Below are 106138 nucleotides of genomic sequence, written 5' to 3'. Positions count from 1 at the left end.
GTCGACCGCGGTGCCGGCGATGTTCGCCACCACGGCCCGACCGCCGTCGACGGTCTCCACGACGTCCGCGCGCAGCTTGTCGGTCTGCTTGTCGTCGGCCTTACGATCCTTGATCTCCACCGACCGGTAGACGTCCTTACCGGTCTCCTTGTTCAGCACCGGGGTGATGTCGTTGATGCTGTTGGTGCCGTCCTCGGTGGTGCCCATCTCCCTGGCCATCGCGTCCACGTCGATGTCCTTGCCCTGCACCGACAGGGCGTTACGGGTCGCGGCCGGGCCACAGTAGTAGAAGTTGGGCTGCGCCTCGTAGCGGACGTTGAGCTCGCGCTCACCATGGCCGTGGCCACGGTTGGTGGTGACACTGGAGGCGGCCTTCTCCGCCGGGCTGGCCTGCGCGGCGATCGCCGGGCCGGCGATCCCGCCGGCGGTGGCGGCGATACCGGCAACGGTCAGGGCGCTCTTGCGAATCAGATCGGTACGCATGACTCGTACTCCTCTGCATCGGGGGAAGACACACGGCGACCGCCGCGTGGGGGGTGTGGAGGGGGGTCGGTCCGGCGCTCACGGGGGTGGCTGCTCGGGTGACCCGGGGATGTAACGACCGGTGGCCGGGGACGATTCCCGCCGGCACTGCCGGGTGCTTCGCGGTCCGGGGGGTGTAACCGTGTGGCTCGGGCCGGCATTCCGCCGGACCTTCGCCGGGGGCCGCTGTGGGGCTCCGCGGTCCGGGGGATGTAACGGTGCGGCTCTCGCCGGCATTCCACCGGGCCCTGCCGGGGGCCGCCGGGCGGGGAGTGCCCGCGGTATGGCAGGTACAACGCCCGGGCCCCGCAGCCGATTCCGCGCCGCGGGTACCGACGACCACGGGACACCGCTCGCAAACCAGACGCCCGGAACACCGCGGCCGGACATTTCGCCCAGGCGTGCCGGCGGCGACATGCGTGGGTGGAACGCCATGGATGTCAAACGGGCCCGGAGACAGCCCATGACGTTCCACCGAGGGGGCGGCGGCCTCCGCGCCAACCGCCGTCCCCCGGGACACCGGGACACCGACACGCCGCACACCGGCCCCAGGGCCGCACGGCGGGTAACGACCGGCCCGCGCCGGGAGGAGGTGGGTCAGGCGGGGGTGGACGGGGTCACGGTGGTCTCCTCGTCCAGCGCGGCGAGGATCGCCTCCGCCGTCCGCTTCCCCACGCCCGGCACCTCGGTGATCTCCTCGACGGTCGCCGCCGAGAGCCGCTTCAGCGAGCCGAAGTGCCGCAGCAGCGCCTTGCGGCGTACCTCGCCGAGGCCGGGGATGTTGTCCAGGGCCGATTCGGTCATCCGCTTGGAGCGCCGCTGCCGGTGGAAGGTGATGGCGAACCGGTGCGCCTCGTCCCGGACCCGCTGCAACAGGTAGAGGCCCTCGGACGTACGCGGCAGGATGACCGGGAAGTCGTCGTCGGGCAGCCAGACCTCCTCCAGCCGCTTGGCCAGCCCGCAGAGCGCCACGTCGTCGATGCCCAGCTCGGCGAGGGCCTGGGCGGCGGCCGCCACCTGCGGGGCGCCGCCGTCGACCACCACCAGCTGTGGCGGGTACGCGAACCTGCGGGGCCGCCCGGTGGTGGGGTCGATACCGGGGCGGTCCGGGTCGGCGGCGGTCTCCTCCCCCAGCTCGCCGGTCTCGGCGCGGGCGTCCAGGTAGCGGGCGAAACGGCGGCGCAGCACCTCCGACATGGCGGAGAGGTCGTCGGTGGCGCCCCGGACGATGAAGCGGCGGTACTCGCTCTTGCGGGGCAGGCCGTCCTCGAAGACCACCATGCTGGCCACCACGTCGGTGCCCTGGATCTGGGACACGTCGAAGCACTCGATGCGCAGTGGCGACGTGCGCATGGCGAGCGCTTCGCTGATCTCGTCCAACGCCTTGCTGCGAGTGGTCAGGTCACCGGCGCGCTTGAGCTTGTGCCGGTTCAGGGCGTCCTTCGCGTTGCGCTCGACGGTCTCCAGCAGGGCCTTCTTGTCGCCGCGCTGCGGCACCCGCAGCGAGACCCGGCTCCCCCGGCGACCGGAGAGCCAGTCGGCGAGCGCGTCGGCGTCGGCGGGCAACTCGGGGACGAGCAGCTCGCGGGGCACGTCCGCCTCGCCCTGCTCACCGCCGTACACCTGGGTGCAGAAGTGGTGCACCAGGTCCCCGGTGCTGAGCTCCTCGGTCTTCTCCACCACCCAGCCGCGCTGGCCGCGGACCCGGCCGTCGCGGACGTGGAAGACCTGCACGGCGGACTCGAGCGGGTCGTCGGCGAAGGCCACCACGTCGGCGTCGGTGCCGTCGCCGAGCACCACGGTCTGCTTCTCCATCGCCCGGCGCAGGGCCGCGACGTCGTCGCGGAGCCGGGCTGCGCGCTCGAACTCCAACTCCTCGCTGGCCTGGAGCATCTCGCGTTCGAGCCTGCGGACCATCGTGTCGGTGCGGCCGGCCATGAAGTCGCAGAAGCCGTCGACGATCTCCCGGTGCCGGTCGGCGGAGACGGTGCCCACGCAGGGCGCCGAGCACTTGCCGATGTAGCCCAGCAGGCAGGGGCGGCCGACCTGGCCGGCCCGCTTGAACACCCCGGAGGAGCAGGTCCGCGCCGGGAAGACCCGCAGCAGCAGGTCGAGGGTCTCGCGGATCGCCCAGGCGTGCGAGTACGGCCCGAAATACCGCACCCCCTTGCGCTTGGCGCCCCGCATCACCTGAAGGCGCGGGTATTCCTCGTCGAGGGTCACCGCGAGGTACGGGTACGACTTGTCGTCGCGGTAGCGGACGTTGAACCGGGGGTCGTACTGCTTGATCCAGGTGTATTCCTGCTGGAGCGCCTCCACCTCGGTGGCGACGGTGATCCAGTCCACCGACTCGGCGGTGAAGACCATCTGCCGGGTCCGCTGGTGCAGGTTGACCGGGTCGGCGAAGTAGGAGTTGAGCCGGCTGCGCAGGTTACGGGCCTTGCCGACGTAGATCACCCGACCGGTGCCGTCGCGGAACCGGTAGACCCCCGGGGACTCGGGGATCGTGCCGGGCGCGGGTCGATAGGTCGAGGGGTCAGCCACCCGACAAGCGTAGTCCGAGGGCCCGACAGTCCCGCGCGACGCGGGCCGGCCCGGAAACGACGCGGGCCGGCCGGGAAATCCGGTATGCCGACCCGGTGGCCAGCCAGTAGCCTTCCCGCCCGGGCCCGTCCGGGCCCACCCGCCGGCTGCCCCGCGCTGGTGGGGACCGGGTCGAACGAGGAGCGCGGATGCAGGCCGAGCCGGTCCGCCGCAGCCGGGGCGGAGCCGTCCTGGTCGCGGCGCTGACCGTCGACGCGATCGGCAACGGCCTGTTCATGCCCCTGTCGCTGGTCTACTTCCTGGCGCTGACCGACGTCCCACTCGGGCAGCTCGGCCTGCTGCTCAGCGCGGCCACCGCCCTCACCCTCGCGGTGCCGTTGTGGGCCGGGGCGCTGGCCGACCGGTTCGGCGCGCTGCCGGTGGTGGTGGCCGCCCAGCTGGTGCAGGCGGCCGGCTACCTCGCGTACTCCCGGGTCGCCGGCCCGGCCGGGGTCTTCGCCGCGGCGGCGCTGGTGGCCCTCGGGGTGCGGTTCTTCTGGTCCACGGTCTTCACGCTGGTCGCCGACTACGTCGACGGCCGCGGCGGCGGGTGGACGTCGGACACCTGGTACTCGGTGAGCAACGGAGCCCGGTCGGCCGGGCTGGCGATCGGCGGGCTGGCCACCGGCCTGCTCGTGGCGAACGGCCAACCGGCCGCCTACCGGGCGACCGCCTGGGTGGCGGCCGGTTGCTTCACCCTCGCGGCCGGCGCCATCGCGGCGGCGGTACGCGCACCCCGCACGGCCGCCACCCCGACCGCCACCGGGCGCGACGGCTACCCGGCCCTGCTGCGCGACCGGCCCTTCCTCGGCCTGGTCACGGTCAACACGGCGCACGCGTTGACCAGCATGATGCTCGGTCTGGCGCTGCCCACGGTGGTGCTGGCCGACCTGCGCGCCCCGGCCTGGCTCACCGCCGCGGTGCTGGCCGGCAACGCCTTTCTGATCGCCGCGCTCGCCGGGCCGGTCGGCACCCGGCTGCCCCGCTACCGGCGCAGCCGCACCATCGCCCTGGCGGCGACCCTCTGGACGGTCTGGGGGGTGGCGATGGCCACCCTGGGACCCGGCCCGCCGGCCCTGGTGGCGACGCTGCTGGTGGCGGCGACCCTGCTCTGCACCGTGGCGGAGCTGGCCCACGCGCCGGCCTCGGTGGCGCTCGCCGCGGCGGTCGCGCCGGCCGGTTCGCGGGGGCGTTACCTGGCGGTGTTCCAGTACTCCTGGACGGTCGCCTCGATGCTCGCCCCCGCCTTCTTCGCCACCCTGCACGAGGTCGACGGCGCCGCGCCGTGGCTGGTCCTGGCGCTGGTCAACGCCGGCACCGTCGGGGCCGTGCTGCTGCTGGAGCGGGTGCTGCCCCCACACGCCCTGCGCGACCCGCCCGGGACCGGCGGCCCGGCCGGCGGGGAGGCCGCCGACGAGGCGACCCGCGCGGCGGTCTGACCCGGTTCAGGCCAGGGTGATCTGCTCGCCGGTGACCTTGAGCTGCTTCGCCGGCAGCGGCTTGGTGGCCGGACCCTGCTGGACCGAACCGTCGCTGGTCGAGAAGCGGCTGCCGTGGCAGGTGCAGATGATCGAGCCGGCGTCGATCTTCGACACCGGGCAGCCCTGGTGGGTGCAGATCGGGTCGAAGCCCTTGAACTGGCCGGCCTGCGGCTGGGTGATGACGACGCCCTTGTCGGCGAGGATCACGCCCCCACCGACCGGGACGTCGGTGGTCCGGGCCAGCGGGCCGGCGCTGTCCCGGTCGCCGCCCTCGGCGTCCCCGGCGCCCGTCGCGCCCGGCCCGCCGCTGGTCGGCGTGGCGCCTGAACCGGAGCCCTCGTCGCTGCCGCAGGCGGAGAGGAGCACTCCGGCCCCGACCGCTCCGGCGCCGGCCAGCAGCGTACGGCGGGGCGGCGTACCCGGCCCGGTGCAAGCCTGCTCGTCACTCATCTGCGGCCCCTCTCGGTTGGTGGACCCCGGTCGGCGATCCCGGCGGCCCTGCCCTTCGAACACGCACCACCGGGTCGCCTGGTTCAACGTGCCGCCGCACGGCCTGGCAACGGCGACGGGCGGACCCGATCGCGGGCCCGCCCGTGCACGTTCGTGTCCCGCCGGTGCCGCCGACGGCCGGCCGGTGCGACCCGGTCGTGCCGGGCCGACGGCCGCCGGGTCAGCGCGCCCCGGCCGGCACCTTGCGGGTGGACCGGGCCCGGGTCGCGCCGTTGGCCTTCGCCGCCCGGCTGGTGGCCGCCGCGGCGCCCTTCGCCGTGCCGTCGAGCTTGAGCAGCGGGCGCAGGAACTGGCCGGTGTGGCTCTCCGGCACCTCGGCGACCTCCTCCGGAGTGCCGGTGGCGAGCACCGTGCCGCCCCGGTGACCGCCCTCGGGGCCCATGTCGATGATCCAGTCGGCGGTCTTGATCACGTCGAGGTTGTGCTCGATGGTGATCACCGTGTTGCCCTTGTCGACCAGGCCCTCGAGCACCATCAGCAGCTTGCGGATGTCCTCGAAGTGCAGGCCGGTGGTCGGCTCGTCGAGGACGTAGACCGTCCGGCCGGTGGAGCGCTTCTGGAGCTCGGAGGCGAGCTTGACGCGCTGCGCCTCACCCCCGGAGAGGGTCGGCGCGGGCTGGCCGAGCCGCACGTAACCCAGACCGACGTCGACCAGCGTCTTGAGGTGCCGGTGGATGGCCGGGATGGCGGAGAAGAACTCGGCCGCCTCCTCGATCGGCATCTCCAGCACGTCGGAGACCGTCTTGCCCTTGTAGTGCACCTCCAGGGTCTCCCGGTTGTAGCGGGCGCCCTTGCAGACCTCGCACGGGACGTAGACGTCCGGGAGGAAGTTCATCTCGATCTTGATCGTGCCGTCTCCGGAGCACGCCTCGCAGCGGCCGCCCTTGACGTTGAACGAGAACCGGCCGGGACCGTACCCCCGGACCTTGGCCTCGGTGGTCTCGGCGAAGAGCCGGCGGACGTGGTCCCAGACGCCGGTGTAGGTGGCCGGGTTGGACCGGGGCGTACGCCCGATCGGCGACTGGTCGACCCCGACGACCTTGTCCACGTGCTCCAGGCCGGTGACCCGGGTGTGCCGGCCGGGCACCAGTCGCGCGCCGTTGATCTGGTTGGCCAGCACGGCGTGCAGGATGTCGTTGACCAGCGTCGACTTGCCCGAGCCGCTGACCCCGGTGACCGCGATCAGCTGCCCCAGCGGGAAACCGACGGTCAGGTTGTACAGGTTGTGCTCGCGGGCGCCGTGGACCACCAGCTCACGGCCGGGAGTCTGCGGCCGACGCCGCTGCGGGGTGGGGATCACCTTCCGCCCGGAGAGGTACGCCCCGGTGACCGACTCGGGGTTGTCCAGCAGCGCCGGAACCGAGCCGCTGTGCACGATCCTGCCGCCGTGCTCGCCCGCGCCGGGGCCGATGTCGACGATCCAGTCGGCCATCCGGATGGTGTCCTCGTCATGCTCCACCACGATCAGCGTGTTGCCCAGGCCACGCAGCCGGATCAGCGTCTCGATCAGCCGGTGATTGTCGCGCTGGTGCAGCCCGATCGACGGCTCGTCGAGCACGTAGAGGACGCCGACCAGGCCGGAGCCGATCTGGGTGGCCAGCCGGATGCGCTGCGCCTCACCACCGGAGAGGGTGCCCGCCGCCCGGTCCAGGGAGAGGTAGTCCAGTCCGACGTCGAGCAGGAACTTCAACCGGGCGTTGATCTCCTTGAGCACCCGCTCGGCGATCATCTTCTGCCGGTCGGTCAGCTCGATACCGGCCAGCAGGTCGGCCGCCTCGCCCACCGACAGGTTGCAGACCTCGGCGATGCTCCGCCCGGCCAGCGTCACCGCGAGCACCTCGGGCTTGAGCCGGGCGCCACCGCAGGCCGCGCAGGGCACGTCCCGCATGTAGCCCTCGTACTTGTCGCGGGACCACTCGGACTCGGTGTCGGAGTGCCGGCGCTCGATCCACTGCACCACGCCCTCGAAGCCGGTGTAGTAGGAGCGCTCGCGACCGTACTTGTTGCGGTAGCGCACGTGCACCTGGTCGTCGGAGCCGTGCAGGATCGTCTTCTGCGCCCGCGACGGCAGCGCCCGCCACGGCGTGTCGACGTCGAAGTGCTGGCTCTCGCCGAGCGCCTCCAGCAGGCGCAGGAAGTATTCCAGGTTGTGCCCGGTGGACCAGGGCTGGATCGCGCCCTCGCGGAGACTGCGCTCCGGGTCCGGGATGATCAGCTCCGGGTCGACCTCCTTCTTGGTGCCCAGGCCGGTGCACTCCGGGCAGGCGCCGTACGGCGCGTTGAAGGAGAAGACCCGGGGCTCCAGGTCCTCGATCGCCAGGGGGTGGTCGTTGGGGCAGGCCAGGTGCTCGGAGTAGCGACGCTCCCGGTTCGGGTCGTCCTCGGCCAGGTCGACGAAGTCGAGCAGGACCAGCCCGCCGGAGAGACCGAGCGCGGCCTCGACCGAGTCGGTCAGCCGCTGCTTGGCGCTGGCCTTGACGGTGAGCCGGTCGATCACCACCTCGATGGTGTGCTTCTCCTGCTTCTTGAGCTTGGGCGGCTCGGTCAGCTGGTGCACCACGCCGTCGACCCGGGCCCGGGCGTAGCCCTTGCCCTGGAGCTCGGCGAAGAGGTCGACGTACTCCCCCTTGCGGCCGCGCACGACCGGCGCGAGCACCATGAACTTGGTGCCCTCGGCCATCGCGAGGACCCGGTCGACGATCTGCTGCGGGCTCTGCTTGGAGATCCGCTCGCCGCAGACCGGGCAGTGCGGTTCGCCGATGCGGGCGAAGAGCAGCCGGAGGTAGTCGTAGACCTCGGTGATGGTGCCCACCGTCGAGCGCGGGTTGCGCGAGGTGGACTTCTGGTCGATGGAGACCGCCGGGCTGAGGCCCTCGATGAAGTCGACGTCGGGCTTGTCCATCTGGCCGAGGAACTGCCGGGCGTACGACGAGAGCGACTCGACGTAGCGCCGCTGGCCCTCGGCGAAGATCGTGTCGAAGGCCAGGCTCGACTTGCCCGACCCGGAGAGCCCGGTGAAGACGATCAGGGCGTCCCGGGGCAGGTCGAGACTGACGTCACGCAGGTTGTGCTCGCGCGCGCCACGGATGATCAGTCGGTCGGCCACGGTGCGTGTGCTCCCGGAAGAAGAAAGTGAGGCGGTTCTGTCCGCTCGGAGCGGGGTCTGAGCGGTTTTGCGGGCGCGGAGAAGACGCCTGGGCAACTCTAGCCCCGAGGTACGACAACTTTCCGCGCCCGCACATTCCCCCAGCTCACCCCGGTCGGGCCGCCCCGGACCTCCCCCGGGCGGCCGGTCAGTATCCGCCCGCCGACGGCGGAGACGCCGGACGCGCGGTCCGTCGCCGGGCCGACCGCCAACCACCCCGCCGCTCGGCGGCCACCCGGGCCTCCCGGCGCCGGCTCTCGTGGGCCACCTCCCGCTGAAGGCGGCGCCAGCTCTCGTACCGCCGGGGTGGCAGCTCGCCGCACTCCAGGGCCGCCCGGACCGCGCAGGCCGGCTCGGCGTCGTGCGCGCAGTCGGCGTACCGGCAGCCGGTGGCGAGCGCGACGATGTCAGTGAACGCCCGGTCCAGGCCGGCCGCGCCGTCCAGCAGGCCGACCGCGCGTACCCCCGGGGTGTCCAGCACGGCGCCGCCGCCGGGGATCGGCACCAGCGCCCGCCAGGTGGTGGTGTGCCGGCCCTTGCCGTCCACCCGGCGGATCGCCTGGGTCGGCATCACCGTCGCCCCCGCCAGCGCGTTGACCAGGCTGGACTTGCCCGCGCCGGAGGGCCCGAGCAGCCCGAGGGTGCGCCCCGGCGCGACCAGCGGACGCAGCGGCGCCAGGCCCACCCCCCGCTCGGCGCTGACCGGCAGCACCGGCACCCCCGGGGCCACCGCGGCGAGCTGCCGGGCCAGCGCGTCCGCGTCGGCGGCCAGGTCGGCCTTGGTCAGCAGCACCAACGGGCGCGCCCCCGACTCGTGGACCAGGGAGAGCAGCCGTTCGATCCGGCCGACGTCCGGCTCGGGGTGCACCGGCTCGACGACCGCCGCCGCGTCCAGGTTCGCGGCCAGCACCTGGCCACTGGCGTCCTTGCCCGCAGTCCGCCGGACCAGCGCGGTCCGCCGGGGCAGCACCGCCTCGACGGTGACCGGGCCGTCCGGCCAGCTCGCCAGCAGCACCCAGTCACCGGCACAGGGCAGGGTGGCCGGGTCCCGGGCGGCGTCGCCGAGGACCGCGCCGCCCAGCGTGGCGCGGACCGGCCCGTCGGCGGTGAGCACCGTGCAGACGCCGCGGTCCACCCGGGCCACCCGGCCGGGACGCCGCCCGGACCGGCGGGGTACGTAGGCCGCCCGGTCGGCGTCCCAGCCGAGGGCGGTGAGGTCGATGGTCATGGCACATCCTCAGGAAAGTCGGAGCGGGTCGTGGCGGAACACGCGTACGACGGGCATGGTCACCATCACCTCGCCTCCCGACCCCCGGTGCCGCGTTCTGCGACGACGGTAGGACCACCGCCGACGCGCCGAAAGCGATTTCCACGGCGACGCGGTGAGAGGCGACCGCTAGGGTCGACCCGTGACCACCGACCCGCTGCTGCTGACCGGCGAGGTGGACGACGCCACCGCGCGGCTGCTGGCCACCGCCGAGACCCTCGACGCCACGGCGGTCGCCGCGCCCTCGCTGCTGCCCGGCTGGACCCGGGGGCACGTGCTGGCCCACCTGGCCCGCAACGCCGACGGCCTGCGCAACCTGCTCACCGCGGCACGCACCGGCGAGGACGTCCCGATGTACGCCGACCCCGCCGCCCGTACCGCCGACATCGAGGCCGGCGCGGCGCGCCCGCCGGCCGAGCACCTGGCCGACCTGCGCCGCTCGGCCGCCCGGTTCGTCGACGCGGTCGCCGCCATGCCGGTGCCGGCCTGGGCGGCGACGGTGCGGACCCACCGTGGCCCGATGGTGGCCGCCCGGCTGGTCTGGGCCCGGCTGCGGGAGGTCGAGGTGCACCACGTCGACCTGGCCGCGGGATACCGGCCGGCCGACTGGCCGCCGGCGTTCGGCCACCGGCTGCTGCACGAGGTCGCCGCCGACCTGGCCGGCCGCTCCGACGTGCCGGCGCTGGTGCTGCGCTTCGACGGCAGCCGGCACGAACTCACCGTCGGTGAGCCGGCCGGCGCCCCCGTGGTCGCCGGTCCGGCGCCGGAGCTGGCGGCCTGGCTGATCGGCCGCGCCGACGGCCGGGTGCTCACCGTGACCCCGCACGGCCCGCTACCGACCCCACCGGAATGGATCTAGGTAACCGATGACCTACAACGGAGACGTCACCCCCGGCGGAGCGCCGGCGGTACGCGAACTGGACCGGCTCACCGTCACCAAGGTGTCGGTCGGCCCGATGGACAACAACGCCTACCTGCTGCGCTGCCACGGCACCGGCGAGCAGCTGCTGATCGACGCGGCGAACGAGGCGCCCCGGCTGCTGGAGCTGGTCGCCGACGGCGGGCTGGCCACGGTGGTCACCACCCACCGGCACATGGACCACTGGGTGGCGCTGGAGGAGGTGGTCGCCAAGACCGGCGCCCGCGCGCTGGTGCACGCCGACGACGCCGACGGACTGCCGATCCCGGCGGAGCCGCTGCGCGACGGCAACACCGTGCGGGTGGGTGACTGCGAACTGGAGGTGATCCACCTGGTGGGGCACACGCCCGGGTCGATCGCGCTGCTCTACCGGGACCCGTCCGGCGTACCGCACCTGTTCACCGGCGACTCGCTCTTCCCCGGTGGGGTCGGCAACACCGAGCAGGACCCGCAGCGGTTCGGCTCGCTGATCGACGACGTCGAGCACAAGCTCTTCGACCGGCTGCCGGACGAGACCTGGTTCTATCCGGGCCACGGCAAGGACAGCACGCTCGGCGCGGAGCGCCCGGCCCTGCCGCAGTGGCGAGCCCGGGGCTGGTGACCCGCCCCGGCCGGTGTGGATCCGCGGATCCGCACCGGCCGTCCCCGTGAGCGGCGCTCAGGCCGCCTGGTCGGCCAGCACGGCCCGCAGCCGGCGGCGGGTGCCGGCCACCGCCAGGGCGGCGAGGAGCAGCCCGACCGCGATGGTGACCGGCAACGGCCCGCCGAATCCCGGCAGCACCCCCGCCAGCGACCGGGCCGCCGTGCCGAGCAGCACGTAGAGACCCGCCCAGGCGGTCGCGCCGGCCGCCGCGCAGGCCAGGAAGCGCCGGTACGGCATCCGCAGCCCGCCCGCGGCCAGCGGCAGCAGCGCGTTGAACACCGGCAGGAAGGGCGCCACCAGCACCATCCGCCCGCCGCCGGCACGCAGGACGCCCTCCGCCGCGGCCCACCGGGACTCGCCGATCCAGCCCCCGGCCCGGCTGTGCCGCAACCGGTCGCCGTAGCGGCGGCCGACCAGGAAGCTCAGCGACCAGCCGGCCAGGCAGCCACCGACCACGGCGGCGAAGCTGGCGCCCGTGGTGGCGGGCGCCCCGACCCCGATCGCCGCGAGGATCGCCACGTCGCCGGGGACGAGCACCCCGAGCAGGGGTACGGCGTCCAGGAGCATGACCACCGCGAGCGCCCCGGCCAGCAGGGTGGTGGGGAGCTCGGTCAGCTGGGACAACCATTGCGCCATGCCCCGTACGCTATTTCCGCCGAGCCGCCCGGGGCATCCGGCGCGGTCCCCCGGTCGTCCCGGAGAACCCGTCTCCGGGTGTTCCCTGAGCGGGCGCCGGCGGTTCAGGCCGGGCGGAGCACCCGGACCGGGCGGGGCGCCGGGTCGACGCTGGGCTCGGTGGTCGGCACCGGGTAGCTGACGACCGTCTCCCAGCCGGTGGCGGAGAGGTGGCCACGGCCCGGATCGCCGAGCAGCACCTGCGCGCCGCCGGCCGCGGCGCGGCGCAGGAACGGCAGCACCCGTGCGGCCATCTCGCCGTCGTAGAGCACGTCCCCGGCGAGCAGCAGGTCGACCTGGATGTCGGCGTCGAGCAGGTCGCCCGCCTGCGCGGTGACGTCGACCCGGTTGGCCCGGGCGTTGACGGTGACCGCGGCCACCGCGTACGGGTCGATGTCGTTGGCCACGACCTGCCGCGCCCCGGCGAGCGCGGCGGCGATCGCGACCAGGCCGGAGCCGGTGGCCAGGTCGAGCACCCGCCGGTCGCGGACCAGCCCGGGATGGTCGAGCAGGTAGCGGGCCAGGGCCTGCCCACCCGCCCAGGCCGAGGCCCAGTACGGCGCCGCCAGCGGACGGCCGGCCGCGGCCTCCATCCGGGCCCACCAGACGATGGCGTCCTCGGCCAGGTGCAGCCGCACCTCGGGGACGAAGGGCGTCTCGACCAGCCGGAGCCGGTCGAGCCCTTCACCGGGAGCGGTAATTTCCTGTTCCAACTCGGTCAGCGCTGCGGCTGTGGCCATCACCATCGCAGGCCAGCATGCCGCAACCGGCCCGCCGACGGGTCGATTTCCCGTTCCGCCGCGCGAATCTTCGGAGGCGCGCCGGCACTTCCGGCAGCGGATCGGCTGTCGGGCGGTTACTGTCAGGGGTGGTAAGGGCGATCATCGGCCAGTCGCCGATGGTCCGCCGCTGTGAACAGGGAGAGATGCATGGCAACCGGCACGGTCAAGTGGTTCAACTCGGAAAAGGGCTTCGGCTTCATCGAGCAGGACGGCGGAGGCCCGGACGTCTTCGTCCACTACTCGGCCATCGCCTCCAGCGGCTACCGAGAGCTGCACGAGGCGCAGAAGGTCGAGTTCGAGGTGACCCAGGGGCAGAAGGGCCCGCAGGCGGACAACGTCCGTCCGATCTAGTTCCGTGCCGGTGGCGGCGGCCCAGGGCCGCCGCCACAGCGCGGTCGTCACGTCCGTCCTCTCGCTCACGAGGCGGCCGGGCGTCGACGTCACCGCGGCGATCGTGGCGCCGTCCACGATCGCCGCGTCCTTTTTCGCCACCCGCGCCGGCCGGTCAGGCCGGCGCGGTCGGTAGGTCGCGCCGCCGACGCAGCGGACCGGCCAGCAGGATCAGTGGGCTGGCGGCCAGCCAGCCGGTGAGCAGCCAGATCGCCCGCCCGGGTCCGAGGGCCGCGCCGAGCGCGCCGGCCACCGTCGCGGCGAGCGGGATCGCGCCGTAGTTGAGCAGGTGCATGCTCACGGTGACCCGGCCCAGCAGGTGGTGCGGGGTGTACGCCTGCCGGAACGCGCCCTTGACGACGTTGCCGACCGCCACCCCGAGGCTGACCAGCAGCCCACCCAGCACGGGCCAGAGCAGGCCCGCGCCCGGCCGGGCCAGCGGGACGAGCAGCGACGGTGGCCCGGTCAGGGCGGCGGCGACCAGCATGGCCCGGGCGCTGCCCAGTCGGCGTCCGACGGTGGTGGCGACCAGCGCGCCGAGCACCCCGCCCAGGCTCATCGCGCCGACCACGGCACCGACCAGCCCGGGCCGCAGCCCCACCTCACGGACCAGGAAGACCACCAGGAGCGCCTGGTAGCCGACCAGGCCGATGTTGCTGGCGGCGCCGAACACCGTCAGCACCCGCAGGTAGGGGTCGCGTGCCACGAAGGTGAGGCCGTCGGCGATCCGTCGACGCAGCGACGGCGCTCCGGCCGCCCTCGCCGGTGGCGGCTCGACCGCCCGGACGCGCAGCAGGCAGGCGGCCGAGACCAGGAAGCTCAGCACGTCCAGCAGCAGGGCGACGACCGCCCCGGCGAGCTGCGCGACCACGCCGGCCACCCCGGGTCCGAGGACGTAGCTGGTGGTCTGGGTGGCCTGGAGCTTGGCGTTGCCCTCCGGCAGCTGCTCGGGGCGCAGCAGGGTGGGCAGGTAGACCTGGTCGGCGGTCTCGAAGAAGACCCGGGCCGCCCCGGCGCCGAGCGCCACGGCGAGCAGCTGCCCGACGGTGAGCACACCGAGCGCGGCGGTCACCGGGACGCTGGCGAACAGCAGCGCCGACACCAGGTCGCAGCCGATCATCAGCGGACGGCGGGGCAGCCGGTCCACCCAGGCGCCCACCGGCAGCCCGATGAGCAGCCAGGGCAGCCACGCCGCGGCGGTGAGGACGGCCACCTGGAGGGTGCCGGCGTCGAGCACGGTGACCGCGACCAGGGGCAGCGCCACCGTCGTCACGTTGCTGCCCAGGGCGCTGGCGGTCTGCCCCGCCCAGAGCAGCCGGAAGTCGCGGTGGTGCAGCAGCCCGCCCCGGGGGCGGTCGTCGCGCCGGCCGGTGGTGGGTGCGCGGGGGCCGGCCGGGGCCGGGGCGGCGCTCACGGCCGGGCCGGTACGCCGTACGCGAAGACGAAGACCGGCTGCCGCTCGCGGCCGTCGTCCGGGGTGCCGCGGTCGCCCCAGCGGGCCAGCACGTCGTTCAGTTCCCGGCTCAGCTCGGCCAGCTCGTCGGGGGTCAGGCGCAGCCAGCGGTCGGTGGAGAAGGGGCCGTCGCCCCAGTGCTCGTGGGCCTCGTCACCGGCCGCGTGCCAGGCCCGGGCCAGCGTGACGTGCCGGTCGAGGTTGAGCGAGGTGGCGGCGTCGGCGACCGCCCGGCCGGCGGGATCGGCGTCGAAGTCGGCGCTGGACCAGCGGACGCCCCGGTTGACCAGTCGCCACCAGCGTTCCCGCCGGTCCCGGGCCAGCTCGGGGGCCTCGGTGACGAGGTCGGCGGCGGCGAGGACCTTCATGTGGTGGCTGACGTTGGCGGGCGCCTGGCCGGTCTGCTCGGCGAGGACGCCGACGGTGGCGGCGTCGTGCACCTTGAGCACGTCCATCAGGCGGCGGCGCAGCGGGTGGGCCAGCGCGGCGAGCACCGGTGAGTCGGTGATCCGGCGTACGGCGGGGTCGGTGCGGGGTGTCGCGGAGGTCTCGGCCACCGCCCCACCCTGTCATTGGCAAGAGGCGTTGCGCAAGGCCAGTTGCGCAACTCCTCCACCGCTGCCCGACCGTGGTCAGGCGGCGAGCCGGCTGTGCAGCTCGTCGGCCACCTTGTCGGCGATGTCGGGCGGGATGGCGGCGGCGATCGCCTGCGGGGTGAGGGTGGCCAGGATGCCGGCCACGATCGCCTGCTCGTCGGTGAAGTCCTTCTTGGACAACGCGGTGACCTGGGCGACCAGCGCCGGCCAACCCTGCGCGGCGGTCAGCATCAGCCCCAGCGGCGAGGCCGCCGGCGGCCTGCTGATCAGGCCGGCGGTGCCGACCGGGGAGATCAGCCAGTTGCGCAGGTTCTGCAGGTCGGCGAAGACGTCACCGACGGTACGGTTCGGGTATCCGGTGTCGTTGATGAGCTTGTCGGTCTGCTCCATGGTGGGCTCCGGTGTCACGGGGGCGATCAGCCCGATGCTGGTGAGGTAGCGGCGGAACAGCGGGGTCTGGTCCCGGTTCGCCTTGGTCGAGTCGCGGAAGAAGCTGAAGTGGGTGTGGTAGAGGTGACTGCTGTCACCGCTCGTACGCTTGCCCAGCCGGTCCCACCGCCTGACGGTCTTCCCGTCCGGCGAGTAGACGATCTCCCGCAGATCGCGGGTGTCCGGCGCGCCGGCGACGCACTGGGCGACGCACCAGTTGGAGAAGGAGCGAAGGTCGTGGGTACGACCGTTCGCCTTCACCTCGAACGGGCCGACGTCCAACGCGGACGCGTACAGGGTCAGGCCGTCACGGTCCCGGGGGGACTCGACGACGGAGTAGTCGTCGGGCAGCACCCGGTCGGAGCCGCAGTGGTAGCCGCCCCGGTGGCTGGCGTCACCGACGATGCCCACCTCCGCGGGCTCGAGATCCTCGGGACGGACGGTGTCCTTGTCGACGTTGAGGTAGGTGAGCAGGAGGCGACGCACTGCGAGCAGGTTCGCCGGTGCCGTCGTCATGACAACCCCCTTTCGAGCGGGTGGGGGCCGGGGAGCGATGATCACCGTCCGTGATGGACGGCACCGGAGACACCGCCCGGCCAATTGATGCACGTCGTCGGGCAGCTGGGGCAACCGTAACCGATTAAACTGGGAATTCTCGCAGGTCAAAGTACCTGTCTTGGTCGGCGGAAGGACCCTACGGCACCCGTCGGAACGGTTCGTCCGGGCGAGCGAGCGCGCGCCCCCGAAACGGGGCGCTTCACCTCGCGGAGCGTGACGTGGATGGGCCGCTCAGGCCGGCGGGCGGCGCGTGGGCTCGCCGCGCGCGGCGCGGACCTCGTCGCGGTGCTGGCGCATCGAGGTGACCATCGCGGCCATGAACCGGTGCACGATCTCCAGCTCGCCGTCGTCGAAGCCGGCCATCACCTCGTCGGTACGCCGGCCCAGCGGCCCGAAGAACTCCATCGCCAGCTCCGCGCCCGCGTCGGCGTAGCGCAGGAACACCTTCCGACGGTCGGCGGTGTCGCGGTCCCGCCGGATGTGCCCGGCGCGCTCCAGCCGGTCGACCAGGGCGGTGACCGCTCCCGAGGAGAGGTTGAGCAGCTCCCCCAGCCGGCCCGGGGTGATCGGGTCGCCGACCAGCTCGGCGTCCATCACCGCGATCAGCGCGTGCAGGTCACTGGCGCCCAGCCCGTGCAGGCCGGCGAAGGCGTGCCCGATGTGCTGCGCGTCGACGGAGTATCGCCGCAGGTCGTTGGTGATGTCGGCGATCAGGCGACCGCGTCGGGTCTCCCGCCGCCGATACATGCCGTGCGCTGCCACGTCGCCCGCCGCTTCCTCCCGCCGCCCTGCGGTTGCAGCATAGAGCAACCACAGATAATCTCGTCCATCAAGATACTCTGCGGTCGAGCGTTATGCGGACCGCCGACGTCCCTGTTTCCGCGCCGCTCCCGCTCCAAACCCACGCCGAGAGACCGTGAGGCACCCGATGTCCGTCTTCACCCGCGTCGCCCGTGGCCGGCTCGCCGCCTGGCTCACCGTGGCGGCGGTGATCGTGCTCGGCGGGGCCGTCTTCGGACTGCCCAGGCCCGACAACCCCGCACCCGTCTCCACCACCGGACTGTCGGCGCAGTGGCAGTCCACCCAGGTGGAGCGCCTCCAGGAGCAGCTGCCCTCCCGCGACGTACAGCCGGCGATCGTGGTGCTCAGCCGCGCCGACGGCGGCCGGCTCACCGACGCCGACCGCGCCGCCCTCACCGGCGGCCAGGTCGACCTCGGCCGGTTCGCCGTGGGTGGCCGGACCCTCCCGGCGCAGACCTCGCCGGACGGCACGGTGGCCCTGGTCGCCGTCCCGCTCTCCACCGCCGGCGGCCAGGAAAAGGTCGCCGAGACCGTCGCCCAGCTGCGCGACGCCCTCGGCGCGCTGCCCGACCCGCTCACCGTCCAGGTGACCGGCGGCCCCGCCTTCACCGCCGACCTCACCAAGGTCTTCGAGGGCGCCGACGTGACCCTGCTCGCCGTCACCGCCGCGGTGGTGGCCCTGCTGCTGCTGATCACCTACCGCAGCCCGTTCCTGTGGATCGTGCCGCTGGTCGTGGTCGCCGCCACCGAGCAGCTCACCCTGCGGGCGGTCGACACGATCGTCCCGGCGGTCGGCATCAACCTCCAGGAGGGCGCGGTCACCGGCATCGCCAGCGTGCTGGTCTTCGGCGCCGCCACCGACTACGCCCTGCTGCTCATCGCCCGCTACCGGGAGGAGCTGCGCCGCGAGGAGGACCGGTTCGCCGCCATGCGGCACGCCCTGCGCCGCACCGCCGAACCCATCCTGGCCAGCGGCGGCACCGTCGTGCTCGGCGTACTCACCCTGCTGCTGTCGGAGCAGGAGACCAACCGCGCCCTCGCCGTGGCCTGCGCCACCGGCGTCGTGTTCGCGATGCTCTCCGCCCTGTTCGTGCTCCCGGCGGCGCTGGTGCTGTTCGGGCGGGGCCTGTTCTGGCCGTTCGTGCCCCGGGTCGGCAGCCCGGCCCGGGAGGGCAAGCTCTGGGGCCGGCTCGGCGCCGCCGTCGAACGCCGTCCGGCGCCGGTCGCGGTGCTGGCCACCCTGCTCCTGGCCGGCCTGGCCCTCGGCGGCCTGGGCATTCGTACCGGCCTGTCGGAGACCGAGCAGTTCCGGGTGAAGCCGGAGGCGGTCGCAGGGGCGGAGACCCTGGCCCGGGCCTTCCCGGCCGGCACCACCCAACCGGTGGCCGTGCTCACCAACCCGGCCGCGGCCGAGGCCGTCACCCGGGCCGCCGCCGCCGTGGACGGGGTCGCCTCGGCCCGCCCCGGCACCGCCGGTGACGCCGTGGCCCAGGTGGACGTGGTGCTGGAGGCGGAGCCCGGCACCGCCGCCTCCGACCGGGCGATCGAGGCGCTGCGCGACGCGGTCGCCGCGGTCCCCGACTCGGCTCCCCCGGCCGTCGAGGGCGTGGACGCCGCCCGCGGCGCGCTGGTCGGCGGCTCGGTGGCGGCGACCCTGGACACCGAGGAGGCCAACAACCGGGACCTGCGGCTGATCCTGCCGATCATCCTGGCCCTGGTCGGCGCCGTGCTGGTGCTGCTGCTGCGCGGGCTGGTGGCGCCGCTGCTGCTGGTGGCGACCGTGATCGCGTCGTTCTTCGCCAGCCTGGGCGCGGCGTGGCTGCTCTTCGACCACGTGCTCGGCTTCCCCGCGCTGGACAGCGGGGTGCTGCTGCTGGCCTTCGTGTTCCTGGTCGCGCTCGGGGTGGACTACAACATCTTCCTGGTCACCCGGGCCCGGGAGGACGCCCGCACGGCCGGCACCCGGGACGGGATGCTCTCCGCGCTGCGGGTCACCGGTGGGGTGATCACCAGCGCCGGCATCCTGCTCGCCGCGGTCTTCGCGGTGCTCGGCGTGCTGCCGCTGATCACCCTCACCCAGATCGGGATCATCGTCTGCATCGGCGTGCTGCTGGACACCCTGCTGGTGCGTACCGTGCTGGTCCCGGCGCTGGCCTTCGTGCTGGGTGACCGGTTCTGGTGGCCGGGTCGGCCGCCCCGCGCCGAGGCGCCGGCCGCCGACACCGGGCCGGCCGACACCGCCGAGCCGGCGGTCCTGTCGCACTGATCCACCGATCCACCCCGACGGCGGCGGGGCCGGGGCGAACCTGCCCCGGCCCCGCCGCCGTCGTACGCCTCAGAAGTCGAGGCAGACGCAGGTCCTCATCAACTCCCGCACGTTCTCCACGTACTGGGCGTTGGGGATCACCAGGGGACCCTGGTCGTCCTGCGGGAGCACCGCGGCGATGCCGAAGTTGTACGCCGCGATCACCGCGTTCAACAGGCAGGACTCGATCCCACCGGTGCACAGCTTCGGGTCGAGCCGGTAGTTGCCGCGAAAGTGGGTGTCGCCGATCTTCTTGGTCAGCCAGGCGAGGTACGTCCCGCCGAGGTAGGCGTTGTCGCGGTAGTCGTGCACGTCGTAGTCCTGGCCGAAGCGCTGGTTCATCCACGCCACCGTCTCCGGCTGGAGCTGCATCAGCCCGATGCCGCCGTCGCAGGCCACCACGTCGGACTGCCAGCCGCTCTCCTGCCAGGCGGTGGCCTTGACCAGGCTCAGCGGGATCTTGAGCTCCGGGGCGCTGGTCGGCCAGTAGGTGCGCCGGGCGGCGTCGGTCAGGGCGGCCTTCGCCTTCGCCTGGCTCACCCGGACGCCCCGGCGGGTCAGCGGACAGCTCGGCGGTTCCGGCGCCCGGGCCACGCTCGGCGCGTCGGTCTCCGGCGGCGGGGTAGCGGTCCGGGTCGCCGTGCGGCTCGGCCTCGGCTTCGGCCGGGGCGCGGTGGACCGCCGGGGGGACGGCGAGGCCGTGGGCGCAGGCGGCGGGGTCGACTCCGCCACCGGCTCGACCCACTCCTGCCCGGTGGGCGCGGCGTCGGCGGTCACCGGGGCCGCGGCCCCCACCGGCCGCTCCGGCTGCCCGCAGCCCACCGTCGTGACGGTCAACGCGACAAGCGTCACCACCGCGGCCCAACCTGCGCGTCGAAACATGCCGACTCCTCCCCCGTCGTCCCGACGGACCGTAGCAGTGCAATGGCCGTGCGGGGGGCCCCGCGCACGCCGGGAGGGTCCGGCCCCGGCGATCGGGGCCACCCGTGAGCTGCCGGAACGTGTGTCACCGGTCACCACACCGGTGGTGGGGCCGCAGCGCCGACCCGGGCCGCGGAGCCGCCGCGTACGCTAGGAAGCCGACCAGCAGCAGGCGCGCCCGCCCGGCGTACGCGAGCCGAGATCAACGCAGGTCCCACCGCGACCGACAGTCGCCGCCGGTGGGGCGGCGGGGATGGCAGGGGCCTGGGCGTGAAATCGGTCGGAACAGCAGCTTCGACTCAGATCCGGACGCGTCCGGGGGACGACCCCGGCCCGCGCACCGGCAACCGCAGACAGGAGTATGGAGGGTATGCAGCTACGCACCGACCTCCGCAACGTCGCCATCATCGCCCACGTCGACCACGGCAAGACGACCCTGGTCGACGCCATGTTGCGGCAGGCCGGCGCCTACGGCGCCCGTGGTGAGACCACCGAGCGGGTCATGGACTCGATGGACCTCGAGCGGGAAAAGGGCATCACCATCCTGGCCAAGAACACCGGCGTGCGGTACCTGCCGGCGGACGGGTCCGACCCGGTCACCATCAACATCATCGACACCCCCGGGCACGCCGACTTCGGCGGTGAGGTCGAGCGCGGCCTGACCATGGTCGACGGCGTCGTGCTGCTCGTCGACGCCAGCGAGGGCCCGCTGCCGCAGACCCGCTTCGTGCTGCGCAAGGCCCTCAAGGCGCGGATGCCGATCATCCTGGTGATCAACAAGGTGGACCGCCCGGACGCCCGGATCAAGGAGGTCGTGGACGACACCTACGAGCTCTTCCTCGACCTGGACGCCGACGAGGAGCAGATCGACTTCCCGATCGTCTACGCCTGCGCCCGCGACGGCATCGCCTCGCTGACCCAGCCGGCCGACGGCTCGGTGCCCAGCGACAGCACCTCCCTGGAGCCGCTGTTCCGCACCCTGCTGGACACCATCCCGGCCCCCGCCTACGAGGACGGCGCGTCGCTGCAGGCGCACGTCACCAACCTCGACGCCTCGCCGTTCCTGGGCCGGCTGGCGCTGTGCCGGGTCCGGCAGGGCACCATCCGCAAGGGCGAGACGGTGGCCTGGTGCCGCACCGACGGCAGCACCCAGCGGGTCCGCATCTCGGAGCTGCTGATGACCGAGGGCCTGGAGCGCAAGCCGGCCGACTCCGCCGGCCCCGGCGACATCATCGCCGTCGCCGGCATCCCCGAGATCATGATCGGTGAGACGCTGGCCGACGCGGAGAACCCGGTCCCGCTGCCGCTGATCACCGTCGACGAGCCGGCCATCTCGATGACCATCGGCACCAACACCTCGCCGCTGGTCGGCCGGGTCAAGGGCGCCAAGGTCACCGCGCGGATGGTCAAGGACCGGCTCGACAAGGAGCTGATCGGCAACGTCTCGCTGCGGGTCCTGCCCACCGAGCGGCCGGACGCCTGGGAGGTGCAGGGCCGTGGCGAGCTGGCCCTGGCCATCCTGGTCGAGCAGATGCGGCGCGAGTCGTACGAGCTGACCGTCGGCAAGCCGCAGGTCGTCACCAAGGTGATCGACGGCAAGACCTGCGAGCCGGTCGAGCGGCTGACCATCGACGCCCCGGAGGAATACCTGGGCGCGATCACCCAGCTGCTCGCCACCCGCAAGGGCCGGATGGAGCAGCTGGTCAACCACGGCACCGGCTGGATCCGGATGGAGTGGCTGGTCCCGGCGCGCGGCCTGATCGGCTTCCGCACCGAGTTCCTCACCGACACCCGGGGCACCGGCATCCTGCACCACGTCTTCGAGTCGTACGAGCCGTGGTTCGGCGAGCTGCGCACCCGCAACAACGGCTCCCTGGTGGCCGACCGGTCCGGGGTGGTCACCCCGTTCGCCATGATCAACCTTCAGGAGCGCGGCCAGCTCTTCGTCGAGCCGACCACCGAGGTGTACGAGGGCATGATCGTCGGGGAGAACTCCCGCTCCGACGACATGGACGTCAACATCACCAAGGAGAAGAAGCTCACCAACATGCGGGCGTCGACCTCCGACGAGACCGAGAAGCTGATCCCGCCGCGCAAGTTGTCGCTGGAGCAGGCCCTCGAGTTCTGCCGCGAGGACGAGTGCGTCGAGGTCACCCCGGCCGCGGTGCGCATCCGCAAGGTGGTGCTGGACCAGCAGCTGCGGGGCCGGGCCGCCGCCCGCCGCAAGCACGCCGGCTGACCCACCGCGTACCACCGGAGCCCGGACCGCCTCCACGGCGGCCCGGGCTCCGTCGTACCGGCCGCGGGTGGGTTACCGTTCCGGACATGATCTGGGCGGAACTCGACGCGCACCTGGACAAGGTCCCCGGCACCGTCTCGGCGTACGTGGGTCGTCCCGGCGCCCCGCCCGCCTGGACCCGACTGCCCGACGCCACCCACTACGCGGCCAGCACCATGAAGGTGGCCGTGCTGGTCGCCCTGCACCGCGCCGCCGAGGCCGGCCGGCTGGACCTGGACACCCCGATCCCGGTGGTCAACGAGTTCGACTCGGCCCTGCCCGGCGCGCCCCGCTTCGGCTGCGACCGCGACTACGACAACGACGAGGCGGTCTGGGAGCGGGTCGGCGGCACCGCCCCGCCGCGCTGGCTCGCCGAGCGCATGATCGTCCGGTCCAGCAACCTCGCCACCAACATCGTGCTGGGCCTGGTCGGCCTGCCGGCGGTGGCGCAGGCATGGACGCTCGGCGGGGCCCGGCACAGCGCCACCGGCCGGGGCATCGAGGACTTCGCCGCCCGGGAGGCCGGCATCACCAACCCGGTCACCGCCGCCGACCTCGCCGCCCTGCTCGGCGCGGTGGCGCTGGGTGCGCATCGGCCCGGCCCGCTGGCCTCGCCGGCCGGCTGCGCGGCCATGCTCGACGTGCTCTGCGCCCAGGAGTTCCGCGAGGACATCGCCTCCGGGCTGCCCGAGGGCACCCGGATCGCGCACAAGAACGGTTGGGTACGCGGGGTCCGGCACGGCGCCGGCGTGGTCTTCCCGGACGACGCCCCGCCCTACGTCATCGTCGTCTGCACCACCACCGACCTGGCCGACGGCGGCCCGAGCGGTGACGAGGTGGAGGACGACGCCTGCCGGCTGATCGCGGACGTCTCGGCCCGGGTCTGGGCGGCCCGGCACGACCTGCCGGGCTGAACGCGCCGAGCCCTCACGTTCCGTGCAGGGATTGACTACTTAACCGGTTCATACCTAGCATCGGTGTCGCCGTCGCGCCGTGAGCCGGTGGACGACGGCCGCGCGGCGCCCGGGCAGCTCCGCGCACCCCAGAGAGCTGAGAGTCTTTCGGCTCTGCCGGGCGAGCGCGGCCCCGCGTCGGCACCGCCGCCACGCGGGCCAGCTCGCCTTAACCGATTCAGCGCTGCGCTCCGTCGCCGCGCACCCGCGAGGAGAACCCCCGATGCCACTCCACGCCCGGTCCCGCCCACTCGCCGTCGCCTGCGCCACCGCCCTGGTGGCGGGCGCCCTCGTCGCGCTCCCCGCCGCACACGCCGCCACCGGCGGCTGCACCGTCACCTACCGACCCACCAACGACTGGGGCGGCGGCGCCACCGTCGAGGTCACCGTCACCAACCACGGCACCACCCTCACCGGCTGGACCCTCGGCTGGACCTTCCCCGGCAACCAGCAGGTCACCTCCGGCTGGAACGGCACCTACCAGCAGTCCGGCGCCGCGGTCACCGTCCGCAACGCCGACTGGAACGCCACCGTCGCCGAGGGCGCCTCGGTCGGCACCGGCTTCAGCCTCACCTACAGCGGCGGCAACCCGGCACCCACCGCGTTCACCCTCAACGGCGCGCCCTGCACCGGCCCCACCACCAGCACCCCGCCGGCCAGCCCCACCCCCACGCCGACGGTCGACCCCACCGTCAGCCCGACCCCGACCCCGACCGGCGACCCCACCCCCACCGACCCGCCCGGGATCGGCCGGGTGACCCGCCAGGGCACCCGACTCCTGCTCGACGGCGCACCGTTCCGCTTCGGCGGGGTCAACCTCAGCTGGCTCGGCCTCGACGAGAACGTCGGCGGCATCGCCTACCCGAGCACCTTCCGCATCGACGACGGCCTGGACACCGCCAAGGCGATGGGCGCCACCGTCGTCCGCTCGCACACCCTGGGCATCTCCACCGCCCACCCGCTGACCCTGGAGCCGAAGCTCGGCCAGTTCAACGACCAGGCCTTCGCCACCATCGACCACGCCGTCGCCGCCGCCCGCTCCCGCGGCCTGCACCTCGTCGTGCCGCTGACCGACAACTGGCACTGGTACCACGGCGGACGGCACGACTTCACCGACTGGCTCGGCCTGCCCGAGGACGCCTTCTACACCGACCCCCGGGCGATCGCCGCGTTCGAGACCTACATCGACCACCTGCTCAACCACGTCAACCCGTACACCGGCACCGCCTTCAAGGACGAACCGGCCGTCCTGGCCTGGGAGCTGGGCAACGAACTGACCGGCGTGAACACCACCTGGATCCGGACCATCTCCGCGCACCTCAAGCAACTCTCCCCCCGCACCCTGGTCGCCTCGCACTGGAGCGGCCAGGAGTACGGCGTGGACGAGGTCGACATCGTCGACGCCCACTACTACCCGTTCAACTCCGCCGACCAGATCCGCAACGACGCCCGCGACATCACCTCGCACGGCAAGGTCTACCTGGCCGGCGAGTACGGCTCCACCGACGTCACCAGCGCCAAGCTCGACCCGCTCACCGGCGACGGCAACGTCACCGGGGCGCTGTTCTGGCAGATCTTCCCGCACCGCGACGACTTCGGGTACGTGCAGCACAACGACGGCTACACCCTGCACTATCCCGGCGACGACGCCACGATGCGCGGTCGCGCCGACGCCATCCGCCGCTTCCAGTACGCGATGAGCGGCCGGGCCGTACCCCCCGTGCCGGCGCCCGGCGCCCCCCGGCTGACCACCGCCCAGCGCACCGGCGGCGGGGTCGCGCTGGCCTGGCGCGGCTCCACCACCGCCGCCCGTTACACCGTCCGCCGCTCCACCACCGGGGCGGACGGACCATGGACCACCATCTGCGACCGGTGCGCCTCCGACAACGACACCCCCTGGACCGACACCACCGCACCCGGCACCGCCGCCTGGTACCAGGTCACCGGATACACCGCCGACGGCGTCGGTGGGCCCGCCTCCGCCGCGTTGAAGATCGGCGAGGGCACCTCCATCGGCACCACCCTGTACGACTTCGAGTCCGGCGTCGACGGTTGGAGCGGCACCGGAGTCGCCGGTGGACCGTGGGCGGTCACCGACTGGGCCACCTCCGGCCGGCAGTCCGTCAAGGCCGACCTGACCCTCGGGGCGCGCACGGCGTACCTGGCCCGCACCGGCGCGCTGAACCTCTCCGGCCGCGGCAGCCTGCGCCTGTCGGCCAAGCTCGCCGCCTGGGGCAACGCCGGCGGCGGCGTCCAGGTCAAGGTGTACGTCAAGACCGGCCCGTCGTGGGCCTGGCACGACGGCGGCCCGCAGCCCCTCACCACCGCCGGGTCGACGCTGACCCTGGACCTGACCGGCCTGGCCGACCTCGGCGACGTCCGGGAGGTCGGCGTCCAGGTGGTCTCCCCCGCCGACAGTAGCGGCGGCTCCGCCGTCTACGTCGACAACGTCACGGTCGCCTGAGGCCGCGGGCCGGCGACGGCACACCGCCGCCGGCCCGCCCGTCGGGTCGCCCCGGAGTCCGGGCCCGGGGCGACCCGCGACCGGTTCAGTCCAGCAGGTTCTCCCGCAGCGCCGCCACCGTCGCGGCGTCCACCCTCAACCCGTCACGCAGGTACGCCTCGAACGAGCCGTGCACCCGCCGCACCTCGTCGTACGCCGCGTCCAGGTACTCCGGGCGCACCTCCAGCACCGGGCGCACCGTCTCCGGGTCCAGCCCCGGGTGCCGCCGCCCCAACGCCTGCAGCAGCACCTCCCGCAGGCTGGCCGTCAACTCGTTGTTGCGCAGGTAGTCCGCCCGCACCACCGCCTCGTCCACGCCGAGGGCGGTCAGCAGCACCACGGCCAGCCAACCGGTGCGGTCCTTGCCCGCCGAGCAGTGGAACACCAGGGGTAGGTTCCCCGGCTCCGCCGCCAGCCGGACCGCCGCCCCGAAACCCGCCCGGGCCGAGGTCCCGGTGACGAACCAGCGGTAGATCGCCGCCATCGCCGCCGGCGTTCCCTGCGCGGCCAACTCGTCGTACGCGGCCAGGTCGTGTCCGAGCAGCACCGCCGAGACGTACGTGAAGACCGGGTGGGCCGGGTCGTGCACCGGCAGGTGCACCAACCGGGGCTCGCCGACCAGCCGGTCCGGCGGGGCGACGTCGATCTCGGAGGCGTCCCGCAGGTCCACCACGCAGGCCGCGTCCAGCTTGCCCAGCACCGGCAGGTCCTCGTCGGTGAGCCGGCCCAGCGCGGGCGTCCGGATCAACCGGCCGGCCCGCACCCGCCGCCCGCCGGCGCCCACCAGGCCGCCGAGGTCCCGCGCGTTCGGCGCGCCCACCAGTTCCCAGTCCCGTACGGTCATCGACGCTCTCCTGTCCCGGCTGCCCTGCGTATAGGGTGCCCGACATGACGATCGCCGCGGTACGCACCCACCGGCTTTCCGCCCCCTTGCACACCCCGTTCGTCACCGCGCTGCGCCGGGCCACCACCGTGGAGACCCTGGTCGTCGAGGTGACCGACGACGAGGGACGCTCCGGCTTCGGGGAGGCGCCGCAGGTGTGGCAGGTCACCGGCTCCTCGGTCACCGGGGCCCAGGCCTGCGTGCAGGACGTGCTCGGCCCGTCGATCGCCGGTCGGGACGCCGACGACCTGGTCTCCCGCTGCACCGAGGTGGCCCGGGCGGTGGCCGGCAACGAGTCCGCCAAGGCGGCGGTCGACGTCGCCCTGCACGACCTGGCCGCGCGGCGGCTCGGCGTACCCCTGGTGCGGCTGCTGGGTGGCACCACCATGCGGGTGCCCACGGACGTCACCCTGGCCGCCGGTGACCCGGCGGAGCTGGCGGCGGCCGGCCGGCAACGCCGCACCGAGGGTTTCTCGGTGCTCAAGCTGAAGGTGGGCACGGACGCCGCGGGCGACCTGGAGCGGGTCCGCGCCGTGCGGACCGCCGTCGGCCCGGGGGTGCGGATCCGGCTGGACGCCAACCAGGGCTGGACGCCCCGTGAGGCGGTCCGGGTGATCAACGGCATCGCCGACGCCGGGCTCGACGTCGAGCTGGTCGAGCAGCCGGTGGCCCGCTGGGACCTGGACGGGCTGGCGTGGGTCAGCGACCGGGTGTCCGTGCCGATCCTCGCCGACGAGTCGGTCTTCGGGGTGCGGGACCTGGTCGAGGTGATCCGCCGCCGGGCCGCCGACCTGGTCAACGTGAAGCTGGCCAAGTGCGGCGGGCTGCACCCGGCCCGGACCCTGCTCGACCTGGCCGCGGCGCACGGGATCGGCACCCTGGTCGGTTCGATGATGGAGAGCCAGATCGGGGTCGGGGCGGCGGCGAGCCTGGTCGCCGCGTACGGCACCACGGTCGTCTCCGACCTGGACGCCGCCTGGTGGCTGGCCTGGTCGCCGGTGCACGGCGGCATCCGGTACGACGGCGCCACGGTCCTGCTGCCGGACGCGCCGGGGCTCGGGGTCACCGGCATCATTGAAGCAAAGCTGCAACGCCGTGGTTGAAGCCTGGCGCTTTCTTTCATAGGGTCGCCACGGGGACGACGTGAGCGGGAGGTGCGCGTGGAGCTGCGAGCGGGCCGGGAGGCCCTCGTCCGGGTGGCGGCGGCCACCCTGTGGACCGCACCCGAGGCGGTCCGCCCGATCGACCGTCCCGCCCTCGCGGCACGCACCGACATCCCCGCCTGGATCGCCGGGATGGACGCCGAGCAGCGCGTCGGCGACTGCGTGCTCAGCCAGCTGCTCCTCGGCGAGCGGGTGCTGGTCACCGAGCTGCGCCCCGACGGCTGGGCCCGGGTGGTCGCCGTCGAGCAGCCCGCCCCCGAGCAGGACCGGCGGGGCTATCCGGGCTGGCTGCCCGCCACCCAGCTCACCGCGACGCCGCAGCAGGCCGACCGGTCACCCCGGTGCACCGTCGCCGCGCTCGCCACCGACCTGCTTGAGGACGCCCACGGGTCGGTGGCCCTCGCCGGGACCACCCTGGGCACCCGGCTGCTCCCGGCCGGGCCGCCCGTGGCCGGCCGGCTGCCGCTGCACACCCCCGGCCACGCCGACCCCCTCTGGGCCGCCGAGGCCGACGTGGTGCCGCTGCCCGACGGGCACCCGGACCCGTCCGACCCGCTGACGGTCGCCCGTCGGCTGCGCGACGTCCCGTACGTCTGGGGCGGCCTCACCCCGCACGGCATCGACTGCTCCGGCCTGGTGCACCTGGCCTGGCGCCGGCACGGTGTCGTCCTGCCCCGCGACGCGTACGACCAGGCGCAGGCCACCACCCCGGTACGCCTCGGCGAGGAGCGCCCCGGCGACCTGTACTTCTTCGCCCGGCCGGGCCGGCGCATCCACCACGTCGGCATCGTCACCGGCGAGCGGCGGATGCTGCACGCCTGCTACCGCCAGCGCCGGGTGGTGGAGGAGGCGCTCCCGGCCGACCGGCTGGCCACCCTGGTCGGCGCCGCCCGGGTCTGACCCCGTCCAGCGCGTACCCGAAAGGGCGCCCCGGCCACGCCGGGACGCCCTCGCACGGTTACCGGGCCGCTGTCAGCGGCGCGCCTCGGCCAGCTCCCGGCGGCGGTCCCGGGCGGACTTGGCCAGGCTGGCCACGGTGGCGATCAGCAGGGTGCCGAGGATGATCAGCAGCGAGAGCCAGATCGGGATGTGCGGCGCCCAGCCGACGTGCTCCCCGCCGTTGATGAACGGCAGGTTGTTGTCGGCCAGCGCCTCCAGCACCAGCTTCACCCCGATGAAGCCGAGCACCACCGCGAGGCCATAGCTGAGGTAGATCAGCCGGTCGAGCAGCCCGCCGAGCAGGAAGTAGAGCTGGCGCAGGCCCATCAACGCGAAGACGTTCGCGGTGAAGACGAGGTACGGCTCCTGGGTGATCCCGAAGATCGCCGGGATCGAGTCGAGCGCGAAGATCAGGTCGGTGGTGCCGATCGCGATCATGACGATCAGCATCGGGGTGAAGAGCCGCTTCCCCGCCTCGTGCGTGGTCAGCTTCGCGCCGTCGAAGCTCTTCGACAGCGGCAGCGCCTTGCGGCTCCATCGGATCAGCAGGTTCTCGGTGAACTCGTCCTCGTCCGGCTCGCCCTGCCGGGCCAGGTTCACCGCGGTGTAGATGAGGAACGCGCCGAAGATGTAGAAGACCCAGGAGAACTGCGAGATCAGGGCGGCGCCGGCGGCGATGAAGCCGCCGCGCATCACCAGCGCCAGCACGATGCCGATGAGCAGCACCTTCTGCTGGTACTGCCGGGGCACCGCGAACCGGGCCATGATGATCACGAAGACGAAGAGGTTGTCCACCGAGAGGCTGTACTCGGTGAGCCAGCCGGTGTAGAACTGGCCGGCGACGCTACCGTCGTAGAAGAGCCACAGCCCGGCGCCGAAGAGCAGGGCCAGGCCGACGTAGAAGCCGACCCAGAGGCTCGACTCGCGCACGCTCGGCTCGTGGGGCCGGCGCCCGATGATCAACAGGTCGACGACCAGGACCGCTGTCAGTGCGACGAGGGTTCCCGCCCACACCATTCCGGACACGTTCAATCCATTCCTCCGGCAGACACGCGGCGTCGGGCACGACGGTACGCCGAGTGACGGCACGGCGTGCGGCGACGCTGACTCTGGTGACTGTCGGAGGTCTCTTCCGCCAGCGGCCCGAGGTGGGCCGCTGACCGGCGGAGCCGGGTCGGGTGCCGGGGTTGGCGGTCGACCGTGCTGACGACTCCGTCGCGGGGGAATACTCCCCTCCTTGGCCGCCATTGTTCACCATCGCGGGTTGCCGGCGCATCTCCAGGTGCCTCGATTGCTGTCAGTGTCACGTCCGGGCACACACCGCGTAGGGCATCCTAGGAGGCTAGGTGCCGGTCGTGCGCCGGAGGGCGCCGTCAGGCCGGCGGGAGCAGCGGGTCCGCCAGCGACCAGCCGGCGGCCAGCAGCGCGTCGCAGGCCTCGACCGCCCGGGCCAGCCGCCGCGGGTGCGGCCCGGCCAACTCCACCACCGGCACCCCGCTCGCCGCCAACTCCTCGCGGAACCGCCCGGTCATCCAGGCCCGCAGGTGCTCGCCGTCGCGCAACCCGTCGTCGTCGAACGGCACCCCGGCATGGTCGGTCAGCAGATAGAGGTCCGGCCGCCGCGCGGCCGCCCGCACCTGCGCGGACGAGGAGCCGAGATACCGCTCCTCCCAGACCGCGGTGGCCCGGGCGTCGGTGTCGCAGAACAGCAGCGGCCCGCCTGCGCGGGCGGCGGCGTCCTCGGCGGCCTGCTGGGCCCGGACCACCTCCCGGAAGTCGGCCCGGTCCCAGGTCACGTCGAAGACGGTCGCCGCCGGCCGGTCCGCGCGCAGCTCCGCCAGCTTGCGGGCGGTCAGCTCGCGGCCGTACTCCGGCACCCAGGTGCTCCGGTAGTGGGCCGCCAGCGCCCGGGCCATCGTGGTGGTGCCGGTCGACTCCGCCCCGACCACCACCACCCGGCGGACGAACCAGGCCCGCACCGGCGGGCTCAGCCGGCGCCAGTGCGCCACCGGGTCCGCCCGCACCGCGGTGCCCGAGACCGGCACGGTCCGCCGGTCCGGATCCACAGCCACGGGTACGGCGTCGAAGCGCCGGGCCAGCTCCGGCCCGTACGCCTCGGAGGAGAAGACGGCGTCCACCGGGTCCGGCCCCACCGCCTCCCGGAACACCGCGCAATGCGCGTCCCACGCCGCCGGGTCGGCGTAGTCGACCGGGTGGTCGTCGTACCGGCCCACCACCCGGACCCAGGGGGTGTGCGCGTGCGCCTCGCGCAACCAGTCCACCCGCGGCGCCAGCGGGATCGACTCCCGCCGGGAGGGCGCCACCACCACGGTGACCGCCGCGCAGCGGGCGGCGGCGGCCTCGATCAGGGCGTGGTGACCGGCGTGCGGCGGATAGAACTTGCCGACCACCAGGCCGTGCCGGAACTCCGGCCGGCGTCCTGCGGGCCGACCGGTCACGCCGCGGCCGGGGCCGGGCCGGGCGGCACCGGGGTGGGGTCGCGGTCGGCCGAAAGCAGATCCGCCCGCCACGCGCGCAGGCCCAGCACGCAGAGCCCGAGGAAGACCAGGTAGAGCCCGCCGGTGAGCCAGAGCCCCTTGTACGCGTAGAGCGGGATGTAGATCAGGTCGGCGGCGATCCACAGCCACCAGCTCTCCACCAGCTTGCGGGTCTGCCCGTAGGTGGCCAGCAGGGACAGTGCGGTGGTGAGCGCGTCGGCCAGCGGCACGGCGGAGTCGGTGGCCCGGTCCAGCAGCGCCCAGAGACCGGCGGTGAGCAGCACCCCGACGCTCGCCAGGCCCAGCCACCCGCCGCGCCCGGTCCGGCTGACCGTCAGCCGGCCGCGCCGCTCGCCGCCGAAGATCCAGTGGTACCAGCCGTAGCCGCCCAGCGCCACGTAGACCAGTTGCAGGCCGGCGTCGGCGTACAGGCCGGCGGTCCAGAAGAGCACCATCAGCAGTAGCACGTTGGCGATGCCGAGGGCCCAGTTCGCGATGTGCTGGCGGGCGACCAGCCACACGTTGAGCACACCGGTGGCGAAGCCCAGCAGCTCCGCCCAGGTGGTCGCCACCCCGGCGACGGCGAACGCCTCCGTGGTCAACCAGTCCAGCACGACCGTCCCTCCCCCGTGATCCGCGCGCCCACCCTAGATCCACCCGCGGCGGGGGAACAATCCCCCCGGGACGCACCGGGATCGACCGGACGTGCGAGGCTTCGGACATGGTGCTTGAAGTCGCGCTCATCGACGTGCTCCCCGGCCACGAGGACGCTTTCGCCGCCGCGTACCGGGAGGCGCACGCGATCGTCTCCGCCGCCGAGGGCTGCCGCTCGGTGCGGATGACCCGCGGGGTGGAGACCCCGACCCGGTTCGTGCTGCTGATCGAGTGGGACTCGGTGGAGGCGCACGACGTCAACTTCCGGCAGACCGAGGCGTTCGGCCGGTGGCGGGCACTGATCGGCCCGCACTTCGCCGGCCCGCCCGTGGTCGAACACTTCGTGGACGTGCCGGCCTGACCCGCGCGGATCTGTCGTACCCGTCGGTTAGCGTCCCGTCACGCGCGGGCCACCGTCCCCGACGGTCAACGGGGGCGCCGGGTCCGGTGGCCCGCGCGTGCCCGATGCCGGGCGCCGGCTCTCGCCAGCCGTGCGGGGCGCCGGCTCTCGCCGGCCGTGCCGGGCGCCGGCTCTCGCCGGCCGTGCGGGGCGCCGGCTCTCGCCGGCCGTGCCGGGCGCACCGCGCGGCCGGTCAGCGACCGGCGTCGGCAGCGCCGACCGGGCGGCCACCGTTGCCGACCGCCGGGCCCTCCGCCCGCCCGGCCAACAGGGCGACGCTCTCCTCGGCCGACAACGCCGCCGCCAGCAGCAGCTCGGCGACCCGCTCGTAGCGACTCACGTCGTGCTCGGCGACCAGCCGCAGGTCCGTGGTGAGCGCCTCCACCATCACGGTGCGCGGGTCCGCCGGGTCCGGGAACGAGTAGCAGGTGAACGGGGTCAGCGGGTGCAGGCCGCCGGGCGCGCCGGCGACCCGGGGCAGCACCCGCAGCCGCACGTTCGGCCGGCCGGCCAGGGTCACCAGGTGACGCAGCTGCTCGCGCCACACCTCGTCCGGGGCACCGGCCGGATCACAGGCCCGCTCGTCCAGCAGGGCTGTGTACGCCGGAGGTTCCGCACCCCAGAGCACGTCCTGGCGGGCCAGCCGGGCCCGCACGTCGGCCTCCACGTCCACCTCCGGATGCAGCAGCCGGCCCGCGGTCACCCGGAGCCGGGCGTACGCCGGGGTCTGGAGCAGGCCCGGCACGAGCGCGGGATGGTAGTCCAGGATGGTCGCCGCCCCCGCCTCCAGCTCGGCGTACGTCCGCTGCCGCTCCCCCATCTCACCGAGCGACTTCCACCAGCCTCGGCTGGTGGCCGCGTCCCGGGCGATGACGATCAACGCGGCCCGCTGCTCGTCGCCGACCTCGTAGACGTCCAGCAGGTCCAGCACGTCGGCCAGGTCGGGCCGGCTCTGCCCCAGCTCGATGCGGGACAGCTTCGATGTGGACGCCCAGCCGAGTCGGGCGCACACCTGCTCCAGGGTGAGCGACTCACGTCGGCGCAGCCGGCGCAGCTCTGCGCCGAGCCGGGCACGTCGAATCACCGGACTCGTTGACAACGGCATCCTGGCCTCCCCAGGTACGGAGAGTACGCAGGACGATCACCCACGGCAATACCTTGCTCGCACACCGCTACCGGTCGCGGCCGGTGGCCGCGACCGGCAGGACGACCGGCTCAGGGCCGGTAGGTGCCGAACGACCAGACGTTGCCGGCCAGGTCCCGGGCCGCGTAGTCACGGGACCCGTAATCGGTGTCGAAGGGCGCTTGGACGATCTCCGCCCCGGCGGCCCGGGCCCGCTCGTGGTGGGCGTCGAGGTCGTCGACCGCCACGTAGACGACGTGGTCGTCGTCCGCCGGACGCCCCCGGGAGTCCCGTCCCGGACCGATCATGATCATGGCATCGTCGAGGGCCAGCACGGCGTGCGTGACGGATCCGTCGGATCCCTCGTACATCTTGTGGACGCGCAGGCCGAAGGCGGCACAGAGCCAGTCGGCGGCGGCGCGGGCGTCGGGGTACCGGAAGACCGGGTAGATGTCTGGCATGGGACCAGGATGCCGCCCGGCAGGTCAGCCGGTATTGGACGAATGTGATCCGGACCGGAACAGCGCCCCCGGAGTGGCGCCGGCGAACTCGCGGAACTCCCGGATCAGATGGGACTGGTCGTAGTACCCGAAGCGCGCCGCCAGATCCGCCCAGCCACCGGCCGGGCCGGTCGCCGGGACGACCGGGGTGGGGCCCGAGCCGCCGGCCGGACCCGCGGCCAGCACCGCGTACGCCCGATGGAAGCGCGCCAGCCGGACGACGGTCCTCGGCGGCAGGCCGAACTCCCGGTGGAACCGCACCGCCAGGTGCCGGCGACTCCAGCCCAGCTCGTCGGCGACCGTGGCGACGGCCACCCCGGCGCCCCCGTGCGCCAGCCGCTGCCAGGCCCGGCGCAGCCGCGGGTCGGTGCCGGCGGTCTCCACGAGCCGGCTGGTCAGGGCGGCGTCCAGCAGGGCGAACCGCCCGGGCCACCGCCGTTCCTCGGCCAGCCGCTGCCGCAGCCGGTCGAGCCACCGGTCGGGCAGCTGCTCCAGCGGCACCGCCCGGTTGGCCACCTCCCCGAGGGGAAAGCCGAGCAGCCGACGCGCCGTCAACGGCTCCAGCAGCAGCTGCACGCCGGCGCCCACGCCCACCGTCGACGTGGTGCAGTAGCCGTCGAACGGGCCGGCCAGGAAGGAGGCCACCCCGTACGCGCCCCGGTCAGCGGCCCGCCCGTCGACCACGTCCAGCGGCGCACCCCAGCCGATCACCAGCACCACGAACGCGCCGGCCACCTCGGTACGGACCAGCGGCACCGGCGCCGCCTCCCGGTAGCCCAGGTAACGGTCGACGAACGGACGCAACCGGGGCGCAGGGCGCCCGACCACGAACTCGGTGCCGGTCATCCCACTCCCCCGGGCCGTCACTTCACGCCGGCGGCGTCCATCCCCCGCAGTTCCTTCTTCAGGTCGGAGACCTCGTCGCGGATCCGGGCGGCCAGCTCGAACTGCAACTCCCGGGCCGCGGCGAGCATCTGGTCGTTGAGCTCCTGGATCAGGTTGGCCAGGTCGGCCCGGGCCATCCCCTCCCGCGACGGCGTGGCCGCGCCGCCCCGACCCCGGCTGCGGGTCTCCTTGACCGGCGCCTTGCCGCGGGAGAGCTGCCGGGCGGCCCCACCGACCTGGTTGTCGGTGTCCTCGGCCTCCCGGTAGATGTCGTCCAGGATGTCGTGGATCTTCTTCCGCAGCGGCTCGGGGCTGATCCCGTGCGCCTCGTTGTGCGCGATCTGCTTGTCCCGACGCCGGTTGGTCTCGTCGATCGCGCTCGCCATCGACGGGGTGATCTTGTCGGCGTACATGTGGACCTGGCCGGAGACGTTACGGGCGGCCCGGCCGATGGTCTGGATCAGCGACCGACCGCTGCGCAGGAAACCCTCCTTGTCGGCGTCCAGGATCGCCACCAGGGAGACCTCCGGCAGGTCGAGACCCTCGCGGAGCAGGTTGATGCCGACCAGCACGTCGTACTCGCCCTTGCGCAGCTCGCGCAGCAGCTCCACCCGGCGCAGCGTGTCGACCTCGGAGTGTAGGTAGCGCACCCGGATGCCGTTCTCCAGGAGATAGTCCGACAGGTCCTCGGCCATCTTCTTGGTCAGCGTGGTGACCAGCACCCGCTCGTCGCGCTCGGTACGCAGCTTGATCTCGTGCATCAGGTCGTCGATCTGACCCTTGGTGGGCTTGATCACCACCTCCGGGTCGATCAGACCGGTCGGGCGGATCACCTGCTCGACGAACTCACCCTGCGCCTTCTCCAGCTCCCACGGCCCGGGGGTGGCGGAGAGGTAGACCATCTGGCCGACCCGCTCCAGGAACTCGTCGAAGCGCAACGGCCGGTTGTCGGCGGCGCTGGGCAACCGGAAGCCGTGGTCGATCAGCATCCGCTTGCGGGACGCGTCGCCCTCGTACATGCCGCCGATCTGCGGGATGGTCACGTGCGACTCGTCGACCACCGTGAGGAAGTCGTCCGGGAAGTAGTCGAGCAGGCAGTGCGGCGGACTGCCGGGCAGCCGGCCGTCGATGTGCATCGAGTAGTTCTCGATGCCGGAGCAGAAGCCGACCTGCCGCATCATCTCGATGTCGTAGGTCGTGCGCATCCGCAGCCGCTGCGCCTCCAGCAGCTTGCCCTGCCGGTCCAGCTCGGCCAGCCGCTCGCCCAGCTCGGCCTCGATGTCGCGGATCGCCCGCTCCATCCGCTCCGGGCCGGCGGCGTAGTGCGTGGCGGGGAAGATCAGCAGGTGGTCGACCTCGCGGACCACGTCACCGGTGAGCGGGTTGAGGTAGTAGAGCTTCTCCACCTCGTCACCGAAGAGCTCGATCCGGACGGCCAGCTCCTCGTACGCCGGGATGATCTCCAGCGTGTCGCCGCGGACCCGGAAGGTGCCGCGCTGGAACGCCATGTCGTTGCGCGTGTACTGGATGTCGACCAGCCGGCGCAACAGCTGGTCGCGGTCGAGCTCCTGCCCGACGGCGACCCGCACCGCGCGGTCGAGGTATTCCTCCGGGGTGCCCAGGCCGTAGATCGCCGAGACCGTCGCCACCACGATGGTGTCCCGGCGGGTGAGCAGGGACATCGTCGCCTTGTGCCGCAGCCGCTCGACCTCCTCGTTGATCGAGGAGTCCTTCTCGATGTAGGTGTCGGTCTGCGGGATGTAGGCCTCGGGCTGGTAGTAGTCGTAGTAGGAGACGAAGTATTCGACCGAGTTGTGCGGGAGCAGCTCGCCGAACTCCTTGGCCAGCTGGGCGGCGAGGGTCTTGTTGGGGGCGAGCACCAGGGTCGGGCGTTGCAGCCGCTCCACCAGCCACGCGGTGGTCGCGCTCTTGCCCGTGCCGGTCGCGCCGAGCAGCACGGTGTCGCGGTCACCGCGCCGGACCCGACGCTCCAGCTCGTCGATCGCGGCGGGCTGGTCGCCGGCCGGCTGGAACTCGGAGACGACCTGGAACCGGCCGTCGAGCCGGGGAATGTCGAGCGCCATGACCACAACGGTACGCCGGGGGTCCGACACTTCCGCCCGACCACCGAGGGTCCGTGATCGGCTTCGATATTCCCATTGTGAGGCCCCTGTCAGCGCGCTAGCCTGTTGTCCGTAGGCCGCTCGCGGCGGCCGATCGGGCAGGTGGCCGGGCCCTCGTCGGGCTCCCGCCCCCGGCACGTGAGGTCGCAGCACCCGGACATCACCGGCGTGCGCACCTCTCGTGGTCGCGCTGGAGGCGCTGACCGGCCGCCGCGAGCGCCCCTGCCGACCGGCCCACGGGGCCGACCACGGTCAGGGGCGCCAACCGGTCCGGACCGCCCACTCCTCGGCGCGCAGCTGCTCCTCGTCGAACCACGGATCCTTCGCGGTGCTGTAGACCGCGCCGTCCGGGGCGGCGGCGGCCAGCTCCCGCTTCAGCAGCAGGTACGCCGAACGCTGGTCCGGGTCGGCGCGCAGGTGGTCGCGCATGAGCAGGGCGTACCGCCAGCCGGGCGAGTCGGCCTCCCGCACGTGCAGGTGGACCGGCCGGGCCGGGTCGGCGCTGCCGTGCAGCCGCTTCGGCCACCGGCCACTACCCGGAGGCCGGGGGTTGTCCCACCACTGCCCCGGCACCCGGGGGAAGCCGGCCTCGGTGAGCCGCTCGGCGAGCGGGCCGTCCGCCTCGTCCAGCGACGCGACGGTGAGCTGGACGTCGATCACGTCCTTGGCGGCCAGCCCGGGCACGGCCGTCGAGCCGATGTGGTCCACCCGCAGGTCGGCGGGGGCGACCGCGTGCCGGATCCGGGCGGCCAGCCGGGCGTACTGCTGCGGCCAGGTCGGGTCCGGGCCGGCCAGCGCGACCGGCTCCGGGCGGACCACCCGGCGCTCCCGTACGTTCGCCTCGTAGGGCACCAGCCGGTCCCGCCAGAGCGCGTCCACCACCGCGTGCAGCTCGTCCAGGCCGCCGTCGTTGTGCAGGACCACGTCGGCCCAGGCGCGGCGCCGCTCGTCGTCGGCCTGCGCGGCGATCCGCCGCTCGGCCTCCGCCCGGGGCATCCCCCGGTCGCGCGCCAACCGCTCCAACCGGGTCTGCACCGCCGTCTGCACCACGACCACCAGGTGGTACGTCGGCGCGAGTCCCACCTCGACCAGCAGCGGCACGTCGTTGACGACCACCGCGTCCGGTCCCGCCGCGGCGACCAGCTCGGCGGTGCGGGCGCGGACCCGGGGGTGCGTGATCGCCTCCAGCCGGCGGCGGGCCGCCTCGTCGGCGAAGACCAGCGCACCCAGCGCGGCACGGTCCAGCGCGCCGTGCGGATCCAGTACCCGCTCCGAGAAGGCCGCGACGATCTCGGCCAGCCCCTCGGTGCCCGGCGCCACCACCTCACGGGCGATCCGGTCGGCGTCGACGACCACGGCGCCCAGGGCGGCCAGCCGGGCCGCCACCGCGCTCTTGCCCGACCCGATCCCGCCGGTCAGCCCCACTCTCAGCACCGGACCAGTCAACCCGATGGCCGGACCGCTGCCAACCGCGCCCCCACCCGTCGGGCGACCGGCCGACATACCGGCCAGCCGCTCGTGGGACCCGGGTGTCCAGGGGTGGGCATGCGAGAGCCCCGCCCTCGGCGATCCGGCGTACCGGATGCACGAGGACGGGGCTCGTCGTCGTTCTAGACGGCTCCGACCTCCGGCGCACCGTCAGGTGCGCGCAACTGTCGGAATCGTCGCGGCGTCACTTGCCGCCGGCGAGCTTCTCCCGCAGAGCGGCGAGCGCCTCGTCGGTGGCCAGGGTGCCCGCCGGCTCCTCGGCCTGCCGGCTCGGGGCCGTGCTGGTCGAGGAGGTGGTGGTGCCACCGGTCGACACCGGCGGAGCCGGGTTGGCAGCGGCCTCGGCGTCGGCGGCCCGGGAGGTCTGCACCTGCTTGGTGTGGGCCTCCCAACGCTGACGCGCCTCGGCGTACTGGTTCTCCCAGGTCTCCCGCTGCTTGTCGTACCCCTCGAGCCACTCGCCCGTCTCCGGGTCGAAGCCCTCCGGGTAGATGTAGTTGCCCTCGGTGTCGTACGTCGCGGCCATGCCGTAGAGGGTGGGGTCGAAGTGCTCCTCGCCCTCGACGAAGCCCTCGTTGGCCTGCTTGAGCGACAGCGAGATCCGGCGGCGCTCCAGGTCGATGTCGATGACCTTGACCATGACCTCGGAGCCGACCTGGACGACCTGCTCCGGGATCTCCACGTGGCGCTCGGCCAGCTCGGAGATGTGGACCAGGCCCTCGATGCCGTCGTCCACCCGGACGAAGGCGCCGAACGGCACCAGCTTGGTGACCTTACCCGGCACGATCTGCTGGATCGCGTGGGTGCGGGCGAACTGACGCCACGGGTCCTCCTGGGTCGCCTTCAGCGACAGCGAGACCCGCTCGCGGTCCAGGTCGACGTCCAGGACCTCGACCTCGACCTCCTGGCCGACCTCGACGACCTCGGACGGGTGGTCGATGTGCTTCCAGGAGAGCTCGGAGACGTGCACCAGGCCGTCCACGCCGCCCAGGTCGACGAAGGCGCCGAAGTTGACGATCGAGGACACGACGCCCTTGCGGACCTGGCCCTTCTGCAGCTTGTTGAGGAACTCGGTGCGCACCTCGGACTGCGTCTGCTCCAGCCAGGCCCGGCGGGACAGGACCACGTTGTTGCGGTTCTTGTCCAGCTCGATGATCTTGGCTTCGAGCTCGCGCCCGACGTACGGCTGCAGGTCACGCACCCGCCGCATCTCGACCAGGGACGCCGGCAGGAAGCCGCGGAGCCCGATGTCGAGGATGAGGCCGCCCTTGACCACCTCGATGACCGAACCGCGGACGACGCCGTCCTCGTCCTTGATCTTCTCGATCGTGCCCCAGGCCCGCTCGTACTGCGCCCGCTTCTTGGAGAGGATCAGACGACCCTCCTTGTCCTCCTTCTGGAGGACCAGGGCCTCGATGTGGTCACCAACCGAAACGACCTCGGCCGGGTCCACGTCGTGCTTGATCGACAACTCACGAGAGGGGATGACACCCTCGGTCTTGTAGCCGATGTCGAGCAGGACCTCGTCCCGATCGACCTTGACGACGGTGCCTTCGACAATGTCGCCGTCGTTGAAGTACTTGATGGTCTCGTCGATCGCGGCGAGGAAAGCTTCCTCGGAACCGAGATCGTCGTGGGTGACCCGGGTGGCGCTCGAGGGGGCCTCGATGCTGCTCGTCATGTGGGCGGTTGCTCCGGTCGGATGGTGTGTCACAGCAAAGCTGGTGTCGCAGTGACCTGTTCGCGCCAGCGGACCCGCCGCCGGGCACACCGAACGATCGCCAAGAGAAGATCATTAGTGGCTCCGGTGACCGCGCACCTGCTCCCTGCCGAGGCACACGATCCGCGAGCGCATCGTCTACCCTACCCGCTGTATTACCACAGCGTGCAAGGCCTCCCGGGTCCTCGCGACCTCGTCAGCTGCGAAAGCGGAGATTTCGCCCGCCGGACGCCCCGGGGTGTCTCGCAGGTCACAGCGGCCCCAGACGCACCGGCGCGGCGTCGGTGGCCGGAGCGGGCGAGCCCCGGACGGGGGCCTAGCGTGGGCGCGTGGACGACGACAGGGTGACCCGCCGGCGGGTCGAGGACGCCGAGGCACGCCGCGCCAACCGGGGCTGGTGGGACGCCGACGCCGACGACTACCAGGCCGAGCACGGCGCCTTCCTGGGCGACGTGGACTTCGTGTGGTGCCCGGAGGGGCTGCGCGAGGCCGACGCCCGGCTGCTCGGCGACGTGACCGGACGCCGGGTCCTCGAACTGGGCTGCGGGGCCGCGGCCTGCTCCCGCTGGCTGGCCACCGAGGGCGCCCGGCCGGTCGCCTTCGACCTGTCCGCCGGCATGCTGCGGCACGCCGCGCACGCCGCCCACACCACCGGCGTACGCGTGCCGCTGGTGCAGGCCGACGCGCTGGCGCTGCCCTTCGCCGGCGCCTCGTTCGACGTCACCTGCACCGCGTTCGGGGCGATCCCGTTCGTCGACGACTCCGCCGCGCTGATGCGTGAGGTGTTCCGGGTGCTGCGCCCCGGCGGCCGCTGGGTCTTCTCGGTCACCCACCCGATGCGGTGGATCTTCCTGGACGACCCGGGCGAGGGCGGGCTGACCGCGGTGCACTCGTACTTCGACCGCTCCCCGTACGTCGAGCAGGACGAGCACGGGGTGGCCACCTACGTCGAGCAGCACCGCACCCTCGGCGACCGGATCCGGGAGCTGGTCGGGGCCGGCTTCCGCCTGGTCGACCTGGTGGAGCCGGAGTGGCCGGCCGGGCACCAGGGGATCTGGGGGCAGTGGAGCCCGCTGCGGGGGCGGCTCTTCCCCGGCACCGCCATCTTCGTCACCGAGAAACCGCGATGACGTGCCAACCGGACAGGATGACCGGCTCCGCGGCCGCGGAGCGCGGTTACGCTGAGCCGGTGAGCGCCGAGCCGATCCCGACACCACCTGGCCCATGGTGTCCGGACCCGATGCGGCAGCAGCGTGCCGACTACACGCTGGAAGACCTGCTCACCCTGCCGGACGACGCCCCCCGCGTCGAACTCGTCGACGGAGTGATTCAGGTGACCCCCTCCCCCACCCTGGGCCACCAGGACATCTCCTTCCTGCTGCGGCTCTGGTTGCACACCCGGGCGCCGCGACGCCTGCGGGTGGCCCAGGACGTCGGAGTCACCCTGGCCCGCAACACGAGCCGCCGGCCGGACGTGCTGCTGTGCCGCGCGGACCTGTCGTCGAACGTGTCGGAGGTCGCGCCGGCAGCGGTCGTGCTCGCGGTCGAGATCGTCTCGCCGGGCACCCGACGGGTCGACCGGTTCGCGAAGCCGGCTGAGTACGCGGCCGCCGGCATCCCCTTCTTCTGGCGCATCGAGCAGGACCCCGTGCACCTCTACGCCTACCGCCTCAGCGAGCGGCCGAGTCCGGGCGGCGAACGGCAGTACGAGCTGGTCGCCGACAGCGCCGAGCTGATCGAGCTGACCGACCCGTTCGACATCAAGCTCCCGATCAGCGAGATCACCCCGTAGGGCCCGGCGGCGCGTCGTTTTCCTCCGGCCGCCCCGGGTAACCCGGCGGCATGGCCGAGAACGAGTTCCGCACCGGCGACCACGTCTCCTGGGCCAGCCACAGCGGCCGGGCGTACGGCGTGGTCAGGGAGAAGATCACCGAGCGGACCCACGTGCGCGGGCACGCGGTGGACGCCTCGCCGGCGGAGCCGCAGTACCGGATCCGCAACGACGACTCGGGCCGCGACGTCGCCCACCGTCCGGAGGTGCTGCGCCATGAGCGGCCGTGACCAGGGGCAGGACACCTATCGGGAGTTCACCGAGGCGGTGAACATGAAGCCGGGTGAGCTGTCGAAGTGGCTGGAGACCGACGAGTCCAAGCACGTCGGCTGGCGGAAGAAGGGCACCGCGGGCGGCGAGACCGTCGGCCACGAGTCCGGCCGTCGGATCATCGAGCTGCTGCGCCGCAAGCGCGACCAGCTCTCCGAGGCCGACTACCGACACATGCGCAAGGTCGTCGGGTACGTCCGCCGGCACATGGCGCAACGCCCCAGCGGCGACGTCCGGCAGACCCGATGGCGGTACTCGCTGATGAACTGGGGTCACGACCCGGTCAAGGAGCCGCTCCCGCCGCCCGGCGGCCCGTCCCGCAAGGCCCTCGACCGGCGCGGAACCCCACCCAGGGAGCGCCGCGGTCCCGGCCGCTGAGCTCCCGGAACCGGGCGCGCGAGCCGGAGGCTTGACCCTGCCGCTGACGTCAGGTCCGACGATCGTCGGCATGAACGAGGAACGACAGAACCGGATCATCGTGGTCACCGGCGCGGGCACCGGCATCGGCCGGGCCACCGCCCGCGCGTTCGCCGCGCGCGGCGACCGGGTGCTGGCGGTGGGGCGTCGCCCCGCGCCACTGGCCGAGACCGCCGCCGGGCACCCCCTCATCACGCCGGTGGTGGCCGACGTGACCGCCGAGAACGCGCCGGCGCGGGTGGTCGGCGAGGCGCTGGACTCGGGTGCGACATCCGCCACCTGCTCGACGCCGGCCTCACCCTGGACGACGCCCGGGCGTTCCGGCCCTGCCTCGACGGGGAACTTGACCGCCGCGAGTCCCGCCCCGGCCGGCATCCGGGTCGGTCAGTGATCCGCGCTGTTCCAGTCCCGCCCCTCGCCGACCGACACCTCCAGCGGCACCGACAGCGGGTACGCCCCGCCCATCTCCCGGCGGACCAGCGCCTCCAGGGCCTCCCGCTCGCCGGGGGCCACCTCGAAGACCAGCTCGTCGTGCACCTGCAGCAGCATCCGGGAGCGCAGCCCGGCGTCGCGCAGCGCGGTGTCGACGTGCAGCATCGCCACCTTGATGATGTCGGCGGCCGAGCCCTGGATGGGGGCGTTGAGGGCCATCCGCTCGGCGATGTCCCGGCGCTGGCGGTTGTCGCTGACCAGGTCGGGCAGGTAGCGGCGGCGGCCCAGGATGGTGGAGGTGTAGCCGTCGTGGCGGGCCCGCGCCACCACCTCGTGCAGGTAGTCCCGAACGCCACCGAAGCCGGCGAAGTAGTTCTCCATCAGCCCGCGCGCCTCCTCGGTGCCGATCCCGAGCTGCTGGGACAGACCGAACGCGCTCAGCCCGTACGCCAGGCCGTAGTTCATCGCCTTGATCTTGCGCCGCTGGTCGGCGGTGACCTGGTCGACGGGCACCGCGAAGACCGAGGAGGCGGTGGCCGCGTGGAAGTCGTGGCCGGAGTTGAACGCCTCGATCAGGGCGTCGTCCGACGACAGGTGCGCCATGATCCGCATCTCGATCTGGCTGTAGTCGGCGGTGAGCAGGCACTCGTAGCCCTCGCCGACCACGAAGGCCCGCCGGATCCGCCGCCCCTCCTCGGTGCGGATCGGGATGTTCTGCAGGTTGGGCTCGGTGGAGGAGAGCCGGCCGGTGGCGGCGACCGTCTGGTTGAACGTGGTGTGGATCCGGCCGTCGTCGGAGACCGACTTGAGCAGGCCGTCGACTGTCGACTTCAACTTGGCCACGTCGCGGTGGCGCAGCAGGTGCTCCAGGACCGGGTGCGGGTTCTGCGCGTAGAGCCACTGCAACGCGTCGGCGTCGGTGGTGTAACCGGTCTTGATCTTCTTGGTCTTGGGCAGGCCCAGCTCGGTGAAGAGGATCTCCTGGAGCTGCTTGGGCGAGCCGAGGTTGAACTCCCGCCCGACCGCCGCGTACGCGCCCTGGGCGGCGGCCTTCACCTCGGCGGCGAAGTGCGCCTCCAACTCGGACAGGTAGTGCGTGTCGGCGGCGATGCCGGTGCGCTCCATGCCGGCGAGCACCCGCATCAGCGGCAGTTCCACCCCGGCCATCAGCCGCGCCGACTGCTCGCCGTCGCGGGACAGCTCGGCGTCGATCGCGTCGGCCAGGTCGAGGGTGGCCCGGGCCTGGAGCATCAGGTTCTCCTCGGCGGCGCCGTCGTCGCCCAACCCGTCGAGGGTGAGCTGGCCGGTCTCCGGCGCGTCCACCCGCAGCTCCCGGTGCAGGTAGCGCAGCGCCAGGTCGGTCAGGTCGTAGGAGCGCTGGTCGGGACGGGCCAGGTAGGCGGCGATCTGGGTGTCCCGGGCGATCCCGGCCAGGTCCCAGCCGTGGGCGGCGAAGGCGAGCACGGCCGGCTTGCTGTCGTGCAGCACCTTGGGGCGCTGCGCGTCGGCCAGCCAGCCGGCGAGGGCGGCCTCGTCGGCGGCCTGCAGCCCGGCCGGGTCGAAGTAGGCCGCGGCGCCGGCGCCGCTGGCCAGGGCCATGCCGGTGACCGAGGCGGTGTGCCGCCGGTTGGGACCGGTGTCCAGCTTGACCGCCAGGCCGACCGGGGAGCCGGCCGGGGCGTGCGTCTCCAGCCAGCCGGCCACCGCGCCGGGCTCGGTGAGCACCTGCCCCGACAGGTCGAAGCCGGCCTCCGCCTCCGGCTCCACCGCCTCGAGGTACTGGTAGAGCCGGTCGCGCAGGATGCGGAACTCCAGGGTGTCGAAGACCTGGTGCACGGCCTCCCGGTCCCACCCCTCCCACCGGGAGTCCTCCGGGCGCAGCGGCAGCTCCAGGTCGCTGACCAGGCAGTTGATCTCGTAGTTGCGGATCACGTCGGCGAGCCGCTCGCGGAGGCTGTCGCCGGCCTTGCCCTTGATCTTGTCGGCGTGGGCGATCACGCCCTCCACCCCGTCGTACATGTTGATCCACTTGGCGGCCGTCTTCGGGCCGACGCCGGGGATGCCGGGCAGGTTGTCGCTGGTCTCGCCGACCAGGGCGGCCAGGTCGCGGTAGCGCTCCGGGCCGACACCGTATTTCTCCCGCACCGCCGCCGGATCCATCCGGGCCAGGTCGGAGACGCCCTTGCGCGGGTAGAGCACGGTCACCCGATCGCCGACGAGCTGCAACGCGTCCCGGTCGCCGCTGGAGATCAGCACCTCCATGCCGGCGTCACGGGCCTGGCAGGCGAGAGTGGCGATGACGTCGTCGGCCTCGTAGCCCTCCTTCTCGACCACCGGGATGCGCAGCGCGTCGAGGACCTCCTTGATCAGGCTGACCTGACCCTTGAAGTCGGTGGGGGTCTCCTTGCGGCCGGCCTTGTACTCGGCGTACTTCTCGGTGCGGAAGGAGCGGCGGGAGACGTCGAAGGCGACCACGATGTGGCTGGGCTGCTCGTCGCGGAGCGCGTTGATCAGCATCGAGGTGAAGCCGTACACCGCGTTGGTCGGCTGACCCGTCGTGGTGGCGAAGTTCTCCACCGGCAGGGCGTGGAACGCCCGGTATGCCATCGAGTGTCCGTCGACGAGGAGCAGGCGCGGGGTCTTGGCTGTCACGGCAGCGACTCTAGCCCGTACGCCCGACATCCCCGGGTGGCGGCACCGGGGACCCGGCGGAAAAACGCCGGCGGCCGGCCACCCGCGAGGGGTGGCCGGCCGCGACGGTACGACCTCAGGCCACGCCGAGGTACGCCTCCTTGACCGCCGGGTCGTGCAGCAGGTCCCGGCCGGTGCCCTCCTTGACGATCCGGCCGGTCTCCAGCACGTAGCCCCGGTGGGCGCGGGAGAGCGCCTGCTGGGCGTTCTGCTCGACCAGCAGGATGGTGGTGCCCTGCTCGTTGATCCGGGTGATGATCTCGAAGATCTGCTGGATCAGCTTCGGGGCGAGCCCCATCGACGGCTCGTCGAGCAGCAGCAGCCGGGGACGGGCCATCAGGGCCCGGCCCACCGCCAGCATCTGCTGCTCGCCGCCGGAGAGCGTGCCACCGGCCTGCTTGCGCCGCTCGGCCAGCCGGGGGAAGAGGTCCATGACCATCTTCAGGTCGTCGGCGATGCCGCCCTTGTCCCGGCGGGTGTACGCCCCCATCTCCAGGTTCTCCACCACCGACATACCGGGGAAGACGCCCCGGCCCTCGGGCGCCTGCCCGATGCCCCGGACCACCCGCAGGTCGGCCCGCATCCGGGTGACGTCGGTGCCGTCGAAGACGATCGAGCCGGACGCCACCGGGCGCAGCCCGGAGATGGCCCGCATGGTGGTGGTCTTGCCGGCGCCGTTCGCGCCGATCAGGGCCACCACCTCACCCTCGTTGACGGTGAGGCTGATCCCGTGCAGCGCCTGGATCCGGCCGTAGAGCAGGGTCAGGTCGTTGATCTCAAGCAGCATCGGTCGGCACCCCCAGGTACGCGGCGATCACCTTCGGGTCCTCGCGGACCTCGGCCGGCAGGCCCTCGGCGATCTTCTTGCCGAACTCCAGCACCACGATCCGATCGGTCACGCCCATCACCAGGCGCATGTCGTGCTCGATCAGCAGCACCGTGGTGCCGTTGTCCCGGATCTTACGGATCAGGACGTTCAACTCCTCCTTCTCCGCCGGGGTGAAGCCGGCGGCCGGCTCGTCCAGGCAGAGCAGGGTGGGGTTGGTGGCCAGCGCCCGGGCGATCTCCAGCCGGCGCTGCTCGCCGTAGGAGAGGTTGCGGGACAGGTCACCGGCGCGGCGCTCGATGCCGACGAAGCGCAGCAGCTCGTACGCCTTCTCCCGGCCCTCCCGCTCCTCCCGCCAGTGCCGCGGCAGCCGCAGCATCGCGGCGATGACGCTGGTCTTGTGGTGGGCGTCCGCGCCCACCATCACGTTCTCCAGCGCCGTCATCTCCGGGAAGAGCCGGATGTTCTGGAACGTCCGGGCGATGCCGGACTTGGTGATCCAGGACCGGCGCCTGCCGTTGATCCGCTGCCCGGCGAACCGGATCTCCCCCTCGGTGGGCCGGTAGACACCCGTCATCGCGTTGAAGCAGGTGGTCTTGCCGGCGCCGTTCGGGCCGATCAGGCCGAGGATCTCGCCCTTGTAGAGGGTGAAGGCGACGTCGTCGAGGGCCACCACACCGCCGAAGCGGAGGGTGACGTGGTCGACCTCCAGCAGCGGCTCCCGACCGGCCGGCGCCGTCTCGCCCGGGGTGGGCTCGACCGGCTTGTCCGCGCCGGCGGCCGGCGGGGTGCCGACGGTGCTGCGACCGTCGTCGGCGATGTCCCGCTGGCTGGTCTCGTCCCGCTCGCTGTGCATCTGCGGCTCACTCATTGGGCACCGTCTCCTGGGGAACCGCTTCCTTACGCCGATCCTCGATCTCGGCCGCGCGCCGCCGGTTGGGCACGATGCCCTGCGGGCGGAAGATCATCATGACGATGACCACGAGACCGAAGATCAGGATCCGGTACTCGGACGCGTTGAACTCCACCCCGACCAGGTCACCGGCGCCGCGCAGCCACTCCGGTAGGTACCAGGTGATGGCACCGCCGACGATGGCGCCCTTGATGTTGCCGGCGCCACCGAGGATGACCGCGGCAAGCACCAGGATGGAGCTCTCCAGCACGAACTGGTCGGAGTTGATGAACGTCTGTTTGCCGGCGAAGATCGCGCCGGTCAGACCGGCCACGGCCGCCCCGATCGCGAACGCCCACAGCTTGTACTTGAAGGTCGGCACGCCCATGATCTCGGCGGCGTCCTCGTCCTCCCGGATCGCCACCCAGGCCCGGCCGACCCGGCTGTTGGCCAGGTTCCGGATCAGCACCAGCACCACCAGGATCAGCGTGAGCATCAGCCAGTAGTACGGCTTGGAGTCGGCCACCCCGAACAGCGGCTTGCCGTCCGAGCCGGTGCCCGGCGGGTGCGGGATCGCCGGGATGCCCCGTTGGCCCTGGAGCAGACCGTCCTGCCGCGCGGCGTAGAGCCGGATCATCTCGGCGAAGCCGAGCGTCACGATGGCCAGGTAGTCGCCGCGCAGCCGCAGCGTCGGACCGCCGAGGATGACGCCCGAGATCATCGCGACCATCACCGCCAGCGGCACCGCCGCCAGCCACGGCCAGTTCGTGCCGAACCGGCTCTCCGGCGAGGTCAGCAACGCCACCGTGTACGCGCCGAGCGCGTAGAAGCCGAAGTAGCCGAGGTCGAGCAGGCCGGCGAAGCCGACCACCACGTTCAGGCCGACCGCCAGCAGGACGAAGACCGAGGTGTCGAAGAGGACACCGGCGAAGTCCGAGCTGGTGGTGTACAGCGCGAAGTACTTGCTGCCGATCGGGAAGCCCAGGTACTCGTAGAACCACTTGTTGGGCAGGACGTACAGGAAGACGATCAACGCCGCGACGGCGACCCAGCGGACCTGCTTGGGCATCGCCGCCCAGCGGGTCCTGATCCCCGCGGAGCGCTTGTCGTTCACGGTGGCGGTCATGCGCGCGCCCTCCCGAGAGATTCGCCGAGCAGACCCGTCGGGCGGAACATCAGCAGCACGATCAGCAGCACGAAACCGGTGAAGTCCTTCCACTCGCCGCCGAACAGGCCGGCGGCGTAGTTCTCCGCCAGGCCGAGCAGCAGGCCGCCGAGCAGCGCCCCGCGCAGGTTGCCGATGCCGCCGAGCACCGCGGCCGCGAAGGCCTTGAGCCCGAGCAGGAAGCCGATGTTGAACTTGGTGAAGCCGTACCGGACGTCCCAGAGCAGGGCGCCCACACCGGCCATGATGCCACCGAGGACGAAGACCAGCAGGATCACCCGGTTCTTGTTGACCCCCATCAGGGCCGCCGTGTCGGCGTCCTGAGCCACGGCCCGGATGCCCCGGCCCAGCCGGCTGCGGTTCACGAACTGGTCCAGCCCGACCATCATCACCAGGGTGATGCCGAGGATCAACATCTGGAGGTTGGTCACCCCGGCGCCGAAGACCGTGAAGAGGGTCTCCTGCGGGATCAGGGTGGGCATACCGAACGGGGCCCGCTCGGTACCGATGCCGAACGACTCGGCCAGCACGAACGACGCGCCGATCGCGGTGATGAGGAAGGCCAGCGGCGGAGCGTTGCGCCGGCGCAACGGCCGGTACGCCACCAGCTCGACCGTCACCGCCGTCAGCGCGGAGGCCGCCGCCGCCACCAGCAGGCCAGCGATGATCGCCACCAGCAGCGGCCCGAAGGCCGGAGCGGCGGAGTTCTGGTCGTAGCCGAGGAACTGCCAGGTCCACAGGGTGGCGAAGGTCCCGACCATGAAGACCTCGGAGTGAGCAAAGTTGATCAGGCGCAGGACGCCGTAGACGAGGGTGTAACCGAGGGCCACGAGCGCGTAGATCGCGCCCTGTTCCAGCCCGGTGATGGTCAGCGTCGGGAAGTTCCCGAACAGCTCATCGAAGTTCACGTGGGGGCTCCAACTGTGCGGCCAAACAGTGCGGCCGGGAGGCGAACTCCCGGCCGCGCCGTCTGGTATCCCTGCCGGGACCGGTTATCCGGTCAGGCCTTCGGGATCTCGATGTCCGGGACGACCTTGCCCGCGTTCACCTTGAACGCCCAGACGATCACCTGCGCCGGGTCCAGCTCACCGTTGGACTCGAACTTGTAGGTGACGCCGGTGGCGCCGCCGGCCTTGTTGTAGCCGTTGACGAAGTTCAGCAGGTCGCTGCGGGTCGACTTACCGTCCTTGATGCCCTCGAGGAAGATCTTCGTGATGTCGTACGACACGTCGGCGTAGGTGCCCGGCTCGGCGTTGTCGAACGCGGCCTTGTAGTCGCTGACGAAGGAGCCCTTCGCGGCGGTGGCCGGGGCGCAGGGGCAGGTGAGGATGGTGCCCTCGGCGACCTGCTGGCCGGCGACCTTGATGAAGTTGGCGTCGTTCACGCCGTCACCGGCGACCATGGTGCCCTTCCAGCCGGCACCCTTCAGCTGCTTGAGCAGCAGGCCCGCCTCGGTGTAGTAGCCACCGAAGAAGAGCGTGGTCGCGCCACTGCTGACGATCTTGGTCACGACCGCGGAGAAGTTGGTCTGCTTGACCTGGATCTTGTCCTCGCCCGCCACGGTGCCGAGGACCTTCTTGACCTCGTCCACCAGGCCCGCGCCGTACGCCGACTGGTCGTCGACGACGTACACCTTGTCGGCCTTCAGCACGTTCTTGATGTAACGGCCGGCGGCCGGGCCCTGCGAGGTGTCGTTACCGACGCCCCGGTGGAAGATCTTCCAGCCCTTGGTGCTCAGGCTCGGACGGGTCGCCGACGGCGTGATGATCGGCAGACCGGCCTCGTCGAAGATCGGGTCGGCCACCTCGGACTCACCGGAGAACGCCGGCCCGATGATGCCCACGACCTTGTTGTCGCCGACCGCCTGCTGGGCCAGCGCCGGCGCCTTGGCCGGGTCACCCTGCGAGTCGTACTCCTGAAGGTTGACCTTGCAGTCCGCGTTGTCCTTGTTGTACTGGTCGATCGCGAGCTTGGTGCCGTTGCGCATGTGGATACCGAGACCCGCGGCGTCACCGGTCAGCGGGCCGAAGAAACCGATCTTCAGATCGCAGGCGGCCGAGCTGCCGCCACCCTCGTTACCACTGTCGGCCTTACACGCGGCGGCGCCGCTGATAACGAGCGCGCTGATGGCCACACCACCGAGCACCCGTGCGAGCTTCTGCCTCACGGCTCGTACCCTCCTCCGTCCGAAGGCCCGGACCACCCAGCGCAGATTGGACCTTGCGAGGGGTAGGCCGGACCGACCGCGATCCCGGTCTGGGCCGGGACGTTATCCCACCGGCGGGGCACGCCGGAATACCTGCGAACCGGGGTTGACCTAACCGTTACGTTGAGTGGCCGCATCGACGGCGATGCTGTAACACGCGCTCTCACGCAACGGGAAAATCGGGGATCCGACACGTGCCGGAAACAACGGAGAGCGACAATTCTCGGTTTCTCGAAGCCCGGCGCCGGCGCCTCACCCGGCCGGCAACCGCGCCGTCCAGACCCCCCCGCCCGCACCGCCGTCGACCAGCAGCAGCACCCGGTCACCGGAGCCGGCCAGCGCCACCGTCGCGTCCGCACCCGCCGGCAGCGCCACCGGCGCCCGGCGACCCGACCAACCGTCACCGTCCGTGCTGAACCAGAGCGACGCCGCCGCACCGTCCGACCCGGCCACCAGCACCCCGCCGGAGACCGCCGCCAAGCCGAGCACCCGCGGCGGCGCCCCGCCGGCCGCCCGGCCGAAGCCACCCGCCGCCCGCCAGCCGTCCGCACCGGCCACCCAGGCGCCGAAACCGGCGCCGCGCCGGCCGACCGCCACCAGCCGCTCCCCTGCCGGGACCACCCGCTGCAGGTCCTCCGGGACCCCGTCGGTGGAGAGCACCTCCCGCCGCCAGACCCGGCCGTCCGCCGAGGCCCAGACCGCCGGATCGACGTCCGCGCGGCCCGCCGGCAGCACCGAACCCACCAGCAGCCAACCCCCCGGCACCGCCGCCGCGTCCGCCGCCCACGGCCGGCCCGCCCCGTCGACCGCCAATCCGGGTACGCCGCTGACCAGGCCGAAACCGGTCGCGTCCAGGGACAGCCAGGCCGCCGCCCCGGACGCCCGGTTGCCCGCGATCAGCCAGCCCCGCCGGCCACCGACGATCCGGCCCACGTTCACCGCGTCCGGGCCGCCGAACAGCTCGAACTCCGCCGGCACCTCCACCAGCGAGCCGTCGGCCACCTGCCGCCAGCTGCTCACCCGCGGATTGCCGTGCACGCCACCGCTCTTCGCCCCGACCGCCGCGATCCGGCCGTCCCGGCAGCCCACCGCCGACAGCACGTTCTCCGCCCCGTACGGCGACCGGGCGGTCATCCGCAGCGGCGTCCACGTCGAGGCGTCCGGGCTGCTCCAGGCGGCCGGACGGGTCGCGCCGGAGGGGTCGGCGAGGGCGCCCACCACGTACCAGCGGCCGGCGCAGACCACCGCGTCGCGCGGCATCGCCCGCCCGGCCGGGCCGGGCGGCGGCGGAAGGGTCGACGGCCGCCAGTCCAGCGGCGCCGCCGGCGCCGATCCGGCACCCGGTGGCGATGCGCCGCCCGGCGCTGACGGCGACGGCCGGCCGCCCGGTCGCGGCCCGGCCGACACACAGCCGGCCACCAGCCCGGCGAGCAGGCCGAGCACCACGAGCACACGACGGACGGGCACGCCCCGATGCTATCGACGCGCGCCGCTGCGCGACGCCCCGCGAACGGGTACGCCTGCGCCGGTCAGGCGGTCGGCTGGGCCACCTCGCCGCCGGCGGTCTCGGCGAGGATCCGCTCGGCGACCTCCTTCATGGTCATCCGGTGGTCCATCGCGGTGCGCTGGATCCACTTGAACGCCTCGGGCTCGGTCATCCCGTACGTCGTCATCAGCGCGCCCTTGGCCCGCTCGACGGTCTTGCGGATCTCCAAGCGGTCGGTCAGGCCGGCGACCTCCGCCTCCAGCGCGGCGATCTCCGAGTAGCGGGACAGCGCGATCTCCACCGCCGGCACCAGGTCGCTCTTCTGGAACGGCTTCACGAGGTACGCCATCGCGCCGGCCGCCCGGGCCCGCTCGACCAGGTCACGCTGGCTGAACGCGGTCAGGATGATCACCGGAGCGATCCGGGCGCCGGCGATCCGCTCGGCGGCGGCCAGCCCGTCCATGATCGGCATCTTGATGTCGAGGATGACCAGATCCGGCTTCAGTTCCTCGGCCAGCCGCACGGCGGTCTCGCCGTCACCGGCCTCGCCGACGACCTCGTAACCCTCCTCGACCAGCATCTCGGCCAGGTCCAGTCGGATCAGCGCCTCGTCCTCGGCGATCAGTACCCGCCTGCGCTCGGCATCCGTCTGCGTCTCGGCCACGAGCCACTCCCACCATCGATCCCGGCACGGCTACCACCCATGCTCCCGCATGAGCCTAGTCGGGTACAGTTGCGGCAACTCGCCGGGATGGTGGAACGGAATACACGGAAGTCTCAAACACTTCTGCCCGAAAGGGCTTGCGGGTTCGAGTCCCGCTCCCGGCACTTTTGTCACACACCTGTTCGATGATGCCCGGGTGCATCCACCCGAGATGCGGGCTCGCGCCCGCGCCCTCCGCGCCCGGGGCCACAACATCCATTCGGTGGCCCGCTCCCTCTCCCTGCCGTACACCACGGTCTGGCACTGGTGTGTCGATCGACCCGAGCCAGCAGTGTTCGGCAGCGCCGTCCGCTGCTTCCGGTGCCGGCCGGAGCAGGAGCCTCCGCCCGACCCGGCGGCGTACGCGTACCTGCTCGGCCTCTACCTGGGAGACGGCCATCTGGTCACCACCGACCGGGTGCCGGTCCTACGGATCTACTGCGCCGACGCGTGGCCCAGTCTGATGGATGCCTGTGACGAGGCGATGCGGGCCGTCCTCGCGAAAAAGGTCCAGCGGATCCAGAAGCAGGGCTGCGTCGCGGTGCAGAGCACAGCAACCCATTGGCCCTGCCTGCTCCCGCAGCACGGACCGGGTATGAAGCACCACCGCCCGATCGTGCTGACCGACTGGCAGCGCGAGATCCTCTCGGCGCACCCCGGCCACTTCCTCCGTGGCCTCTTCCACTCCGACGGCTGCCGAGTCAGCAACCGGGTGGTCACCCGGGGCAAGGAGTACGTCTATCCCAGGTACATGTTCTCCAACCGGTCCATGGACATCATGGGTCTCTGTCAGTGGGCTCTCGACCTGCTGGGCATCTCCTGGCGGATGAACCAACCGTGGTCCCTGTCGGTGGCCCGCCGGGAGGCGGTCGCCGCCCTCGACCGCCATGTCGGCCCCAAGTCCTGACCCGGGCCGGAACAGAAACGATCTCCCGGCGAGTGCCGCAGCTACCGGGGTCGGCCGGCACCCACCGCCCAGCCGATCAGATCGCGGCGAGCGCCCGCGCCAGGTCCGCCCGCAGGTCCTCCGGGTCCTCCAGCCCGACGGAGATCCGCAGCAGTCCCCCACCCGGTTTGGCCTCCCCCTCGACCGGCCGGTGGGTCAGCGACGCCGGGTGCTGGATCAGCGTGTCGACCCCGCCGAGCGACACCGCGTGGGTGATCAGCGAGCAGCTGTTGGCGACCGTCGCCGCGGCGGAGCTGCCGCCGCGTACCTCGAAGGCGAGCAGGCTGCCGGTGCCGGACATCTGCCGGCCGACCAGCCCGGCCGGGTCCGCCACGCTGGGGTGGTGCACCCGCTGCACGGCCTGGTGGCCGGCGAGCCAGGCGGCGAGCTTCTCCGCGCCGGCGGACTGGGCGCGGACCCGCAGCGGCAGGGTCTGCAGGCCGCGGTGCAGCAGGTACGCCCCGAGCGGGTGCAGGACGGCGCCGGTGACGGCGCGGACCTGGCGGAGTCGGGCGGCCCAGCCGGCGTCGCAGGCGATCACCCCGGCGAGCACGTCGCCGTGGCCGCCGATGCTCTTGGTGGCGCTGTGCAGCACGAGTGCGGCGCCGTGCCGGGCGGGCTGCTGGAGGACGGGGGTGGCGACGGTGTTGTCGACCAGCAGCGGGACGTCGCCGGCGGCCTCGGCGAGGGCGGTGAGGTCGACCAGGTCGAGGGTGGGGTTGGCCGGGGTCTCGACGATCACCAGCGCGGTGTCGGGGCGGACGGCGGCGGCGACCTCGGCCGGCCGTGCCCAGCTGACCTCGGTGCCGAGCAGGCCGGTGGCGAGCACGTGGTCGGTGCCGCCGTAGAGCGGCCGGACGGCGACGACGTGCCGCTTCCCGTCGCGGGTGGCGGCAAGCAGGGCGGCGGTGAGGGCGGCCATGCCGCTGGCGAAGGCGACGGCGTCGGTGGTGCCTTCGAGTTCGGCCAGCGCGGTCTCGAAGCGGGCCACGGTGGGGTTCCAGAGCCGCTGGTAGACGGCGCTGGTGCCGTCGGCGGGCAGGGTGCCGCCGGTGGCCAGCAGTTCGTACGCGTCGCCGCCGGCGTCGACGGAGGGCAGTGGGTTGGTGGTGGAGAGGTCGATGGGCGGCACGTGGACCCCGAGCGCGGACAGGTCGTCGCGTCCGGCGTGCACGGCTCGGGTGTCCAGGGTCGTCATGCCCGGAAGCGTCGAACATGCGCCGCACGCAGGGCAACATATCCGTAGAAGATTCTCGTCCGTGTCTTTCGGCGGAAGGATGTTCGGAGAATGATGGCGGGATGCCCCTCGCACCGAACGATGTGCGGCCGTTTGCCGCCCTGGACGACGTCGACCGCGCGATCCTGACCGAGCTGGCCGTGGACGGCCGCCTGCCGAACAACGCCCTCGCCGAGCGGGTGGGGGTGGCGCCGTCGACCTGCCTGACCCGGACCCGGGCGCTGCGTGAGTGCGGGGCGATCCGCGGCATCCACGCCGAGGTGGATCCGGCCGCCGTGGGTCTGCCGTTGCAGGCGCTGGTCTCGGTGCGCTTGACCGCGCACGAGCGGGCGGCGGTGGACGCGTTCCGGGCCCGGTCGGTGCGGCTGCCCGGGGTGGTGTCGGTGTTCCACGTGGCCGGTGCGGAGGACTACGTGCTGCACGTGCGGGCCGCGTCGGGTGACGCGCTGCGGGACTTCGTGCTGGACCACCTGGCGGTGGATCCGGTGGTGCAGCACACCCAGACGAGTTTGATCTTCGAGCAGGCGCGCGGCATGGGCTGACCGGGGCACCGGAGTGTGATGTGGGCGGCGGCCGGAACAATTCGGACGTGGGTGGCGTTGGCCAGACGTGTGATCGACGTACCGATGTCTGTCCTCGACCTTGCCCCGGTCGCCGCCGCCGGTTCCGCCGGTGAGGCCCTGCGGCACACCACCGAGCTGGCCCGACGCACCGAGGAGCTGGGCTACCGCCGTTTCTGGGTGGCCGAGCACCACAACATGCCGGCCATCGCGTCCTCCGCGCCGGCGGTGCTCCTCGCCCACCTCGCCGCCAACACGAGCACCATCCGGCTCGGGTCGGGCGGGGTGATGCTGCCCAACCACGCGCCGCTGGTGGTGGCCGAGCAGTTCGGCACCCTGGAGGCGCTGCACCCGGGGCGGATCGACCTGGGCATCGGCCGCGCGCCGGGCACCGACCAGGTGACCGCGCTGGCGCTGCGCCGGACCATGGAGGGGCTGTCGGCGGAGGGCTTCCCCCGCGAGCTGGCGGACCTGATGAACTACTTCAGCGGCGAGCAGCCGGGCCCGATCACCGCGACGCCGGGGCTGGGCCAGTCCCCCGCGGTGTGGCTGCTGGGCTCCAGCGGGTTCAGCGCCCAACTGGCCGGCCTGCTCGGGTTGCCGTTCTCGTTCGCGCACCACTTCAGCGCGCAGAACACGCTGCCCGCGTTGCAGCTCTACCGGCAGAGCTTCCGGCCGTCGCAGTGGCTGGACCGGCCGTACGCGATGGTCGCGGTCAACGTGGTCTGCGCCGAGACCGACGAGCGGGCCGAGTGGTTGGCCGGCCCGAGCGGGCTGTCCTTCCTGAAGCTGCGCTCGGGGCGGCCCGAGCCGCTGGCCTCGCCGGAGGAGGCGGCGGCCTACCCGTACACCGATATCGAGCGGGAGTTCGTCGAGGGCCGGCGGTTCGGTCAGGCGTTGGGCTCGCCGCAGACGGTGGCCCGGCAGCTCGGTGAGCTGGTGGAGCGGACCGGCGCGGACGAGCTGATGCTCACCACGATGGTGTACGACGTGGCCGACCGGGTCCGATCCTTCGAGCTGGTCGCCGAGCACGTGGCGGGCGGTTCGCTGCGCCGGTGACGCAGCTCACGGCGTTCGGGGGCGGGCGAAACACAGCCTTCACAACGCCGTCACCCCCGCGACGCGTGGGACGAATAGCTTTGTCCTCGGTGGTGGTACGGCATTCCCGGTCGGGACGGGTCGGGGATGCCGCGGTGTGGTGCACCGGGCCGCCGGCTGTGCGGATTCCGCGGCCGGCGGCCCGGTGCCTGCCTTTCCGGGACGGCACGTCCCGGTCGGTTCAGCGCAGGTAGATGTTCGGCGCGGGCGGGGTGGACATGCCGTCGCCCAGGAAGAACCCGGTGTGCGGCGGCTGGTTGTAGGCGGTGTTCTGCCAGGCGATCGACACCCGGTACTGCGGGTCGTGCATCAGCGTGGGTAGCCGCAGGCCGGTCGGCAGGGGCGTGCTGTAGATGCGCAGCGCCCGCGAGTCGGTGGTCGGCCAGACGATCTCCTCCCGCCAGTCGCCGAACAGGTCGGCCGAGAGCGACGGGGTGGCCTTGGTGCCGTTGATCGAGGCGACGCCGCTGCCGGTGAGCAGCCGGGCGTCACCGGCCGGGGCGTACTTGTTGACGTAGGTCCGGTCGAGCAGCTCACGCACGGGGTCGCCGTCCCACCAGACGAGGAAGTTCTGCGACGACGGCTTGCGGCCGATGTTCTGACCCCTCGTGTCGCGCAGCCCGTCGACCGCCGCCGACCAGGATTCGGCGCCGGGACTGCCGGCCCAGACGTCGTCCGAGACGCCCCGGCCGTTGTCCCCGTTGGGCGCGGTCTGCCAGAGGATCTGGCCGGTACGGGCGTCGGCCAGCCAGGAGCTGGGCTTGCTGGCGTCCTCGTCGACCTTGAAGACCTCCAGGCCGGCACGGGACGGGTCGAGGTCGCCGACGTGCAGGGCGTCGCCGTGGCCGTTGCCGGTGGACCACAGCAGCCGGCCGGTGTCGTCGATGGCGACCGCGCCGTACACGATCTCCTGCCGTCCGTCGTTGTCGACGTCGGCGACGGAGAGCTGATGGTTGCCCTGACCGGCGGCGGCGCCGTTGCCGCTGGCGTTGGAGTCGAAGGTCCACCGTCTGCGCAGCGTGCCGTCGCGGAAGTCCCAGGCGGCGATCACCGCCCTGGTGTAGTAGCCGCGCGCCATGATCAGCGAGGGGCGCTGCCCGTCCAGGTAGGCGGTGCCGGCGAGGAACCGGTCGACCCGGTTGCCGTACGAGTCGCCCCAGGACGAGACGGTGCCGCGCGGCGGGTCGTGGTCGACGGTGGACAGGGCGGCGCCGGTGCGGCCGTCGAACATGGTGAGGTACTCCGGGCCGGCGAGCACGTAGCCGCTGGAGTTGCGGTGGTCGGCGGTCGCGGAGCCGATCACCTGGCCGGTGCCGGAGCGGGTGCCGTCGGCGGTCTTCATGGCCACCTCGGCGTCCCCGTCGCCGTCGTAGTCGTACACCTGGAACTGGGTGTAGTGGGCGCCGGCGCGGATGTTGCGGCCCAGGTCGATGCGCCACAACCGGCTGCCGGTCAGGCTGTAGGCGTCGACCTGGACGTTGCCGGTGTAGCCGCTCTGGGAGTTGTCCTTGCTGTTCGAGGGGTCCCACTTGAGCACGATCTCGTAGCGGCCGTCGCCGTCGAGGTCGCCGACGCTGGCGTCGTTGGCGGAGTAGGTGTACGTCTCACCGGTCGGGGTGGTCCCGCCGGGCGGCGCCTGGATCGGCACGTCGAGGTAGCCCGCGGGAAACTGCAGCGCGGCGGCGGAGGCCGGCTGTTCGGCGCCGCCCACCACGGCCCGCACCGTGTACGCGGCACCGGCCGGCGCGCCGGCGTCGAGCCAGCTGGTGGCCCCGGTGATCGGTGTGCCGTTGACCTTCGTGGCGCCCCGGTAGAGGTTGAAGGCGACCCCGGAGGTCTCGGTGCCGAGCAGCCGCCAGGAGACCAGGTTGCCGGTGCCCGAGCGGACGCTGATCAGTCCCCGGTCCAGCTTCTCCACCTGCTTGGCCCCGGCCGGCGGGCTGGTCGGCGTGGGGGACGGGCTGGTCGCGCCGGTGAGGCTCCAGCCGGTCAGCGGGTCACCGAGGTTGGTGGCGGTGAGGTCGGCGCCGAAGCCGCCGCCCCACTGGTTGGTCACCCGGTAGTCGACCCGGCAACCGGCGGCGGCCGCGGAGGCGGTCACGGTGGTCAGGCCGGCGGCGGCGAGGGTGCCTGTCGCGGCCACGGCGAGCAGCAGGGTACGACGGCGTGCTGTGGTGGGGTGCACGGAAGTGGCCTCCGGAGGAGGTGCGCGCGGGGCGTGCTGCGACGCCGGCCTGCCCTGGGCCCGCGGCTGCGCCGCGCTGAACGACGGGGGACGGACGCATCGACGTCCGTGGTTCGGCTCCGCGTACCGCCGATGCTAGGGCAGTGCCCGGTGGCCGCACAACGACTCCCGGGCTCTTGCTCCGGGCCGGTCGACCTGATCGACTCGTGGCATGGCTGCGCACATGACCCCGGAGGAGTTCCGCCGCGCGGGGTACGCGGTGGTCGACTGGATCGCCGACTACTGGTCGACGCTCGGCGAGCGGCCGGTGACCTCCCAGGATCCGCCCGGCACGGTGGCCGCCGCGTTGCCGCCCACAGCGCCGGAGCGGGGCGAGCCGGTGGACGCCGTGCTGGCCGACCTGGACGCCCTGGTCACCCCCGGGTTGACCCACTGGCAACACCCGGGCTTCTTCGGCTACTTCCCGGCCAACACCAGTGGCCCCAGCGTGCTCGGCGACATGGTCAGCGCCGCCCTCGGTGTGCAGGGGATGCTCTGGGCCACCGGGCCGGCCTGCACCGAGCTGGAGACGGTGATGCTGGACTGGCTGGCCGAGCTGATGGACCTGCCGGGGCGGTTCCGCTCCACCGGCGCGGGCGGCGGGGTCATCCAGGACTCGGCGTCCTCGGCGACCCTGGTGGCCACGCTGGCCGCGCTGCACCGGGCGAGCAAGGGTCGGTGGCGCGCCGACGGTCTGGACCGGCGCTACCGCGCCTACACCTCCACCCAGGGTCACTCCTCCATCGAGAAGGCCGCCCGGGTCGCCGGGCTGGGCGCCGAGGGGGTACGCGTGGTCGAGGTGGACCCGGCGAGCCAGGCGATGGACCCGACGGCGCTGCGGGCCGCGATCGAGGCCGACCTGGCCGCCGGGGACGTGCCGGCGATCGTGGTGGCGACGGTGGGCACCACCTCCACCACGGCGGTGGACCCGCTGCCGGAGATCGGCGAGATCTGCGCCGAGTACGGGGTCTGGCTGCACGTCGACGCCGCGTACGCCGGGGCGGCGGCGGTCTGCCCGGAGCTGCGCTGGGCGCACGCCGGGCTGGAGCGCGCCGACTCGTACTGCTTCGACCCGCACAAGTGGCTGCTCACCGGCTTCGACTGTGACGCCTTCTGGGTGGCCGACCGCGCCGAGCTGGTCGAGGCGCTGACGGTGATGCCGGAGTACCTGCGCAACGCGGCGAGCGAATCCGGCGCGGTGATCGACTACCGGGACTGGCAGGTCCCGCTGGGCCGCCGGTTCCGCGCCTTGAAACTGTGGTTCGTGCTGCGCTGGTACGGCGCGGAGGGGCTGCGGGCGCACATCCGCTCCGGGGTGGCGCTGGCCGACCGGTTCGCCGCACGGGTGGCCGGCGACGAGCGCTTCGAGCTGGCGGCGGCGTATCCGTTCTCGCTGGTCTGCTTCCGGCTGGTCGCCGGGGACGAGGCGAGCGCCGAGTTGCTGAGCCGGGTCAACGCCACCGGACGGGTGCACCTGACGCACACCCGGGTCGCCGGCCGGTACGCGCTGCGGCTGGCGGTCGGCTCGCCGTCGACCACCGAGGCGCACGTGGACGAGGCGTGGCAGCTGCTGAGCAGCGCGGCCGACGAGCTGCTCGCGCCCTGACCCGGCCCGGGCTTCGCCCCACCGGCCCGGGGCTCGCCGCACCGACCCGTGGCTCGCCGTCAGGACCGGGCGCCCAGTCGTCCCGACCCGCCCGTTCGAGGCCTCTGACCTGCGGGCCCAGCCACCGGCCCGGTCACTCCGTGGGCTCGATCGCCCCAGCGTCGGGCATCCGGAGGTCCGGTGCCCCACGGACAGTCGCCCCGTTCACTGGTCGCGCTACGGCCGCCGCCGACGTGGCCGCCGCCGCCCTGAGGCGGGTCGCCCTGTGGCCCGTCGCCCCCGCGCCGTCGGCCCGGAAAACTTCTCCGCGAGCGTGATACCTGAGAGGAATATTGATGACTCTGAGGTATCACGCTCGTTCGCGATGTCGGCGGTAACCGGGTTACGGAGCGTGATCGACTCCTCGTTCCGTCCGGGCTCGGTAGGCGGTGGACCGCAAGGTGTCGGCCGGGGAGCAGCGCGGGCCGGGTGACGAGCGCGGACCGCCGACCAGCACGGGGCAACGACCAGCAGCACAGGCCGTCAGCCAGCGCGGACCGCAGAGCGTGGACCGGCAGCGGCACGGACCGCAGAAGGGCGCGGACCGCAGAGCGGCGCGGACGAGCGACCGGGCCGGGGGCGCACACTCAGGTGGCGTACCCCGGGGTGGTCAGCGGTCGGCGGCGGCCAGCGTGGGCGACGGCCCGGCCTGGCCCGCGGCGAGCGGGACGGGGTGGTCGGTGGGGGCAGGGGCCGCGAGCGCGGCGGCGGCGACGGCCCGGGCCTGGCGGGTGCGGCGCAGCGCGCGCACGGCCAGCAGCACGGCGACCAGCCAGCCGGCGGCGAGCAGGGCGTAGACCGCGGGGCGGGCGGCGCCGCCCAGGTCGGCGGCGCGCATCAGGGTGCGGGCGTTGGTCAGCACGATCACGCCGCCCACGGTGGCGCCGAGCAGCTGGGCCGGGACGATGCGGACCAGCCAGGCGGCCACCGGCGCGGCGATCAGGCCGCCGACCAGCAGGGCGGCCGTGGTGGGCAGCAGGAAGCCGTCGGAGCCGAGCCCGATCAGGAAGCCGAGACTGGCGGCGCCGGCCACCAGGAACTCGGAGGTGTCGACCGAGCCGATCACCTTGCGCGGCTCCAGCCGGCCGGAGACCAGCAGCGCGGGCGTCGCCACCGGCCCCCAACCCCCGCCGCCGGTGGCGTCGACGAAGCCGGCGACCAGGCCGAGCGGGCCGAGGAAGCGGGTCCGCAGCCGGCCCGCGGCGCGGTCGGTGCGCAGCGGCCGGGAGAAGCGGACCAGGAGGTACGCGCCGAGGGTGAACAGGATGCCGGCCATCCAGGGGGCGGCAGCCTCGGTGGAGATCGAGCTGAGGAAGGTGGCCCCGGCGAAGGCGCCGGCGGCGCCGGGCAGGGCGATCCGGCGGACCACCCGCCAGTCGACGTTGCCGAACCGCCAGTGGGCGACGCCCGCGGCGAGGGTGGTGCCGATCTCGGCCAGGTGCACCGAGGCGGAGGCGGCGGCCGGGGCGACCCCGGCGAGCAGCAGCAGCGTCGACGAGGTCAACCCGTACGCCATGCCGAGGGCGCCGTCGACCAGCTGGGCGGCCAGCCCGACCAGGGCGAGGATCAGCAGTTTGCGCACGAGCACTCCCCGACTTCTAGGGATCTCCTATCGACTTGGTCGACAATGCGGCATGGTGGGCCACCGGTCAAGCCCCTGATCGGTGGGTGGGACGCGGGCCACCGCGTGGGCGCCCGGGTCGGACGCGGGCGGTCAGCTCCAGGCGCGCGGGTCGGCGGCCAGCTCGCTGACCCGGCCCGGCAGGGTGCCGCCGGCCACGTCGGCGATGCTGACCTGCTCCAGGATCTCCCGCTCGCTGGCCCGCAGGGCGATCCAGACGTCCTGCAACGACCGGGCGGCGCCCTGGTAGCCGAGCTGCTCGGGGCGCTGGCCCCGCACGTGCGCCAACGGCCCGTCGATCACCCTGATCACCTCCGCCAGGGAGATCTCCGCCGCCGGGCGGGCCAGCCAGTAGCCGCCCTCCGGGCCACGCTGGGCGTGCACGATGCCGCCCCGGCGCAGCTGGAGCAGGATGCTCTCCAGGAACTTCGGCGGGATCTCCTGGGCCCGGGCGATCTGCTCCGCGGTGACCGGCCGGCTGCGCCCGCCGGTGGCCGTGCCGTCGGCGACCGCCGCAAGCTCGGCGGCCGCGCGGAGGGCGTAGTCGACCCGGGCGGAGAGACGCATGCGGCAAGGTTAGACGGCGGATCGGCCGCCCGGTCCGGCGACCCTCCGCCGACCGGCCGACCGAGGGGGTACGGTCAGCCGCCGACCCGGCGCAGCAGGCCCTCCTGGACGGCGCTGGCGATGTGCCGGCCGTCGGTGGTGAACATCCGCCCGGTGGCCAGGCCCCGGGCGCCGGAGGCCGACGGGCTCCAGCAGTCGTAGAGGAACCACTCGTCGGCCCGGAACGGCCGGTGGAACCAGAGCGCGTGGTCCAGGCTCGCCCCGACCACTCCCCCGGGCCCCCACACCTCGCCGTGCACGGAGAGCACCGAGTCCAGCAGGGTCAGATCCGAGGCGTACGCCAGGGCGCAGGCGTGCAGCAGCGGATCGTCGGGCAGCTTGCCGTCGATGCGCATCCAGACCCGCTGGCGCGGCTCGGCCGGCCGGTCGCCGGGGCGTACCCAGCCGGGCTCGCCGACGTAGCGGACGTCGATCGGGCGCGGGATCTGGCCCCAGATGCCGAGCCGCTCCGGATAGCGGGAGAGCCGCTCGGTCATGGTCGGGACCTCGTCCGGTCCCGGCACGTCGACCGGGGTCGGGGCCTGGTGGTCCAGCCCCTCCTCCTGGCGCTGGAACGACGCGGACATGAAGAAGATCGGCTTGTCGTGCTGCAACGCCACCGAACGGCGGACCGAGAAGGAGCGGCCGTCCCGGACGTTCTCCACCTGGTACTCGATCGGCTCGGCGGGGTCGCCGGGGCGGACGAAGTAGCCGTGCAGCGAGTGCACGAACCGCTCCGGGTCGACGGTGCGGCCGGCCGCGACCAGGGCCTGCCCGGCGACCTGCCCGCCGTAGACCCGCTGCGGGCCGACGGGCGGGCTCATCCCCCGGAAGGTCATCTCCCCGGTGTGCTCCAGGTCGAGCACCTCGAGGAGCTGGTCCACGGCCGCCTGGCCGACCGCAACGTCGCTCACTGAAGAGCCCTTGTTCGCGACTGCGGGGCTCGCAACCCCGGCTCACTCCTCGCGCTCACTGAAGAGCCCGGGCCGATGCCGCGTCGACGAGCGAGCCGAGCTGGTGCACCCGCAGGGTGTTGGTGGAGCCCGGGGTGCCGGGCGGGCTGCCCGCCACGATCACCACGTAGTCGCCCGGGTTGGCCCGGTTCAGGCCGAGCAGCGCCTGGTCGACCTGGCGGAACATGTCGTCGGTGTGCTCGACGAACGGCATCAGGAAGGTCTCCACGCCCCAGCAGAGGGCGAGCTGGTTGCGCACCTCCGGCACCGGGGTGAAGGCCAGCAGCGGCAGGTCGCAGTGCAGCCGGGCCAGCCGCTTGACGGTGTCACCGGTCTGCGAGAAGGCGACCAGCGCCTTGGCGCCGATGGCCCGGGCGATCGAGGACGCACCGATGGTGAGCGCGCCGCCGTGCGTACGCGGGTCGTGCTGCAACCGCGGCACGCCGATCGAGCCGGCCTCCGTGGTGGTGATGATCTTGGCCATGGTGCTGACCGTGAGCACCGGGTACTTGCCCACGCTGGTCTCGCCGGAGAGCATCACCGCGTCGGCGCCGTCGAGCACCGCGTTGGCCACGTCCGAGGCCTCGGCGCGGGTCGGCCGGGAATTCTCGATCATGGAGTCGAGCATCTGGGTGGCCACGATGACCGGCTTGGCGTTCTCCCGGCACAGCTGCACGGCGCGCTTCTGCACCAGCGGGACCTGGTCCAGCGGCAGCTCGACGCCCAGGTCACCGCGGGCCACCATCACCCCGTCGAAGGCCAGCACGATCGCCTCGAGGTTGTCGACCGCCTCGGGCTTCTCGACCTTGGCCAGCACCGGGCGGCGGACGCCCTCCTCGTCCATGATCGCGTGGACGAGCTTGATGTCGTCCGCCGAGCGGACGAAGGAGAGCGCGATCAGGTCGACGCCCAGGCCGAGGGCGAAGCGCAGGTCCGCGGCGTCCTTCTCCGACATCGCCGGCACGCTTACCGCCACGTTCGGCAGCGAGACGCCCTTGTTGTTGGAGACCGGGCCACCCTCGGTGACCAGCACCCGGATGTCGTTGCCGGTGACGTCGCTGACCTCGACGGCCACCCGGCCGTCGTCGATCAGCAGCCGGTCACCCGGCTTCACCTCCTGCGGCAGCTTCCGGTAGGTGCAGGAGACCCGCTCCTTGGTGCCCAGGATGTCGTCGCTGGTGATCACCACCGAGTCGCCGGTACGCCACTCGTGCGGGCCGTCGGCGAACTTCCCCAGCCGGATCTTCGGGCCCTGGAGGTCGGCCAGGATCGCCACCGGGTGGCCGGCGGCGTCGGCCGCCTCGCGGACCAGCCGGTACACCGACTCGTGGTCGGCGTGGGCGCCGTGGCTGAAGTTGAGCCTCGCCACGTTCATGCCCGCCTCGACGAGTCCGCGGATCCGCTCCGGGGACGAGGTGGCGGGGCCGAGAGTGCAGACGATCTTCGCGCGGCGTGTCACGCCCATCAGGCTAGTCTCTCCTCCGGATCGACCTGCCGGCCGACCCTCTACGGACTGCGGAACATCTGTCCAACGACACGCGACCGGGGCGTGTGGCCGGCGGGACGAAGACCGCACCGGGGACAACGTGAGTGGCGGGCATCGGCGACCGCGCGCCGGGAATCGTACCGCCCGCCCGGGCCGGCCGCCCGGGGGACGCCGGTCACCCGGCGCCGCGCACCTCCGGCAGGGTCGGCACGGCGGAGAAGACCCCCTCCGGATCGTAGCGGCGCTTGGCCCGGCGCAACCGGTCGACGTTGGCGCCGTAGGCCAGCAGCACCCGATCGGTCTCCTCCGGCGCCAGCAGGTTCGGATAGCCGCCCGGCAACGCGTACGGGGCCAGCGCGACGCTTGTCGCGTCCGCCCACTCCCGGTGCGGGCCGGCCGGGTCAGCCGGCGCCCACGCCGCGATCACCTCCACCAGCGAGTGCGCCGTCCGCAACCCGAACGCCGTGTCGGCGGCGCCCACCCGGGTGGCCGCGCCGTGGAAGTGGTGCAGGGCGATCGCCGAGTACGGCGAGCTGACCTGCCGGGCGGCGGCGACCAGCGCCTCGACGGCCCCGTCGGGCAGCCCCGGCAGCCAGCGGGTACGCAGCAGGTAGTGGTTGCCGTCGACCATGCCGCCGTCGAACATCCGCAGCACGTCCTCGTACGGCAGGCTGGCCACCTGGTCGACCAGCGGGCGGCCGAAGGCGCGGATCCGGTCGACGTACCGCTCGCCCTCGCCCGGGTCGGCGCCGGCGTGCACCGGGCAGACGAAGACCAGCGGCTCGCCCTGCGGCCCGGGCAGGAAACCGGCCATCACGGTCAGCTCGTCCGGCGCCTCGGCGATCAGGTCCCGGTAGCCGCGCAGCACGTCGACCGCCTCGTCGAGTCCGAACATGACCATCCCGGCCAGCGCGGCGGGCACCCGGTGCGCCCGGAGGGTCAGCCGGGTCACCACCCCGAAGTTGCCGCCGCCCCCGCGCAGCGCCCAGTACAGCTCGGCGTCGTGCGCCGGGTCGGCGGTCACCTCCCGGCCGTCGGCGAGCACCACATCGGCGCGGAGCAGGTTGTCCAGGGCCAGGCCGAAGCGACCGCAGAGCGGGCCGTACCCGCCGGCGAGGGTGAGACCGGCGAGCCCGACGGTGCGCACGGTGCCGGTGGCGACGACCAGGCCGTGCGGCCGGCCGGCGGCGACCGCGTCGCCCGCGGTGGCCCCGCCGGCCACGGTGACGGTGCCGGCGTCCGGGTCCACCTCGACCCGGCGCATGCCGGTGAGGTCGACGACCACGCCGCCGTCGCGCAGCGCCCGGCCGGCCCAGTCGTGACCGCCGGCCCGCACGGAGAGCGGCAGCCGGCAGCGGTGGGCGATCCGGACCACGTCGGCAACCTCGGCGGCGTCGGCGCAGCGGGCGACCAGCACCGGCTCCCGACGCACGGCGGCGTTCCACAGCCGGGTGGCGGTGGCGAAGTCCGCGTCCGCGGGGACGAGGAGCCGCTCGCCCAGCAGGTCGCGCAGCAGGTCGGTGGCGCGGGACAGGTCGGGGATGGCGGTGGCGGTCACGGCGTCTCCTCGTCCCCCGGACCCGGCTGCGCCCGGCGCGCCCGCCCCGGCCGGGGCCACCAGTGAACACCCGGGCGTCCGGCGGCGCCGTCACCCTGCCGACAGCCGCGGCCCGCCGCCGGTCAGCTCTGCATCTTGGCCAGCGGGAAGTCCATCGAGCCGGCCGGGCAGAGGAAGGTCATCACGTCCACCTGGTAGAGGCCGGCCTGCACGGCCGGGTCGGCCTCCATCACGCTGCGCACGTCGTCCACCGAGCCGGTCCGGGCCAGCCCGAAGCCGATCGGCGGCGCGGGCTCCCGGGCCGGACCGTCGACCGAGCCGGAGACGAGCACGATGCCCCGGCGTTGCAGCGCCTGCATGTGCTGGAAGTGCTCGGACTGGAGCCGCTGCACCGTCTCGTTCGGCAGGGCCGGGCCGGCCGGACCGGGATAGAGCACGATGCACTCGTACGTGTCGAGCGCGAAGTCCACCTTCGGCGTACCCGTCATGGCGCTCCCCCTCCGGCGCTGCCGGCGCCGCCCCGCGCCGGACCAGGTCAGCGTCGCACGGTGGCGCCGCCGGCAGCGGCGGCTCCGGGGAACCGCCGCCCGCGCGTGCCCGGTTCCGCCCACGACGGGAGCGCCGTCCCCTCCCCCGGCCGGGCCGGCGTGGTGTCCCCGTCACCGCACGCTGGTACGGTCCGACTGGTGGGCGTCCACCGGGCCGCCCGGAAGGCGCTCGACGTGACCGTTCCTCCCCCCGGCACGACCGAACCAGACAAGTTCCGACGGCGCCCGCCGGCCGGGGCCACCGCACGCGCTGCCCGGCAGCGCGCCGACCGGCGGTTCCGCACCCTGGTGGAGGCGTCCACGGCGGTGGTCTGGACGGCCGACCCCGACGGCCGGATCACCGAGCCGCAGCCGTCCTGGGAGGCGTACACCGGGCAGCGGTGGCCGGCGTACGCCGGCGACGGCTGGGTCGAGGCGCTGCACCCGCAGGACCGGGAGCGGATCGTGACGGCCTGGCGGGCCGTGCTGGCCGAGGGCGGGCCGCTGTTCGAGGTCGAGGGCCGGCTGTGGCACGCCGCCACCGGGGAGCACCGGCACTTCGCGCTGCGCGGGGCCAGCCTGCGCGACGGGTCCGGGCAGGTCACCGAGTGGATCGGCACCATCGCCGACACCCACGACCGGGTACGCGCCGAGGCCGCCGCCCGCCGCACCGCCGCGATCAGCCGGGCGCTGCTGGACGGCGCGTCGATCGGGGTGGGCCTGGTCGACGCCGAGCTGCGCTACCTGATGGTCAACCCGGCGCTGGCCGAGATGAACGGGGTGCCCGCGGCGGAGCACCTGGGCCGCCGCCCGGCCGACGTGCTGCCGGCGTACGGCGAGCAGGCCGAGACGCTGATGCGTCGGGCGCTGCGCGACGGCCCGGTGCTCGGGGTGGAGTTCGCCGTCGAGGCGGATCCGGCGGGGCCGCGGCACTTCGTCGCCGGTTACTTCCCGGTCCGCATCGACGACGCCCCCGAGGCGATCGGGCTGGGCTTCACCGTCGTGGAGGTCACCGAGCGGACCCGGCTGCTGGCCGCCCTCGGCGAGGAACGGGTCCGCTTCGAGCGGCTCGCCGCCACCGACGTGCTGGCCGTCTTCGGCGGCGAGGAGGAGCGGATCACCGAGGCCAACGAGGCGTTCCTGACCATGCTCGGCTACTCCGCGCAGGAGCTCGCGCAGGGGCGGCTGCGCTGGCCGCAGCTCACCCCGCCGGGCTGGGCGGAGGCGGACGAGCGGGCGCTGGCCGAGCTGCGCGACACCGGCCGGGCGCGCAGCTACGACAAGGAGTACCTGCACGCCGACGGGCGCCGGGTGCCGGTGCAGATCGGCGTGGTGGCGTTGAACCGGCGCCCGTTGCGCTGGCTGGCGTACGCGGCCGACCTGAGCGCCGAGCGGGCCGCGCAGGCGGAGCTGCGGCTGTTCCAGGCGCTGGTGGAACGCTCCGGGGACTTCATCGCGGTGGCCGACCCGCGGGGCCGCACGGTGTACGTGAACCCCTCCGGCCGGCAGGTCGTCGGACTGGCCGGGTCGGGCCCGGTGGACCATCCGGGTCAGCGCCGGGCGGAGAGCCGGCTGGTCCGGCGGGACACCGGCGAGCTGTTGGACGTCGACCACCAGACCTTCACGGTCACCGGCCCGGGCGACGACACCGCGTACGTCGCCACGGTGGCCCGGGACGTCAGCGACCGCCAGCGGGCGCTGCGCCAGGCGCAGGGGCTGGCCGGGTTGGCCGGCGCGCTCAGCTCGGCCGAGCAGCGGGCGCAGATCGTGCGGGTGATCGTGGAGACCGTGCCGCAGGTGGTGGAGGCGGACGCCGTACGGGTGGCGGTGGCGCCGCCGGGGTCGGCGACGGCGCAGGTCACCGACCGGACCGGCACGTCGGCGCTGGCGATCGACGCGGACGTCCCACTGGCCCGGACGGTGCGCGACGGCGTGGTGTCCGGGTCTGCGGAGGGGGTCGTGCTGTGCCTGCCGTTGCCGCACGGCGACGGCGGGGTGTTCGGCGCGCTGGAGGTGCGCTGGGACCGGCCGGTCACCGACGACCAGGCCCGGCGCAGCCTGTTGGACGCGGTCGCCGGGCTGTGCGGGCAGGCCCTGCACCGGGGGGAGCTGAGCGAGTCGGCGCGGGCGGTGGCCGCCTTCGCCGCCCGGCTGAGCGTCACCCGGTCGACGGCCGAGGCGGTCGAGGTGATCCTCTCCGCCGCGCCGGCCGCGCTGGGCGCGGCGCTGCCCGGCCTGGCCGTGCTCGACGACGGCCGGGTCCGGCTCTGGTACGACGACGTCCCGGACGCGCTGTCGGCCACCTTCACCGACCTGCGGCTGGACGATCCCCGGCCGATCGCCCGGGCGCTGCGTACCGGGGAGCGGATCGTGCTGCGCGACCGGGCGGCGTTCGCGCGGGCCTTTCCGGGGCTGCCGGACCCGGTCGGCGCCCACGGCATCGTCACCACCGTGGCGGTGCCGCTGTTCGACGCGTCCCGGCGGCCGGTGGCGGCGTTGGCCTTCGGCTGGTGCCGGGAGCATCCGCTGCGCGACGGCGACCTGGCGTTGCTGGACACCGTCGCGGACCTGTGCGAGCAGACCCTGGAGCGGGTCCGGTTGGCCGCCGCGGAGCACAACCTGGTGACCCGGCTGGCGGGCCGGCTGCGGTCGCCGTCGATCAGGCTGCCGGAGTCGCTGGAGGTCGCCACCCGCTACCGGCCGGCGATGAGCGGGCTGCACCTGGGCGGCGACTGGTACGACCTGATCGAGCTGCCCGGCGACCGGCTGGCGGTGGTGCTCGGCGACGTGGTGGGGCACCGGGTGGAGGCGGCGGCGGACATGGCGCAGCTGCGGACGGTGGTGAACACCCTGCTGCGCTCGGGGGTGTCGCTGGCCGAGGTCTTCCCGCGGGTGACGGAGCTGGCCGGTACGCGCTTCCTCGGCACCTGCCTGGCGATGATCGTCGACCCGGGAGCCGGGGCGGCTACGGTGGCGCGGGTGGGACATCCGTACCCGGTGCGGGTGCCGGCCGGCGGCGCGCCGGAGACCGTCGCCACCGGCAGCTCGCTGCCGCTGGGGCTGGTCCGGGAGCCGGTGCCGCTGACCCGGGTGGACTTCACCCCCGGGGACCTGCTGGTGGTCTACACCGACGGCCTGGTGGAGCGGCGCGGCCGGCCGTACGACGCGGGGGTGGCGGCGCTGCACGGCGTGTTGGCGCCGGTGGCGGCCCGCCCGGTGGAGGAGATCGCGGACGCGCTCCTGGCCGGCCTGACCGGTTCGGAGGACGACCAGGCGCTGGTGGTGATCCGGCACGCGGGCGCGGCTCAGTAGGTTGGGACGATCCCGGCGTGTCGGATGTTGCAGACGGTGCTGCGCGGGAACCCTCCCGGGAGACGACCGGACACCGGACCACGATCGACAGAATTGAGGACGGCCCATGACCAGCGCACAACCCGCCAAGGCGTCGGGCACCTACCGGATCGGCGGCGACCTGCAGGTCGACCGGCTCGGCTACGGCGCCATGCAGATCACCGGCCCGGGCGTCTGGGGCGACCCCAAGGACCCGGCCGAGGCGGTGCGGGTGCTGCGCCGGGCGTACGAGCTGGGGGTGACCTTCATCGACACCGCCGACTCGTACGGCCCGTTCGTCTCCGAGATGCTGATCAAGGAGGCGCTGCACCCGTACGCCGAGGACCTGGTGATCGCCACCAAGGCCGGCCTGACCCGCTCCGGCCCCGGCGACTGGCGGCCGGTGGGCCGCCCGGAGTACCTGCGCCAGCAGTGCGAGCTGAGCCTGCGCCACCTGGGCCTGGAGTCGATCCCGCTCTACCAGCTGCACCGGATCGACGAGCAGGTGCCGCTGGCCGACCAGCTGGGCGAGCTGGCCCTGCTCAAGCAGGAGGGCAAGATCCGGCACATCGGCCTGTCCGAGGTGACCGTGGAGCAGATCGAGGCGGCCCGGAAGATCACCCCGATCGTCTCGGTGCAGAACCTCTACAACCTCGCGGACCGCAGCGCCGAGGACGTCCTGTCGTACTGCGAGCGCGACGACCTGGCGTTCATCCCGTGGTTCCCGATCGCCACCGGCAACCTCGCCAAGCCGGGTGGCCCGCTGGACGCCATCGCCACCGACCACTCGGCGACGCCCGCCCAGCTGGCGCTCGCCTGGCTGTTGCGCCGCTCGCCGGTCATGCTCCCCATCCCGGGTACGTCCTCCGTGGCCCACCTGGAGGAGAACATCGCCGCCGCGGAGGTCCACCTCACCGACGACGAGTTCGAAGCGCTTGCCAAGGCCGCCTGAAAGCAGGGGCCCCCTGTTAACGCCTGCGGTATAGCAGGGGCCCCCTGTTAACCAGCCCGCGACCGCTCAACCTGCCCGGGCGGGCCGGGCGGGCCGGGCGGGTCAGCCCCAGATCCACCGCAGGACGGTCCACATGCCGATGCCGACCATCGCCACGAACCAGACGACGACGGTGACGGCGCATCCGCCGAACAGGATCGGCTCCCAGGGCGATTCGGGCTGGCCGTCCGGATCGGTTCGGTCGGGCCGGTCCAGCGGGCCGACCGCCCGCCGCAACACCTGCGTGGGCCCACTGTCGACGGTGCGCCGGACCGGGGCGGGGATGCTGTGCCAGCGGGCGAGGTCGTTGCGGTGCCGCGCCGACCAGGCCTCGATCGCCCGTCGCGCCTGCGGGTCGTCCCGGCCGGTGACGAACCAGAGCGCGCCCGCGGCGGGCAGGTCACGCATCTCGTGGTGGACCGTGGCCAGCAGGTCGAGCAGCTCGTGGTCCTGCCGGTGCGCCAGCGCACCGCGCAGCCGGTCGCGGGCCTGCCAGGGACGGCCGGCGGCCAGGTCGGCGCGGGCCCGCGCGAGCACATCGGTCACCCCGCGATGGTGCCAGCGGCGCCGGGGCGCGGCGAGCGCTTATCCGAGGCGCTTTCTCGACCGTGGCTCCCCACGGACACGTCCGGCCGGTCGCCCGCCTCGCGGACGACCGGCCGGGTCGACGGATTCAGACCGCGAAGCAGTTGGGGCGGATCGCCGCGTCGGCGAGCGCCTGCCGCACCACCGTGTACGTCGTGCCGTCCAGGACCAGGCCGAGGTGGCCGACCACCCGCAGCGGGCACCAGGCCTGGATGGACACGTTGGTCGCCCCGTCGGCGAGGACGGCGTTGCCGACCGGTCGGACCAGCTCGTCCTGCCAGGTGCGCACGGTGGTCCAGCGGACCGCCCCCGGGGTGTCGTCGCCGCCGTTGAGGGTGCCGAGGAAGTCCGAGCCGATGGACATCTGCTGACAGGCCACGATGCCGGCGCAGCTGCCCAGGCCGACGAAGTTGATGATGTTGGCGACGTAGGTGCCCTGCTGCGGGGTGCCCAGGCTGACGTAGTGCTGCACCACGTCGGCGCCGCCGAGGAACTTCACGTACCAGCGGGAGACCAGGCCGCCCTCGGAGTGGGTGACCAGGTCCACCTTGGCCGCTCCGGTGCTGGCCCGGACCTGGTCGACGAAGCCGCGCAGCGACTGGGCGGACTGCCGGATGTCGCCGAAGCCGAGGTTCGGCAGCTGGTAGATCCAGACCCGGTAACCGTCGGCGCGCAGCCGGGCGGCGATCGGCTCGTACGCGATGGAGACGCCGATCAGGCCGCCCACCACGACGACGGGATTGGCGTTGGCGGCGGCGAGCGAGGTGGGGGCGTTTTCGGTCGCGGCGCTCTCGGCGGTGGTGGTCGCCGGGGCGGGTTCCGCCGTGGCTGCGGAGGCGGCGGTGGGGACGAGCAGGACGGTGGCGGCGGTGGCCGCGGCCAGGATCGTTCGGAGCAGCATGGCTGCGCCTCCATGAGGGAGGTGCCCGGGGTGGCCGGGGGACGGGTGGGGGATCCGATCGATCGTGGACACGATGATGCGTGGCGTGTTTCACACCCGTCAATGAAAAGTTACGCGCCGGTAACCACTTGTCCCCCTGGACGCACAAACCGGCAAATCCGCCGCCCCGCCCGCCCTCGGGGTCGCGCCCGCGTCAGGCGAGGCGACAACTTCCTGGTTGCAGTGGCCTCCCACCCCGGACGAGGCCACTACAACCGGGAAGTAGTGCGGATCTCGGGCGCGCCCGAGGACTCAGTGGTCGCGGGGGGCGCGCAGGCCGTCCAACGCGAAGCCGAGCACCTTCTCCCGCTGCCCGGGCTCGGTGAACGAGGCGGCGGTGATGCCGGTGAGCAGCCGCAGCACGTCGTCGAAGGTGGCCTCGGGGCGGGCCGCCCCGGCCTCCTGGGCACGGCGCAGCATCGGCTCGCCCTCGGCGTAGATGGCCGTGCGGCAGTTGGCGAAGACCGCCGAGTCGGCCAGCCCCTCGGCCAGGGCCCGCTTGGTGGCGACGTACTCGACGAAGCGGTGCAGCCAGGCCACCAGCGCGTCCCACGGGGGCAGCCCGGCCAGGTCGCCGGCGGCCCGGCAGAGCGCGTCCACCTCGTCGACGTAGACGGCCTCGAGCAGGTCACGCCGGGTCGGGAAGTGCCGGTAGAGGGTGCCGATGCCCACCTGGGCCCGGCGGGCGATCTCCTCCAGGGAGCCGCCCGCACCCTGCTGGGCGAAGACCTCGCGGGCCGCGGCCACCAGGGTCTCGTAGTTCCGCCGGGCGTCGGCCCGCCGGGGGCGCCGGGCGACGGCCTCGGGCAGCGGTTCAGCGGCGGCCATGACGCGCGTCACTCCTCCCGGGTTGCAAGCGGAGGCAACCCTCCGTTAGTTTTGCGGAGGCACCCCTCCGAAAATGTCGGAGGCCTGCCTCCGGTAAGCCTACCCGGCCCCCTCGGTGTCCGAGGAGAGCGCGCGCTGCCGGTTCCCTGCGACGGCCCGTGTCCGGTCGTCGCCCGTACCTCCAGTGAAGCTGGGAGATCCACGTGGCCATCGCCATCCGACCCGTCCGGCACGGCTCACGCCGGCTGACCCTCGCCGTGCTCGCCGCCGGCGCGGGCGTCTTCTCGATGCTCCAGTCGCTCATCACGCCGGTGCTGCCGACCATCCAGCAGGACCTGCACACCAGCCGGAACACCGTCACCTGGGTGTTCACCGCGTACCTGCTCTCCGCCTCGATCTGCACGCCGATCCTCGGCCGGATCGGGGACATCCGGGGCAAGGAGCGGATGCTCGTCGTCTCGCTCGCCACGCTCGCCGTGGGCTGCCTGCTGGCCGCGGTGGCGCCCAGCATCGGCCTGTTGATCGCCGCCCGGATCGTGCAGGGCGTCGGCGGGGCGGTCTTCCCGCTCTCCTTCGGGATCATCCGCGACGAGTTCCCCGCGGCCCGGGTCTCCTCGGCCGTCGGCACCCTCTCCGCCATCGTCGCGGCCGGCAGCGGGCTGGGCATCGTGGCCGCCGGCCCGATCGTCGGCGCGCTGGACTACCGGTGGCTGTTCTGGATCCCGATGGTGGTGGTCGGGCTCACCGCCGTGGCGGCCCACCTGCTCGTGCCGGCCTCCCCGGTGCGCACCCCGGGCCGGATCAACTGGGCGTCGACCGCGCTGCTCTCCGGCTGGCTGGTCGCCCTGCTGCTGCCGATCAGCCAGGCCACGGTCTGGGGTTGGGGCTCGGTCCGGGTCGTCGCGCTGCTGGCGCTCGCCGTCGCGCTGTTCGCCGGGTGGCTGGTTGCCGAGATGCGCTCGGCCAACCCGCTTATCGACATGCGGATGATGCGGCTGCCGGCGGTCTGGACCACCAACCTGGCCGCGCTCCTCTTCGGCGCCGCGATGTTCGCCGTCTACGCCTTCGTGCCGCAGTTCGTGCAGATCCCGGCCAGCGCCGGGTACGGCTTCGGCGCCGGGGTCACCGGGGCCGGGCTGCTGATGCTGCCGATGCTGGTCGCCATGTTCCTCGCCGGCATCGTCGGCGGGCGGCTGGAGGCACGGTTCAGCGCGAAGGTCCAGCTCACCACCGGTGCCGCCCTCGGCGCCCTGGCCTGCGCGGCGCTGGCCGGGCTGCACGACCGGCCCTGGCAGGTGGCGGTGGCCGCCGGGCTCTTCGGCCTCGGCATCGGCCTGTCGTTCGCGGCGATGCCGAACCTGATCGTGCGGGCCGTCCCGGCCGCCCAGACCGGCGCGGCGACCGGGATGAACGCCAACATCCGCACCATCGGCGGCGCGATCGGTGGCGCGGCGGTGAGCGCGGTGATCACCGCGCACCCGCAGGCGAGCGGCCTGCCCCGGGAGGCCGGCTTCACCCTGGGCTTCGTGGTGGTGACCGTCCTCGCGGCGGCCGCCACCGCGGCGGCCGCCGCCGTCCCGTCCCGCCCCCGCTCACCGCAACCGCCCATCCCGACCGACGCACGACCGCCCGCGCTCATCCCTGTCGGCGCCGCCCGTTGACCGGGTGCCGGCCGAGGCAGGATCCGCACTACTTCACCGAAGTTGTCCCCTCCAACTCGGAGCGAGGCAACTACATCCCTGAAGTAGTGCGGATCTTGGACCAGCGCGGGCATGGAGCAGCGAAGCGTCAGCGCAGGAAGCGGACCAGCAGCAGGTAGGCGCAGTAGAGCATCGGCACCAGCAGCACGCAGATCACGAAGCCCATCGGCACGTACCGGGGTGGCGGCGTGGTGGCCAGCGGCGGCCGGCCGAACCGGGCGAGCACCAGGTAGCCGGCGAGGAACGACAGCACCGGCAGCCCCGCGCAGACGAAGGCGCCCAGGGTGACGCCGCCGACCAGGCCGACGCCGGAGGCGACCATCATGACCAGCATCAGCGTCGCCCCGGCGAGCGCGCAGGCGGCGTAGACGCCGAGCGCCCGGGCCGGTGGCGACCAGGCGGGCAGCAGCACCGCCTGGTGGCCGATCGCCTCGGTGGCCTGCACGTGCCGGTCCACCTCGTCGGCGAGCTGCCGGACCGCGGCCAGCTCCGCGGCCGGGTCGACCGGCGCCGGCCGCTGGGCCGGCACCACGGCCCCCGTCGTGGCCGGTGCCACCGGCCCCGCCGGGCCACCGCCACCCGCCGTCCCCATCGGGTACGCCCCGACCCCCGACCGCCCCGGCGCGGCGGCTACGCCGCCGGTCTCCCCCGCCCCGGTTCCGGCCCCCGCACCGGGGCGCACCGGAACGGGCGAGCCGGAGCCGGACAGCCCGGCCGGGGTTGCGCCGGCCTGGCCGGGACCGGACAGCCCGGCCGGGGCTGCGCCGGCCTGGCCGGGACCGGACGGCGCGGGCAAGCCTGCGCCGGTCTGGACGGGCGGACCGGGAGCCGCCGGTACCGTCCCCGACGGTGCGTCGGACATCGGCACCCCGATGGCCCGGCCGAGCTGGTCGAGGCGGTGCCCCTGGGCGGCGAGCCGCTGGTCGAGCTGCCCGGCGGCGGCCTCCAGCCCGCGCAGCCGCCGGGTCTCCTCGACGGCCGCCCGCTCGCCGGAGCGGAGCTGCCCGGAGAGGCGGGCGGCCAGGGCCGCGTACTCGTCGAAGGTGGCCACCTACCGCTCCTCGCGTTCGGGGCGGACGAACGGCACGATCAGCTGGAGCCGCTGGTCGTGCCGGTCCACCAGCAGCGCCCGGTTCGGCCGGGGCCGCCAGGCGAGGTCGTGCGCGCCGAGGTGCAGGCCCAGGTCGGCGCCGGGCACGTTCAGCGCGACCAGGCAGGCCACGTCGTCGCGCTGGTGCGCGCCGCCGAGGTCGTCGACGAGCGGGCGCAGCCCGCGCCACCAGCCGAGCAGGTGCACCCCGCGTCCGGGCCCGTCGCGCAGCACGGTGCGCAGCTCCTCCCGTCCGGAGCGGAAGGTCTCCGGGTCGGGCCGCTCCAGCGTCCCGGCGGCGGCCTCCATCCCGAACACCACCAGGTAGGTCCGGGTATCCGTCTGAGCGGTCGGGGTGGCGAGGGTGGTGAGCCGGTCGCGCAGGCCGACCGCGTCGAGCCGGTCCACCGGATGCCCCGCGGCGGTCAGGACGGCGGTCAGGACGGCGGCGACCGCCTGCGCCTCGGAGACCAGCGGGGCGAGCAGGAAGCGGGCCCGCCCGGGCGCGTGCTGGCGGGCCAGGCCGGTCACCGCCGCGTGGAGCACCTCGGCGCCGGTCGGGTCGGTGCCCACCACGGCCAGGTGCCGGCCGGGCACGGCGTCCAGGGTGAACCCGGCGGCCGTGCCGTCCACGTCGACCACCCGGCCGACCAGGGCCACCGGGGTGCCGGCGCCCGGGTGCAGGGCGGTGAAGGCCGGGGTGTCCGCCGGGTGCGCCGGTTCGTACCCACGGAAGACCGCCGGTGGGGGCGAGCCGTCCGGGCGGGCCGCCCACAGCTCGTGGCGTACCCGGGCCAGGCCGGTGGGGTCGGCGTGCGCGTTGGGGAATCGGACGACGGTGTCGGCGCCGGTCACCCCGGCGGCGGTGTTGACCACGGCCGAGCCGACGGTCAGCCGGCCGGCGGCGTCGTTGACCGGGTCGAGCACCCCGCCGCCGCCGGGCAGCGCCACCCGCAGCGGGAACTGGCCGAAGATCGCTTCGGCCCGGCCGTAGAGCGACTCGATGCCGGTGGCGCTCTGGCTGGCCAGCACCAGGTGCAGGCCGTACGAGCGGCCCTTGCGGGCCAGTTCCTCCAGCAGGTCGACGGCCTCCCGGGCCACCGCGTCGGTGCCGGCGAGCAGCACGTGGAACTCGTCGACCACGACCACCGCCCGGGGCAGCGCCGCCGCCGGGGGCAGGTCGGCCAGCCGGCTGACCCCGTGCCGCTTGAACACCGTGGCCCGGCGGTCCAGCTCCCGGCGCAGCCCGCGCAGCACCGCCAGGCCGTACTCCCGGTCGGACTCGATGCCGACGGCGCGGGCGTGCGGCAACCAGGACGGGTCGCGGTCGGTCGGCACGAACTCGGTGAAGCTGACGCCCTCCTTGAAGTCGAGCAGGTGCAGCTGGAGTTCGGCCGGCGGGTAGCGGGTGGCCAGTCCGTAGAGGACGTCGAGCAGGAAGACCGTCTTGCCGGCGCCGGTCCGGCCGCCGACCAGCCAGTGTGGGGTGGCGTCGTCGAAGGCGAGGGTGACCGGTTCCCGGCCGGCCCGGCCGACCACGGTACGCAGGCCGGTCGCGGCGGACTCCGTCCAGCGACGGGCGGGCAGCAGGTCGGCGAAGGTGGGCGGGTCGTCGCGGCGGACCGCCGGGCCGAGCTGCCGGGCCAGGGCGGCGGCGGCACCGGGCTGGGGGTCGCCGTCGAGCTGCACCGGCGCGGCCAGCCCCCGGCCGTCCGGGCTGAACGGATGCCGGGGCGGGTCGCCGAGCAGGGCGTACCGCTCGTTGAGGCGCAGCACGGTGGCGTGCGGGGCGGTGCGTTCGGCGCCCGGGGAGACGCCGGCCAGCAGCAGGCAGACCCCGGCGGTGTCGCCTGCGTGGGTCAGGGCGGTGAGCCGGGCCAGCTCCCGGGGACCGGGGGCCGAGGCGGCGACCAGCACCAGCAGCTCACCTGCCGGGCCGCCGGCCTGCCCGGCGCCGCGGACGTGCCGTTCCGCCTCGTCGAGCAGCGCGGCGATCTCCGTCTCGCTGGTGGCGGTCGGGGCGAGCACCCCGGCGTCGACCAGCGGGCGCAGCGGCAGGAAGGTGGCGCCCAGGGTGGCCGGGTCGATGCCGGCGACCCGGACCGTGCCGGCGGGAGCGGCGGCGAGCAGCCGCAGCACCAGCGTACGCAGCAGGGCGCCGACCCGGGCGTCGCGCGCGTCGCGGTCGACCACCAGGTGGTGTCCGGCGCCGAGCGGGACCAGGGCGGGGAAGCCACCGTCCACGGTGGTGGCCGCGCCGATCCGGACCGGCAGCGGGCCGGTGGCCGGCGGGGCGGCCGGGGCGGTCAGCGCGGCGGCGATCCGGTCCAGGCCGGCGACCAGCTCGGCGGTGTCCGGTGCGGCCGACGCGGCGGCGACGGCGAGCGCCCGGCGGGCCTGCGCCAACCGGTACGCGGCGTGCCGGTGGGCGGCGACGGCCTGCCCGTACGCCGTTGACAGCCTGCCCAATCCCGCCCCCAACGCCCGGCCGATCGATCTGGGCGAACCCTAACGGACCCGCGCCGGCTCGGCACGACGCACCGCCCCGACGCGGCCGGTACCCGACGTTGCCGCAGTGTTCGCCTGGGCGTCACCCGGGACGCCGGCGGTGTTCGGCCGGTCCGGATTGCCTGCTCACGGGATCAGTGAATGCGTGAACAGGAAGGCTTCGACGTGACCTCCTCCTCCTTCTCCCGCCGTGACCTGCTGCGCGGTGGCGCGGCCGGCGGCCTCGGCATCGTGGTGGCCGGCAGCCTGGAAGCGATCGCCGGTCCGGCCTCGGCCCGGGCCGCCGTCCGGCCGTCCGTCGGCTACGGCGAGCTCGTCCCGGACCCGGCCGGCCTGCTGGCGCTGCCGCCCGGCTTCTCCTACACGATCGTGGCGCAGGCCGGGGTGACCACGCTGGACAGTGGCCAGCCGACGCCGAGCGACGCCGACGGCACCGGCTGCTTCCGGTCGCCGACCGGCTCGGTGCTGGTCAACAACCACGAGATCGGCGGCAGCGAGCCGTACGGCGTGCCGCCGCTGCCGGGCCTCACCTACGACCCGGGCGCCCGGGGCGGCACCACGAACATCGAGGTCGACGGCCAGGGCCGGCGGCTGCGCGAGTACGTCAGCGTGGCCGGCACGCACAACAACTGCGCCGGCGGCATCACGCCGTGGGGCACCTGGCTGACCTGTGAGGAGACCGAGCAGAAGGCCGGTGGGAAGTACCTCAGGGACCACGGGTACGTCTTCGAGGTGGACCCGCACGACGCCGAGCAGAACCTGGACCCGGTGCCGCTGAAGTTCCTCGGCCGGTACGCCCACGAGGCGGTGGCGGTCGACCCGTACACCCACGCGATCTACCTGACCGAGGACGCCGGCAGCCCGAACGGGCTCTACTTCCGGTGGACCCCGCCGGCGGGCTTCCGGGGCGGCAAGGGCGCGCTGCGGGCGCTGGCCACCCGGCCGGACGGGGACACCGCCGGGGAGTTGCAGGCGATGAGCTGCTGGCTCGGCGACACCCACATCGACGACCTGGCCACCGCCACCCGCCCGGGCACCCGCTACAAGGTGCGGTGGGTCGACGTGCCGGACCGGGACGCGAAGAGCGTCTCGGTGCGCAAGCAGCTCGCCGAGGGGCAGGTGACCCGCAGCCGCAAGCTGGAGGGCGCCTGGTGGGCCGATGGCGGCGCGTACTTCGTGGCCAGCTTCGCCCGGCTCTCCGACGGCAGCGTCAACGAGCACGACGGGCAGGTCTGGTTCTACGACCCGCGGACCGAGTCGGTCACCCTGAAGACCATTTTCGGCGTCAACGAGAACCCGGACGTCGAGGGCGGCTACGACGGCCCGGACAACATCACCGTCTCGCCGTACGGCGGGGTGATCCTGGCCGAGGACGGCGAGGGCCTGTCGCACCTGGTCGGCGTGACCGAGCAGGGCAAGGCGTACCCGCTGGCCCGCAACGAGCTCAACGACAGCGAGTTCACCGGCCCGACGTTCAGCGCGGACGGCAAGGTGCTCTTCGCCAACATCCAGTCCCCGGGCTACGTCTTCGCGATCACCGGCCCGTGGGGCCGGCCGAGCAACGCCGACCCGGCGGCCGACCGCTCCTGAACCACACCGGCGACGGCCGGCGGCTCCTGGGGGGCCGCCGGCCGTCGCCGTCGGTCAGGTGCGGCGGTGGCGGGGCTTCAGCTGGGTCGGCAGCCCCGGTCGCGGCCGCCGTCGGTCACGCCGCAACCGAACACCTCGACCGGCGGGGCGACCACGTCCGGCACCCGGGCCACGGTGAGCAGCGCGAGTCGCTTGGCGATCGGCTCACCGGAGTCGGGGGCGTACCGGAGAGCTGCCGGTGCAGCTCACGCAGCACCGCCGGCACGTCGTCGGTCTCCGGTCGGGCGGACAGGTCGACCACGGCGTGCGGCACCCGGCGGTCGGCGCCCTGGCCGAGGAAGCGGCGCAGCAGGGCGGCGACGTCCGCGCTGCCCGGAGCGCGGGTGAGCCAGAGCAGCGGCAGCTGCCGGTCACCCCGGCGGGGCCGGCGCAGCAGCCGGGCGAGCAGGGTGAGCAGGTCGAGGCCGCCCCCGGTGAGCCGTTCCCGGGCCGGCCGGGGGTACTGCCGCACGGCGGGCTCATGCATCGCCACCTCCACGTCACCACGGGTACGCGCCAGTGTGCCCGTCGTACGCAAGCCGGCCGGCGGCCGGCGGTCCGGGGTGGACCGTCGGCCGCCGGGGGCGGCGGGGTCAGCCGATGGCGGCGGTGAGCGCGGCCAGGTAGCCGTAGCGGTAGCCGTCGGCGTTCGGGTGGTACGCCTCGATCACTCCGGTGACGTCGCGGATCCAGGGGCTGGCCGCGCAGACGCCGTGGCCGGCGAAGAACGGCCGCGCGTCCACGTAGGTCCCCCCGGCCGCGGCGGCCCGGTCGGCGATCACGCCGTCGAGCACGTCGGCGGCCTGGTTGAGGATGGTCCGCTTGTAGCTGCTCATCGCCAGCAGGCCGCACCAGCCGGTCTCGAACAGCCGCGGGTAGCCCAGCACCACCAGCCGGGCGTTGGGGGCCCGGCCGCGGATCGCCGCGTAGGTGGCGTCGAGCCGGGCGGGCAGGGTGGAGGTGGCGAACGCCTTGGCGCCGGCCACCGCGCTCTCGCAGGACGAGGTGCTGCCGAAGCGGCAACCGCTCATCACGTCGGCGAAGCCGGCGTCGTTGCCGCCGATGGTGATGGTCACCAGGGTGGTGCTGCTGCTCAGCGCGCCGACCTGGTCGTTCAGGACGTCGGCGGTGACCGCCCCGCCACAGGCCGGGAAGCGGAAACTGGTCACCGAGTGGGCGGCGGCCCAGAGCGGCGCGTACGACTTCTGGCTGCGCAGGCAGGTCGAGAGGTCGTACGAGCCGGCGCCGACGCCGGAGGAGTAGGAGTCGCCGAGGGCGACGTAGTTCTCGCCGGCCGCCTGGGCGGCGGTGGCGGGGACGGCCACGACGCCGAGGACTGTGGCGAGGAAGGCGACCAGCGCGGTGCGGACGCGACGGGGCATGACGGGACCTCCACGAGGCAGGTGGTGGTGGAGTCCGTGGACCGCGCGCGTGGCCAGGGATGGGATGGCTTGTTACCCGACGGTAATGCTATCGAAATATTTCCACGAATTGAAGAGCGGAGGGGCTTTCCACGGGCAGACGTGTTCACAACCGTCGATTAGGTTGGGCCGGGCGTACACCCCGATGGAGGGAGTCCACCTCGTGCGACGTGTTCTCGCGGCGGCCGTTGCCGCCCTGACCGTCACCACCGCCGGCACCGTCACCACCGGCGCTCCCGGCCAGGCCGCCCTACCGGGTCGGGCCCGGCCGGTGCCCGTCACGGCCAGCCCCACCCCGGGCAGCCCCGGGCTCGGCGACAGCTACTTCCCCGACTACGGCAACGGCGGCTACGACGTCGACCACTACGACGTCCGGCTGCGCTACGAGCCGGCCACCGACCGGCTCAGCGGCACCACCACAGTCCTGGCCACCGCCACCCAGGACCTGTCCCGGTTCAACCTGGACTTCGCCCTCGACGTCGAGTCGGTGCGGGTCAACGGCTGGCCGGCCGGCTTCGCCCGGGAGGGCGACCACGAGCTGGCGGTCACCGCGCCCCGGCCGATCGTCAAGGGCCAGTCGCTCACCGTCGTGGTGAGGTACGCCGGGATCCCGTCCCGGACCAAGGTCTACGGCTACACCGGCTGGACCCGGACCGCCGACGGCGCGCTCGCGGCCAACGAGCCCGAGTCGGCCTGGTGGTGGTTCCCCAGCAACGACCACCCGCTCGACAAGGCCACCTTCGACATCTCCGTCTCGGTGCCCACCGGCGTCGAGGTGATCAGCAACGGGGTGCAGCCGCGCGCCCCGCTCGCCGAGGCCGGCAACCGCACCCGATGGAGCTGGCGCAGCGTGCAGCCGGGGACCACCTACCAGGCGTTCATCGCGATCGGGCAGTACGACATCGTCACCGACACCGCGCCGAACGGGCAGCCGGTGGTCAACGCGTACAGCACCACGCTGGGCGAACGCGGGCCCGCCGCCCGGGCCAGCATCGAGCGCACCGCCGAGGTGGTCGACTGGGAGAGCGGGGTGTTCGGGCCGTACCCGTTCGAGGCGCAGGGCGGCGTGGCCGGCCCGATCGACGGCATCGGCTTCGCCCTGGAGACGCAGACCCGTCCGGTGTACGGGCCGGGCTTCTGGCGGCGCGGGAGCAACCCGTACGTGGTGGTACACGAGAACGCGCACCAGTGGTTCGGGGACTCGGTCTCGGTCGCGGACTGGAGCCAGATCTGGCTGAACGAGGGCTTCGCCTCGTACGCCGAGTGGCTCTGGTCGGAGGAGCAGGGCGAGGGCACCGCCCAGGAGCTGTTCGACCTCACCTACGCCGGCTACCCGGCCGACTCGGAGTACTGGCAGGTCCTCCCGGGTGACCCGGGCGCGAGCCGGGTCTTCGACGACGCGGTCTACGACCGGGGCGCGATGGCCCTGCACCAGATCCGGCTGGCCGTCGGCGACGACGCGTTCTTCCGGATCCTGCCGGCCTGGACCGCCGCGCACGCCCACGGCAACGGCACCATCGCCCAGTTCCAGGCCCTCGCCGAGCAGATCTCCGGCCAGGACCTGGACCAGGTCTTCACCACCTGGCTGTTCACCGCCGGGCGTCCCGAGGTGGCCGCCGCCGCGCGGGCCTCGCTCGCCCCGGCGCAGCCGAGGTCGTGGGCGAAGATCCGGGCCGCGCACGAGTTGCTGCCCCGCTGACCCGACCGGGGCCCGCTCACCACCCCTGGGAGCGGGCCCCGGTGGTCGCGGTGCCGCCGTCGGCGTCGCGCGGCCCTGTTCAGCCGGCGGCCGGCACGGGCGGCGCGGCGGCCTGTGCCGGGGCAGCCTCGATCGCCCGGATGTGCCGGCGATGATGCCGCAGCTGGACCACCCACACGTTGCGCACCGGGTCGCGCAGCGGCCCCCAGAAGGCCACCGCGAGGACGAGGTGCGCGAAGGCCAGCCAGTCGGTGCCGTAGAGCATGAACGGATAGCGGTCGCCGGTCTCGACGCGAGCGCCTCGACCTCGGGCGGCAGCGAGCGCAACCGCACATCGAGGCCCACCCGGACGACGCCGGGTGGACCGCGCAACGGGACGTCCGGGTGTCCGGCCTGACGGACCGGACACCCGGGCGTACGGGTCAGCGGGCGGCGAGCGGCTGCCGGGCCGGGTCCACCGGCGCCGGCAGCGTCCCCACCCCACCGAGGTAGGAGTGGATCGCCGCCGCGGCGGCCCGCCCCTCGGCGATGGCCCAGACGATCAGCGACGCCCCCCGGTGCATGTCACCGGTCACGAACACGCCGTCGGCGGCCTGCCAGTCCGACCGGGCGTCGACTGCGCCGCGGGCGTTGCGGGCCACCCCGAACTGCGCCAGCAGCGGCTGCTCCTCGGTGCCCTCGAAGCCGATGGCCAGCAGCACCAGGTCGGCCGGGAGCTCCCGCTCCGAGCCGGGCAGCGCGGTGAGGATCCGCCGGCCGTCCCGCTTCTCCACGGTGACCTCGGCGATCCGGACCGCCCGCACCTGGCCGGTGCCGTCGTTGACGAACTCCTGCACCGCCACGGCGAAGACCCGCTCGCCGCCCTCCTCGTGCGCCGGATAGTTGCGCAGCACCCACGGCCAGGTCGGCCACGGGTCCCGCTCGGCGTCCCGGTCCTGCGGCGGCTCCGGATAGAGGTCGAGCTGGTGCACGCCGGCCGCGCCCTGCCGGTGCGCCACGCCGAGGCAGTCGGCGGCGGTGTCGCCACCACCGATGATCACCACGTGCTTGCCGGCAGCGTCGATCGGCGTGCCGTCGGGCAGGGTGGCCAGCGCCGGCCGGCCCTCCCCCGCCGCGGCGACCACGCGATTCGCGGCAACCAGGTGCGACATCGCCTGGTGTACGCCGCGCAGCTCCCGGCCGGGCGTCTCCCCGGTGTCCCGGCCCTGCAACGCCCCACAGGCCAGCAGCACCGCGTCGTGCTCGGCGCGCAGCTGCTCGGCGGTCACGTCGACGCCCACGTCCACGCCGGTGCGGAACCGGACGCCCTCGGCGGCGAGCTGGGCGATCCGCAGGTCGACGTGCTGCTTCTCCAGCTTGAAGTCCGGGATGCCGTAGCGGAGCAGGCCACCGATCGCGTCGTCACGCTCGTACACGGTGACGGCGTGACCGGCGCGGGCCAGCTGCTGGGCGGCGGCGAGCCCGGCGGGGCCGGAGCCGACGACGGCGACCGACCGGCCGGTCGGCGCCGGCGCCGGGCGGGGCCGCAGCCCGCCCCGGGCCACCGCCGCGTTGGCGATCTCCACCTCGACCTGCTTGATGGTGACCGGCTGCTGGCCGCCCAGGCCCAGCACGCAGGCCGCCTCGCAGGGCGCCGGGCAGAGCCGGCCGGTGAACTCCGGGAAGTTGTTGGTGGCGTGCAGCGACTCCACCGCCGCGTCCCAGTCGCCGGTACGCACCAGGTCGTTCCAGTCCGGGATGCGGTTGCCCAGCGGGCAGCCGTCGTGGCAGAACGGGATGCCGCAGTCCATGCAGCGGGTGGCCTGCTCGCGGATCAGCTCCTCGCCGGCCGGTGGGTACACCTCCCGCCAGTCGGTGATCCGCACCGGCACGGGCCGGCGGGCCGGCAGCCGCCGGTCGTAGCGCAGGAAACCGTTCGGGTCAGGCACGAGCCACCTCCTGGGCGACCACCCGCGGGGCGGGCGGCACCGGCACGGACGACACGGCGGGGGTGAGCGCGCTCATCACCGCGTCGTCGACGTCGTGGCCGGCGGCTTCGGCGGCCCGCATGATCTCCATCACCCGGCGGTAGTCCCGGGGTACCACCGCGGTGAACTCCTCCACCGCCTCCGGCCAGCGCTTGAGCAGCCCCTCGGCCACCGCCGAGTCGGTCTCGGCGAAGTGCCGCTGGACCAGCTCGTGCAGCAGCGCCCGCTCCTCGTCGCGCAACGGCGCCAGGTCGACCAGCTCGGTGTTGACCCGGGCGCGGTCCAGCCGGTGCACGAAGGCGGAGCCACCGGACATGCCGGCGGCGAAGTTGCGCCCGGTCTCGCCGAGCACCACCACCGTGCCGCCGGTCATGTACTCGCAGCCGTGGTCACCCACGCCTTCGACGACCGCCGCCGCGCCCGAGTTGCGCACCGCGAACCGCTCCCCCACCCGGCCGCGCAGGAACAGCTCGCCGGCCGTGGCCCCGTACAGGATGGTGTTGCCGGCGATGATCTGGTCCTCGGCGCGCTGCCCGGCCGCGGCGTCCTCGCCGACGAACGGCGCGGCGGCGTCCGGGCGCACGACCAGCCGGCCGCCGGAGAGCCCCTTGCCGACGTAGTCGTTGGCGTCGCCGTGCAGCCGCAGGGTCACCCCGCGCGGCAGGAACGCGCCGAACGACTGCCCGGCGGTGCCGCGCAGCAGGAACTCGATGGTGTCGGCGGGCAGGCCGGCGCCGCCGAAGCGGCGGGTGACCTCCCCGCCGAGCATCGCGCCGACGCTGCGATGCTCGTTGCGGACCGTCACCTCGGTACGCACCGGCGTGCCGTCGCGCAGCGCCGGCTGCGCCAGGGCGATCAGTTCGTTGTCCAGCGCCAGCTCCAGGCCGTGGTCCTGGGCGCGTACGCCGCGTCGGGCCGCGCCCGCCGGCAGCTCCGGCAGGTGCAGCACCGGGGCCAGGTCCAGCCCGTGGCCCTTCCAGTGGTCGATGGCCGGGGTCAGGTCCAGCACCTCGGTCTGCCCGATCGCCTCCTCGATCGACCGGAAGCCCAGCTCGGCGAGGTAGCCGCGGACCTCCTCGGCGAGGAAGAGGAAGAAGTTCTCCACGAACTCCGGCTTGCCGGTGAACCGCTCGCGCAGCACCGGGTTCTGGGTGGCGATGCCGACCGGACAGGTGTCCAGGTGGCAGACCCGCATCATCACGCAGCCCTCGACGATCAGCGGGGCGGTGGCGAAGCCGAACTCCTCGGCGCCGAGCAGCGCCGCGATCAGCACGTCCCGCCCGGTCTTGAGCTGGCCGTCGACCTGCACGGTGACCCGGTCGCGCAGCTTGTTGAGCAGCAGCGTCTGCTGCGCCTCGGCCAGGCCCAGCTCCCACGGGGTGCCGGCGTGCTTGAGCGAGTTGAGCGGGGACGCGCCGGTGCCGCCGTCGTGGCCGGAGATCAGGATGACGTCGGCCTTGAGCTTGGCCACGCCGGCGGCCACGGTGCCCACGCCGACCTCGCTGACCAGCTTGACGTGCACCCGGGCGGCCGGGTTGACGCACTTCAGGTCGTGCACGAGCTGGGCGAGGTCCTCGATGGAGTAGATGTCGTGGTGCGGTGGCGGGGAGATCAGGCCGACGCCGGGGGTGGCGTGCCGGGTGCGGGCGATCCACGGCCAGACCTTGTTGCCGGGCAGCTGCCCGCCCTCGCCGGGCTTGGCGCCCTGGGCCATCTTGATCTGGAGGTCGTCGGCGTTGACCAGGTATTCGCTGGTCACCCCGAAGCGGCCGCTGGCGATCTGCTTGACCGCGGAGCGGCGGGCCGGGTCGTGCAGCCGGTCGACGTCCTCGCCGCCCTCGCCGGTGTTTGACTTGCCGCCGAGCCGGTTCATCGCGATCGCGAGGGTCTCGTGCGCCTCGGCCGAGATGGAGCCGTACGACATGGCGCCGGTGGCGAACCGCCTGACGATCTCGGTGGCCGGCTCGACCTCGTCGATCGGCACCGCGGGGCGCAGCCCGGTACGCAGGGTGAACAGCCCGCGCAGCGACCCGGCCCGGGCGGCCAGCTCGTCGACCTTGGCGGTGTACTGCCGGAAGACGTCGTACTGGCGGCTGCGGGTGGCGTGCTGGAGCAGGAAGACCGTCTCCGGGTTGAACAGGTGCAGCTCACCCTCGCGGCGCCACTGGTACTCCCCGCCGACCTCCAGCCGGTCGCTGGCCGGCACGCCCGGCGCCGGCCAGGCCAGCGAGTGCCGGGCGGCGACCTCGGCGTGGATCTCGTCCAGGCCGATCCCGCCGATCTTGCTCGGGGTGCCCCGGAAGTACCGCTGGACCAGCCGGGTGTCCAGGCCGACCGCCTCGAAGACCTGCGCCCCGCAGTACGACGACACCGTCGAGATGCCCATCTTGGACATGATCTTCAGGACGCCCTTGCCGAGCGCCTTGACGTAGTTGCGGACCGCCTTGCGCGCCTCCACGCCGACCAGCGCGCCGGTGGAGATCATGTCCTCGACCGACTCGAAGGCCAGGTACGGGTTGACCGCCGCCGCGCCGTACCCGATCAGCACGGCCGCGTGGTGCACCTCCCGACAGTCGCCGGACTCCACGACCAGCGCCACCTGGGTGCGGGTCTGCTCGCGGACCAGGTGCTGGTGCACCGCCGCCGTCAGCAGCAGCGACGGGATCGGGGCCAGGTCGGCGTTGGAGTCCCGGTCGGACAGCACCAGGATCCGGACGCCGTCCTCGATCGCCTCGGAGACGTGCCGGCAGATCTCGGTCAGCCGGGCCTTGATGCCGGCCCCGCCGTCGCGGATGCGGTAGAGACCGGAGACCCGGACCGCCTTGAAACCGGGCAGGTCACCGTCCTCGTCCACCGACAGGATCTTGGCCAGCTCGTCGTTGTCGATCACCGGGTACGGCAGCACGATCTGCCGGCAGCTCGCCGGGCCGGGATCGAGCAGGTTCCCCTCCGGGCCGATGGTCGACGCCAGGCTGGTCACCAGCTCCTCGCGGATGGCGTCCAGCGGCGGGTTGGTGACCTGGGCGAAGAGCTGGTGGAAGTAGTCGTAGAGCAGCCGCGGCCGGGTCGACAGCGGGGAGATCGGGGTGTCGGTGCCCATCGACCCGATCGGCTCGGCGCCGAGCCGGGCCATCGGGGCGAGCAGGATCTTCAGCTCCTCCTGCGAGTAGCCGAAGGTCTGCTGCCGGCGGCGCACCGAGTCGTGGGTGTAGACCACGTGCTCGCGCGGGGGCAGGTCGTCCAGCTCGATCAGGCCGGCGTGCAGCCACTCGTCGTAGGGCCGCTCGGCGGCCAGCTCGGCCTTGATCTCCTCGTCGGAGACGATCCGGCCGTTGACCGTGTCGACCAGGAACATCCGGCCCGGCTGGAGCCGACCCTTGGCGACCACGGTGGCCGGGTCGAGGTCGAGCACGCCCGCCTCGCTGCCCAGCACGACGAGCCCGTCGGCGGTACGCCACCAGCGGCCCGGGCGCAGCCCGTTGCGGTCCAGCACCGCGCCGACGATCTCGCCGTCGGTGAACGCGACCGACGCCGGCCCGTCCCACGGCTCCATCAGGCTGGCGTGGAAGCGGTAGAAGGATCTCCGACGGTGGTCCATGGCCGGGTCGTTCTCCCAGGCCTCGGGGATCATCATCAGCACCGCGTGCGGCAGGCTCCGCCCGGCCAGGTGCAGCAGTTCGAGGACCTCGTCGAAGTTCGCCGAGTCGGAGGCGGCCGGGGTGCAGACCGGGAAGATCCGCCGGATGTTGCCGGGGATGTGCCCGCCGGCTCCGCCGGCGGCTGAGGAACCGCCGCTGAGCATCGACTCTCTTGCCTGCATCCAGTTCCGGTTGCCGCGGATCGTGTTGATCTCGCCGTTGTGCGCGATGAACCGGTACGGGTGGGCCAGCGGCCAGGACGGGAAGGTGTTGGTGGAGAACCGGGAGTGCACCAGCGCGATCGCGGTGACCACCCGCTCGTCGGTCAGCTCCGGGTAGTACGCCGGCAGCTGGTCGGGGGTGAGCATGCCCTTCCAGACCATGGTCCGCGCGGACAGCGACGGGAAGTACGCCGGCACGCCCCGCTCGGCGCTCTCCCGCTCGGCCTGCTTGCGGACGCAGAACGCCACCCGGTCCAGGTCGAGGCCGGACAGCGGCGAACCGGCCGGGCCGGCCGGGGTGTCGGTGAGCCGGTGCGCGGCCAGGAAGAGCTGCCGGACCCGGGGCATCGCCGCGAGCGCCGTCTCGCCCAGGCCGGACGGGTCGGTCGGCACGTCCCGCCAGCCGAGCACGTCGGCGCCCTCGACCAGGGCGTACTTCTCCACCACCCGGCGGGCGCGGGCCTCGGCGGCGTCGTCGTCGGGGAGGAAGACCAGGCCGGTGGCGTACTGGCCGGCCGGCGGGAGCGGGAAGTCGACCACGGTGCGCAGGAACGCGTCCGGCACCTGGATCATGATCCCGGCGCCGTCACCGGTGTTCTGCTCCGCGCCCCGGGCGCCGCGGTGGTCCAGCCGGACCAGCGCCTCCAGGCCGTTCGCCACGACCTCGTGCGAGCGTCGTCCGTGCAGGTCCGCCACGAAGGCCACACCGCACGCGTCGTGCTCCTGCGCCGGGTCGTAGAGCCCGGACGCGGACCGTCCCGGTCCGGCGGTCGTGGCCGCCTGCGGGCTGTGAGGGTACGGAAGGGCCACCGGGCCTCCTGTCGTCGCTCAGGATGGATCAAGGTGGGGACGACGTCGGCCCTCGGGGGTCTATTGAGTCTACGTTAGGTCGGGGAAAGCAAGACCAGTGCAGATTGATCACACTTCCAACATCTGGGACGTGTAGTCTCGCGCGGTGGATTTCGTACCGGCTGACCTCTTCGACCGACTGGAAGCCTTCTACGACGCGGTGCCCCGCGACGCGGCCCGTCCGGAAGAACACGGTGCGCTGGTGCTCTTCGTCCGCGACGGCGCGGGCTGGCCGTTCTACGCCCGGCCGCGCCTCGACGCCACCGACACCCCGTCGCTGGCCGACGTCATGGCCGTCCGGGAACGGCAGCGGGAGCTGGGGCTGCCGGAGGCCTTCGAATGGGTGCACGACCGCACCCCGGGCCTGCTGGCCGTGGCCCGTTCCGCCGGGCTCGCCGTGCTGGAGGCGCCGTTGATGGTGCTGGAGGCGGACGCGCTGCCCGAGGCGGCGAGCCTCACCGACGTACCCGTGCGGGTGCTGGACCCCACCGACGCCGACTTCGCCGTGGACGTCGCCGCCCGCCGGGCCGTCGCCGCCGTCGGCTTCGCCGCGGCCGGCACCGCCCGGGGCGACGCCGGACCGGCGCAGCGGGACGCCGCGGTAACCGAACTGGACGTCGCCGCCCTCGACGAGGAGCGGGTACGCATCGCCGACGGCCGCCGCCTCTCGGTGATCGCCGGCACACCGGCCGAGGGCGCGCTGGCCAGCGGCATGGCGATGCGGGTCGGCGACGTGGCGGAGATCGCCGGGGTGGCCACCCTGCCGTCGGCCCGCCGCCGGGGCCTCGGCGCGGCGGTCACCGCCGCCCTCGCCCACGAGCTGCGCGCCGCCGGCACCGACCTGATCTTCCTGAGCGCCGGCAGCGAGGAGATCGCCCGGGTGTACCTGCGCGTCGGCTTCCGCCGCGTCGGCACCGCCTGCATCGCCGAACCCGCCCCCGTCCTACCCTGATCTCAGGGGGTGGGGGGTGTCCACTGGGCGGCGGCGGTGGCGGCGCTGTTGCGCAGCCGGGGGCTGATCTTGCCGAGGGCGGCGTCGCGGGCGCGCAGGGCGAGCCGGCCGCGGGTCTGCAGGACCGCCGACATCCGCCGGGTCTGCCGCACCACGGTTGCCGCGCGCGGACGACGGGCCCGGTCGTAGGCCTGCACCGCGTCCGGCAGGCGGGCGTCACGTAACAGGGACTGCAACGTGGCGGCGTCCTCGAAGGCCAGGCAGGCGCCCTGGCCCAGATGCGGCGGCATGGCGTGGGCGGCGTCGCCGAGCAGCACCACCCCGCCCGGCCCGGCCGGGAAGCCGTACGCCCGGGGCAGCGGGCGCAGCTCGCGGACCTCCTGCTGGACCAGGTCCGCCGGGTCGGTCGCGGCGAGCAGCGCCCCGATCGGCTCCGGCCAGCCCGCGTACCAGCGGCGTAGCAGGGCCAGCTGGGTCTCCGGCGGCTCCGGGCGTGGCGCCCCCGCGGCGGTGGCCACCCAGTAGATGCCGCCCCGGCCGGACTCGCCCCGCTCGCCGAGCGAGGCCGCCACGAAGCGGTAGCCGGCGCCGAGCGTCTCACCGTTCACCGGCTGGTCTGCCGGGAGCTTCGGGGCCCGGTACCAGGGGACCACCGCCCGCCAGGCGGCGCAGCCGGAACTCACCACCCCGGACTCCGGGGCCAGCTGCCGGCGGATTTCGCTGTCCGTGCCGTCCGCGGCGACCAGCAGGTCCGCCTCGAAGGTCTGCCGGCCGTCACCGACCGCCGGCCGCTGCCCGGCCGTCGCGGTCACCGTCCGCACGGCCACCCCGGTCCGCAGCTCCACCTGGTCGCCCAGGCCGGCGATCAGGGCGTCGTGCAGGTCCTCGCGGTGCACCACCACGGGGGTACGGTCGGCGGGCGTCGGGCGGGGCTGCACCAGCCACTGGCCGTCCGGGCGGCGTACCCCGCCGTCGGGCAGCGGGGTGGCGATCGCCTCCAACCCCGAGCCGAGGCCGAGGGCGCGCAGCGCGCGTACCCCGTTGGGCCAGAGCACGACGGCCGTCGGCTCGGGGCGTACCCGGTCGGCCCGTTCGAGGAGGGTGACCCGCCACCCGGAGCGGGCCAGCGCCCCGGCGGTCGCCAGTCCACCCAGGCCGGCTCCGACCACCACCGCGGTACGCATGGGCGCCGCTCCCCCGCTCAGCTGTCCCGGTCGGCGGGGCGACCGCCGGCCGCACCGGCCCGGTCGTCCTGGTCCGCCGCGACCCGGTCACCCTGGTCCGCCGCGACCCGGTCACCCTGGTCCGCCGCGACCCGGTCATTCTGGTCCGCCGTGGCCCGGTCCTGCGGGTCCGGCCCGGTCGGGCGGTCATCGGTGGCGTCCCGGTCCACCGGCTCGTCGTCGCCGGCCGCCGCGGCTTCCCCGGCCGCGTCGGTCGGCGTCGGCTCCTCCGGCGGGACACCGGTCTCCTGGTACGTCCGGAACTGCTCCTCGCTGACCACCCGGTAGCCCTCCGGGGCCACCGTGGCGGGCCCGGTCTCCCGCTGCGCGAGGTCGACCTGGGACAGGTCACCCCCACCGGCCGGCACGGCGGGCGCTTGGACACCGATCGGGATCAGGTATTCGCGCGGGCCACGCACCCGCAGGAAGTAGATCAGGGCGCCCACGAAGACCAGCGCGGCCGTCCAGACGTTGAGCCGCACCCCGAGGATGTGGGTCGCCGGGTCGCTGCGCATCAGCTCGATCCAGAACCGGCCGGCGGTGTAGCCCATCACGTAGAGCGCGAAGGCCCGGCCCCGACCCAGCTTGAACCGCCGGTCGACGAGCAGCACCAGCGCGGCGACCCCGATGTTCCACAGCGCCTCGTAGAGGAACGTCGGGTGGTAGAGGCCGGGTTCGAGGACCGGCTTGCCGTCGGCCAGCTCCGCGTGGCCGGGGTTGCCCGGGTCCATCCGGTGCACCTCCAGGCCCCAGGGCAGGGTGGTGCGGCCGCCGTACAGCTCGTTGTTGAACCAGTTGCCGAACCGCCCCACCGCCTGCGCCAGCGGCAGCCCGGGGGCGAGCGCGTCGGCGACCACGGCGAACGGGATGCCGAGCTGCCGGGCGGCGATCCAGGCGCCGATCGCGCCACCGGCGACCGCGCCCCAGATGCCCAGGCCGCCCTCCCAGATGGCGAACGCCTTGAGCGGCTGACCGCCGTCGCCGAAGTACTTGTCCGGCGAGGTGATCACGTGGTAGATCCGGGCGCCGATGATGCCGGTCGGCACCGCCCAGACGGCGATGTCCAGCACCGCGCCGGGGGCCACCCCGCGCCGGCGCAGCCGCCACTCCGTCACCACGCAGGCGACCACGATGCCGAGGATGATGCAGAGCGCGTACGCCCGGATCGGCACCGGCCCGAGCTGCCACACGGCGGTGCTCGGGCTGGGCAGGGCCGCCTGGGGGATCGTCGAGGCGAGGGTCACGGGTGCACACGCTACCGCTGCGGACCGCCCCGGCGGCACCCCGGTCCCGGCGGTTGTCGCAACCGATGACTTCTGGTTTGCGGGCCCGTAGGCTCTTTGTCCATGAGCGGGCTCACCTGGGCGGTGGCCGCCGTCGTCCTGGACGGGACCGGTCGCGTGCTGCTCTGCCGCCAGGGTCACGGCGAACGGCGCTGGGCGCTGCCCGGCGGCCGGCTCCGCTCCCCGCGGTGCCCGGCCGCGGCGGTCACCGAGGCGGTCCTGCGGGAGACGGGGCACCGGGTCGAGCCCGTCGATCTGGTGGGGCTCTACCACCTGAGCGAGGGTCCCTGCGGGTGTGGCGACGGGGTGCGACCGGCGCCGGCCGGCTCCCCACCCGACGTGGTGGTGCACGTCTTCCGGGCCGGGTCGGTAGCGGCGGGTGGCACGGAGCGCGGGGCGGCCGACGGGTGCGTGCTGGGCTGGCACCACCCCGACGCCCTGCCCGCCCGGCTCACCCCGGTCACCCGGGCCGCCGTCACCGACGCCCTCGCCGGCCGCGCCGGCGTGCTGCGGGACCTGCGCCCCGACCGTCCGGCAACCGGCGCCCCGCTCGACGAAGCCCCGATCACCCTGCCCGGCCAACCCGGCTCGGTCTCCCCCACCCCCCACACCCTGTCCACCTGACGGCCCGCACGACCCACCGCTAGGCCCGGTTGATCATGAAGTTAGCGCGTCGATCCATGGCATCTGGCGGCGCCAACTTCATGATCAACGCGCGGGGCGGGGGTGGGTGCGGGAAGGGGGAGCCGGGGGGGTTAGCGGGTGGGGTTGCGGACGCCGTCGGCCAGTTCGGCGCTGAGGGTACGCAGGGCGGTCAGGCCGGCGGCCCGGTCCGGCGCGTCCAGGACGCAGCGGACCAGGGCGCTGCCCACGATCACGCCGTCGGCGTACCCGGCGACGGTGGCGGCCTGCGCGCCGGTGCCCACGCCCAGCCCGACGCCGACCGGCAGGTCGGTGACCTCGCGGGTGCGGGAGACCAGGATCGGCGCCGCGTCCGAGGTGCGCGCCCGGGCCCCGGTCACGCCCATCACCGCGGTGGCGTAGACGAAGCCCCGGCAGTGCTGGACCGTCATGGCCAACCGCTGGTCGGTGGAGGAGGGCGAGACCAGGAACGTGCGGTCCAGGCCGTGCGCGTCGGAGGCGGCCAGCCACTCCTGCGCCTCGTCGGGAATCAGGTCCGGCGTGATCAGGCCGGTGCCGCCGGCGGCGGCCAGGTCACGGGCGAACGCGTCGACGCCGTACCGCTCGACCGGGTTCCAGTAGGTCATGGTGACCACCGGCGCGCCGGTGGCCGCCACCGCCTCGATGATCCGCAACGCGTCGGCGGTGCGTACGCCGCCGGCCAGGGCGATGTCACTGGCCTTCTGGATCACCGGTCCGTCCATCACCGGGTCGGAGTACGGGATCTCCACCTCGATGACGTCCACCCCCGCCTCGACCATGGCGGTCATCGCGGCGATGCTCCCCTCGACGGTCGGGAAGCCGGCCGGCATGCAGCCGACCAGTACGGCCCGACCGTCGGCGCGGGCCTTGTCGAAGGCGACGCCGATCCGACTCACGTTCACTGCTCCTTGTCGAGGATGCCGAAGTACTCGCCGGCGGTGTGCACGTCCTTGTCGCCACGGCCGGAGAGGTTGATCAGGATGACCGGCTCCCGGCCCAGCTCGGCGGCGAGCTTCGGGGCGATCTGCACGGCCCCGGCCAGCGCGTGCGCGCTCTCGATCGCCGGGATGATCCCCTCGGTGCGGCAGAGCAGCTCGAACGCGGCCATCGCCTCGGTGTCGGTCACCGGGGTGTAGGTGGCCCGCCCGCTGTCGTGCAGCCAGGCGTGCTCGGGCCCGACGCCGGGGTAGTCCAGGCCGGCGGAGATCGAGTGCGACTCCACGGTCTGGCCGTCGGCGTCCTGGAGCACGTACGTCCGGGTGCCGTGCAGCACCCCGGTGGACCCGCCGGTGATGCTCGCCGCGTGCTTGCCGGTCTCCACCCCGTCGCCACCGGCCTCGAAGCCGTACAGCCGCACGTCGGCGTCGCCGACGAAGGCGTGGAAGATGCCCAGCGCGTTGGAACCGCCGCCGACGCAGGCCGCGACCGCGTCGGGCAGCCGGCCGATCTGGTCGAGGCACTGCTGGCGGGCCTCGTCGCCGATGCCGCGGACGAAGTCCCGCACCATGGCCGGGAAGGGGTGCGGCCCGGCGGCGGTGCCGATCAGGTAGTGGGTCTCGTCGACGTTGGCGACCCAGTCCCGCATCGCCTCGTTCATCGCGTCCTTGAGGGTGCGCGAGCCGGTGGTGACCGGGACCACGGTGGCGCCGAGCATCCGCATCCGGGCCACGTTCAGCGCCTGCCGCTCGGTGTCCACCTCGCCCATGTAGACGACGCACTCCAGGTCGAACAGGGCGGCGGCGGTGGCGCTGGCCACGCCGTGCTGGCCGGCGCCGGTCTCCGCGATCACCCGCCTCTTGCCCATCCGCTTGGTGAGCAGGGCCTGACCGAGCACGTTGCGCACCTTGTGCGCGCCGGTGTGGTTCAGGTCCTCCCGCTTGAGCAGCACCCGGGCGCCGAGCTTGGCGGAGAGCCGCTCGGCCGGGTACAGCAGCGACGGGGTGCCCGCGTAGTCGCGCAGCAGGGCGGCGAACTCCCCGCGGAACGACTCGTCGGCCATCGCGGTGCGCCACGCCCCGTCCAGCTCGTCCAGCGCGGCCACCAGGGCCTCGGGAACGAACCGGCCACCGAAGCGGCCGAAGTGGCCGGCGGTGTCGGGGTACGGGGCGGCCAGCGCGTCGGCGCTCATCGCGGGTTCCTCTCGCAGCGGTTTCGGACCCCGACGCGGCTCAGCGCGCCGGTCGGGGCGTCGCCGGGTGGTTCCCGGCGTTGACCAGTTCGGCCACCGCCTCGCGGGGGCTCTTCTGGGTGACCAGTCCCTCGCCGACCAGGACCGCGTCGGCACCGGCCGAGGCGTACCGGATGAGGTCGTGCGGGCCGCGGACGCCGGACTCGGCGATCTTGACCACGCTGCTCGGCAGGCCGGGCGCGATCCGCTCGAAGACGGACCGGTCGACCTCCAGGGTACGCAGGTCACGGGCGTTGACCCCGATCACCTGTGCCCCCGCCTCCAGGGCCCGGTCGGCCTCCTCCTCGGTGTGCACCTCGACCAGCGCGCACATGCCGAGCGACTCGATCCGCTCCAGCAGGCCGACCAGGGCGTTCTGCTCCAGCGCCGCGACGATCAGCAGCACCAGGTCGGCGCCGTGCGCCCGGGCCTCGTGGACCTGGTAGCTGGAGACCACGAAGTCCTTGCGCAGCACGGGCACCTTCACCGCGGCGCGCACGGCGGCCAGGTCGTCCAGCGACCCACCGAACCAGCGCCCCTCGGTCAGCACGCTGATCGCCCGGGCGCCGCCCGCGGCGTAGTCACCCGCCAGGTCGGCGGGGTCGGCGATCTCGGCCAGCCGCCCCTTGGACGGCGAGGAGCGCTTGACCTCCGCGATCACCGCCACACCGGGCCGGCGCAGGGCCGCGTACGCGTCCAGCGGCGGCGGCGCGGCGGCCGCCAGCTGGCGGATCCGCTCCAGCGGCACCTGCGCCTGGCGCTGTGCCACGTCCTCGCGCACACCGGCAATGATCTCGTCGAGCACGCTTACGAACTTCGCCTTACCGGCGTCGTCCCCCTCCGCGTGCGCATGCTCAGCAGTCACCAACGGACTCCCCTCTCCGGGTGTCATGGGCCGATGCTAGGTGGCGCCACCTGGTGTCGGGTGGCGGGGGTATGGCGCTCCTCACGAGATGGCCTGGGGCATAATGGCCGACTTCCGGTGAACGGGATGTCACCCAGGGCCACCGGTGGGATCGACCACGGTCACCGGCCGGCCACCGCTGGAACGCATCGCATCGATCGATGCCCATGACCTATTCGACCATGGTCCGGCCGACCGCGCAGCGCGGGACGGCGACCGCCGGGGTGTGACGAAGCTCAAGGCCGAACGGTCCTACCCAGGTGGTTCGCAGCGCGCGACAGTTGTTCCGCCCGTCATCGCGGCGAAACGTGAACCGGGCAGCATTCGACTCGGGCAGACTCGACGACGCGTCCACCCGATCGACGACCGGTCCGCCCGACCGTCGCCACCGATCCTTCGTGCGAGGTGACCCATGACCACTCCCGAGTCGCCGTCCACCATCGGCCTCACCACGATCTCGCGCACCGTCGCGTCACTCGCCGTCGGCGTGGTGCACACCCTGGAACGCGCCGTGGTCGGCGAGGCCCGGGTGCGCACCGCCCGGGGCAACGCCTGGGAGGCGGTCTGCGCCGACCGGGCCCGCGCCGGCCAGCGCGCCGAGCTGGACCGACTGGTCACCGAGCTGGCCGCCGCCCGGGCCGCGGCCCGGGACCGCCAGCCGGTCAGCTGACCGTCGGGTCCTCGCCCCGGTCCAGCGCGTCCCACGCCTCCCGGGTCCGCGGACCGGAGACCGGGCCACCGCCGTCCACCGTCGGGGCCCCGCCGCCGCGGGCGCGCCGCTCGTAGCGGGCGCCCATCGCCGGCCAGTGCCGCCCCCGCAGCGCGGTCAGCCCACCGCCGGCCGCGGCCAGCACGCCACCGACCAGGCAGAGCGCCGGCCACTGCCGGCTCAGCTCGCCGTCGAAGCCGGCGAGGAGCCCGTAGCCGCCACCAGCCGCCACCGCCAGGCCGAGCAGCCCGAGCAGGGCGCCAAGCGCCCGGCGGACCGCGCCGCGGGTGGCCAGCAGCGCGCCGCCGCCGGCCAACCCGACCACGGCCAGTGCGGGCAGCCACGGCAGCAGGGCGGCGCCCGTGCGGGCCGTCCGGGTCGGCGGCAGCGGCGGCCGGTCGGTCAGCTCCACCGTCCAGGTCCGGGTCGCCGCGTAGAGCGCCAGACCCGCCCCGGCCAGGCTGAGCAGGACGGCGTACGTCAGCTCGCGGCGCCCGGCCCGCGCCGGCTCCCCGGCCGGCTCCGGGTCCGGCCCGGTCACGGCACTCACCGGGCCGGCTTTTCGTTCGCGACTGCGGGGCTCCGCTGCGCTGCACTCCTCGCGCTCACCGGACCTGCCTTTCGTTCGCGACTGCGGGGCTCCGCTGCGCTGCACTCCTCGCGCTCACCGGGCCGCCTTCAGGGTCTCGGCGGCGGCGATCGCGGCGAGCACCGCGGCGGCCTTGTTCCGGGTCTCCTGATCCTCCGACGAAGGATCGGAATCGGCCACCACGCCGGCGCCGGCCTGCACGTACGCCCGCCCGTCGCGCAGCAGCGCGGTGCGGATCGCGATCGCCATGTCCAGGTCGCCGCCGAAGCCGAAGTAGCCGACGGTGCCGCCGTAGAGGCCCCGGCGCACCGGTTCCAGCTCCTCGATGATCTCCATGGCCCGCACCTTGGGCGCCCCGGAGAGGGTGCCCGCCGGGAAGGTGGCCGCGAGGGCGTCGAAGGCGGACCGGTCGGCGCGCAGGGTGCCGGTCACCGTGGAGACGATGTGCATGACGTGGCTGTACCGCTCGATGGTGGCGAACTCGGGGACCTCGACGGTGCCCGGCTCGCAGACCCGACCCAGGTCGTTGCGGCCCAGGTCGACCAGCATCACGTGCTCGGCGCGCTCCTTCGGGTCGGCGAGCAGCTCGGCGGCGTACCGGGCGTCGGCCTCCGGGGTGGCCCCGCGCGGGCGGGTGCCGGCGATCGGGTGCAGCATCGCGCGCCGCCGGCCGTCGGCGTCCCCGGTGACCTTGAGGTGCGCCTCCGGGGACGAGCCGACGATGTCGAAGCCGTCGAAGCGCAGCAGGTACATGTACGGGCTGGGGTTGGTGGTGCGCAGCACCCGGTAGACGTCCAGCGGGTCGGCCTCGGTGGCCCGCTCGAAGCGCTGGGCCAGCACGATCTGGAAGCACTCGCCGGCCCGGATGGCCTCCTTGGCCGCCTCGACCGCCTTGGGGTAGCCGCCCTCGGGGGTGCGACTGACCACGTCGCCGACCGCCGGCCGCTCGACGGTGGAGATCATGGGCGGAATCGGTCGGGACAGCGCGGTGGTCATCGCGTCCAGCCGTCCCACCGCGTGGTGGTACGCCGCCGCCACCAGCGGCGCCCGGTCCGGGGCGTCGGTGGGCGGCAGCACCGCGTTGGCCACCAGGATCGCCGAGCCCTCGTGGTGGTCGAGCACCACCAGGTCGGTGGCAAGCATCATGCCCAGCTCGGGCAGGCGCAGGTCGTCCTCGGTGAGCTCGGGCAGCCGCTCGAGCCGCCGGACGAAGTCGTAGCCGAGGTAGCCGACCATCCCGCCGGTCAGCGGCGGCATTCCGCTGGCCGGGTCGAAGACCGGACCGGCGAGCTGCTCGACGGTCTCCCGCAGCGCGCGTACCGGGTCGCCGTCGGTGGGCAGGCCGGCGGGCGGGTGGCCGGTCCAGACGGCGGAGCCGTCCCGCTCGCCGAGGGTGGCCAGGCTGCGTACGCCGATGAAGGAGTAGCGCGACCAGGGCGTACCGGCCGGGCCGGCGCCCTGCTCGGCGGACTCCAGCAGGAAGGTGCCGGGGCCGCCGGCCAGCTTCCGGTAGACCCCGACCGGGGTCTCGGCGTCGGCGAGCAGCCGCCGGACGACCGGTACGACCCGCCAGCGCGCGGCCAGGTCGGCGAAGGTGGCCTGGTCCGGGCCGACCGTCCCGTCGGTCATGCGGCATCGCCTCCAGGGGTGACCGGCAGTTCCTCGAAGAAGCACGAGCGGTGCCCGGTGTGGCAGGCCGCGCCGACCTGATCGACGCTCACCAGCAGCGCGTCACCGTCGCAGTCCACCGCCACCGAGCGGACGTACTGGTGGTGGCCGGAGGTGGCGCCCTTGACCCAGTACTCCTGCCGGCTGCGCGACCAGTAGGTGGCCCGGCCGGTGGTCAGCGTGCGGTGCAGGGCCTCGTCGTCCATCCAGGCGAGCATCAGCACCTCGCCGGTGTCGTGCTGGCGCACCACGGCGGCGACCAGGCCGTCGGGGGTGCGGCTCAGCCGGGCGGCGACGGCGGGGTCGAGCCGGGACGGGCGGGCCGGGCCGCCGGTCGCGTCGGAGCGGTCGGGACCGGCGGTCAGGGGAGCGTCAGGTACGGGCACAGTGACCCATTGTCCCGCACGCGCCGCGGCCCCCGCCGCCGCGTCCCGGAGGCCGGTCAGTGACCGACCGTCCGCATCCCCGCCTCCGGGTACCGCTGGCCGGCCACCGCGTCGGCCGGCACCGCCTCGCGCAGCCGGTTCCGCTGGGCCGGGGTGAGCCGGATGTCGGCCGCCGCCGCGTTCTCCTCCAGGTAGCGGACCCGCTTGGTGCCGGGGATCGGCAGGATGTCCTCACCCTGGGCGAGCAGCCAGGCCAACGCCGCCTGGGCCGGGGTGCAGCCGATCTCGGCGGCCACCTCGCGGACCGCCTCGACCAGCTTCAGGTTGGCGTCGAGGTTCCCCTCGGCGAAGCGCGGCACCCCGGCGCGCCAGTCGTCGGCGGCCAGCTGCTCCCGGCTGGTGATCGCCCCGGTGAGCAGCCCTCGTCCCACCGGCGAGTACGCGACCAGCGCCACGCCCAGCTCCCGGCAGGTGTCCAGCATCTCGGCCTCGACGTCCCGGCTGAACAGGGAGTACTCCATCTGCACGGCGGCGATCGGGTGGATCGCGTGGGCCGCGCGCAGGGTGGCCGGGCTGACCTCGGAGAGGCCGACCAGCCGGATCTTGCCGGCGGTGACCAGCTCGGCGAGCGCGCCGACGGTCTCCTCGATCGGGGTGGCCGGGTTTCGCCGGTGCAGGTAGTACAGGTCGATGGTGTCCACGCCCAGCCGGCTCAGCGAGGCGTCGCAGGCCTCCCGGGCCCAGGCGGCGCTGCTGTCGACGTACGCGCCGGGGGTGCCGGTGCCGCCGAAGCTGTCGCCGCGGCTGCGGTTGCCGAACTTGGTGGCCAGGAAGACCTCGTCGCGGCGGGCCCGCACCACCGGGCCGAGCAGCCGCTCGTTGGCGCCGAAGCCGTACATGTCGGCGGTGTCGAGGTGGTTGACGCCGAGGTCCAGGGCCCGGTGCAGGGTCCGGGTCGACTCGGCGTCGTCGCCCTGCCCGTACGCGAAGCTCATCCCCATGCAGCCGAGGCCGACCGCCGAGACCTCCGGTCCGTGCGCGCCCATCCGTCGTCGCATCATGCCTGCTCCTCCTCCGCCCTGCGGTACACGTCGATCTTGTAGTTGAGGATCTCCAGGTCCTCGGTGAGCTCGGCCATCCGGGCCAGCACCCGGGCCCGGTGCGTCTCGAACAGCGCCCGCCGGGCGCCGAGCGTCCGGTCCCCCTGGCGGGCCAGCTCGGCGTAGCGGCGCATGTCCCGCACCGGCATGCCGGTGCGGCGCAGCCGGGTGAGCAGGACCAGCCAGTTGACGTCGGACTCGGTGTAGCGCCGGCGGCCCGCGGAGTCCCGCCCGACCGGGGCGACCAGCCCCTCCTGCTCGTACCAGCGCAGCGTGTAGGTGGTCAGGCCGACCCGGGTCGCCGCCTCGCCGACCGACAGGCCCATCTCCTGGGTACTGATGTCCACGGGCCCCAGCCTTCCAGTTCGAGCACGCTCGAAGTCAACCGTTGCGGGGCGGGGCACAACTCATCTAGCGTTGAGTTCAACAGGTGATGAGTTTCGGAGGCGGGCGATGGACGAGGCGGTGGCGGTCCACGACCTGGTCGTGGAGCGCGGCGGGCGACGGGTGCTGCACGGCGTCAGCTGCGCCGTGCCGCGCGGCACGGTGACCGGGTTGCTCGGTCCCAGCGGCAGCGGCAAGACCACCCTGATGCGGGCGGTCGTCGGCGTGCAGACCGTCGGCTCGGGCACGGTCACCGTGCTCGGCCGGCCGGCCGGCTCACGGGAGCTGCGTTCCCGGGTCGGCTACCTCACCCAGGCGCCCAGCGTCTACGCCGACCTGACGGTGCGGGAGAACGCCCGCTACTTCGCCGCCCTGCACGGCCGCGGGCACGCCGAGGCCGACCGGGCCGTCGCCGACGTCGGGCTGGCCGACGCCGCCGGCCAGCTGGTCGGCACCCTCTCCGGCGGGCAGCGCAGCCGGGCGTCGCTGGCCTGCGCCCTGGTCGGCGACCCGGAGCTGGTCATCCTGGACGAGCCCACCGTCGGGCAGGACCCGGTGCTGCGGGCCGACCTGTGGGCCCGGTTCCACGCCATGGCCGCCGCCGGGACCACCCTGCTGGTCTCCAGCCACGTGATGGACGAGGCCGCCCGCTGCGACCGGCTGCTGCTGATCCGCGAGGGCCGGCTGATCGCCGACGACACCCCCGCCGGGGTACGCGCCACCGCCGGCGTCGACGACCTCGACGAGGCGTTCCTGCGACTGATCCGCGCGAGCGAGGCGGACACCGCCGGAAAGGACGCCTCATGAACCCGCGCATCCTGGCCGCCACCACCGGGCGCATCCTGCGCCAGTTGCGGCACGACCGGCGCACCGTGGCGCTGCTGCTGGTCGTCCCCACCGTGCTGCTCACCCTGGTCTACTTCATGTACGTCGACCAGCCCACCCCGCCCGGGGCGCCGGGCGTCTTCGACCGGGTGGCCCTGATCATGCTGGGCTTCTTCCCGTTCATCATCATGTTCCTGGTGACCAGCATCGCCATGCTCCGCGAGCGCACCACCGGCACCCTGGAACGGCTGCTCACCACCCCGCTGGGCAAGCTCGACCTGCTCTTCGGCTACGGCATCGCCTTCGGCCTGGCCGGGGTCCTCCAGTCCACGGTGGCCTCGGTGGTGGCGTACCGGCTCTTCGGGCTGAGCACCGCCGGCAGCGCCTGGCTGGTGGTGCTGATCGCCGGGGTCAACGCCGTGCTCGCGGTGGCGCTGGGGCTGTTCTGCTCCGCCTTCGCCCGCACCGAGTTCCAGGCCGTGCAGTTCATGCCGGTGGTGGTGGCGCCCCAGCTGCTGCTCTGCGGGCTCTTCGTGCCCCGGGGCGAGATGGCGGGCTGGCTCCAGGCGGTCAGCGACGTCCTGCCCCTGTCGTACGCGGTCGAGGCCCTCCAGGAGGTCGGCGCGCACCCCGACCCGACCGGCACGATGTGGCGGGACGTGGCGATCGTGGCCGGCGCGGCGGTGGTGGCGCTGGTGCTGGCCGCCGCGACGCTGCGCCGGCGCAGCGGGTGACGGCCCGGCGCACCGGCCGGCGGCCCGGCAACCCGGACACCCGGGAGGCGATCCTCGCCGCGGCCCGGACCGCGTTCGCCGAGCGTGGCTTCGACGCCGCCTCGATCCGGATCATCGCCACGGCGGCCGGTGTCGACCCGGCGCTGGTGCACCACTACTTCGGCACCAAGGAGGAGCTCTTCCGGGCCACCGTGGCGATCCCGATCGACCCGGCCGAGCTGCTGCCGGAGGTGCTCGCCGGCGGCCGGGACGAGGTCGGCGCCCGGCTGGTCCGCACCTTCCTGACCGTCTGGGACTCGCCCGCCGGCACGGCGGCGGTGGCGCTGCTCCGCTCGGCGGTGAGCAACCCGTGGACCGCCCGGCTGCTGCGCGAGTTCCTGGTCACCCAGGTGCTGCGCCGGGTCCTCGACCGGCTCGACCTGGACCCGGCCGAGGTGCCGCTGCGGGGGTCGCTGGTGGCCACCCAGCTGGCCGGCCTGGCCATGATGCGCTACGTCATCCGCCTGGAACCGGTCGCCTCCGCCCCGCAGGACACCCTCGTCGCCACCATCGGCCCCACCCTCCAGCGCTACCTCACCGGCCCGCTCCCCCCGCCCGACCAGGGCTGACCGGCGCGGGTCAGCGGGTCTGTTCGAGCCAGGGATCAGCGGGTCTGTTCGAGCCAGGAGGCGTAGAGGAGGGCGTAGACGGAGTCGGGGTCCTTGAGCAGGTCCTCGTGGGGGCCGCGCTGGACCACCCGGCCGCGGTCCACCACGATCACCTCGTCGGCGGACTGGGCGGTGGAGAGCCGGTGCGCGATGGCCAGGGTGGTCCGCCCCCGGGTCACCGCGTCCAGGGTGCGTTGCAGGCGTACCTCGGTGGCCGGGTCGACCGCGCTGGTGGCCTCGTCGAGCACCAGCAGGTCAGGGTCGGCGACGTACGCCCGGGCCAGCGCGACCAGCTGCCGCTCCCCCACGCTCAGCGCCTCGCCGCGCTCGCCGACCGGGGTGGCCAACCCGGACGGCAGGCCGTCCAGCCAGTCGGCCAGGCCCAGCTCGGTGAAGGCGGCCGTGAGCTGCTCGTCGGTCAGCTCCGGCCGGGCGAACCGGACGTTCTCCCCCACCGTGGCGTCGAACAGGAACCCGTCCTGCGGCACCATGACCACCCGGGAGCGCAGCGAGTCGAACCGCACCTGGTCCAGCGGCACCCCGGAGAGCAGCACCGACCCGGTGGTCGGATCCATCAGCCGGGTGAGCAGCTTGGCGAAGGTGGTCTTGCCGCTGCCGGTCTCGCCGACCACCGCCACCCGGCTCTTCGCCGGGATGTCCAGGGTGACGTCGTGCAGCACCGGCGGGCCGCCCGGATAGGCGAACCCCACGTTGGCGAAGCGGACGTCGACCGGGCCCGGCGGCAGCTCGCGGCCCTGCTCGCCCGGGTCGGCCACGTCCGGGGCGACGTCCAGCACGTCCAGCACCCGCCGCCAGCCGGCGATCGCGTTCTGCGCCTCGTTGAGCACCTCGGTGGCGATCTGCACCGGCTGGATGAAGAGCGTCACCAGGAACAGGAACGCGGTGAGCTGGCCGATCGACAGGGTCCGGTCCACGCCGAGGCTGACCCCGACCACCACCACCCCGGCCAGCGCCAGCCCGGCCGCCAGCTCGCCGACCGAGCTGCCCAGGATGCTGATCCGGATGGCCCGCTGCTGC

General features: G+C 73.7%; 90 protein-coding genes and 1 tRNA gene (1 of these 91 cut by a window edge). 32 read left to right on the top strand and 59 right to left on the bottom strand.

Annotated features, from left to right (window positions below):
• Window positions 1–483 (bottom strand): C39 family peptidase (locus tag GA0070564_RS24630; protein WP_091613572.1); only part of this gene is annotated, 483 nt, incomplete at its 3' end.
• Between the two features lie 636 nt (window positions 484–1119).
• Window positions 1120–3066, bottom strand: coding sequence for an excinuclease ABC subunit UvrC (gene uvrC, locus GA0070564_RS24625; RefSeq protein ID WP_091613568.1), 1947 nt, complete (start codon window positions 3064–3066; stop codon window positions 1120–1122).
• A gap of 188 nt (window positions 3067–3254) precedes the next feature.
• Here uvrC and GA0070564_RS24620 point away from each other — a divergent pair, with 188 nt between their 5' ends.
• Entirely contained in the window at window positions 3255–4544 is a 1290-nt protein-coding gene (locus GA0070564_RS24620; RefSeq protein ID WP_176730824.1) for an MFS transporter, read from the top strand.
• A 6-nt stretch (window positions 4545–4550) separates the two neighbouring features.
• Here GA0070564_RS24620 and GA0070564_RS24615 read toward each other — a convergent pair whose 3' ends face one another.
• From GA0070564_RS24615 to rsgA, 3 genes are all read right to left on the bottom strand, one after another.
• On the bottom strand, window positions 4551–5036 hold the full coding sequence (locus GA0070564_RS24615; protein ID WP_091613565.1) for a Rieske (2Fe-2S) protein: 486 nt from the start codon (window positions 5034–5036) through the stop codon (window positions 4551–4553).
• 220 nt (window positions 5037–5256) lie between these two features.
• On the bottom strand, window positions 5257–8202 hold the full coding sequence (gene uvrA / locus GA0070564_RS24610) for an excinuclease ABC subunit UvrA (RefSeq protein WP_091613562.1): 2946 nt from the start codon (window positions 8200–8202) through the stop codon (window positions 5257–5259).
• A gap of 187 nt (window positions 8203–8389) precedes the next feature.
• On the bottom strand, window positions 8390–9469 hold the full coding sequence (rsgA, locus tag GA0070564_RS24605) for a ribosome small subunit-dependent GTPase A (protein WP_091613559.1): 1080 nt from the start codon (window positions 9467–9469) through the stop codon (window positions 8390–8392).
• 181 nt (window positions 9470–9650) lie between these two features.
• Here rsgA and GA0070564_RS24600 point away from each other — a divergent pair, with 181 nt between their 5' ends.
• Together GA0070564_RS24600 and GA0070564_RS24595 are read left to right on the top strand one after the other, a co-directional pair.
• On the top strand, window positions 9651–10367 hold the full coding sequence (locus GA0070564_RS24600) for a maleylpyruvate isomerase family mycothiol-dependent enzyme (protein WP_091613556.1): 717 nt from the start codon (window positions 9651–9653) through the stop codon (window positions 10365–10367).
• Between the two features lie 7 nt (window positions 10368–10374).
• Entirely contained in the window at window positions 10375–11028 is a 654-nt protein-coding gene (locus GA0070564_RS24595; protein WP_091613553.1) for an MBL fold metallo-hydrolase, read from the top strand.
• A 57-nt stretch (window positions 11029–11085) separates the two neighbouring features.
• Here GA0070564_RS24595 and GA0070564_RS24590 read toward each other — a convergent pair whose 3' ends face one another.
• Complete coding sequence (locus GA0070564_RS24590) at window positions 11086–11706, bottom strand: DedA family protein (protein ID WP_091613550.1); 621 nt, start codon at window positions 11704–11706, stop codon at window positions 11086–11088.
• Between the two features lie 104 nt (window positions 11707–11810).
• Entirely contained in the window at window positions 11811–12485 is a 675-nt protein-coding gene (locus tag GA0070564_RS24585; RefSeq protein WP_091613704.1) for a class I SAM-dependent methyltransferase, read from the bottom strand.
• A 189-nt stretch (window positions 12486–12674) separates the two neighbouring features.
• On the opposite strand from GA0070564_RS24585, the gene GA0070564_RS24580 reads away from it, so the two are divergent.
• Complete coding sequence (locus GA0070564_RS24580) at window positions 12675–12878, top strand: cold-shock protein (RefSeq protein ID WP_088972255.1); 204 nt, start codon at window positions 12675–12677, stop codon at window positions 12876–12878.
• 154 nt (window positions 12879–13032) lie between these two features.
• Here the strand turns inward: GA0070564_RS24580 and GA0070564_RS24575 are convergent, their stop codons facing one another.
• From GA0070564_RS24575 to GA0070564_RS24560, 4 genes are all read right to left on the bottom strand, one after another.
• Window positions 13033–14331, bottom strand: coding sequence for an MFS transporter (locus GA0070564_RS24575; RefSeq protein WP_218104995.1), 1299 nt, complete (start codon window positions 14329–14331; stop codon window positions 13033–13035).
• Window positions 14328–14927, bottom strand: a complete 600-nt coding sequence (locus GA0070564_RS24570; RefSeq protein ID WP_091613547.1) for an ArsR/SmtB family transcription factor — start codon at window positions 14925–14927, stop codon at window positions 14328–14330. Before GA0070564_RS24570 ends, GA0070564_RS24575 begins: the two co-directional genes overlap by 4 nt.
• A 75-nt stretch (window positions 14928–15002) precedes the next feature.
• The gene (locus tag GA0070564_RS24565; protein ID WP_091613544.1) at window positions 15003–15911 is read right to left on the bottom strand and encodes a hypothetical protein; all 909 of its coding nucleotides are present in this window, start codon (window positions 15909–15911) and stop codon (window positions 15003–15005) included.
• Between the two features lie 273 nt (window positions 15912–16184).
• Window positions 16185–16700 (bottom strand): MarR family winged helix-turn-helix transcriptional regulator, encoded by a 516-nt coding sequence (locus tag GA0070564_RS24560; protein WP_091613541.1) that lies wholly within the window; start codon window positions 16698–16700, stop codon window positions 16185–16187.
• A gap of 181 nt (window positions 16701–16881) precedes the next feature.
• Here GA0070564_RS24560 and GA0070564_RS24555 point away from each other — a divergent pair, with 181 nt between their 5' ends.
• Window positions 16882–19020, top strand: coding sequence for an MMPL family transporter (locus GA0070564_RS24555; protein WP_091613538.1), 2139 nt, complete (start codon window positions 16882–16884; stop codon window positions 19018–19020).
• Window positions 19021–19089: 69 nt separating this feature from the next.
• Here GA0070564_RS24555 and GA0070564_RS24550 read toward each other — a convergent pair whose 3' ends face one another.
• Complete coding sequence (locus GA0070564_RS24550) at window positions 19090–19941, bottom strand: lytic transglycosylase domain-containing protein (RefSeq protein ID WP_091613535.1); 852 nt, start codon at window positions 19939–19941, stop codon at window positions 19090–19092.
• Window positions 19942–20350: 409 nt separating this feature from the next.
• Between GA0070564_RS24550 and typA the strand changes: the two genes are divergently transcribed.
• The 3 genes from typA to GA0070564_RS24535 all read left to right on the top strand — a co-directional run bounded on the left by typA (window position 20351) and on the right by GA0070564_RS24535 (window position 25675).
• Window positions 20351–22219: a translational GTPase TypA gene (gene typA / locus GA0070564_RS24545; RefSeq protein ID WP_091613532.1), complete on the top strand. Its 1869-nt coding sequence runs from the start codon at window positions 20351–20353 to the stop codon at window positions 22217–22219.
• Window positions 22220–22305: 86 nt separating this feature from the next.
• Complete coding sequence (locus tag GA0070564_RS24540) at window positions 22306–23172, top strand: serine hydrolase (protein WP_091613528.1); 867 nt, start codon at window positions 22306–22308, stop codon at window positions 23170–23172.
• Window positions 23173–23434: 262 nt separating this feature from the next.
• The gene (locus GA0070564_RS24535) at window positions 23435–25675 is read left to right on the top strand and encodes a cellulose binding domain-containing protein (RefSeq protein ID WP_091613525.1); all 2241 of its coding nucleotides are present in this window, start codon (window positions 23435–23437) and stop codon (window positions 25673–25675) included.
• 85 nt (window positions 25676–25760) lie between these two features.
• On the opposite strand, the gene GA0070564_RS24530 is transcribed toward GA0070564_RS24535, so the two are convergent.
• Window positions 25761–26558, bottom strand: coding sequence for a tyrosine-protein phosphatase (locus GA0070564_RS24530; RefSeq protein WP_091613521.1), 798 nt, complete (start codon window positions 26556–26558; stop codon window positions 25761–25763).
• 44 nt (window positions 26559–26602) lie between these two features.
• On the opposite strand from GA0070564_RS24530, the gene GA0070564_RS24525 reads away from it, so the two are divergent.
• Complete coding sequence (locus tag GA0070564_RS24525; RefSeq protein ID WP_091613698.1) at window positions 26603–27700, top strand: mandelate racemase/muconate lactonizing enzyme family protein; 1098 nt, start codon at window positions 26603–26605, stop codon at window positions 27698–27700.
• Window positions 27701–27757: 57 nt separating this feature from the next.
• Entirely contained in the window at window positions 27758–28660 is a 903-nt protein-coding gene (locus GA0070564_RS24520) for a C40 family peptidase (RefSeq protein ID WP_091613695.1), read from the top strand.
• A 72-nt stretch (window positions 28661–28732) separates the two neighbouring features.
• Here the strand turns inward: GA0070564_RS24520 and GA0070564_RS24515 are convergent, their stop codons facing one another.
• The 3 genes from GA0070564_RS24515 to pnuC form a co-directional block, all read right to left on the bottom strand.
• Complete coding sequence (locus tag GA0070564_RS24515; protein ID WP_091613517.1) at window positions 28733–29731, bottom strand: TerC family protein; 999 nt, start codon at window positions 29729–29731, stop codon at window positions 28733–28735.
• A 341-nt stretch (window positions 29732–30072) separates the two neighbouring features.
• A complete protein-coding gene (locus GA0070564_RS24510; RefSeq protein WP_245670204.1) occupies window positions 30073–31158 on the bottom strand; it encodes an AAA family ATPase in 1086 nt (361 codons plus the stop codon).
• Complete coding sequence (pnuC, locus tag GA0070564_RS24505) at window positions 31155–31811, bottom strand: nicotinamide riboside transporter PnuC (RefSeq protein ID WP_091613513.1); 657 nt, start codon at window positions 31809–31811, stop codon at window positions 31155–31157. Before pnuC ends, GA0070564_RS24510 begins: the two co-directional genes overlap by 4 nt.
• Before the next feature lie 107 nt (window positions 31812–31918).
• On the opposite strand from pnuC, the gene GA0070564_RS24500 reads away from it, so the two are divergent.
• Window positions 31919–32212 carry an antibiotic biosynthesis monooxygenase family protein gene (locus GA0070564_RS24500; RefSeq protein WP_088972267.1) on the top strand — a complete coding sequence of 98 codons (294 nt, stop codon included), beginning with the start codon at window positions 31919–31921 and terminating at the stop codon, window positions 32210–32212.
• A 232-nt stretch (window positions 32213–32444) separates the two neighbouring features.
• Here the strand turns inward: GA0070564_RS24500 and GA0070564_RS24495 are convergent, their stop codons facing one another.
• The 6 genes from GA0070564_RS24495 to rpsA all read right to left on the bottom strand — a co-directional run bounded on the left by GA0070564_RS24495 (window position 32445) and on the right by rpsA (window position 40051).
• Window positions 32445–33356, bottom strand: coding sequence for a DUF5753 domain-containing protein (locus GA0070564_RS24495; RefSeq protein ID WP_091613510.1), 912 nt, complete (start codon window positions 33354–33356; stop codon window positions 32445–32447).
• A gap of 110 nt (window positions 33357–33466) precedes the next feature.
• Window positions 33467–33835, bottom strand: coding sequence for a VOC family protein (locus tag GA0070564_RS24490; RefSeq protein ID WP_091613506.1), 369 nt, complete (start codon window positions 33833–33835; stop codon window positions 33467–33469).
• A 24-nt stretch (window positions 33836–33859) separates the two neighbouring features.
• Window positions 33860–34720 carry a helix-turn-helix domain-containing protein gene (locus tag GA0070564_RS24485; protein WP_091613501.1) on the bottom strand — a complete coding sequence of 287 codons (861 nt, stop codon included), beginning with the start codon at window positions 34718–34720 and terminating at the stop codon, window positions 33860–33862.
• A 17-nt stretch (window positions 34721–34737) separates the two neighbouring features.
• Window positions 34738–36843, bottom strand: a complete 2106-nt coding sequence (uvrB, locus tag GA0070564_RS24480; RefSeq protein ID WP_091613498.1) for an excinuclease ABC subunit UvrB — start codon at window positions 36841–36843, stop codon at window positions 34738–34740.
• A 291-nt stretch (window positions 36844–37134) separates the two neighbouring features.
• The gene (gene coaE / locus GA0070564_RS24475; protein ID WP_091613495.1) at window positions 37135–38316 is read right to left on the bottom strand and encodes a dephospho-CoA kinase; all 1182 of its coding nucleotides are present in this window, start codon (window positions 38314–38316) and stop codon (window positions 37135–37137) included.
• 238 nt (window positions 38317–38554) lie between these two features.
• Window positions 38555–40051 carry a 30S ribosomal protein S1 gene (rpsA, locus tag GA0070564_RS24470; RefSeq protein ID WP_091613490.1) on the bottom strand — a complete coding sequence of 499 codons (1497 nt, stop codon included), beginning with the start codon at window positions 40049–40051 and terminating at the stop codon, window positions 38555–38557.
• A 368-nt stretch (window positions 40052–40419) separates the two neighbouring features.
• Between rpsA and GA0070564_RS24465 the strand changes: the two genes are divergently transcribed.
• The 5 genes from GA0070564_RS24465 to GA0070564_RS30530 all read left to right on the top strand — a co-directional run bounded on the left by GA0070564_RS24465 (window position 40420) and on the right by GA0070564_RS30530 (window position 42999).
• Window positions 40420–41220, top strand: a complete 801-nt coding sequence (locus GA0070564_RS24465; RefSeq protein ID WP_091613485.1) for a class I SAM-dependent methyltransferase — start codon at window positions 40420–40422, stop codon at window positions 41218–41220.
• Between the two features lie 110 nt (window positions 41221–41330).
• Window positions 41331–41882, top strand: a complete 552-nt coding sequence (locus GA0070564_RS24460; protein ID WP_091613482.1) for a Uma2 family endonuclease — start codon at window positions 41331–41333, stop codon at window positions 41880–41882.
• A gap of 50 nt (window positions 41883–41932) precedes the next feature.
• Complete coding sequence (locus tag GA0070564_RS24455; protein WP_091613479.1) at window positions 41933–42151, top strand: hypervirulence associated TUDOR domain-containing protein; 219 nt, start codon at window positions 41933–41935, stop codon at window positions 42149–42151.
• On the top strand, window positions 42138–42569 hold the full coding sequence (locus GA0070564_RS24450; protein WP_091613476.1) for a DUF3140 domain-containing protein: 432 nt from the start codon (window positions 42138–42140) through the stop codon (window positions 42567–42569). The genes GA0070564_RS24455 and GA0070564_RS24450 overlap by 14 nt, the downstream gene beginning before the upstream one ends.
• A 70-nt stretch (window positions 42570–42639) precedes the next feature.
• The gene (locus GA0070564_RS30530; protein WP_091613471.1) at window positions 42640–42999 is read left to right on the top strand and encodes an SDR family NAD(P)-dependent oxidoreductase; all 360 of its coding nucleotides are present in this window, start codon (window positions 42640–42642) and stop codon (window positions 42997–42999) included.
• Here GA0070564_RS30530 and polA read toward each other — a convergent pair.
• The 8 genes from polA to GA0070564_RS24405 all read right to left on the bottom strand — a co-directional run bounded on the left by polA (window position 42993) and on the right by GA0070564_RS24405 (window position 52970).
• The gene (gene polA, locus GA0070564_RS24440) at window positions 42993–45692 is read right to left on the bottom strand and encodes a DNA polymerase I (protein WP_091613468.1); all 2700 of its coding nucleotides are present in this window, start codon (window positions 45690–45692) and stop codon (window positions 42993–42995) included. The two genes, GA0070564_RS30530 and polA, sit on opposite strands and share 7 nt — an antisense overlap.
• A gap of 115 nt (window positions 45693–45807) precedes the next feature.
• On the bottom strand, window positions 45808–46518 hold the full coding sequence (locus GA0070564_RS24435; RefSeq protein WP_091613463.1) for an ABC transporter ATP-binding protein: 711 nt from the start codon (window positions 46516–46518) through the stop codon (window positions 45808–45810).
• Window positions 46508–47428 carry an ABC transporter ATP-binding protein gene (locus GA0070564_RS24430; RefSeq protein ID WP_176730822.1) on the bottom strand — a complete coding sequence of 307 codons (921 nt, stop codon included), beginning with the start codon at window positions 47426–47428 and terminating at the stop codon, window positions 46508–46510. Before GA0070564_RS24430 ends, GA0070564_RS24435 begins: the two co-directional genes overlap by 11 nt.
• Window positions 47421–48575 (bottom strand): branched-chain amino acid ABC transporter permease, encoded by a 1155-nt coding sequence (locus GA0070564_RS24425; protein ID WP_091613458.1) that lies wholly within the window; start codon window positions 48573–48575, stop codon window positions 47421–47423. The genes GA0070564_RS24430 and GA0070564_RS24425 overlap by 8 nt, the downstream gene beginning before the upstream one ends.
• Window positions 48572–49522, bottom strand: a complete 951-nt coding sequence (locus GA0070564_RS24420) for a branched-chain amino acid ABC transporter permease (RefSeq protein WP_091613454.1) — start codon at window positions 49520–49522, stop codon at window positions 48572–48574. The genes GA0070564_RS24425 and GA0070564_RS24420 overlap by 4 nt, the downstream gene beginning before the upstream one ends.
• A 92-nt stretch (window positions 49523–49614) precedes the next feature.
• On the bottom strand, window positions 49615–50781 hold the full coding sequence (locus GA0070564_RS24415) for a branched-chain amino acid ABC transporter substrate-binding protein (RefSeq protein ID WP_091613451.1): 1167 nt from the start codon (window positions 50779–50781) through the stop codon (window positions 49615–49617).
• A gap of 291 nt (window positions 50782–51072) precedes the next feature.
• Window positions 51073–52287 carry a hypothetical protein gene (locus GA0070564_RS24410; RefSeq protein WP_141714856.1) on the bottom strand — a complete coding sequence of 405 codons (1215 nt, stop codon included), beginning with the start codon at window positions 52285–52287 and terminating at the stop codon, window positions 51073–51075.
• A gap of 62 nt (window positions 52288–52349) precedes the next feature.
• Complete coding sequence (locus GA0070564_RS24405; RefSeq protein WP_091613442.1) at window positions 52350–52970, bottom strand: ANTAR domain-containing response regulator; 621 nt, start codon at window positions 52968–52970, stop codon at window positions 52350–52352.
• 81 nt (window positions 52971–53051) lie between these two features.
• Between GA0070564_RS24405 and GA0070564_RS24400 the strand changes: the two genes are divergently transcribed.
• Both GA0070564_RS24400 and GA0070564_RS24395 read left to right on the top strand, forming a co-directional pair.
• Window positions 53052–53134 (top strand) — tRNA-Leu (locus tag GA0070564_RS24400).
• Window positions 53135–53166: 32 nt separating this feature from the next.
• Complete coding sequence (locus GA0070564_RS24395) at window positions 53167–53916, top strand: transcriptional regulator (protein ID WP_091613438.1); 750 nt, start codon at window positions 53167–53169, stop codon at window positions 53914–53916.
• Between the two features lie 76 nt (window positions 53917–53992).
• Here the strand turns inward: GA0070564_RS24395 and GA0070564_RS24390 are convergent, their stop codons facing one another.
• Complete coding sequence (locus tag GA0070564_RS24390; RefSeq protein WP_091613434.1) at window positions 53993–55153, bottom strand: trans-sulfuration enzyme family protein; 1161 nt, start codon at window positions 55151–55153, stop codon at window positions 53993–53995.
• Window positions 55154–55254: 101 nt separating this feature from the next.
• Between GA0070564_RS24390 and GA0070564_RS24385 the strand changes: the two genes are divergently transcribed.
• On the top strand, window positions 55255–55734 hold the full coding sequence (locus GA0070564_RS24385; RefSeq protein ID WP_091613431.1) for an Lrp/AsnC family transcriptional regulator: 480 nt from the start codon (window positions 55255–55257) through the stop codon (window positions 55732–55734).
• An 84-nt stretch (window positions 55735–55818) separates the two neighbouring features.
• Window positions 55819–56811 carry an LLM class flavin-dependent oxidoreductase gene (locus GA0070564_RS24380; protein ID WP_176730821.1) on the top strand — a complete coding sequence of 331 codons (993 nt, stop codon included), beginning with the start codon at window positions 55819–55821 and terminating at the stop codon, window positions 56809–56811.
• A gap of 220 nt (window positions 56812–57031) precedes the next feature.
• Here GA0070564_RS24380 and GA0070564_RS24375 read toward each other — a convergent pair whose 3' ends face one another.
• On the bottom strand, window positions 57032–59035 hold the full coding sequence (locus GA0070564_RS24375) for a rhamnogalacturonan lyase family protein (RefSeq protein WP_091613426.1): 2004 nt from the start codon (window positions 59033–59035) through the stop codon (window positions 57032–57034).
• Window positions 59036–59246: 211 nt separating this feature from the next.
• Between GA0070564_RS24375 and GA0070564_RS24370 the strand changes: the two genes are divergently transcribed.
• Window positions 59247–60680 (top strand): pyridoxal-dependent decarboxylase, encoded by a 1434-nt coding sequence (locus GA0070564_RS24370; RefSeq protein WP_245670202.1) that lies wholly within the window; start codon window positions 59247–59249, stop codon window positions 60678–60680.
• A 649-nt stretch (window positions 60681–61329) separates the two neighbouring features.
• Here the strand turns inward: GA0070564_RS24370 and GA0070564_RS24365 are convergent.
• From GA0070564_RS24365 to GA0070564_RS24340, 6 genes are all read right to left on the bottom strand, one after another.
• Window positions 61330–62301 (bottom strand): sulfite exporter TauE/SafE family protein, encoded by a 972-nt coding sequence (locus GA0070564_RS24365; RefSeq protein ID WP_091613681.1) that lies wholly within the window; start codon window positions 62299–62301, stop codon window positions 61330–61332.
• Between the two features lie 132 nt (window positions 62302–62433).
• Window positions 62434–62907, bottom strand: a complete 474-nt coding sequence (locus tag GA0070564_RS24360; RefSeq protein ID WP_091613417.1) for an RrF2 family transcriptional regulator — start codon at window positions 62905–62907, stop codon at window positions 62434–62436.
• 74 nt (window positions 62908–62981) lie between these two features.
• A complete protein-coding gene (locus tag GA0070564_RS24355) occupies window positions 62982–63860 on the bottom strand; it encodes an acyl-CoA thioesterase (protein ID WP_091613414.1) in 879 nt (292 codons plus the stop codon).
• Window positions 63861–63915: 55 nt separating this feature from the next.
• Entirely contained in the window at window positions 63916–65364 is a 1449-nt protein-coding gene (gene pyk, locus GA0070564_RS24350) for a pyruvate kinase (RefSeq protein WP_091613411.1), read from the bottom strand.
• A 196-nt stretch (window positions 65365–65560) separates the two neighbouring features.
• Window positions 65561–66943: an FAD-binding oxidoreductase gene (locus tag GA0070564_RS24345; RefSeq protein ID WP_218104994.1), complete on the bottom strand. Its 1383-nt coding sequence runs from the start codon at window positions 66941–66943 to the stop codon at window positions 65561–65563.
• Between the two features lie 122 nt (window positions 66944–67065).
• The gene (locus GA0070564_RS24340) at window positions 67066–67431 is read right to left on the bottom strand and encodes a YciI family protein (protein WP_091613673.1); all 366 of its coding nucleotides are present in this window, start codon (window positions 67429–67431) and stop codon (window positions 67066–67068) included.
• Between the two features lie 198 nt (window positions 67432–67629).
• Between GA0070564_RS24340 and GA0070564_RS29495 the strand changes: the two genes are divergently transcribed.
• Window positions 67630–70782, top strand: a complete 3153-nt coding sequence (locus tag GA0070564_RS29495) for a PAS domain S-box protein (protein ID WP_176730820.1) — start codon at window positions 67630–67632, stop codon at window positions 70780–70782.
• 106 nt (window positions 70783–70888) lie between these two features.
• Window positions 70889–71752 carry an aldo/keto reductase gene (locus GA0070564_RS24330; RefSeq protein WP_091613406.1) on the top strand — a complete coding sequence of 288 codons (864 nt, stop codon included), beginning with the start codon at window positions 70889–70891 and terminating at the stop codon, window positions 71750–71752.
• Between the two features lie 102 nt (window positions 71753–71854).
• On the opposite strand, the gene GA0070564_RS24325 is transcribed toward GA0070564_RS24330, so the two are convergent.
• The 3 genes from GA0070564_RS24325 to GA0070564_RS24315 form a co-directional block, all read right to left on the bottom strand.
• Window positions 71855–72337, bottom strand: a complete 483-nt coding sequence (locus GA0070564_RS24325; protein ID WP_141714855.1) for a DUF6584 family protein — start codon at window positions 72335–72337, stop codon at window positions 71855–71857.
• A 127-nt stretch (window positions 72338–72464) separates the two neighbouring features.
• Window positions 72465–73277: a lipase family alpha/beta hydrolase gene (locus tag GA0070564_RS24320; protein ID WP_091613396.1), complete on the bottom strand. Its 813-nt coding sequence runs from the start codon at window positions 73275–73277 to the stop codon at window positions 72465–72467.
• 291 nt (window positions 73278–73568) lie between these two features.
• Window positions 73569–74144, bottom strand: a complete 576-nt coding sequence (locus GA0070564_RS24315; protein WP_176730819.1) for a TetR/AcrR family transcriptional regulator — start codon at window positions 74142–74144, stop codon at window positions 73569–73571.
• A gap of 203 nt (window positions 74145–74347) precedes the next feature.
• Between GA0070564_RS24315 and GA0070564_RS24310 the strand changes: the two genes are divergently transcribed.
• Window positions 74348–75805, top strand: a complete 1458-nt coding sequence (locus GA0070564_RS24310) for an MFS transporter (protein ID WP_245670201.1) — start codon at window positions 74348–74350, stop codon at window positions 75803–75805.
• Window positions 75806–75932: 127 nt separating this feature from the next.
• Here the strand turns inward: GA0070564_RS24310 and GA0070564_RS24305 are convergent, their stop codons facing one another.
• Together GA0070564_RS24305 and GA0070564_RS24300 are read right to left on the bottom strand one after the other, a co-directional pair.
• Window positions 75933–76895 carry a hypothetical protein gene (locus GA0070564_RS24305; RefSeq protein WP_091613389.1) on the bottom strand — a complete coding sequence of 321 codons (963 nt, stop codon included), beginning with the start codon at window positions 76893–76895 and terminating at the stop codon, window positions 75933–75935.
• Window positions 76896–79403 carry an FtsK/SpoIIIE domain-containing protein gene (locus tag GA0070564_RS24300; protein ID WP_091613386.1) on the bottom strand — a complete coding sequence of 836 codons (2508 nt, stop codon included), beginning with the start codon at window positions 79401–79403 and terminating at the stop codon, window positions 76896–76898.
• A 180-nt stretch (window positions 79404–79583) separates the two neighbouring features.
• Here GA0070564_RS24300 and GA0070564_RS24295 point away from each other — a divergent pair, with 180 nt between their 5' ends.
• On the top strand, window positions 79584–81032 hold the full coding sequence (locus GA0070564_RS24295; protein ID WP_245670200.1) for an alkaline phosphatase PhoX: 1449 nt from the start codon (window positions 79584–79586) through the stop codon (window positions 81030–81032).
• Window positions 81033–81147: 115 nt separating this feature from the next.
• Here GA0070564_RS24295 and GA0070564_RS24290 read toward each other — a convergent pair whose 3' ends face one another.
• Complete coding sequence (locus GA0070564_RS24290; RefSeq protein WP_176730818.1) at window positions 81148–81558, bottom strand: hypothetical protein; 411 nt, start codon at window positions 81556–81558, stop codon at window positions 81148–81150.
• Window positions 81559–81664: 106 nt separating this feature from the next.
• A complete protein-coding gene (locus GA0070564_RS24285; RefSeq protein ID WP_091613382.1) occupies window positions 81665–82453 on the bottom strand; it encodes an SGNH/GDSL hydrolase family protein in 789 nt (262 codons plus the stop codon).
• A 202-nt stretch (window positions 82454–82655) separates the two neighbouring features.
• On the opposite strand from GA0070564_RS24285, the gene GA0070564_RS24280 reads away from it, so the two are divergent.
• The gene (locus tag GA0070564_RS24280) at window positions 82656–84191 is read left to right on the top strand and encodes a M1 family metallopeptidase (protein WP_091613663.1); all 1536 of its coding nucleotides are present in this window, start codon (window positions 82656–82658) and stop codon (window positions 84189–84191) included.
• 79 nt (window positions 84192–84270) lie between these two features.
• Here the strand turns inward: GA0070564_RS24280 and GA0070564_RS24275 are convergent, their stop codons facing one another.
• From GA0070564_RS24275 to gltB, 3 genes are all read right to left on the bottom strand, one after another.
• Window positions 84271–84456 (bottom strand): hypothetical protein, encoded by a 186-nt coding sequence (locus GA0070564_RS24275; protein WP_425412532.1) that lies wholly within the window; start codon window positions 84454–84456, stop codon window positions 84271–84273.
• Between the two features lie 157 nt (window positions 84457–84613).
• Window positions 84614–86119, bottom strand: coding sequence for a glutamate synthase subunit beta (locus GA0070564_RS24270; RefSeq protein ID WP_091613377.1), 1506 nt, complete (start codon window positions 86117–86119; stop codon window positions 84614–84616).
• A complete protein-coding gene (gltB, locus tag GA0070564_RS24265; protein ID WP_091613374.1) occupies window positions 86112–90827 on the bottom strand; it encodes a glutamate synthase large subunit in 4716 nt (1571 codons plus the stop codon). Before gltB ends, GA0070564_RS24270 begins: the two co-directional genes overlap by 8 nt.
• Before the next feature lie 145 nt (window positions 90828–90972).
• Here gltB and GA0070564_RS24260 point away from each other — a divergent pair, with 145 nt between their 5' ends.
• Window positions 90973–91818, top strand: a complete 846-nt coding sequence (locus tag GA0070564_RS24260; protein WP_091613369.1) for a GNAT family N-acetyltransferase — start codon at window positions 90973–90975, stop codon at window positions 91816–91818.
• A gap of 2 nt (window positions 91819–91820) precedes the next feature.
• On the opposite strand, the gene GA0070564_RS24255 is transcribed toward GA0070564_RS24260, so the two are convergent.
• Together GA0070564_RS24255 and lgt are read right to left on the bottom strand one after the other, a co-directional pair.
• On the bottom strand, window positions 91821–93002 hold the full coding sequence (locus GA0070564_RS24255; RefSeq protein ID WP_091613366.1) for an FAD-dependent oxidoreductase: 1182 nt from the start codon (window positions 93000–93002) through the stop codon (window positions 91821–91823).
• 17 nt (window positions 93003–93019) lie between these two features.
• A complete protein-coding gene (gene lgt, locus GA0070564_RS24250; RefSeq protein WP_091613363.1) occupies window positions 93020–94285 on the bottom strand; it encodes a prolipoprotein diacylglyceryl transferase in 1266 nt (421 codons plus the stop codon).
• A gap of 102 nt (window positions 94286–94387) precedes the next feature.
• On the opposite strand from lgt, the gene GA0070564_RS24245 reads away from it, so the two are divergent.
• Window positions 94388–94948 carry an NUDIX hydrolase gene (locus GA0070564_RS24245; RefSeq protein WP_091613360.1) on the top strand — a complete coding sequence of 187 codons (561 nt, stop codon included), beginning with the start codon at window positions 94388–94390 and terminating at the stop codon, window positions 94946–94948.
• Between the two features lie 131 nt (window positions 94949–95079).
• Here the strand turns inward: GA0070564_RS24245 and trpA are convergent, their stop codons facing one another.
• Genes trpA through trpC form a run of 3 tightly spaced genes read right to left on the bottom strand, consistent with a single transcriptional unit; the run spans window position 95080 to window position 97959 of the window.
• Window positions 95080–95883, bottom strand: a complete 804-nt coding sequence (gene trpA / locus GA0070564_RS24240) for a tryptophan synthase subunit alpha (RefSeq protein WP_091613660.1) — start codon at window positions 95881–95883, stop codon at window positions 95080–95082.
• A 2-nt stretch (window positions 95884–95885) separates the two neighbouring features.
• Window positions 95886–97115: a tryptophan synthase subunit beta gene (gene trpB / locus GA0070564_RS24235; RefSeq protein WP_091613357.1), complete on the bottom strand. Its 1230-nt coding sequence runs from the start codon at window positions 97113–97115 to the stop codon at window positions 95886–95888.
• Window positions 97116–97155: 40 nt separating this feature from the next.
• Window positions 97156–97959, bottom strand: a complete 804-nt coding sequence (gene trpC, locus GA0070564_RS24230) for an indole-3-glycerol phosphate synthase TrpC (protein WP_176730825.1) — start codon at window positions 97957–97959, stop codon at window positions 97156–97158.
• 511 nt (window positions 97960–98470) lie between these two features.
• Here trpC and GA0070564_RS24225 point away from each other — a divergent pair.
• Entirely contained in the window at window positions 98471–98728 is a 258-nt protein-coding gene (locus GA0070564_RS24225; protein ID WP_091613350.1) for a hypothetical protein, read from the top strand.
• Here GA0070564_RS24225 and GA0070564_RS24220 read toward each other — a convergent pair.
• The 5 genes from GA0070564_RS24220 to GA0070564_RS24200 all read right to left on the bottom strand — a co-directional run bounded on the left by GA0070564_RS24220 (window position 98721) and on the right by GA0070564_RS24200 (window position 102857).
• Window positions 98721–99317, bottom strand: a complete 597-nt coding sequence (locus tag GA0070564_RS24220) for a Trp biosynthesis-associated membrane protein (protein ID WP_091613345.1) — start codon at window positions 99315–99317, stop codon at window positions 98721–98723. The genes GA0070564_RS24225 and GA0070564_RS24220 overlap by 8 nt on opposite strands.
• A 114-nt stretch (window positions 99318–99431) precedes the next feature.
• A complete protein-coding gene (locus tag GA0070564_RS24215; RefSeq protein ID WP_091613340.1) occupies window positions 99432–100985 on the bottom strand; it encodes an anthranilate synthase component I in 1554 nt (517 codons plus the stop codon).
• Window positions 100982–101410: a phosphoribosyl-AMP cyclohydrolase gene (gene hisI, locus GA0070564_RS24210; protein ID WP_091613336.1), complete on the bottom strand. Its 429-nt coding sequence runs from the start codon at window positions 101408–101410 to the stop codon at window positions 100982–100984. The genes GA0070564_RS24215 and hisI overlap by 4 nt, the downstream gene beginning before the upstream one ends.
• Window positions 101411–101466: 56 nt before the next feature.
• Window positions 101467–102471 (bottom strand): aldo/keto reductase, encoded by a 1005-nt coding sequence (locus GA0070564_RS24205; RefSeq protein WP_091613332.1) that lies wholly within the window; start codon window positions 102469–102471, stop codon window positions 101467–101469.
• Window positions 102468–102857 (bottom strand): MerR family transcriptional regulator, encoded by a 390-nt coding sequence (locus GA0070564_RS24200; RefSeq protein ID WP_091613328.1) that lies wholly within the window; start codon window positions 102855–102857, stop codon window positions 102468–102470. Before GA0070564_RS24200 ends, GA0070564_RS24205 begins: the two co-directional genes overlap by 4 nt.
• A gap of 106 nt (window positions 102858–102963) precedes the next feature.
• Between GA0070564_RS24200 and GA0070564_RS24195 the strand changes: the two genes are divergently transcribed.
• From GA0070564_RS24195 to GA0070564_RS24185, 3 genes are read left to right on the top strand one after another with little or no spacing between them, the layout of a single operon-like run.
• Window positions 102964–103701 (top strand): ABC transporter ATP-binding protein, encoded by a 738-nt coding sequence (locus tag GA0070564_RS24195; protein WP_091613324.1) that lies wholly within the window; start codon window positions 102964–102966, stop codon window positions 103699–103701.
• On the top strand, window positions 103698–104453 hold the full coding sequence (locus tag GA0070564_RS24190) for an ABC transporter permease (protein ID WP_091613321.1): 756 nt from the start codon (window positions 103698–103700) through the stop codon (window positions 104451–104453). The genes GA0070564_RS24195 and GA0070564_RS24190 overlap by 4 nt, the downstream gene beginning before the upstream one ends.
• Window positions 104450–105061: a TetR/AcrR family transcriptional regulator gene (locus tag GA0070564_RS24185; protein ID WP_091613318.1), complete on the top strand. Its 612-nt coding sequence runs from the start codon at window positions 104450–104452 to the stop codon at window positions 105059–105061. The genes GA0070564_RS24190 and GA0070564_RS24185 overlap by 4 nt, the downstream gene beginning before the upstream one ends.
• 35 nt (window positions 105062–105096) lie before the next feature.
• Here the strand turns inward: GA0070564_RS24185 and GA0070564_RS24180 are convergent, their stop codons facing one another.
• Window positions 105097–106138: the 3' portion of an ABC transporter ATP-binding protein gene (locus tag GA0070564_RS24180; protein WP_091613315.1), read on the bottom strand. It continues 755 nt past the right edge of the window; 1042 of the gene's 1797 nt are visible here — the last part of the coding sequence; the start codon falls outside the window, past its right edge — the gene reads right to left on this strand; it ends in the stop codon at window positions 105097–105099.

The organism is Micromonospora mirobrigensis, from assembly GCF_900091555.1.
GTDB lineage: Bacteria > Actinomycetota > Actinomycetes > Mycobacteriales > Micromonosporaceae > Micromonospora > Micromonospora mirobrigensis.
Note: the sequence above shows the minus strand (reverse complement) of the source record. Positions and strands in the feature narration are given on the sequence as shown.

Coding starts and splice junctions, on each gene's coding strand:
- GA0070564_RS24620 (WP_176730824.1), top strand. CDS start 3,255: ATGCAGGCCGAGCCGGTCCGCCGCAGCCGGGGCGGAGCCGTCCTGGTC.
- GA0070564_RS24615 (WP_091613565.1), bottom strand. CDS start 5,036: ATGAGTGACGAGCAGGCTTGCACCGGGCCGGGTACGCCGCCCCGCCGT.
- rsgA (WP_091613559.1), bottom strand. CDS start 9,469: ATGACCATCGACCTCACCGCCCTCGGCTGGGACGCCGACCGGGCGGCC.
- GA0070564_RS24595 (WP_091613553.1), top strand. CDS start 10,375: ATGACCTACAACGGAGACGTCACCCCCGGCGGAGCGCCGGCGGTACGC.
- GA0070564_RS24590 (WP_091613550.1), bottom strand. CDS start 11,706: ATGGCGCAATGGTTGTCCCAGCTGACCGAGCTCCCCACCACCCTGCTG.
- GA0070564_RS24585 (WP_091613704.1), bottom strand. CDS start 12,485: ATGGCCACAGCCGCAGCGCTGACCGAGTTGGAACAGGAAATTACCGCT.
- GA0070564_RS24580 (WP_088972255.1), top strand. CDS start 12,675: ATGGCAACCGGCACGGTCAAGTGGTTCAACTCGGAAAAGGGCTTCGGC.
- GA0070564_RS24565 (WP_091613544.1), bottom strand. CDS start 15,911: ATGACGACGGCACCGGCGAACCTGCTCGCAGTGCGTCGCCTCCTGCTC.
- GA0070564_RS24560 (WP_091613541.1), bottom strand. CDS start 16,700: ATGTATCGGCGGCGGGAGACCCGACGCGGTCGCCTGATCGCCGACATC.
- GA0070564_RS24555 (WP_091613538.1), top strand. CDS start 16,882: ATGTCCGTCTTCACCCGCGTCGCCCGTGGCCGGCTCGCCGCCTGGCTC.
- GA0070564_RS24550 (WP_091613535.1), bottom strand. CDS start 19,941: ATGTTTCGACGCGCAGGTTGGGCCGCGGTGGTGACGCTTGTCGCGTTG.
- typA (WP_091613532.1), top strand. CDS start 20,351: ATGCAGCTACGCACCGACCTCCGCAACGTCGCCATCATCGCCCACGTC.
- GA0070564_RS24540 (WP_091613528.1), top strand. CDS start 22,306: ATGATCTGGGCGGAACTCGACGCGCACCTGGACAAGGTCCCCGGCACC.
- GA0070564_RS24535 (WP_091613525.1), top strand. CDS start 23,435: ATGCCACTCCACGCCCGGTCCCGCCCACTCGCCGTCGCCTGCGCCACC.
- GA0070564_RS24530 (WP_091613521.1), bottom strand. CDS start 26,558: ATGACCGTACGGGACTGGGAACTGGTGGGCGCGCCGAACGCGCGGGAC.
- GA0070564_RS24525 (WP_091613698.1), top strand. CDS start 26,603: ATGACGATCGCCGCGGTACGCACCCACCGGCTTTCCGCCCCCTTGCAC.
- GA0070564_RS24500 (WP_088972267.1), top strand. CDS start 31,919: ATGGTGCTTGAAGTCGCGCTCATCGACGTGCTCCCCGGCCACGAGGAC.
- GA0070564_RS24495 (WP_091613510.1), bottom strand. CDS start 33,356: ATGCCGTTGTCAACGAGTCCGGTGATTCGACGTGCCCGGCTCGGCGCA.
- GA0070564_RS24490 (WP_091613506.1), bottom strand. CDS start 33,835: ATGCCAGACATCTACCCGGTCTTCCGGTACCCCGACGCCCGCGCCGCC.
- GA0070564_RS24485 (WP_091613501.1), bottom strand. CDS start 34,720: ATGACCGGCACCGAGTTCGTGGTCGGGCGCCCTGCGCCCCGGTTGCGT.
- uvrB (WP_091613498.1), bottom strand. CDS start 36,843: ATGGCGCTCGACATTCCCCGGCTCGACGGCCGGTTCCAGGTCGTCTCC.
- rpsA (WP_091613490.1), bottom strand. CDS start 40,051: ATGACGAGCAGCATCGAGGCCCCCTCGAGCGCCACCCGGGTCACCCAC.
- GA0070564_RS24460 (WP_091613482.1), top strand. CDS start 41,331: ATGCGGCAGCAGCGTGCCGACTACACGCTGGAAGACCTGCTCACCCTG.
- GA0070564_RS24455 (WP_091613479.1), top strand. CDS start 41,933: ATGGCCGAGAACGAGTTCCGCACCGGCGACCACGTCTCCTGGGCCAGC.
- GA0070564_RS24450 (WP_091613476.1), top strand. CDS start 42,138: ATGAGCGGCCGTGACCAGGGGCAGGACACCTATCGGGAGTTCACCGAG.
- GA0070564_RS30530 (WP_091613471.1), top strand. CDS start 42,640: ATGAACGAGGAACGACAGAACCGGATCATCGTGGTCACCGGCGCGGGC.
- GA0070564_RS24435 (WP_091613463.1), bottom strand. CDS start 46,518: ATGCTGCTTGAGATCAACGACCTGACCCTGCTCTACGGCCGGATCCAG.
- GA0070564_RS24430 (WP_176730822.1), bottom strand. CDS start 47,428: ATGAGTGAGCCGCAGATGCACAGCGAGCGGGACGAGACCAGCCAGCGG.
- GA0070564_RS24425 (WP_091613458.1), bottom strand. CDS start 48,575: ATGACCGCCACCGTGAACGACAAGCGCTCCGCGGGGATCAGGACCCGC.
- GA0070564_RS24390 (WP_091613434.1), bottom strand. CDS start 55,153: ATGACGACCCTGGACACCCGAGCCGTGCACGCCGGACGCGACGACCTG.
- GA0070564_RS24385 (WP_091613431.1), top strand. CDS start 55,255: ATGCCCCTCGCACCGAACGATGTGCGGCCGTTTGCCGCCCTGGACGAC.
- GA0070564_RS24380 (WP_176730821.1), top strand. CDS start 55,819: ATGTCTGTCCTCGACCTTGCCCCGGTCGCCGCCGCCGGTTCCGCCGGT.
- GA0070564_RS24370 (WP_245670202.1), top strand. CDS start 59,247: ATGGCTGCGCACATGACCCCGGAGGAGTTCCGCCGCGCGGGGTACGCG.
- GA0070564_RS24360 (WP_091613417.1), bottom strand. CDS start 62,907: ATGCGTCTCTCCGCCCGGGTCGACTACGCCCTCCGCGCGGCCGCCGAG.
- pyk (WP_091613411.1), bottom strand. CDS start 65,364: ATGGGCGTGACACGCCGCGCGAAGATCGTCTGCACTCTCGGCCCCGCC.
- GA0070564_RS24340 (WP_091613673.1), bottom strand. CDS start 67,431: ATGACGGGTACGCCGAAGGTGGACTTCGCGCTCGACACGTACGAGTGC.
- GA0070564_RS24330 (WP_091613406.1), top strand. CDS start 70,889: ATGACCAGCGCACAACCCGCCAAGGCGTCGGGCACCTACCGGATCGGC.
- GA0070564_RS24320 (WP_091613396.1), bottom strand. CDS start 73,277: ATGCTGCTCCGAACGATCCTGGCCGCGGCCACCGCCGCCACCGTCCTG.
- GA0070564_RS24315 (WP_176730819.1), bottom strand. CDS start 74,144: ATGGCCGCCGCTGAACCGCTGCCCGAGGCCGTCGCCCGGCGCCCCCGG.
- GA0070564_RS24295 (WP_245670200.1), top strand. CDS start 79,584: ATGCGTGAACAGGAAGGCTTCGACGTGACCTCCTCCTCCTTCTCCCGC.
- GA0070564_RS24290 (WP_176730818.1), bottom strand. CDS start 81,558: ATGCATGAGCCCGCCGTGCGGCAGTACCCCCGGCCGGCCCGGGAACGG.
- GA0070564_RS24285 (WP_091613382.1), bottom strand. CDS start 82,453: ATGCCCCGTCGCGTCCGCACCGCGCTGGTCGCCTTCCTCGCCACAGTC.
- GA0070564_RS24275 (WP_425412532.1), bottom strand. CDS start 84,456: ATGCTCTACGGCACCGACTGGCTGGCCTTCGCGCACCTCGTCCTCGCG.
- GA0070564_RS24255 (WP_091613366.1), bottom strand. CDS start 93,002: ATGCGTACCGCGGTGGTGGTCGGAGCCGGCCTGGGTGGACTGGCGACC.
- GA0070564_RS24245 (WP_091613360.1), top strand. CDS start 94,388: ATGAGCGGGCTCACCTGGGCGGTGGCCGCCGTCGTCCTGGACGGGACC.
- trpB (WP_091613357.1), bottom strand. CDS start 97,115: ATGAGCGCCGACGCGCTGGCCGCCCCGTACCCCGACACCGCCGGCCAC.
- GA0070564_RS24225 (WP_091613350.1), top strand. CDS start 98,471: ATGACCACTCCCGAGTCGCCGTCCACCATCGGCCTCACCACGATCTCG.
- GA0070564_RS24215 (WP_091613340.1), bottom strand. CDS start 100,985: ATGACCGACGGGACGGTCGGCCCGGACCAGGCCACCTTCGCCGACCTG.
- GA0070564_RS24205 (WP_091613332.1), bottom strand. CDS start 102,471: ATGATGCGACGACGGATGGGCGCGCACGGACCGGAGGTCTCGGCGGTC.
- GA0070564_RS24195 (WP_091613324.1), top strand. CDS start 102,964: ATGGACGAGGCGGTGGCGGTCCACGACCTGGTCGTGGAGCGCGGCGGG.
- GA0070564_RS24190 (WP_091613321.1), top strand. CDS start 103,698: ATGAACCCGCGCATCCTGGCCGCCACCACCGGGCGCATCCTGCGCCAG.